107 protein-coding genes, 6 tRNA genes and 1 other RNA gene (2 of these 114 only partly in view) are annotated in these 112,016 nt (G+C 72.9%); 48 read left to right on the top strand and 66 right to left on the bottom strand.

All coding sequences use genetic code 11. The features are described from left to right. Positions 1–620, bottom strand: partial view of a lysophospholipid acyltransferase family protein gene (locus tag BJY28_RS15190; protein ID WP_179463743.1) — the 5' portion only. The gene continues 151 nt to the left of window position 1, outside the view; only the first 620 of its 771 coding nucleotides appear in the window; the start codon lies at positions 618–620; the stop codon falls past the left edge of the window. A gap of 177 nt (positions 621–797) precedes the next feature. Between BJY28_RS15190 and valS the strand changes: the two genes are divergently transcribed. Beyond that, complete coding sequence (gene valS, locus BJY28_RS15195; protein WP_179463744.1) at positions 798–3,446, top strand: valine--tRNA ligase; 2,649 nt, start codon at positions 798–800, stop codon at positions 3,444–3,446. Positions 3,447–3,549: 103 nt separating this feature from the next. On the opposite strand, the gene BJY28_RS15200 is transcribed toward valS, so the two are convergent. The 13 genes from BJY28_RS15200 to tig form a co-directional block, all read right to left on the bottom strand. Continuing rightward, on the bottom strand, positions 3,550–5,043 hold the full coding sequence (locus tag BJY28_RS15200) for an arylsulfotransferase family protein (RefSeq protein ID WP_179463745.1): 1,494 nt from the start codon (positions 5,041–5,043) through the stop codon (positions 3,550–3,552). A gap of 106 nt (positions 5,044–5,149) precedes the next feature. Further along, positions 5,150–5,860 carry a hypothetical protein gene (locus BJY28_RS15205; protein WP_179463746.1) on the bottom strand — a complete coding sequence of 237 codons (711 nt, stop codon included), beginning with the start codon at positions 5,858–5,860 and terminating at the stop codon, positions 5,150–5,152. A 113-nt stretch (positions 5,861–5,973) separates the two neighbouring features. Beyond that, positions 5,974–6,792: a MerR family transcriptional regulator gene (locus tag BJY28_RS15210; protein ID WP_179463747.1), complete on the bottom strand. Its 819-nt coding sequence runs from the start codon at positions 6,790–6,792 to the stop codon at positions 5,974–5,976. Between the two features lie 70 nt (positions 6,793–6,862). Then, entirely contained in the window at positions 6,863–8,143 is a 1,281-nt protein-coding gene (gene clpX / locus BJY28_RS15215; RefSeq protein WP_179463748.1) for an ATP-dependent Clp protease ATP-binding subunit ClpX, read from the bottom strand. 403 nt (positions 8,144–8,546) lie between these two features. Next, on the bottom strand, positions 8,547–9,221 hold the full coding sequence (locus tag BJY28_RS15220) for an ATP-dependent Clp protease proteolytic subunit (RefSeq protein WP_281366938.1): 675 nt from the start codon (positions 9,219–9,221) through the stop codon (positions 8,547–8,549). Between the two features lie 28 nt (positions 9,222–9,249). Further along, entirely contained in the window at positions 9,250–9,894 is a 645-nt protein-coding gene (locus BJY28_RS15225) for an ATP-dependent Clp protease proteolytic subunit (RefSeq protein ID WP_343037145.1), read from the bottom strand. Between the two features lie 133 nt (positions 9,895–10,027). Next, positions 10,028–12,337: a maltose alpha-D-glucosyltransferase gene (treS, locus tag BJY28_RS15230; protein WP_179463749.1), complete on the bottom strand. Its 2,310-nt coding sequence runs from the start codon at positions 12,335–12,337 to the stop codon at positions 10,028–10,030. Between the two features lie 177 nt (positions 12,338–12,514). Further along, positions 12,515–13,123, bottom strand: coding sequence for a response regulator transcription factor (locus tag BJY28_RS15235; RefSeq protein WP_179463750.1), 609 nt, complete (start codon positions 13,121–13,123; stop codon positions 12,515–12,517). Next, on the bottom strand, positions 13,120–14,307 hold the full coding sequence (locus BJY28_RS16975; protein WP_179463751.1) for a histidine kinase: 1,188 nt from the start codon (positions 14,305–14,307) through the stop codon (positions 13,120–13,122). Before BJY28_RS16975 ends, BJY28_RS15235 begins: the two co-directional genes overlap by 4 nt. Beyond that, complete coding sequence (locus BJY28_RS15245; RefSeq protein ID WP_179463752.1) at positions 14,304–15,065, bottom strand: ABC transporter permease; 762 nt, start codon at positions 15,063–15,065, stop codon at positions 14,304–14,306. Before BJY28_RS15245 ends, BJY28_RS16975 begins: the two co-directional genes overlap by 4 nt. Then, complete coding sequence (locus BJY28_RS15250) at positions 15,062–16,108, bottom strand: ABC transporter ATP-binding protein (RefSeq protein WP_179463753.1); 1,047 nt, start codon at positions 16,106–16,108, stop codon at positions 15,062–15,064. Before BJY28_RS15250 ends, BJY28_RS15245 begins: the two co-directional genes overlap by 4 nt. A 69-nt stretch (positions 16,109–16,177) precedes the next feature. Next, a complete protein-coding gene (locus BJY28_RS15255; RefSeq protein WP_179463754.1) occupies positions 16,178–16,885 on the bottom strand; it encodes a PaaI family thioesterase in 708 nt (235 codons plus the stop codon). Positions 16,886–16,995: 110 nt separating this feature from the next. Then, positions 16,996–18,462, bottom strand: a complete 1,467-nt coding sequence (tig, locus tag BJY28_RS15260; RefSeq protein WP_179463755.1) for a trigger factor — start codon at positions 18,460–18,462, stop codon at positions 16,996–16,998. 139 nt (positions 18,463–18,601) lie between these two features. Here tig and BJY28_RS15265 point away from each other — a divergent pair, with 139 nt between their 5' ends. Continuing rightward, positions 18,602–19,189, top strand: coding sequence for a hypothetical protein (locus BJY28_RS15265; RefSeq protein ID WP_179463756.1), 588 nt, complete (start codon positions 18,602–18,604; stop codon positions 19,187–19,189). A 61-nt stretch (positions 19,190–19,250) separates the two neighbouring features. Here the strand turns inward: BJY28_RS15265 and BJY28_RS15270 are convergent. Next, positions 19,251–19,327 (bottom strand) — tRNA-Pro (locus BJY28_RS15270). 110 nt (positions 19,328–19,437) lie between these two features. On the opposite strand from BJY28_RS15270, the gene BJY28_RS15275 reads away from it, so the two are divergent. Beyond that, positions 19,438–19,508 (top strand) — tRNA-Gly (locus BJY28_RS15275). A 77-nt stretch (positions 19,509–19,585) separates the two neighbouring features. Here the strand turns inward: BJY28_RS15275 and trmB are convergent. The 4 genes from trmB to BJY28_RS15295 form a co-directional block, all read right to left on the bottom strand. Next, entirely contained in the window at positions 19,586–20,302 is a 717-nt protein-coding gene (gene trmB, locus BJY28_RS15280) for a tRNA (guanosine(46)-N7)-methyltransferase TrmB (RefSeq protein WP_343037146.1), read from the bottom strand. Positions 20,303–20,393: 91 nt separating this feature from the next. Then, positions 20,394–21,416, bottom strand: coding sequence for a SpoIIE family protein phosphatase (locus BJY28_RS16980; RefSeq protein ID WP_179463757.1), 1,023 nt, complete (start codon positions 21,414–21,416; stop codon positions 20,394–20,396). Positions 21,417–21,603: 187 nt separating this feature from the next. Then, positions 21,604–22,071, bottom strand: coding sequence for a ribose-5-phosphate isomerase (locus tag BJY28_RS15290; protein ID WP_179463758.1), 468 nt, complete (start codon positions 22,069–22,071; stop codon positions 21,604–21,606). 91 nt (positions 22,072–22,162) lie between these two features. After that, positions 22,163–22,771, bottom strand: a complete 609-nt coding sequence (locus BJY28_RS15295) for a mycothiol-dependent nitroreductase Rv2466c family protein (RefSeq protein ID WP_179463759.1) — start codon at positions 22,769–22,771, stop codon at positions 22,163–22,165. Between the two features lie 96 nt (positions 22,772–22,867). Here BJY28_RS15295 and pepN point away from each other — a divergent pair, with 96 nt between their 5' ends. The 5 genes from pepN (at position 22,868) to BJY28_RS15320 (ending at position 29,465) form a co-directional block, all read left to right on the top strand. Then, a complete protein-coding gene (gene pepN / locus BJY28_RS15300; protein WP_179463760.1) occupies positions 22,868–25,441 on the top strand; it encodes an aminopeptidase N in 2,574 nt (857 codons plus the stop codon). Beyond that, positions 25,438–26,391, top strand: a complete 954-nt coding sequence (locus tag BJY28_RS15305; RefSeq protein WP_343037147.1) for a mechanosensitive ion channel family protein — start codon at positions 25,438–25,440, stop codon at positions 26,389–26,391. Before pepN ends, BJY28_RS15305 begins: the two co-directional genes overlap by 4 nt. A 65-nt stretch (positions 26,392–26,456) precedes the next feature. Further along, positions 26,457–26,861 carry a globin gene (locus BJY28_RS15310; protein WP_179463761.1) on the top strand — a complete coding sequence of 135 codons (405 nt, stop codon included), beginning with the start codon at positions 26,457–26,459 and terminating at the stop codon, positions 26,859–26,861. A 53-nt stretch (positions 26,862–26,914) separates the two neighbouring features. Further along, positions 26,915–28,615 carry a glycoside hydrolase family 13 protein gene (locus BJY28_RS15315; protein ID WP_179464233.1) on the top strand — a complete coding sequence of 567 codons (1,701 nt, stop codon included), beginning with the start codon at positions 26,915–26,917 and terminating at the stop codon, positions 28,613–28,615. A gap of 10 nt (positions 28,616–28,625) precedes the next feature. Continuing rightward, the gene (locus tag BJY28_RS15320; RefSeq protein ID WP_179463762.1) at positions 28,626–29,465 is read left to right on the top strand and encodes a glycerophosphodiester phosphodiesterase family protein; all 840 of its coding nucleotides are present in this window, start codon (positions 28,626–28,628) and stop codon (positions 29,463–29,465) included. Between the two features lie 83 nt (positions 29,466–29,548). On the opposite strand, the gene BJY28_RS15325 is transcribed toward BJY28_RS15320, so the two are convergent. From BJY28_RS15325 to BJY28_RS15345, 5 genes are all read right to left on the bottom strand, one after another. Further along, positions 29,549–30,787 (bottom strand): DUF6596 domain-containing protein, encoded by a 1,239-nt coding sequence (locus tag BJY28_RS15325; RefSeq protein WP_179463763.1) that lies wholly within the window; start codon positions 30,785–30,787, stop codon positions 29,549–29,551. Positions 30,788–30,793: 6 nt separating this feature from the next. Further along, entirely contained in the window at positions 30,794–31,147 is a 354-nt protein-coding gene (locus BJY28_RS15330; protein ID WP_218875409.1) for a YciI family protein, read from the bottom strand. 245 nt (positions 31,148–31,392) lie between these two features. After that, positions 31,393–32,193 carry an inositol monophosphatase family protein gene (locus tag BJY28_RS15335; RefSeq protein WP_179463764.1) on the bottom strand — a complete coding sequence of 267 codons (801 nt, stop codon included), beginning with the start codon at positions 32,191–32,193 and terminating at the stop codon, positions 31,393–31,395. A 213-nt stretch (positions 32,194–32,406) separates the two neighbouring features. After that, positions 32,407–33,069 carry a DUF8185 domain-containing protein gene (locus tag BJY28_RS15340; RefSeq protein ID WP_179463765.1) on the bottom strand — a complete coding sequence of 221 codons (663 nt, stop codon included), beginning with the start codon at positions 33,067–33,069 and terminating at the stop codon, positions 32,407–32,409. After that, entirely contained in the window at positions 33,066–33,527 is a 462-nt protein-coding gene (locus BJY28_RS15345) for an acyl-CoA thioesterase (protein WP_343037148.1), read from the bottom strand. Before BJY28_RS15345 ends, BJY28_RS15340 begins: the two co-directional genes overlap by 4 nt. A gap of 116 nt (positions 33,528–33,643) precedes the next feature. Between BJY28_RS15345 and BJY28_RS15350 the strand changes: the two genes are divergently transcribed. Next, the gene (locus BJY28_RS15350; protein WP_179463766.1) at positions 33,644–35,842 is read left to right on the top strand and encodes a RecQ family ATP-dependent DNA helicase; all 2,199 of its coding nucleotides are present in this window, start codon (positions 33,644–33,646) and stop codon (positions 35,840–35,842) included. A 404-nt stretch (positions 35,843–36,246) separates the two neighbouring features. On the opposite strand, the gene yczE is transcribed toward BJY28_RS15350, so the two are convergent. Then, entirely contained in the window at positions 36,247–36,972 is a 726-nt protein-coding gene (gene yczE / locus BJY28_RS15355) for a membrane protein YczE (RefSeq protein WP_179463767.1), read from the bottom strand. A gap of 61 nt (positions 36,973–37,033) precedes the next feature. Here yczE and yczR point away from each other — a divergent pair, with 61 nt between their 5' ends. Next, entirely contained in the window at positions 37,034–38,488 is a 1,455-nt protein-coding gene (yczR, locus tag BJY28_RS15360) for a MocR-like transcription factor YczR (RefSeq protein WP_179463768.1), read from the top strand. Positions 38,489–38,552: 64 nt separating this feature from the next. Then, complete coding sequence (locus tag BJY28_RS15365) at positions 38,553–39,518, top strand: acyl-CoA thioesterase domain-containing protein (RefSeq protein WP_179463769.1); 966 nt, start codon at positions 38,553–38,555, stop codon at positions 39,516–39,518. Between the two features lie 68 nt (positions 39,519–39,586). Here the strand turns inward: BJY28_RS15365 and glgX are convergent, their stop codons facing one another. Then, on the bottom strand, positions 39,587–41,707 hold the full coding sequence (gene glgX / locus BJY28_RS15370; RefSeq protein WP_179463770.1) for a glycogen debranching protein GlgX: 2,121 nt from the start codon (positions 41,705–41,707) through the stop codon (positions 39,587–39,589). A 157-nt stretch (positions 41,708–41,864) separates the two neighbouring features. Beyond that, positions 41,865–43,262, bottom strand: coding sequence for an MFS transporter (locus BJY28_RS15375; protein WP_179463771.1), 1,398 nt, complete (start codon positions 43,260–43,262; stop codon positions 41,865–41,867). Positions 43,263–43,496: 234 nt separating this feature from the next. On the opposite strand from BJY28_RS15375, the gene BJY28_RS15380 reads away from it, so the two are divergent. Genes BJY28_RS15380 through BJY28_RS15425 form a run of 10 tightly spaced genes read left to right on the top strand, consistent with a single transcriptional unit; the run spans position 43,497 to position 55,375 of the window. Continuing rightward, positions 43,497–44,261 carry a helix-turn-helix domain-containing protein gene (locus BJY28_RS15380; protein WP_179463772.1) on the top strand — a complete coding sequence of 255 codons (765 nt, stop codon included), beginning with the start codon at positions 43,497–43,499 and terminating at the stop codon, positions 44,259–44,261. Then, a complete protein-coding gene (locus tag BJY28_RS15385) occupies positions 44,258–47,980 on the top strand; it encodes a nitrate reductase subunit alpha (RefSeq protein ID WP_179463773.1) in 3,723 nt (1,240 codons plus the stop codon). Before BJY28_RS15380 ends, BJY28_RS15385 begins: the two co-directional genes overlap by 4 nt. A gap of 27 nt (positions 47,981–48,007) precedes the next feature. Next, positions 48,008–49,705 (top strand): nitrate reductase subunit beta, encoded by a 1,698-nt coding sequence (gene narH / locus BJY28_RS15390; protein ID WP_179463774.1) that lies wholly within the window; start codon positions 48,008–48,010, stop codon positions 49,703–49,705. Continuing rightward, the gene (gene narJ / locus BJY28_RS15395; protein ID WP_179463775.1) at positions 49,705–50,475 is read left to right on the top strand and encodes a nitrate reductase molybdenum cofactor assembly chaperone; all 771 of its coding nucleotides are present in this window, start codon (positions 49,705–49,707) and stop codon (positions 50,473–50,475) included. The genes narH and narJ overlap by 1 nt, the downstream gene beginning before the upstream one ends. Beyond that, positions 50,472–51,248, top strand: a complete 777-nt coding sequence (gene narI / locus BJY28_RS15400; protein ID WP_179463776.1) for a respiratory nitrate reductase subunit gamma — start codon at positions 50,472–50,474, stop codon at positions 51,246–51,248. The genes narJ and narI overlap by 4 nt, the downstream gene beginning before the upstream one ends. Positions 51,249–51,280: 32 nt before the next feature. Beyond that, a complete protein-coding gene (locus BJY28_RS15405) occupies positions 51,281–52,456 on the top strand; it encodes a ThiF family adenylyltransferase (RefSeq protein WP_179463777.1) in 1,176 nt (391 codons plus the stop codon). A 27-nt stretch (positions 52,457–52,483) separates the two neighbouring features. After that, positions 52,484–53,731, top strand: a complete 1,248-nt coding sequence (locus BJY28_RS15410; RefSeq protein ID WP_343037149.1) for a molybdopterin molybdotransferase MoeA — start codon at positions 52,484–52,486, stop codon at positions 53,729–53,731. Then, entirely contained in the window at positions 53,728–54,219 is a 492-nt protein-coding gene (gene moaC, locus BJY28_RS15415; protein WP_179463778.1) for a cyclic pyranopterin monophosphate synthase MoaC, read from the top strand. The genes BJY28_RS15410 and moaC overlap by 4 nt, the downstream gene beginning before the upstream one ends. Beyond that, the gene (locus BJY28_RS16985; RefSeq protein ID WP_179463779.1) at positions 54,216–55,139 is read left to right on the top strand and encodes an NTP transferase domain-containing protein; all 924 of its coding nucleotides are present in this window, start codon (positions 54,216–54,218) and stop codon (positions 55,137–55,139) included. Before moaC ends, BJY28_RS16985 begins: the two co-directional genes overlap by 4 nt. Further along, positions 55,136–55,375, top strand: coding sequence for a MoaD/ThiS family protein (locus tag BJY28_RS15425; RefSeq protein WP_179463780.1), 240 nt, complete (start codon positions 55,136–55,138; stop codon positions 55,373–55,375). Before BJY28_RS16985 ends, BJY28_RS15425 begins: the two co-directional genes overlap by 4 nt. Before the next feature lie 42 nt (positions 55,376–55,417). Here BJY28_RS15425 and moaA read toward each other — a convergent pair whose 3' ends face one another. The 4 genes from moaA to BJY28_RS15445 all read right to left on the bottom strand — a co-directional run bounded on the left by moaA (position 55,418) and on the right by BJY28_RS15445 (position 58,678). Then, positions 55,418–56,494: a GTP 3',8-cyclase MoaA gene (gene moaA, locus BJY28_RS15430; RefSeq protein ID WP_425485725.1), complete on the bottom strand. Its 1,077-nt coding sequence runs from the start codon at positions 56,492–56,494 to the stop codon at positions 55,418–55,420. Then, on the bottom strand, positions 56,491–56,928 hold the full coding sequence (locus tag BJY28_RS15435) for a molybdenum cofactor biosynthesis protein MoaE (RefSeq protein WP_179463781.1): 438 nt from the start codon (positions 56,926–56,928) through the stop codon (positions 56,491–56,493). Before BJY28_RS15435 ends, moaA begins: the two co-directional genes overlap by 4 nt. Beyond that, positions 56,928–57,449: a molybdenum cofactor synthesis domain-containing protein gene (locus tag BJY28_RS15440; protein WP_179463782.1), complete on the bottom strand. Its 522-nt coding sequence runs from the start codon at positions 57,447–57,449 to the stop codon at positions 56,928–56,930. The genes BJY28_RS15435 and BJY28_RS15440 overlap by 1 nt, the downstream gene beginning before the upstream one ends. Before the next feature lie 74 nt (positions 57,450–57,523). Next, positions 57,524–58,678 carry an acyl-CoA dehydrogenase family protein gene (locus BJY28_RS15445; protein WP_179464243.1) on the bottom strand — a complete coding sequence of 385 codons (1,155 nt, stop codon included), beginning with the start codon at positions 58,676–58,678 and terminating at the stop codon, positions 57,524–57,526. Positions 58,679–58,785: 107 nt separating this feature from the next. Here BJY28_RS15445 and BJY28_RS15450 point away from each other — a divergent pair, with 107 nt between their 5' ends. Both BJY28_RS15450 and BJY28_RS15455 read left to right on the top strand, forming a co-directional pair. Next, complete coding sequence (locus BJY28_RS15450; protein ID WP_343037150.1) at positions 58,786–59,394, top strand: TetR/AcrR family transcriptional regulator; 609 nt, start codon at positions 58,786–58,788, stop codon at positions 59,392–59,394. Positions 59,395–59,547: 153 nt separating this feature from the next. Continuing rightward, positions 59,548–60,993 (top strand): DUF1731 domain-containing protein, encoded by a 1,446-nt coding sequence (locus BJY28_RS15455; RefSeq protein WP_179463784.1) that lies wholly within the window; start codon positions 59,548–59,550, stop codon positions 60,991–60,993. A gap of 1 nt (position 60,994) precedes the next feature. Here BJY28_RS15455 and BJY28_RS15460 read toward each other — a convergent pair whose 3' ends face one another. Further along, a complete protein-coding gene (locus BJY28_RS15460; protein ID WP_179463785.1) occupies positions 60,995–61,528 on the bottom strand; it encodes a pentapeptide repeat-containing protein in 534 nt (177 codons plus the stop codon). Positions 61,529–61,643: 115 nt separating this feature from the next. Here BJY28_RS15460 and BJY28_RS15465 point away from each other — a divergent pair, with 115 nt between their 5' ends. Then, positions 61,644–62,801, top strand: a complete 1,158-nt coding sequence (locus BJY28_RS15465; protein ID WP_246313430.1) for a macrolide family glycosyltransferase — start codon at positions 61,644–61,646, stop codon at positions 62,799–62,801. Between the two features lie 94 nt (positions 62,802–62,895). Here the strand turns inward: BJY28_RS15465 and ettA are convergent, their stop codons facing one another. The 5 genes from ettA to BJY28_RS15490 all read right to left on the bottom strand — a co-directional run bounded on the left by ettA (position 62,896) and on the right by BJY28_RS15490 (position 68,908). Beyond that, complete coding sequence (ettA, locus tag BJY28_RS15470) at positions 62,896–64,578, bottom strand: energy-dependent translational throttle protein EttA (RefSeq protein ID WP_179463786.1); 1,683 nt, start codon at positions 64,576–64,578, stop codon at positions 62,896–62,898. A 78-nt stretch (positions 64,579–64,656) separates the two neighbouring features. Further along, entirely contained in the window at positions 64,657–65,190 is a 534-nt protein-coding gene (locus BJY28_RS15475; RefSeq protein WP_179463787.1) for a single-stranded DNA-binding protein, read from the bottom strand. Between the two features lie 167 nt (positions 65,191–65,357). Further along, positions 65,358–67,004, bottom strand: coding sequence for a YfjP family GTPase (locus tag BJY28_RS15480; protein ID WP_179463788.1), 1,647 nt, complete (start codon positions 67,002–67,004; stop codon positions 65,358–65,360). After that, on the bottom strand, positions 67,001–68,725 hold the full coding sequence (locus tag BJY28_RS15485) for a GTPase domain-containing protein (RefSeq protein WP_179463789.1): 1,725 nt from the start codon (positions 68,723–68,725) through the stop codon (positions 67,001–67,003). Before BJY28_RS15485 ends, BJY28_RS15480 begins: the two co-directional genes overlap by 4 nt. Before the next feature lie 109 nt (positions 68,726–68,834). Next, positions 68,835–68,908: transfer RNA gene (locus BJY28_RS15490), tRNA-Arg, on the bottom strand. 81 nt (positions 68,909–68,989) lie between these two features. Here BJY28_RS15490 and BJY28_RS15495 point away from each other — a divergent pair. Then, positions 68,990–69,664: a 4'-phosphopantetheinyl transferase family protein gene (locus BJY28_RS15495; RefSeq protein WP_179463790.1), complete on the top strand. Its 675-nt coding sequence runs from the start codon at positions 68,990–68,992 to the stop codon at positions 69,662–69,664. Between the two features lie 6 nt (positions 69,665–69,670). Here the strand turns inward: BJY28_RS15495 and BJY28_RS15500 are convergent, their stop codons facing one another. Next, the gene (locus BJY28_RS15500) at positions 69,671–70,810 is read right to left on the bottom strand and encodes a PrsW family intramembrane metalloprotease (RefSeq protein ID WP_179463791.1); all 1,140 of its coding nucleotides are present in this window, start codon (positions 70,808–70,810) and stop codon (positions 69,671–69,673) included. Between the two features lie 290 nt (positions 70,811–71,100). Here BJY28_RS15500 and orn point away from each other — a divergent pair, with 290 nt between their 5' ends. Next, the gene (orn, locus tag BJY28_RS15505; RefSeq protein WP_343037151.1) at positions 71,101–71,718 is read left to right on the top strand and encodes an oligoribonuclease; all 618 of its coding nucleotides are present in this window, start codon (positions 71,101–71,103) and stop codon (positions 71,716–71,718) included. Positions 71,719–71,782: 64 nt separating this feature from the next. Here the strand turns inward: orn and BJY28_RS15510 are convergent. After that, positions 71,783–71,858, bottom strand: a tRNA-His gene (locus BJY28_RS15510). Between the two features lie 130 nt (positions 71,859–71,988). Between BJY28_RS15510 and BJY28_RS15515 the strand changes: the two genes are divergently transcribed. Further along, on the top strand, positions 71,989–72,912 hold the full coding sequence (locus BJY28_RS15515; protein ID WP_179463792.1) for a copper resistance protein CopC: 924 nt from the start codon (positions 71,989–71,991) through the stop codon (positions 72,910–72,912). An 80-nt stretch (positions 72,913–72,992) separates the two neighbouring features. Beyond that, positions 72,993–73,065 (top strand) — tRNA-Lys (locus BJY28_RS15520). Positions 73,066–73,148: 83 nt separating this feature from the next. Here BJY28_RS15520 and BJY28_RS15525 read toward each other — a convergent pair. Then, the gene (locus BJY28_RS15525; RefSeq protein WP_179463793.1) at positions 73,149–73,451 is read right to left on the bottom strand and encodes a DUF3618 domain-containing protein; all 303 of its coding nucleotides are present in this window, start codon (positions 73,449–73,451) and stop codon (positions 73,149–73,151) included. 104 nt (positions 73,452–73,555) lie between these two features. After that, entirely contained in the window at positions 73,556–74,026 is a 471-nt protein-coding gene (bcp, locus tag BJY28_RS15530) for a thioredoxin-dependent thiol peroxidase (protein WP_179463794.1), read from the bottom strand. 171 nt (positions 74,027–74,197) lie between these two features. Here bcp and BJY28_RS15535 point away from each other — a divergent pair, with 171 nt between their 5' ends. The 5 genes from BJY28_RS15535 (at position 74,198) to BJY28_RS15555 (ending at position 76,835) form a co-directional block, all read left to right on the top strand. Beyond that, complete coding sequence (locus BJY28_RS15535; RefSeq protein ID WP_179463795.1) at positions 74,198–74,890, top strand: energy-coupling factor ABC transporter permease; 693 nt, start codon at positions 74,198–74,200, stop codon at positions 74,888–74,890. Then, positions 74,887–75,198, top strand: coding sequence for a PDGLE domain-containing protein (locus tag BJY28_RS15540; protein WP_179463796.1), 312 nt, complete (start codon positions 74,887–74,889; stop codon positions 75,196–75,198). Before BJY28_RS15535 ends, BJY28_RS15540 begins: the two co-directional genes overlap by 4 nt. Positions 75,199–75,253: 55 nt before the next feature. After that, the gene (cbiQ, locus tag BJY28_RS15545; protein WP_179463797.1) at positions 75,254–75,970 is read left to right on the top strand and encodes a cobalt ECF transporter T component CbiQ; all 717 of its coding nucleotides are present in this window, start codon (positions 75,254–75,256) and stop codon (positions 75,968–75,970) included. Then, a complete protein-coding gene (locus BJY28_RS15550; RefSeq protein WP_179463798.1) occupies positions 75,967–76,740 on the top strand; it encodes an ATP-binding cassette domain-containing protein in 774 nt (257 codons plus the stop codon). Before cbiQ ends, BJY28_RS15550 begins: the two co-directional genes overlap by 4 nt. Before the next feature lie 13 nt (positions 76,741–76,753). Further along, a tRNA-Leu gene (locus BJY28_RS15555) sits at positions 76,754–76,835 on the top strand. A 17-nt stretch (positions 76,836–76,852) separates the two neighbouring features. Here BJY28_RS15555 and rdgB read toward each other — a convergent pair. Further along, positions 76,853–77,479, bottom strand: a complete 627-nt coding sequence (rdgB, locus tag BJY28_RS15560) for an RdgB/HAM1 family non-canonical purine NTP pyrophosphatase (protein WP_179463799.1) — start codon at positions 77,477–77,479, stop codon at positions 76,853–76,855. Further along, entirely contained in the window at positions 77,479–78,234 is a 756-nt protein-coding gene (gene rph, locus BJY28_RS15565) for a ribonuclease PH (RefSeq protein ID WP_179463800.1), read from the bottom strand. The genes rdgB and rph overlap by 1 nt, the downstream gene beginning before the upstream one ends. A 77-nt stretch (positions 78,235–78,311) precedes the next feature. Here rph and BJY28_RS15570 point away from each other — a divergent pair, with 77 nt between their 5' ends. Continuing rightward, positions 78,312–79,178, top strand: coding sequence for an alpha/beta fold hydrolase (locus BJY28_RS15570; RefSeq protein WP_179463801.1), 867 nt, complete (start codon positions 78,312–78,314; stop codon positions 79,176–79,178). On the opposite strand, the gene BJY28_RS15575 is transcribed toward BJY28_RS15570, so the two are convergent. The 4 genes from BJY28_RS15575 to clpS form a co-directional block, all read right to left on the bottom strand. Then, positions 79,166–79,933 carry an MBL fold metallo-hydrolase gene (locus tag BJY28_RS15575; RefSeq protein WP_179463802.1) on the bottom strand — a complete coding sequence of 256 codons (768 nt, stop codon included), beginning with the start codon at positions 79,931–79,933 and terminating at the stop codon, positions 79,166–79,168. The genes BJY28_RS15570 and BJY28_RS15575 overlap by 13 nt on opposite strands. Continuing rightward, complete coding sequence (gene murI / locus BJY28_RS15580) at positions 79,930–80,736, bottom strand: glutamate racemase (RefSeq protein WP_179463803.1); 807 nt, start codon at positions 80,734–80,736, stop codon at positions 79,930–79,932. The genes BJY28_RS15575 and murI overlap by 4 nt, the downstream gene beginning before the upstream one ends. Positions 80,737–80,808: 72 nt before the next feature. Further along, on the bottom strand, positions 80,809–81,438 hold the full coding sequence (locus BJY28_RS15585) for a DUF2017 domain-containing protein (protein WP_179463804.1): 630 nt from the start codon (positions 81,436–81,438) through the stop codon (positions 80,809–80,811). Then, positions 81,438–81,728 (bottom strand): ATP-dependent Clp protease adapter ClpS, encoded by a 291-nt coding sequence (clpS, locus tag BJY28_RS16530; RefSeq protein ID WP_425485717.1) that lies wholly within the window; start codon positions 81,726–81,728, stop codon positions 81,438–81,440. Before clpS ends, BJY28_RS15585 begins: the two co-directional genes overlap by 1 nt. Before the next feature lie 24 nt (positions 81,729–81,752). On the opposite strand from clpS, the gene BJY28_RS15590 reads away from it, so the two are divergent. Next, on the top strand, positions 81,753–83,090 hold the full coding sequence (locus tag BJY28_RS15590; protein WP_218913345.1) for a nicotinate phosphoribosyltransferase: 1,338 nt from the start codon (positions 81,753–81,755) through the stop codon (positions 83,088–83,090). A gap of 67 nt (positions 83,091–83,157) precedes the next feature. Next, positions 83,158–83,739, top strand: a complete 582-nt coding sequence (locus BJY28_RS15595; protein WP_179463805.1) for an isochorismatase family protein — start codon at positions 83,158–83,160, stop codon at positions 83,737–83,739. Between the two features lie 43 nt (positions 83,740–83,782). On the opposite strand, the gene BJY28_RS15600 is transcribed toward BJY28_RS15595, so the two are convergent. After that, positions 83,783–84,694 carry an RDD family protein gene (locus BJY28_RS15600; RefSeq protein WP_179464251.1) on the bottom strand — a complete coding sequence of 304 codons (912 nt, stop codon included), beginning with the start codon at positions 84,692–84,694 and terminating at the stop codon, positions 83,783–83,785. Positions 84,695–84,747: 53 nt separating this feature from the next. Then, the gene (locus BJY28_RS15605; RefSeq protein WP_179463806.1) at positions 84,748–84,951 is read right to left on the bottom strand and encodes a DUF4177 domain-containing protein; all 204 of its coding nucleotides are present in this window, start codon (positions 84,949–84,951) and stop codon (positions 84,748–84,750) included. Positions 84,952–85,108: 157 nt separating this feature from the next. Here BJY28_RS15605 and BJY28_RS15610 point away from each other — a divergent pair, with 157 nt between their 5' ends. After that, positions 85,109–86,506: a DASS family sodium-coupled anion symporter gene (locus BJY28_RS15610; RefSeq protein ID WP_179464253.1), complete on the top strand. Its 1,398-nt coding sequence runs from the start codon at positions 85,109–85,111 to the stop codon at positions 86,504–86,506. A 39-nt stretch (positions 86,507–86,545) separates the two neighbouring features. Here the strand turns inward: BJY28_RS15610 and BJY28_RS15615 are convergent, their stop codons facing one another. Beyond that, on the bottom strand, positions 86,546–86,890 hold the full coding sequence (locus tag BJY28_RS15615; RefSeq protein ID WP_343037153.1) for a winged helix-turn-helix transcriptional regulator: 345 nt from the start codon (positions 86,888–86,890) through the stop codon (positions 86,546–86,548). A gap of 71 nt (positions 86,891–86,961) precedes the next feature. On the opposite strand from BJY28_RS15615, the gene BJY28_RS15620 reads away from it, so the two are divergent. Further along, positions 86,962–87,969 carry a zinc-binding alcohol dehydrogenase family protein gene (locus BJY28_RS15620; RefSeq protein WP_179463807.1) on the top strand — a complete coding sequence of 336 codons (1,008 nt, stop codon included), beginning with the start codon at positions 86,962–86,964 and terminating at the stop codon, positions 87,967–87,969. Between the two features lie 61 nt (positions 87,970–88,030). Here BJY28_RS15620 and BJY28_RS15625 read toward each other — a convergent pair whose 3' ends face one another. Both BJY28_RS15625 and BJY28_RS15630 read right to left on the bottom strand, forming a co-directional pair. Beyond that, a complete protein-coding gene (locus BJY28_RS15625; RefSeq protein ID WP_179463808.1) occupies positions 88,031–89,788 on the bottom strand; it encodes a DEAD/DEAH box helicase in 1,758 nt (585 codons plus the stop codon). 137 nt (positions 89,789–89,925) lie between these two features. Next, positions 89,926–90,348 carry a hypothetical protein gene (locus tag BJY28_RS15630; RefSeq protein ID WP_179463809.1) on the bottom strand — a complete coding sequence of 141 codons (423 nt, stop codon included), beginning with the start codon at positions 90,346–90,348 and terminating at the stop codon, positions 89,926–89,928. Between the two features lie 121 nt (positions 90,349–90,469). Here BJY28_RS15630 and BJY28_RS15635 point away from each other — a divergent pair, with 121 nt between their 5' ends. Then, a complete protein-coding gene (locus tag BJY28_RS15635) occupies positions 90,470–91,075 on the top strand; it encodes a MerR family transcriptional regulator (protein ID WP_179463810.1) in 606 nt (201 codons plus the stop codon). A 225-nt stretch (positions 91,076–91,300) separates the two neighbouring features. Here the strand turns inward: BJY28_RS15635 and BJY28_RS15640 are convergent, their stop codons facing one another. Beyond that, positions 91,301–91,606, bottom strand: a complete 306-nt coding sequence (locus BJY28_RS15640; RefSeq protein WP_179463811.1) for a DUF3039 domain-containing protein — start codon at positions 91,604–91,606, stop codon at positions 91,301–91,303. Positions 91,607–91,661: 55 nt separating this feature from the next. Here BJY28_RS15640 and BJY28_RS15645 point away from each other — a divergent pair, with 55 nt between their 5' ends. The 4 genes from BJY28_RS15645 to BJY28_RS15660 all read left to right on the top strand — a co-directional run bounded on the left by BJY28_RS15645 (position 91,662) and on the right by BJY28_RS15660 (position 95,780). Next, positions 91,662–92,222 (top strand): PadR family transcriptional regulator, encoded by a 561-nt coding sequence (locus BJY28_RS15645; protein WP_179463812.1) that lies wholly within the window; start codon positions 91,662–91,664, stop codon positions 92,220–92,222. 273 nt (positions 92,223–92,495) lie between these two features. Continuing rightward, on the top strand, positions 92,496–94,526 hold the full coding sequence (locus BJY28_RS15650) for an FAD-dependent oxidoreductase (protein ID WP_179463813.1): 2,031 nt from the start codon (positions 92,496–92,498) through the stop codon (positions 94,524–94,526). Positions 94,527–94,623: 97 nt separating this feature from the next. Further along, entirely contained in the window at positions 94,624–95,016 is a 393-nt protein-coding gene (locus tag BJY28_RS15655) for a nuclear transport factor 2 family protein (RefSeq protein ID WP_179463814.1), read from the top strand. A 5-nt stretch (positions 95,017–95,021) separates the two neighbouring features. Further along, positions 95,022–95,780: an SGNH/GDSL hydrolase family protein gene (locus tag BJY28_RS15660; protein ID WP_179463815.1), complete on the top strand. Its 759-nt coding sequence runs from the start codon at positions 95,022–95,024 to the stop codon at positions 95,778–95,780. On the opposite strand, the gene BJY28_RS15665 is transcribed toward BJY28_RS15660, so the two are convergent. The 3 genes from BJY28_RS15665 to BJY28_RS15675 all read right to left on the bottom strand — a co-directional run bounded on the left by BJY28_RS15665 (position 95,773) and on the right by BJY28_RS15675 (position 98,870). After that, positions 95,773–96,330, bottom strand: a complete 558-nt coding sequence (locus BJY28_RS15665; RefSeq protein ID WP_179463816.1) for a YqgE/AlgH family protein — start codon at positions 96,328–96,330, stop codon at positions 95,773–95,775. The genes BJY28_RS15660 and BJY28_RS15665 overlap by 8 nt on opposite strands. A 9-nt stretch (positions 96,331–96,339) precedes the next feature. Continuing rightward, positions 96,340–98,304 carry a DEAD/DEAH box helicase gene (locus tag BJY28_RS15670; RefSeq protein ID WP_179463817.1) on the bottom strand — a complete coding sequence of 655 codons (1,965 nt, stop codon included), beginning with the start codon at positions 98,302–98,304 and terminating at the stop codon, positions 96,340–96,342. Positions 98,305–98,405: 101 nt separating this feature from the next. Then, the gene (locus BJY28_RS15675) at positions 98,406–98,870 is read right to left on the bottom strand and encodes a VanZ family protein (protein WP_179463818.1); all 465 of its coding nucleotides are present in this window, start codon (positions 98,868–98,870) and stop codon (positions 98,406–98,408) included. Between the two features lie 35 nt (positions 98,871–98,905). Between BJY28_RS15675 and trxA the strand changes: the two genes are divergently transcribed. Beyond that, the gene (gene trxA / locus BJY28_RS15680) at positions 98,906–99,271 is read left to right on the top strand and encodes a thioredoxin (RefSeq protein WP_179463819.1); all 366 of its coding nucleotides are present in this window, start codon (positions 98,906–98,908) and stop codon (positions 99,269–99,271) included. 80 nt (positions 99,272–99,351) lie between these two features. Here trxA and ssrA read toward each other — a convergent pair. After that, positions 99,352–99,717: a transfer-messenger RNA gene (gene ssrA / locus BJY28_RS15685) on the bottom strand. A gap of 180 nt (positions 99,718–99,897) precedes the next feature. Between ssrA and BJY28_RS15690 the strand changes: the two genes are divergently transcribed. Further along, positions 99,898–100,071: a CsbD family protein gene (locus tag BJY28_RS15690; protein WP_179463820.1), complete on the top strand. Its 174-nt coding sequence runs from the start codon at positions 99,898–99,900 to the stop codon at positions 100,069–100,071. 142 nt (positions 100,072–100,213) lie between these two features. On the opposite strand, the gene smpB is transcribed toward BJY28_RS15690, so the two are convergent. The 6 genes from smpB to BJY28_RS15720 all read right to left on the bottom strand — a co-directional run bounded on the left by smpB (position 100,214) and on the right by BJY28_RS15720 (position 105,767). Further along, positions 100,214–100,690 carry an SsrA-binding protein SmpB gene (gene smpB, locus BJY28_RS15695; RefSeq protein ID WP_179463821.1) on the bottom strand — a complete coding sequence of 159 codons (477 nt, stop codon included), beginning with the start codon at positions 100,688–100,690 and terminating at the stop codon, positions 100,214–100,216. Positions 100,691–100,836: 146 nt separating this feature from the next. Further along, positions 100,837–102,234 (bottom strand): M23 family metallopeptidase, encoded by a 1,398-nt coding sequence (locus BJY28_RS15700; RefSeq protein WP_179463822.1) that lies wholly within the window; start codon positions 102,232–102,234, stop codon positions 100,837–100,839. 65 nt (positions 102,235–102,299) lie between these two features. Further along, a complete protein-coding gene (ftsX, locus tag BJY28_RS15705) occupies positions 102,300–103,211 on the bottom strand; it encodes a permease-like cell division protein FtsX (RefSeq protein WP_179463823.1) in 912 nt (303 codons plus the stop codon). Next, positions 103,208–104,062 (bottom strand): cell division ATP-binding protein FtsE, encoded by an 855-nt coding sequence (gene ftsE, locus BJY28_RS15710; RefSeq protein ID WP_179463824.1) that lies wholly within the window; start codon positions 104,060–104,062, stop codon positions 103,208–103,210. Before ftsE ends, ftsX begins: the two co-directional genes overlap by 4 nt. Before the next feature lie 146 nt (positions 104,063–104,208). Continuing rightward, positions 104,209–104,997: an ABC transporter permease gene (locus BJY28_RS15715; protein WP_179463825.1), complete on the bottom strand. Its 789-nt coding sequence runs from the start codon at positions 104,995–104,997 to the stop codon at positions 104,209–104,211. Beyond that, positions 104,997–105,767, bottom strand: a complete 771-nt coding sequence (locus BJY28_RS15720; RefSeq protein WP_179463826.1) for an ABC transporter ATP-binding protein — start codon at positions 105,765–105,767, stop codon at positions 104,997–104,999. Before BJY28_RS15720 ends, BJY28_RS15715 begins: the two co-directional genes overlap by 1 nt. 111 nt (positions 105,768–105,878) lie before the next feature. Here BJY28_RS15720 and BJY28_RS15725 point away from each other — a divergent pair, with 111 nt between their 5' ends. Next, entirely contained in the window at positions 105,879–106,997 is a 1,119-nt protein-coding gene (locus tag BJY28_RS15725) for a sensor histidine kinase (protein ID WP_179463827.1), read from the top strand. After that, positions 106,994–107,656, top strand: a complete 663-nt coding sequence (locus BJY28_RS15730) for a response regulator (RefSeq protein ID WP_179463828.1) — start codon at positions 106,994–106,996, stop codon at positions 107,654–107,656. Before BJY28_RS15725 ends, BJY28_RS15730 begins: the two co-directional genes overlap by 4 nt. Before the next feature lie 114 nt (positions 107,657–107,770). Here BJY28_RS15730 and prfB read toward each other — a convergent pair whose 3' ends face one another. Next, complete coding sequence (gene prfB, locus BJY28_RS15735; RefSeq protein WP_179463829.1) at positions 107,771–108,883, bottom strand: peptide chain release factor 2; 1,113 nt, start codon at positions 108,881–108,883, stop codon at positions 107,771–107,773. Between the two features lie 201 nt (positions 108,884–109,084). On the opposite strand from prfB, the gene BJY28_RS15740 reads away from it, so the two are divergent. After that, positions 109,085–110,014 (top strand): hypothetical protein, encoded by a 930-nt coding sequence (locus BJY28_RS15740; protein ID WP_179463830.1) that lies wholly within the window; start codon positions 109,085–109,087, stop codon positions 110,012–110,014. Between the two features lie 13 nt (positions 110,015–110,027). On the opposite strand, the gene BJY28_RS15745 is transcribed toward BJY28_RS15740, so the two are convergent. Continuing rightward, positions 110,028–110,384 carry a hypothetical protein gene (locus BJY28_RS15745; RefSeq protein WP_179463831.1) on the bottom strand — a complete coding sequence of 119 codons (357 nt, stop codon included), beginning with the start codon at positions 110,382–110,384 and terminating at the stop codon, positions 110,028–110,030. Between the two features lie 146 nt (positions 110,385–110,530). Further along, positions 110,531–112,016: part of a chromosome segregation protein SMC coding region (gene smc / locus BJY28_RS15750; RefSeq protein WP_179463832.1), annotated on the bottom strand (this coding region is incomplete at its 5' end). Its footprint extends 1,999 nt past the window's final position; the window shows 1,486 of its 3,485 annotated nt.

Here is a 112,016-nt window from a genome sequence, read left to right on the forward strand (position 1 = left end):
ACCTCGTCGAGCATCTCCTTCATCACCTCGCGCAGCCGCTCGGTGACCTCGGCGATGTCGTCCTCGGGCCCGACATGGATCGGCTCGCCGACGCTGACGGCGATCCGGGTGCCGGTGCGCCCCAGCCGCTTCGGCACGTCCTTGGTCCAGATCCGCTGCGCGCCCCAGATGATCGTCGGCAGGATCGGCACCCCGGCGTCCCGCGCCATCCGCGCCGTCCCGGACTTCAGCTCCTTGATCTCGAAGGAGCGCGACATCGTCGCCTCGGGGTAGACCCCGACGATCTCCCCGGCCCGCAGCTGCTCGGTCGCCGCGGCGAGCGCCCCGGCCCCGGCGTGCCGGTCCACCGGGATGTGCTTGAGCCCGCGCATGAAGAAGCCGGCCACCGGGTGCTGCCAGATCGACTTCTTCGCCATGAACCGCACCCACCGGTTGCTCTTGCGCGCGCCCAGCCCGGCGAAGACGAAGTCGATGTAGCCGGTGTGGTTGATCGCCATCACCGCTCCCCCGCGCTTGGGCACGTGCTGCCGCCCGGTCAGGGTGAAGCGGTAGCCGTTGGCGAAGAAGAGCATCCGCGCGAAGACGATGACGGCGCGGTAGAGCGGTTCGGGGCGGCGCATGGCGCCCAGCCTACGGGCGGGTCACCGGCGCCGTCCCCGGACCGGCAGCGAACGCCACGATCGGCCCGGCGACGATCACCATGATGATCACCACGATCTCGACCGGCGACGATCGCCACGACCGACAGCGCCGCACCGGTTGGCAGGCGCGCGCGGGACGATGGGAAGATCGGGGCCATGACCGACGCCAGCACGCCGACCACCGCGATCCCCGATCGCCCGTCCCTGGACGGGCTCGAGGAGAAGTGGGGCGCGGTATGGCAGGAGCAGGGCACCTACGCCTTCGACCGCGACGGTGACCGCGAGCAGGTCTTCTCCATCGACACCCCGCCGCCGACCGCCTCCGGCTCGCTGCACATGGGGCACGTCTTCAGCTACACCCACACCGACTGCATGGCCCGGTACAAGCGGATGACCGGGGCCAACGTCTTCTACCCGATCGGCTGGGACGACAACGGCCTGCCCACCGAGAAGCGGGTGCAGAACTACTACGGCGTCCGCGGCGACGCCTCGCTGCCCTACGACCCCGACTTCGAGCCCCCCTTCCGCGGCACCACCAAGAGCATCAAGGCCGCCGACCAGGTGCCGATCAACCGGCAGAACTTCATCGAGCTGTGCGACGAGCTCACCGTGCAGGACGAGGCCGCCTTCGAGTCCCTCTTCCGCCGCCTCGGCTTCAGCCTGGACTGGGGCATCCAGTACCGCACCATCGACGAGCACTCCCGGGCCACCAGCCAGCAGGCCTTCCTGCGCAACCTGGCCCGCGGCGAGGCCTACACCGCAGAGGCCCCCGGGCTGTGGGACGTCACCTTCCAGACCGCGGTCGCCCAGGCCGAGCTGGAGGCCCGCGACTACCCCGGCGCCTACCACCGGGTCGCCTTCCACCGCAGCGGCACCGGCGAGCCGGTGCACATCGAGACCACCCGCCCCGAGCTGCTCCCGGCCTGCGTGGCGCTGATCGCCCACCCGGACGACGAGCGCTACCAGCCGCTCTTCGGCAGCACCGTGACCAGCCCGGTCTTCGGCGTCGAGCTGCCGGTGCTCGCCCACGCCGCCGCCGAGATGGACAAGGGCGCCGGCATCGCCATGTGCTGCACCTTCGGCGACCTCACCGACGTCTCCTGGTGGCGCGAGCTGCAGCTGCCGACCCGCTCGATCGTCACCCGCGCCGGCCGGATCACCGGCGAGGTCCCCGCCTGGGTCCGCGAGGCCGGGACGACGCAGGCCGGGGCGAAGGGCGTCGAGGTCTTCACCGAGATGTCCGGCAAGACCGTGCACTCCGCCCGCGAGGTGGTCGTCGACGCGCTGCGCGCCTCCGGCGACCTCGACGGCGAGCCGCAGGCCACCCAGCGCAAGGCGAACTTCTACGAGCGCGGCGAGAAGCCGCTGGAGATCGTCACCTCCCGGCAGTGGTACATCCGCAACGGCGGCCGCGAGGCCGAGCTCAACGAGGCGCTGCAGGCCCGCGGCGACGAGATCGCCTTCCACCCCGACTTCATGCGGGCCCGCTACAAGAACTGGGTGGCCGGGCTCAACGGCGACTGGCTGATCAGCCGGCAGCGCTTCTTCGGCGTGGCCATCCCGGTCTGGTACCGCCTCGACGGCGACTGCCAGCCCGACTACGACGCCCCGATCGTGCCCGCCGAGGCCGACCTGCCGGTCGACCCGGCGGCACAGCCGGCCCCGGGCTTCACCGAGGACCAGCGCGACCAGCCGGGCGGCTTCACCGGCGACCCGGACGTCATGGACACCTGGGCGACCAGCTCGGTGACCCCGCAGATCGCCGGTGACTGGCGGGGCCAGGAGGCCGGCACGAGCGACCTCTTCGCCAAGGTCTTCCCGATGAGCCTGCGCCCCCAGGGGCACGACATCATCCGCACCTGGCTCTTCGCCTCGGTGGTGCGCGGGCACTTCGAGTTCGGCCGGGCGCCCTGGGACAACGCCGCGATCTCCGGCTGGATCCTCGACCCGGACCGCAAGAAGATGTCCAAGTCGAAGGGCAACGTCGTCACCCCCGAGGACGTCGTCGTCGAGCACTCCGCGGACGCGGTGCGCTACTGGGCGGCCAGCGGGCGGCTGGGCACCGATGCCGCCTACGACACCGGGCAGATGAAGGTGGGCCGCCGGCTGGCGATCAAGCTGCTCAACGCCAGCAAGTTCGCGCTCGGTTTCGGCGCCCCCGACGGGACCGCCGGCAGCCTCGCCGAGCAGATCACCGAGCCGCTGGACCGCTCGATGATCGCCGCCCTCTCCCGGGTGGTGGCCGAGGCGACGACCGGCTTCGAGCGGTGGGACTACACCCGCAGCCTGGACGTCACCGAGACCTTCTTCTGGACCTTCTGCGACGACTACATCGAGCTGGTCAAGGACCGCGCGCACTCCGGCGACGCCTCGGCGCGGGCCGCGCTGCGGCTGGCGCTGGGCACCTTGCTGCGGCTGCTGGCGCCCTTCCTGCCGTACGCCACCGAGGAGGTCTGGTCGTGGTGGCGCACCGGCTCGGTGCACCGGGCGACGTGGCCGACCACCGAGGAGCTGGCGCTCAGCGGCGACCGCCCCGACCCGCTGGTGCTCGGCGCGGTCGGCGAGGCGCTGACCCAGGTGCGCAAGGCGAAGTCCGACGCCAAGGTCGGCATGCGCAGCGAGATCACCGCGGTCACCCTGGTCGCGCCGTCGGCGACGGCGGAGCGGGTGCGCCTGGCCGAGGCCGACCTGCGCGCGGCGGGCCGGCTCACCGGCAGCCTGGACCACGCCGTCGGCGACGAGGTGGCGCTGCGCGACGTCGAGCTCATCCCCTTCGTCAAGCCGGCCAAGCAGCCGCAGGGCTGATCCGCGCCGCTGGAGCCGGGCCGGACGCGACCCGTCCCACCTGACGACGAGAGCCGCCCCCGACATCTCGGGAGCGGCTCTCGTCGTCAGGTGACAGCCAGGGTCAGCCGGCACTGACCTCGGCGGTCTCGAGGACCTCGCCGTCGGCGTCGAGGGCGCGGATCTCGGTGTACTCACCGAGGTCGGAGTCGGACACCTCGAGCTCGGTCTCGAAGCCGTCGCGCTCGCCCTCGGCGACCACCTCGGCGCTCTCGGCGTCGCTGCCGCTGGCCACCTCCCACGAGGCGACCTCGGTGGCGCCGTTCCAGCTGGCGAAGACCGATCCGTCCTGGCGCACCGCCTTCGGCGGCTGGGTCGGCTGCCCGGTCCACTCCACGGCGTAGGCACGGTAGCTGGTGCCGCCGCCGAAGCTGGCGTCGTAGAGCAGCTCGCCGTCGGCGGTGTACTCCGAGTAGGCCGGGTGCTGGCCCCAGCCGATGACGACGTTGCCGTTCTCCAGCTCCTGCAGGTTGCCCTGGGTGTCGGCCTGGCGCTCGTCGTCGCTGGTGTACTCCGCGGCCATCTCGACGGTCATCGCCTCCTCGTCGACGTCCAGGCGCAGCCCGCGCGAGGTGTGGTCGGTCTCGTTGGCGTTGTCGAAGAGGGTCAGGGTGCCGTCCTCGGCGCGCTGCACGTCGTGCTGGAAGGCGAAGGTCGCCTCCTCCGGCACCTCGAAGTCGCTGCTCTCGCCGCCGAGGGTCCAGATGATCTCCTGCTTCTCGTGGTCGAGCTTGTAGAGCGCGCTGGTGTTGCGGGCCGAGATGAGCAGCTCACCGTCGTCGTCGAAGTTGATCGAGTTGATGTGGAAGTAGTCGTACGGCTTCTCCTCGGTGCCGCCGCCGTCCGGCATCTCGTACTGCGAGTCGGTCACCGGGACCTCGTCGAGGGAGCTCCACTCGAAGAGCACCTCCTCGGTCTCGAGGTCGATCTCCTGGATGACGGCCTCGTAGACCCAGCCCTGCTCCGGCCCGTCGACCTCGCTGAGGTCGGCCTCGGCCGGCACGTAGGCGGCCACCAGCAGGGTGCCGTCCTCGGTGATCCGGGTCTCGTGCATGTCGGTCTGGTTGGTGTCGAGGTCGCCGGTCATGCCGAGGCGGGCGATCTCCTCGTAGCTCTCGTCGAGGATGACCATCTCGCCCTCGCCGACGCCGACGACCGCCTGTCCCTCCCAGTAGGTGAGCACCGGCTCGCCCTCGTACTCCTGGACCTGCAGGTCGGCCTGGGTGCCCTCCGTGGCGTCCAGCACCCACACGGGCTCCCCGGCGGAGTCGACGAGCATCGAGCCGACCATCGAGGAGCCCTTGTCCTCGTCCTTGGGGCCGATCGCGGCGTAGGTGTCCTCCTCGCCGAGGACGGCCCCCTCCTCGTCCGTGCGGACGTCGATCACCGGCGGGGAGAGCTCCGGCTCGGTGACGTACTCCCAGGACTCGGTCGGCGGGGTGGTCGAGCTCGAGGACGAACCGTCGGCCGGCTCTCCGCCGGAGTCGCTACCGGCGCACGCCGTGAGGCCGAGGGTGAGGGCAGCAGCGGCCGCGAGGGCCTTGGGGGGACGAGACATGCGCTCCGGGTTTCCGTCGGGCCGCCGCCGGGTGCGCCGGTGACGACAGGGTAACAGTCCGGCCACGGTAGCGCCTCCGGCTGGGCATCCTGGCCATTTCGGCCCGTCAGCGGCGGTGCAGCGCCTCTGGCGAGGGGTCCCGGGCGAGTCGCGGCAGCCGTACCCGCGCTCCGGCGCCCGCCCTGACGGCGCGGTGCCCGGTCGGTCGGACGAGGAACCAGGGCTGGTCCCAGCCGCCGAGGCGCAGCCGTGCCCCGGTGAGGTCGGGGCGACGCACCGGGCGCACCAGACCGGTCGCGGGCTCGTAGACCTCGACCCGCGAGCGCCCGTCGCCGGGCAGGACCAACGTGACGTGCCGCGGCAGCCAGCGGTCCCCGACGTAGAGCAGCGCCGGCTGGCCGTCGGCGACGAGCGTGACGAGACCGGCGAAGGCGGCGGCCAGCCCGGCCCGGTCGCGGTGGCGCAGCAGGTCGGTGGTGTACCGCGTACCGACCGCCGAGGCCCCGGACTCGAGCTCGGCCCTGGCTCCCCACGGCGGGGTGCCCAGCGCCCGGGGCCACGGCAGCCGGGCCCCCGTCGCCCCGAGGTGCCCGGCGGTGGTGCGGGCGTGCACGACCCCTTCGTAGGCGGCGAAGCGCTCGTCCCGGGTGGCTCCTTCGGCCCCCGGTACCGGGTGCCCCTCGCCGCGCTCGATCCAGGCGGCGAAGGGGACGTCAACGAGCATCCGGGCGACCGTGAGGCAGGCCGCCCCGCAGGTGACCTCCGACTGCTGGGTCGGCCCGTGGTCTCCTGCCCGCAGCCGGAAGCTCGCGCTCACCCGGTCATCCTCGCCGCATCGGCGGCCCGGCGCCAGCGCGGGCGGACGCATCCGGTGCGTCCGCCCGCGGGCACCGCCTCGGTGCCGGTGGCGGCGTCGTCGCCCGCGCGCGATCAGGCGACCGGGATCTGCACCTCGATCAGCCAGCCCGCGCCCTCGGCGTCCGGGTCGAACGGGGTGGCCAGGTAGACCTCCCGGTTGGTCCCGGCCGGGGTCAGCGAGCGCCGGGCCGCCTCCTCGGTGATCGCCTGCCAGATCTCGGGCAGGCCGGCGAGGTCGTCACCGGCGTAGCGCGCGGTGAGCGCACGGGGCGCGGACGGCAGCTCGCCTTCCTCGACCCCTTCGGGCACCGGGCCCGCGACCGGCGCGGCCGCGGTGACGACGAGGCTCTCGTCGTCCTCGCCCCCGGTGTAGGTGGCCAGACCCGGACCCGCCTGCGCCGCACCGGCGTCGGCGAGCGCCGCGGTGAGCTGCTGGAAGAGCGGGCCGACGGACGGTCCCGCCTCGCTCATCTCGGTGACCGTCGTCGACAGCTGGGCGACGCTGACCGCCGGCAGCTCGGTCTCGGTGATGGTGATCGTGGACATCGTGGACTTCCTCTCGATCAGTCGGAGGCTCGCCTCGACCTGCGCCAGCCGCTGCTCGTCGACCGCGATCTGCTCCCGCAGGTCCCGCCGACGCTGCCGCAGCAGCTCGGCGATCTCCACGGACCCGTCCGGGGCGTCCAGCAGCCGCCCGACCTCCTCGAGCGAGAAGCCGAGGTCCTTCAGCGCGACCAGGCGGTTGGCCCGGTCGAGCTGGTCGGCGGCGTAGGAGCGGTACCCGGAGCTGGGATCGACGTGCGCCGGCACGAGCAGGCCGAGCCGGTCGTAGTGGCGGAGCATCCGCACCGACACCCCGACCAGCCTGGCGAACTCTCCGATGCTCAACATGACGAGATCACTCCACCGGCTGACACGGTGTCAGGGTCAAGCGCCGTCGCGGCCGATGTCCGGCACCGGGTCAGGCGGAGCGCTTCTGCTTGCGCTTCGGGGACTCCTCGTGCCGCACGATCGTCGGCAGCACGTTGTCCATGACGACCTCGCGGTTGATGACGACCTGCTTGATGCCCTCGTCGCTGGGGACGTCGAACATCACCGGCAGCAGCACCTCCTCGAGGATCGCCCGCAGGCCACGGGCACCGGTGCCGCGGGCCAGCGCCTGGTCGGCGATGGCCTCGACCGCGTCCTCGGTGAACTCGAGCTCGACGCCGTCGATCTCGAACATCTTGCGGTACTGCTTGACCAGCGCGTTGCGCGGCTCGGTGAGGATCTGCACCAGCGCGGCCTGGTCCAGCGGGGCGACGGTGGTGATGACCGGCAGGCGCCCGATGAACTCGGGGATGATCCCGAACTTCATGAGGTCCTCGGGCATGACGTCGGTGATCATCTCGGAGACGTCGCCGGGCGAGTGCAGCTCGGAGCCGAAGCCGAGCCCCTTCTTGCCACGGCGGCCCTCGATGATCTTCTCCAGCCCGGCGAAGGCGCCGCCGAGGATGAAGAGGACGTTGGTGGTGTCGATCTGGATGAACTCCTGGTGCGGGTGCTTGCGCCCGCCCTGCGGTGGCACCGAGGCGGCGGTGCCCTCGAGGATCTTCAGCAGGGCCTGCTGCACCCCTTCGCCGGAGACGTCCCGGGTGATCGACGGGTTCTCCGACTTCCGGGCGATCTTGTCGACCTCGTCGATGTAGATGATCCCCTGCTCGGCCTTCTTGACGTCGTAGTCGGCGGCCTGGATGAGCTTGAGCAGGATGTTCTCGACGTCCTCCCCGACGTAGCCGGCCTCGGTCAGGGCGGTGGCGTCGGCGATGGCGAAGGGGACGTTGAGCATCCGGGCGAGGGTCTGGGCGAGATAGGTCTTGCCGCAGCCGGTGGGCCCGATGAGCATGATGTTGGACTTGGCGATGTCGACGTGGTCGTCGTCGCGCTTGGCGGCGGCACCGGTGGCCCCGGCCTGGATCCGCTTGTAGTGGTTGTAGACGGCGACGGCCAGCGCCTTCTTCGCCTTCTCCTGGCCGATGATGTAGGTCTCGAGGAAGTCGAAGATCTCGCGCGGCTTGGGCAGCTCGTCGAGGCCGAGCTCGGAGGAGTCGGCGAGCTCCTCCTCGATGATCTCGTTGCAGAGGTCGATGCACTCGTCGCAGATGTACACCCCCGGGCCTGCGATGAGCTTCTTGACCTGCTTCTGCGACTTGCCGCAGAAGGAGCACTTGAGCAGGTCGCCGCTCTCGCCGACTCGTGCCACTGCCAGTCCTCTCGCCGTCGTCCGTGGGGGCCCGGATGACCTCCGGGAGCGTCGCCGACGTTACCCGCCGGGCTCCGCCGCCGCTCTCATTGGACACCCCGCCGGGCGGGCGCGTCGCGCCTGTCCGCTGTCAGCGCAACCCCCTTCCCCCTCCCCTGACCCCACCCTCCCGACTCCACCCCTTCGACCCAACTGCCTAGGCAACCGTGTTCGCTCAGCCTGCAAGCTGAGCGGATGGGACTTGCCTAGGCAGTTGGGGATAGAGGGGACAGACAGGAGTGGAGTCGACGGGGTGGGACGACGGGGCGGACCGCCGGGGGCGGACCGCCGGGGCGCAGCACGACGGCCACCACCCGGATCGGGTGGTGGCCGTCGTGGAGCCGGTCGGTGCCGGCGCGCCCGGTCAGTCCTCGGCGGACGCCTTGCGCGGGGTCAGCACCTCGTCGATGAGGCCGTACTCCTTGGCCTCCTCGGCGCCGAGGATCTTGTCGCGCTCGATGTCGGAGCGGACCTCCTCGGCGGTCTTGCCGGAGTGCTTCGCCCAGGCCTCCTCGAGCCAGGTGCGCATCCGCAGCACCTCGTTGGCCTGGATCTCGATGTCGCTGGCCTGGCCGTAGTCGCCGCCGGCCAGCGCCGGCTGGTGGATGAGGATGCGGCTGTTCGGCAGCGCGAAGCGCTTGCCCGGGGTGCCCGCTGCCAGCAGCACGGCCGCGGCGGAGGCGGCCTGGCCGATGACGAAGGTCTGGATGTCCGGGCGGATGTACTGCATCGTGTCGTAGATCGCCGTCATCGCGGTGAAGGAGCCGCCGGGGCTGTTGATGTACATGAGGATGTCGCGCTCCGGCTCCTGCGACTCCAGCACCAGCAGCTGGGCGATGATGTCGTCGGCGGAGGCGTCGTCCACCTGCACCCCGAGGAAGATGATCCGGTCCTCGAAGAGCTTGGTGTAGGGGTCCATCCGCTTCATGCCGTACGAGGTGCGCTCCTCGAAGTTCGGCAGGATGTAGCGGCTGGAGGGCCCGGGACGCATCGGGGCGTCGCCCGGCATGTGGGTGCGCGCCTGGGGGTCGAGGTTCATGTGTCTCTCCTGACGTTCTGCGGGCCGCTCAGGCCTGGTCGTCCGTGACCGGGTTGCCGTCGGAGGCACCCGATCCCCCGGTCTGGCTGGCGCTCTCGAAGACGTGGTCGACGAAGCCGTACTCCTTGGCCTCCTGGGCGCTGAACCAGCGGTCCCGGTCGGAGTCCTTGGTGATCTGCTCGACGCTCTGGCCGGTGTGCTCGGCGATGAGCTCGGCCATCTGGGTCTTGACGTAGAGCATCTGCTCGGCCTGGATCTTGATGTCCGAGGCGGTGCCGCCGATGCCGCCGGAGGGCTGGTGCATCATCACCCGCGCGTGCGGGGTGGCGTAGCGCTTGCCCTGGGTGCCGGCCGACAGCAGGAACTGGCCCATCGACGCGGCCAGGCCCATGGCCACCGTGGCGACGTCGTTGGGGATCCACTTCATGGTGTCGAAGATCGCCATGCCCGCGGAGATCGAGCCGCCGGGGCTGTTGATGTAGAGCCAGATGTCCTTCTCGGGGTCCTCGGCGGCGAGCAGAAGCATCTGGGCGGCGATGGCGTTGGCGTTGTCGTCACGCACGTCCGAGCCGAGGAAGATGATCCGCTCCTTGAGGAGCCGCTGGTAGATGTGGTCGTCGAGCCCCGGCCCGCCCTGGGGTCCGGCGGCGACGATGTCGCTGCTGTTGCTCACGCTCACTCGCTCTCGTGGTCGTCACGCGTCGAAGTCCTCGCGCGTCGTGGTCCGTCGACAAACCTAACGCCCGGGTCGGACGCCGCACTCCCGGCCCCGGGTGATGTTCGCCGTGGGCGGAAGGGCGCCGGGCTCACCCCTTCGGCGCGGTGACCAGCAGCGCCAGCCCGGCGTGCGGGCCGAGCTCGACGTGGAAGCCGTGCAGCTGGTCCACCTCGCCGACGATGCTGCCGTCGCCCATGTCCATCAGCCGCGACCCCGGCGCGAGGTGCTCGCTGATCACGGTGCCGGCGATCAGCTCGGTGGAGAAGTTGAGCACGGTCACCTGCCCCTGACCCTCGATCTGGTCGTAGTCGTGGACCATGACGAGCATCGCCGAGTGTGAGACGTCCGGGATGTCCACCTGCGAGGTCGTCGCCAGCGCGAAGTAGCCACGCAGGTGGAGGATCTCGCGCAGCCGGTTGGCGAAGGAGCGCGGGTCCTCCAGCTGCTCCGGCAGCGGCCCGTAGAGCACCTGGCCGCGCGGCATGCCCGAGGACGAGCCGCGCCCCTCCTCACCGGTGCCCATGAGGTCGTAGGCGGCGCGGTGGATCCACCGGGTGTCGCCACCGTCGAGCAGCGGGGCGATCGCCGGGTGGTCCCCGGGCAGCGGCATGGCGCCGACGAGGTCCCACCCGGAGAGCGCGAAGACTCCCGGCTGGAGCGCGTTGAACATCGCCAGCAGCAGGTGCGCCCGACGCACCTGCTCGACCTGCTCCTCGTCCATCACCGCCGGGTCGCTGATCCCGAGGGAGGCGGCGATCACCGATGCCGTGGTCGAGGCGATGCCGTTGGTGGTGAAGACCCGGTTGTAGGGGGCGTGCTCGCCGGTGAGCGCGGCGGTGAGGTCGGCGCGGACGATCTCGGCCAGCTGCTCGCCGGTGACCTCCTCGCCGCGGAAGGTGTAGATCTCGTCGCGGTGCTCGCTGGCGAAGTGCACCAGCTCGTAGGTCATCTCGTCGTGGTTCTGCAGGGCGTGCACCAGCTGCACCGCGTCCACCCCCTGCGCGTGCGCCTCGCGCAGCGTCAGCCGCAGGAACTCGGTGTCCCCGGTGGCGATCGCGTGGTGGTAGGCGGGGCGGTTGACGAAGTCGTAGGACAGGTCGGCACCCGCCTCGGAGGTGGCCCGGATGTCGTCGATGGAGAGGTTGAGCTCCTGGAAGGTGAAGCCGCCGACCTTGCGCACCATCGAGCCGATGAGCTGGTTCGCCGCCTCGCTGAGCGGGTGCCCCTCGGACCAGGCCGGGTCGTCCTCGTGGCTGCGCTCCACCCCGAGGAAGCCGTTGGCGTCCAGCCGCAGCCCCCCGGAGCCGAGGTCGCCGAGGCTGTGCAGCGCGTCACCGATGACCAGCCGCATCCCCGCGAAGGTGGGGTCGAGCCAGTTGATCGACGGCTGGCCCTCCTTGAAGTAGTGCAGGTAGACCCAGCGGCGGGTCACCCCGTCGGGCCCGGTGACCGGGGCGGTGACCGACCAGTTGGTGTCCTTGACCCCGGGCACGTAGAAGATGACCCGCTGCATCCGCCCGACGATGTGCCCGGCCTCGGCCAGCGCCCGCTCGGACTCCTCGTCGAGGTTGACCGAGTCGCGGCCCTCGGGGACCTCCGGCAGCAGGTGCCAGTCCTCGGGCGGGATCGCCACCATGCTGTAGATGCCCGGGTAGTCGCCCACGCCCATCTCGGCGAGGCGGAAGTCCGCCCCCTTCCCGGTGTGACCGGGGACGATGTCGTCGATGACGGTGCCGTCGTGCTCGCCGGCCACGTGGCACATCGCGCGGTAGTCCTCCTCGGTGCCGAAGAGGTCGTCGATGTGGGTGCTGATCCGGTCGAAGTGGCCGTCGATGCTCGGCGTCGGGTTCCACCCGGTCAGGCCGCCGGCGCGCTTGACCGGTCCGGTGTGCACCCCCTGGATGCCGATGCGCTGGAAGATCTCCCACAGCTCGGGGTCGCCCAGCGAGGCGAGGAAGGACTCCCCCGGCCGGGTGATCATCGAGATCGGGTAGGCGGTGAACCACACCGAGGCGGTGGCCACCGCGTTGCGCGGGTCAGGGGTGGCGTAGGGGTTCTGCCACATCGAGCCACGGCCGGTGAACTGGGCGGCGATGTCCTTGGCGTCCTGCAGCATCGACTGCCCCTGCAGCCAGGCGACGTAGACCGGGTTGGAGCCGACCGGCTCGCCGGAGCGCATCTGCGCCATCGACGGGGCGCCCTGCGGGCGCAGCCGGGCCCTGGGGCGCAGCGCGCGGGGCCTGGCGGGGAAGAAGACCTGGGCGAAGCTGGGCTCGGCGTGGTCGCTCTCGGGCACGTCGACGCCGGTCGCCGGCGCCTGCGACCCCTCAGTGTCCACGGATGTGTCGGTGGCGTCGGGGGCGTCGGCCGCCGCGGCGGTCTCGGGTCCGTCGGTCATGCGCACCAGCCTAAGAGCCGTGATGTGACTCACCGCACGGTGCCCGGCCCGGCGGTATCCGCGCCATCCGCTCACCTTCGCCCCATCCGCTCGGGTTGCAGGCTGAGGGGATGCAAGAGCCTAGGGAGTTGGGGTACTGGGGGGCGCGGGGGTGGGGGGCGCGGGGTGGGGGGTGGGTCAGAGCCAGCCGTTGTCCTGGGCGACGCGGGCCGCCTCGGCGCGGGTGGAGGTGCCGGTCTTGCCGATCGCCGAGGAGAGGTGGTTGCGCACCGTGCCCGGCGACAGGTGCACCTGCGCAGCGATGGCGGCCACCGGTGCCCCGCTGAGCGCCGCCCGGAGCACCTCCTGCTCGCGGGCCGACAGCGGGTTCGCCCCGCCGTAGAGCGACTCGGTCGCCAGCGTCGAGTCGACCACCCGCAGCCCGGCGTGCACCTTGCGGACCGCCTCGGCGAGCTCGCCGGCCGGGGTGTCCTTGACGACGAACCCGCTGGCGCCGGCGTCCAGCGCCCGCCGCACGTACCCGGCACGGCCGAAGGTGGTCACCACCAGCGACCGGCAGGTCGGCGCCTGCGCCCGCAGCTGGGCCGCGACCTCGATGCCGTCCATCCCGGGCATCTCGATGTCCAGCAGGGCCACCTCGACGTCCTTCGTGCGCACCGCCTCCAGCACCTCGTCGCCGCGCCCCACCTCGGCGACGACCTCGATGTCCCGCTCCAGCGACAGCAGCGCGGCCAGCGCCCCGCGCACCAGCGCCTGGTCGTCGGCCAGCAGCACCCGGATGCTCATGTCGCCACCTTCGCTGTCGTCTCTCCCGTGTCGTCCGCGCCGCCCAGGCGCACCTCGAGCAGCGTCCCGCTGCCGCGCGCACCGTCGCCGGCCCCCGGGGCGCCCGGCCCCAGGCTGACCGACCCGCCCTGCTGCTCGACCCGCTCGCGCAGGCCGCCGATGCCGTTGCCCTCCCGGCGCCCGGACACCCCGCGCCCGTCGTCGCGCACGCTCAGCCGGTCCTGTCCCAGGGTGATCTGGCAGAGACGGGCTCCGCTGTGCCGCACCACGTTCGTCACCGCCTCCCGCACCGCCCAGGCGAGCACGATCCGGTGCCTCGGGTCGACCTCCTCGGGGCTGCCGCGGACCTCCAGCCGCATCCCCGCCCCGGTCAGCGCCTGCTCGGCCGCCGCCAGCTCGTCGGTCAGCCGGGCCACCCGCAGCCCGGCCACGGTGGCCCGGATCTCGGCGAGCGCCTGCCGGGAGATCGAGCGCACCTCGGCCATCTCCGCCTTCGCCCGCTCGGGGTCGACGTCCACCAGCCGCTCGGCGAGCTCGGACTTCACGGTCACCACGGTCAGCGAGTGCCCGAGCACGTCGTGCACGTCGCGGGCCACCCGCTCCCGCTCCTCGCTGATCGTCAGCCGCTGCTGCGACTCGCGCTGGCGCCCGGCCCGCTGGTCCAGGGCGCTGATGAGGATGAGCGTCAGCCCGACCATCGGGTAGATGAGCAGGAAGAACCACAGGTCGTCCAGCTGCCCGGCCAGCAGCGGCGCGACCACGGCCAGCACCATCGCCGCGCCGAGCAGCAGCAGGGCCTGCCGGGTCGGCAGCGCCATGCCGGAGAAGGAGAGCATGAAGGGCACCAGGCCGAGCGCCGAGAGTCCGATGACCGGCACGGTGGCCAGCGCCAGCAGCCCCATGACGAGCAGGTAGAGGTGCAGCCGACGGGTGGTCCCGGGCGGCTGATCATCGGCCCAGAACCCGCGCAGGTACACCAGCGCGAAGGTGATGATGAGCGCGATGGTCAGCGCCCGCCAGACGACGGCGACGTCAGCCAGGACGGCCGAGCCGAGCGGGAAGACGAGGAAGACGAGCCAGATGGCGGCGAGCAGCCACCCGAAGCGGACCCAGGGGTCGACCACGTCCGCGGAGGGCGAGGCCCCCTGCGCCTCGCCCTCCGAGCAGCTCGGCGGCTGGGTCACTGACGACCTCGGCCACGACGGACCAGCCAGGTGGTGGCGACGCCGAGGATGGCGGCCCACACGCAGACGTTGAGCAGCGGGACCCACAGCGGCTCGTGGCTGAGCGATCCGTCGGTGGTGTTGATGAGATACCCCTCGGTGAGCGGGTAGCGGGCGAGGCTGACGTAACCGTACAGCGGGGTGAACTTGGCGATCGCCAGCAGCGTGCCGGACAGCGGGAAGAAGATGTTGCCGAGGAAGCCGAAGATCACCAGCGACCCGGACGCCGCGCCGACAGCCGCCTCGCTGCGGAAGAGCAGCCCGCAGGCCAGGCCGTACATCGCGAAGACCGCGGCACCGAGGATGACGACCAGCGCGCTGAGCAGCCAGGCGGCGGTGGTGCCCTCGGCGCCGGTGATCATGCCGAGCACGTAGATGAGGGTGATCGGCACCAGCGCCACGGCGAGCGCCACCAGCGACTTGGACAGCACGTAGGAGCCGTCCTTCATCGGGGTGAGCCCGAGCTGACGCCCCCAGCCCTGCATCCGCTCGACCGCGGCCATCCCGCCGACGCCGACGGTGGCGGTCACCGCGCCGTAGGCGGCCATCGAGATCATCGTGTGCATCGCCACGTTGCCGTTGCCGGCGTCGGCGTCGGCCCAGTCCTGGGAGGCGCCGAAGATGATGTAGAGGAAGGCGGGCAGCAGGGCCGTGAAGAACATCGACACCGGGTCGCGGACCACCCGGAGCAGCTCCAGACGGGTGTAGACGGCGTTCATCGCGGGCTCCCCTCGCCGGCGGTCTGCCGGTCGCGGTCGGTGGTGGTCTCGTGGGTGTCGGTGGTGAGGGACGGACGGTCGGCGCCGGACGGGTCGGCGGGCTCCCCCGCCCCCTCGCCGGTGAGCGCGAGGAAGGCGTCGTCCAGGGACCCGGAGCTGATCTCCAGGTGCTGCCCGCCGAGGTCGGTGAGCAGCCGGCGGGCGACCTCGTCGGAGTCGCCGGCGGTGATCCGCACCCGCTCCCCCTGCCGGTGCACCTCGACGACTCCCGGCAGGTCGCGCAGCTGCTCGTCCACGCTCTCGTCGGCGATGTCGGCGCTGACCACGCGCCCGGAGGCGCGCTGCCGGATCTGCTCGGTGGTCCCGTCGGCGACGATCCGGCCCCGGGCCATCATGACGATCCGCTCGGCGAAGGTGTCGGCCTCCTCGAGGTAGTGCGTGGCGAAGACGATGGTCCGACCCTGGGCCGCCTCGGCGTGCATCGTCGCCCAGAAGTCGCGGCGGGCGCCGACGTCCATGCCCGCGGTCGGCTCGTCGAGGACGAGCAGGTCGGGGTCGGGCAGCAGCGCCAGGGCGAAGCGCAGCCGCTGCTGCTCACCGCCGGAGCACTTGCTCACCTTGCGTCGGGCGAGCTCAGTGAGGCCGGCCCGGGCGAGCACCTCGTCGACCGGCTGCGGGTCGGCGAAGGTGGAGGCGATCATCGTCACGGTCTCGGCGACGGTGAGGTCGCGCAGCAGGCCCCCGGTCTGCAGCACCGCGGACACCCGTCCGGCGTCCACGGCCCGCCGCGGGGACATCCCGAAGACCGAGACGGTGCCGCTGGTCGGGCTGGTCAGCCCCAGCACCATGTCGAGGGTGGTGGTCTTCCCGGCGCCGTTGGCGCCGAGCACGGCCACCACCTCGCCGAGGCCGATGCTCAGGTCGACGCCGTCGACCGCTCGCACCGGCTCGCCGTGCACGGTGAAGGTCTTGTGCACGCCGTCGAGACGGATCGCGGGTGCGCCCGCTCCGTCGCCCGTGGTGGCTGCTGCTCTCGTCTGCATGGCCACGATCCTGGCCCCGCGAGGAGCAGTGGCGCTGCCCCCTTCGTCATCACCTCGCCGTGACAGACGTCATGCGTCCGGGCCGGCCTCCGCGGGGGCCTCGAAGTCACCGGCGTCGCCGGTCGGGGTGCCCAGGTACTGCCGCGCCCAGCGGGGCACGACGAAGAGGCCCTCGGCCTCGACGGTGACCTGGCCGTCGGCGTCGAGCAGCTCGCCGGTGACCGTGGTCTTCCAGCCGTCGGTGCCGGCCACCCGGGCGCGCCCGGAGACCTGCCCCAGCGGGGTGGGTCGGCGGTAGGTGAGGTTGAGGTAGGCGGTCATCCCCGGCCGACCGACGATCGCCGGCACGGTGCCGAGCACCTGGTCCAGGACGGAGGCGATGATCCCGCCGTGGACGTGCCCGGGCGGCCCTTCGTAGGCGGCGCCGAGGACGAAGGGGTCGGCCGCGGCCTCCCCCTCACCGGTCTGCCGCACGGTCAGCGGCGGCGCGACCGGGTTGCGCATCCCGACCATCGGGTTGCCGTGGTCGCGCAGCCGGCCGTCGCTGGTGGTCTCCAGCCCGAGCGGTCCGTCCTGCGCCCGCGCCGACAGCCGCGCGCTGAGCGCCCGGACCTCGGTCGCGACGGCGGCCCGCTCCGGCTGGTCGACCCGGGTGCGCACGGTCAGGTCGAGCAGCTCGCGCACCGCGTCGGCGAGGTCGCGGTAGGCCGCCTCGTCGGCGCGCAGCGCCTCCGGGTCCTCGACGGGCTCGGGCGAGGGGTAGGTACCGGCGGTCATCTCACGTCCTGGGTGCGGTGCTGATGGGCGTGCCCATTGTGCGCTGGCCACGGACGACGACGCGCGCCGCCCCCACGGGTGGGGACGGCGCGCGTCGGTGGTCGCGGCGCTCAGGCCTGCGTCGAGGTCTCCTCGTCGGCGGCGGCCTCGGTGGCGGTCTCGCCGGTCGTCACCTCGTCGCCGGCATCGTCGGCCGGCTCGTCGGCGGCGGCGGCATCGGTGGCGGTCTCGCCGGTCGTCACCTCGTCGCCGGCAGCGTCGGCCGGCTCGTCGGCGGCGGCCTCGTCGGCACCGTCCTCGGGCTGCTCCTCGTCCGGGGTCAGCTCGTCGAGGTCGACGGCGTTGCCCTCGGTGTCGGTGACGGTCGCCTTGTCCAGGACCGCGGCCAGGGCCTTGCGGCGGGCGACGTCGCCGACCATGGCCTGGACCTGACCCTGCTGGTCGATGAGCTGGGCGAACTGGTTGGGGTCCATGCCGTACTGCTGGGCCTGGGCCATGAGGTACTCGATGAGCTCGGGCTGGCCGACCTCGACCTCCTCGACCTCGGCCAGCTTGTCGAGCAGGAACTGGGTCTTGACGGCCTGACGGGTCTGCTCGTCGACCTCGGCGCGGTGCTCGTCGTCCTCCAGGCGCCCCTCCTGCTCGAGGTGCTGGTTGACCTCGGCCTCGACGACGCTGTCCGGGACGGGGATGTCGGTGCGCTCGAGCAGCAGCTCGAGGACCTTGTCGCGGGCCTGGACGCCCTGCTCGAACTTCTTCTCCCGCTCGGCCTGCTGCTGCAGGTCGGCGCGCAGCTCCTCGACGGTGTCGAACTCGCTGGCCATCTGGGCGAAGTCGTCGTCCACCTCGGGCAGCTCGCGCACCTTCACCGACTGGACGGTGACCGAGCACTGCGCCTCCTGGCCGGCCCGGTCGCCGCCGGCGAGCGGGGAGGTGAAGTCGGCGCTCTCGCCCTGGGAGAGGCCGGTCAGCGCCTCGTCCATGCCCTCGAGCATGTTGCCGGAGCCGACCTCGTAGGAGACGCCCTCGACGGCGTCGATCTCCTCGCCGTCGATCTCGGCGCGCAGGTCGATGGAGACGAAGTCGCCGCTCTCGACGGCGCGGTCGACACCGGTGAGGGTGCCGAAGCGCTCACGCAGCTCGGTGAGCTTGGCCTCGACGTCCTCGTCGGCGACGGCGACCGGGTCGACCTGGACCTCGAGGGCGTCGTAGTCGGGCAGGGTGATCTCGGGGCGGATGTCCACCTCGACGGTGAAGGCGAGCTGGGTGCTGTCCTCGAGCGGCACCTCGGTGACGTCCACCTCGGGCTGGCCGATCGGGGAGATGCCGGTCTCGTCGACGGCCTTGCCGAAGAACTCCGGCAGCGCCTCGTTGACGGCCTCCTGGACGATCGCGCCCTTGCCGACCCGCTGCTCGATGATCTTGGTCGGCACCTTGCCGGCGCGGAAGCCGGGGACCTGGATCTGGCTGCCGATGCTCTTCACGGCGGCGTCGACGTGCGGCTGGAGCTCCTCGCTCGGGACCTCGACGGTCAGCTTGACCCGGGTCGGGCTGAGGTTCTCGACGGCACTCTTCACTGCGGGTACTCCAAAGTCTCGTGGTCCACGAAGGGGGTGGGCGCCGGCGCCGCGTCGTGCGGACGCGCCCACGCTGGTCTGCCCCGTCGTCGACGAGGCACGGCCCACCACCCTATCGGACGCCCTAGGGTGCGTCCTCATGACGACCCCTGCCACCCGCGGCGCCGGGATCATGTGGACGGTGCGGCTGCTCGTGCTGGCCTTCATGGGCGCCGCACCGCTCTTCGCCCTGATCATGCTCTTCATCGCCGACCCCGGCCAGCCACCGTCGACGGCGGTGGTGATCGGGCTGCTCGTCCTCAACGTGGCCACCTTCGTCGTGGCCGAGCTGGTCGGCTACCGGACCCCGGCGATCCAGCCCGGGACGCCGCCGGAGCGGGCCGTCGGCACCGCCTCGGCGGCGCTCGTCGGGACGACGATGGTGCGTGCGGCGATCACCGAGTCGCCGGTGATCTTCGCGCTCATCCTCACCTTCGTCGCCACACCGAGCACGATCTGGACCTACCTGGCCGGGGCGGTGCCGGCGCTGCTCGTCATGGCGGTGCACGCCTGGCCGAACCGGCGGGTGATCCGCAGGCTGGAGGCCTCGCTCGACCGGGACGGGGGCCGCTCCCACCTCTCCGACCTCGCCGCCGGCCGGGCACCGGGCCACGGGCATGGCGGGCACGGTGGGCACGGCCACGGTGGTCAGGGTGGCTACCAGCCGCCCGGCTTCCAGCAGTACTGAGCGAGCTCCACGTCCCGGGCTGAGGACGCCGCGTGCTCGGCCAACCGAGCCGTCGGCGGGCTGGTCGGGGTAGCCGGATTCGAACCGACGGCCTTCCGCTCCCAAAGCGGACGCGCTACCAAGCTGCGCCATACCCCGTGCGCGCCCTGGTTCGGACCACGGGCGAGCGGCCACTAGGCTAGCCCCGGCTCCAGGCGCACGAACGCCCGCTCACCGTGACTGGCTCACTGTGGCGGTCTGCCTGGTGCGCGGGCGTAGCTCAATGGTAGAGCCCCAGTCTTCCAAACTGGCTACGCGGGTTCGATTCCCGTCGCCCGCTCTCTCTCGTCACCGGTCGAGGTGATCCGCGCCGCGCAGGTGGGCGCCGATCACCTCGACCCGCGCCCTCCCTGCGACTCAGCCGCGCGGCGTCGCCCGGATCTCGACGATCGAGCGCCCCGCCGCGACGCCCTTGTCCTCGAAGCCGTCGCTCGGACGCCACGACGGCCGCTCCCCCTCGACGACCGCGAAGCCGCCGTGCTCGGCGAGCTGCTCGCGCACGTGCTCGGCGTAGATCGCGTGGTCGGTGGCCACGAGCAGCGCTCCCCCGGGCCGCAGCCGGTCGGCGATCAGGTCGAGGGTGTCCTGCTGCACCAGCCTGCGCTTGGCGTGCCGGGCCTTCGGCCAGGGGTCCGGGAAGAAGAGGTGCACCGCGGCCAGCGACCCGCTGGGCACCGAGCCCTGCAGGTACTCCAGCGCGTCGCCGCGGTGGACAGCCAGGTTGCTCAGGCCGAGCTCCTCGACCCGGGCCATCATCCGGGCCACCCCGGGGACGTGCACCTCGGCGGCGAGCAGGTCGTGCTCGGGGTGGGCCTGGGCGTAGGCGATCGCCGCCGCGCCGTGCCCCGAGCCGATCTCCAGCACCACCGGCACCTCACGGCCGAAGACCGCGGCCGCGTCCAGCGGCCCGGCGTCGACGCCGTAGACCGGCAGCAGCCGGCTCAGCTGCTCCTCGATGAGCGGGGACATCCGCCACCGCGGGGTGAAGGTGCGCACCGTCGCCCGGTGCCGACCGTCGGCCGTGGTCGGGGTGTCGGTGGCGGGGCGGTGGTAGGCGTCGTCAGGCGAGGGCACGGGCGGCAAGGGTAGTCGGCTCGCCCACGTCGGCGGGCCCTCGCGACCGCCGAGCGGGCTGATCGCACCTGAGGCCGGACGTCCGGACCGGCTACTCGCGCCAGAGGACGACGGCCGCGCGGTCGTCGTCCACCCCGGCCCGGCCGTGCCGCACCAGCTGGTCGGCCAGCCCGGGCAGGCCGTGCACCAGCGACGCCTCGGCGGTGCCGAGCATCCAGTCCACCCCGTCGTCCAGGGTGCAGCGGCGCGACTCGATGACCCCGTCGGTGCAGACCACCAGCGCGTCGCCCGGGTCGAGCCGGATCCTGGTCTCCGGGAAGCTCGCCCGGGCGACGACCCCCAGCGCCGGGCCGCGCCCGCCGTCGACCGAGGTCCAGCGCCCGGAGCCGGCGTCGTAGTGCGCCGCCGCCGGGTGGCCGGCCGAGGCGATGACCGCCTCACCGGTGTCCAGGTCGATGCGCACGTGCACCGCGGTGGCGAAGCCCTCGTCCCAGCGCTCCCGGTCGAGGAAGGAGTTCGACATCGACAGCACCTGCTCCGAGGGCGCCGAGCCGAGCAGCCCGGACATCACCCCGCCGAGCACGAGCGCCCGGGTCCCGGCGTGCTGTCCCTTGCCGGAGACGTCGGCCAGCACCATCTCCAGCCGCCCGGCCTCCTGGTCCAGCACGGTGACGTTGAAGTCGCCGGCGAAGGACTCACCGTGCGCCGAGGCGAAGGCGCGCTCGGCCCGCCAGCCCACCGGCAGCGCCGGGATGTCGCCCATCCGGAAGAGCCGGTCACGCAGGTCACTGAGCATCCGGTCCCCGGCGAAGGCGTGCACCCCGTGGTGGGCGCGCGAGCTGGCGACGCCGTACATCAGCGCCATCGAGCCGAGCAGCACCAGCGCGGGCAGCGCCATGTCCTCGTGGCCGGCCAGCGCCAGGCCGGCGACCCACAGCACGACGTAGCCGAAGAGCAGCTGCACCTGGACCTTGGGCAGCACCAGCGCGGCCAGCAGGCAGAGCGGGACGAAGACCATCAGCGGCAGCACGCCGGGCCAGCGCAGGTGGGCGAGCCCGACCGCGGTGGCGGCGAGCAGCATGACCGCGAAGGGGGAGGTGGCGACGCCGGGCACGGACGGGCGCCGCGGGCCGTCGAGCAGCAGACGGCCCCGGGTAGGCAACGTCGCCGACATCTCGCTCCCCAGGTCGGGTGAGGCCTCGCGCCGAGGTCCCGGGTCGCACGATATGCGCGGGACGGGCGCTCAGGGAATGGTCTTTACCAAACCCTGACGAAGCGTCGGTGCAGGTCAGCCGCCCCGATCAGGGCAGGTCGGGCAGGGTCCCGTCCGCCTCGTAGGCGCTGACCATGGCGATCCGGCGCTCGTGCCGGGTCTCACCGGTGAACTCCGTCGCCAGGAAGGTGCGCACCATCTCCCGGGCCTGCTCGACGGGCTGCATGCGGCCGCCGAGGGAGATGATCTGGGCGTCGTTGTGCTCCCGCGCCAGCCGGGCGATCTCGACGTCGTAGCAGAGCGCCGCGCGGATGCCCTCGACCTTGTTCGCGGCCATCTGCTCACCGTTGCCGGAGCCGCCGAGGACGATCCCGAGGCTGCCCGGGTCGGCGGCGACAGCGCGGGCGGCGCGCAGCACGAAGACCGGGTAGTCGTCCTGCGGGTCGAGGGTGAAGGGACCGTGGTCGGTCACCTCGTGCCCCTCCTCCGCGAGGAAGGTCAGCAGGTCCTGGTGCAGGTCGTAGGCGGCGTGGTCGCCACCGATGTGCACGCGCACGTCGGTCTCCTTCGTCGGGTTCGGATGTCGCCGGTTCGGCTGTCGTCTGATCCGCGGGTCGCGGGTCGTGGTCGCTGCTCGTCGTCGCTGGTCAGTCGATGATCGGGTCGCGGTCGCGGGAGCGCTTGAGCTCGAAGAAGCCGTCCACACCGGCGACCAGCACGCAGCCGTCCCAGAGCCGCCCGGCCTCCTCGCCGGTCGGCGCCGGGGTGACCACCGGGCCGAAGAAGGCGACCCCGTCGACGGCGATGGTCGGGGTGCCGACGTCGTCCCCGACGAGCTCGACGACGGCGTCCTTGCGGGCGCGCAGGGCGGCGTCCAGGCTCTCGTCCTGCCCGGCCTGCAGCAGGCCCTCCGGCAGCCCGACCTCGGCCAGCGCCTCGGCGGTCACCGCGTCGTAGTCCTTGCGGCCCTGCCGGTGGATCCGCTCGCCCAGGGCGTCGTAGAGCGGCTTGGCGACCTCGTCGCCGTGCTCGTCGATGGCGCGGCGCAGCACCCGGGACATCGGCTGGATCGCGTGCATCATCTCGCGGTACTCCGCCGGGATGTCGCGCTCCTCGTTCAGCGCCCAGAGGCTCATCTGGTGCCAGCGCACGTCCACCTCGCGCACCTGCTGCACCTGCATCATCCAGCGGGAGGTCATCCAGGCCCACGGGCACGCGGGGTCGAAGTAGAAGTCGGCGGTGCTGCGGCTGCTCATGCGCTCATCCTGACAGAGCCCGGCCAGCCCTCGCCCAGGGTGCTGTCGGCATCGCGTGCAAGGATGGCCAGGCCCCCGAGAGCCAAGGAGCCCTGCGTGCCCGGCACGAACCTCACCCGTGAGGAGGCGGCCGACCGCGCCGCCCTCGTCACCCTCGACAGCTACCGCGTGACGCTCGACCTCACCGTCTCCGAGACCACCTTCACCACCACCAGCGAGATCACCTTCTCCTGCGCCTCGCCCGGCGCCGAGACCTTCCTCGACTTCGTCGGGGAGTCCGTCGATGAGGTCGTCCTCAACGGCCGCTCGCTCGACCCGGCCGAGGTGTACGCCGACAGCCGGGTGCGGCTGCCGGACCTGGCCGCGGAGAACGAGCTGACCGTACGGGCCACCGGCCGCTACATGCACACCGGCGAGGGGCTGCACCGCTTCGTCGACCCGGCCGACGACGAGGTCTACCTCTACACCCAGTTCGAGGTGCCGGACAGCCGGCGGATGTACCCGGTCTTCGAGCAGCCCGACCTCAAGGCGAGCTTCGCCTTCACGGTGACCGCGCCCGCGCACTGGCAGGTCATCTCCAACGCGCCCACCCCGGAGCCGACCCCGCTGGACGGCCGTACCGGCGTCGGCGCCAACGACACCGACGGCATCGCCACCTGGACCTTCCCGCCGACCGAGCGGATGAGCAGCTACATCACGGCGCTGGTCGCCGGCCCCTACGAGGTGCACCGGGACAGCCTGACCAGCGGCGACAAGGAGGTGCCGCTGGGCCTCTTCTGCCGGCGCTCGCTGGCCCCCCACCTCGACGCCGAGGAGCTCTTCGCGCTGACGAAGGCGGGCTTCGCCTTCTTCGAGGAGGAGTTCGACCAGCCCTACCCCTTCACCAAGTACGACCAGGTCTTCGCGCCGGAGTACAACATGGGCGCGATGGAGAACGCGGGCTGCGTCACCCTGCACGAGATGTACGTCTTCCGCTCCAAGGTGCCCGACGCGCTCGTCGAGCGGCGCGCGCTGACCGTGCTGCACGAGCTCGCGCACATGTGGTTCGGCGACCTGGTGACCATGCGCTGGTGGAACGACCTGTGGCTCAACGAGTCCTTCGCCGAGTGGGCCTCGACGACCTGCCAGGCCGAGGCCACCCGGTGGAGCAGCGCCTGGACCACCTTCGGCACCCACGAGAAGGCCTGGGCCTACCGGCAGGACCAGCTCAGCTCCACCCACCCGATCGTCGCCCCGATCCGTGACCTGGCCGACGTCGAGGTGAACTTCGACGGGATCACCTACGCGAAGGGGGCCTCGGTCCTCAAGCAGCTCGTCGCCTACGTCGGCCGCGAGCCCTTCCGGGACGGGATCCGCGCCTACTTCGCCAAGCACGCCTGGGGCAATACCACCCTCGACGACCTGCTCGTCGAGCTCGAGGCCACCTCCGGGCGGGACCTGCGCACCTGGTCGCAGGTGTGGCTGGAGACCGCCGGGGTGAACACGCTGCGCCCGGTGCTGACCGTGGACGAGCACGGCGGCATCGCCGACGCGGTCATCGAGCAGACCGCCCCGGAGAGCCACCCCACGCTGCGCCCGCACCGGCTGGCGATCGGCCTCTACGAGGAGCACGACGCTGGGCTGGTGCGCACCGACCGGATCGAGCTCGACGTCGACGGCCCGAGCACCCCGGTGCCGCAGCTCGTCGGTCGGCAGCAGCCTGACCTGCTGCTGGTCAACGACGACGACCTGGCCTACGCCAAGATCCGGCTCGACCCGCGCTCGCTGGCCACCCTGCGCGCGCAGCCGGGCTCCTTCACCGACTCGCTGCCGCAGGCGCTGTGCCTGGCCAGCGCCTGGGACATGACCCGGGACGCGGAGATGGCCGCGCACGACTACGTCGACCTGGCGCTGGCCTCGCTGCACGGCCTGGACGACTCCACCCTGCTGCGCACGCTGCTGGGGCAGATCGCCACCGCGACGCTGACCTACTCCGCGCCGACCCGGCGCCGGGCGCTGCGCGAGCGGGTGGTCACCACCCTCGCCGACCTGGCCGAGGCCGCGGCACCCGGCAGCGACGCCCAGCTGCAGCTGGTCACCGCGCACGCCGGGATGCTCGCCCCCGGCGACGACACCCGCCTGGTGGCCGGGCTGCTCGACGGCTCGGGCGCCCTCGACGGCCTGGCCGTCGACACCGACATGCGCTGGACGCTGGTCACCGGTCTGGCCGCGGCCGGCGAGATCGACGCCGAGCGGATCGCCCAGGAGGCCCGCAGCGACCAGACCGCGACCGGTCGGGAGCGGGCCGCGAGGGCGGCGGCGAGCATCCCCACCGAGGCGGCGAAGGAGGCTGCCTGGCGGGCCGGCGTCGAGGACGACAGCACCCCGAACTCGGTGGTCGACGCGCACGCGCTCGGCTTCGCCCGGGCCATCGACCCGGCGCTGCTGGCCCCCTTCGTCCGGCGCTACCTGGAGACCGTCGAGCAGGTGTGGTCGCAGCGCACCCACGCCATCGCCGAGGCGATCGTGCTCGGCTTCTACCCGATGGCCCTGGCCGGGCCGGAGCTGCTCGGGGCGACCCAGACCTGGCTGGACGAGCACCCGGAGGCCTCCCCCGCGCTGCGTCGGCTGATCGCCGAGCACCGCGACACCGTGGCCCGGGCGGTGACCACCCAGGAGCGTGACGCGTGATCCGCGGCATCACCGACCTGACCGACATCGACCTCGGCGAGGCGATCGAGTGGACCCGGGGCGACGCCCTCGAGTGGCTGCTCGGGGCGCCGCTGCAGATCCTCATCACGCTCGTCGTGGCGGTCGTCGCCCGCAAGCTGCTGCACCGCTCCATCAACGGCTTCGTCCGCTCCTCGGTGGCCCGCGGCGACGCGGCCCGCGCCGAGCGGGGCGCCGATCTCGGGGCGAAGGCGGAGCGGGCGCTGGCCCGGGCCACCGGCGCCGCGCACGAGCGGCACCGGCAGCGCACCACGACGATGGGCTCGCTGCTGCGCAGCATCTCGACGATCGTCGTCGCGGTGATCGCCGTGCTGACGGTCATGTCGATCGTCGGCATCCCGCTGGCCCCGCTGCTCGCCTCGGCCGGGGTCGGTGGCGTCGCCCTCGGCTTCGGTGCCCAGTCGCTGGTCAAGGACTACCTCTCCGGGATCTTCATGATCCTCGAGGACCAGTACGGCGTGGGCGACCTCGTCGACACCGGCGAGTGCGTCGGCACGGTCGAGGAGGTCTCGCTGCGGGTCACCCGGCTGCGGGACTTCGAAGGGGTGGTCTGGTACGTCCGCAACGGAGAGATCATCCGGATCGCCAACCGCAGCCAGGGCTGGGCGACGGCCATCGCGGACATCCCCTTCTCCTACCGGGAGGACGTCGACGAGGTCACCGAGATCGTCCGCGAGGCGGTCGCCGGCATGGAGACCGAGGACGGCTGGCGGGACGTGCTGCTCGAGGCGCCCAAGGTCCTCGGGGTGGAGTCGATCAGCTCCGGCACGGTGACCATCCGGGTGCTGGTCACCTGCGCCCCGGACGAGCACTGGGGCGTGCAGCGCGAGCTGAAACGCCGGGTCAAGGACGCCTGCGACGACCGCGGCATCGCCGGCCCGCCGATCCTCACCGGCGGCGGCCAGCCCTGAGCCGGCGAGGGCCGCTCGCCGACGCCCGCACGGACCGGCCGGTCACGGCCTGAGAGGATGGCGGCATGTTCGCTCAGCCCGGTGCGACCTTCTACGAGCAGGTCGGCGGCGCGCCCACCTTCGAGCGCCTCGTCCACGAGTTCTACGAAGGGGTCAAGGCCGACCCCGAGCTGCGGGCGCTCTACCCCGAGGAGGACCTCGGGCCGGCCGAGCGTCGGCTGCGGATGTTCCTCGAGCAGTACTTCGGCGGCCCGGGCACCTACAGCCAGGAGCGGGGGCACCCGCGGCTGCGGATGCGCCACGTCCCCTTCGCGGTGACCCTGGACATGCGCGACCGCTGGCTGCGGCACATGTACGCGGCGATGGACACCCTCGAGCTGCCCGCCGAGCACGACGAGCTGATGCGGGACTACTTCTTCCGCGCCGCGCACATGCTCGTCAACACCGACGACGACGGCACCCGGCTGTGAGCACGGTCACCACCGGCTGACAGCATGGAGCGGTGAGCGTCCCCCACCGCCAGATGACGTCCCTGCACGAGGCCTCCCCCGCCACCTCCCCGTGGTGGCGCGATGCCGTCGGCTACCAGGTCTACCCCCGCTCCTGGGCCGACGGTGACGGCGACGGCACCGGCGATCTCGCCGGCATCGCCGCCCGGCTGCCGCACCTGCGCGACCTCGGCGTCGACGCGGTGTGGTTCTCCCCCTTCTACCGCTCGCCGCAGCACGACGCGGGCTACGACGTCGCCGACTACCGGGACATCGACCCGCTCTTCGGCTCGCTCGCCGACGCCGACGCGCTCATCGCCGAGGCGCACGAGCTCGGGCTGCGGATCGTCGTCGACCTCGTGCCCAACCACACCTCCGAGGAGCACGCCTGGTTCCAGGCGGCGCTGGCCGCGGCCCCGGGCAGCCCGGAGCGGGCCCGGTACATCTTCCGCGACGGGCGTGGCGACGACGGCGGGGAGCCGCCGAACAACTGGCAGTCGGTCTTCGGCGGGCGCGCCTGGACCCGGGTCACCGAGGCCGACGGCCGACCCGGCCAGTGGTACCTGCACCTCTTCGACTCCAGCCAGCCGGACCTGGACTGGCAGAACCAGCAGGTCCGGGAGGAGTTCCACGCGATCATCCGCTTCTGGCTGGACCGCGGCGTCGACGGCTTCCGGGTGGACGTCGCGCACGGGCTGGTCAAGGCCGAGGGCCTGCCCGACTACGACCACCGCGAGCGGATGCTCGCCGAGAACGACTCCTCGGCCTCCCCGTACTGGGACCAGGACGGGGTGCACGAGATCTACCGCGGCTGGCGCGAGGTGCTCGACAGCTACGCCGGGGACGACCGGATCATGGTCGCCGAGGCGTGGGTGACCCCCAGCGAGCGCGCGGTGCTCTACGTGCGCGGCGACGAGTTCCACCAGGCGTTCAACTTCGACTTCCTCGAGACCCCGTGGGACGCGGCCCGGCTGCGGGAGGCGATCGCCGACTCGCTGCGGGCCAACGACTCGGTCGGCGCGCCGGCGACCTGGGTGCTGAGCAACCACGACGTCGTGCGGCACGCCAGCCGCCTCGGCCTGGACCAGAGCCGGCCGCGCCCGAACGGGATCACCGCGGACGACCCGCAGCCGGACGCCGAGCTCGGGCTGCGCCGGGCCCGAGCGGCGACGATGCTCATGCTCGGCCTGCCCGGCGCCGCCTACCTCTACCAGGGCGAGGAGCTCGGGCTGCCGGAGCACACCAGCCTGCCGGCGCAGGTGCGTCAGGACCCCACCTTCCACCGCACCGACGGGGCCGAGACCGGCCGGGACGGCTGCCGGGTGCCGATGCCGTGGGAGAAGGGGGCACCCGCCCACGGCTTCAACGACACCGGCGAGACCTGGCTGCCGCAGCCGGAGGTCTACGGCGAGCTCGCCGTGGACCAGCAGGTCGGCGTGCCCGGCTCGACGCTGGAGCTCTACCGCGAGCTGCTGGCGCTGCGCCGCGAGCGCCGGCTCGGCCTCGGCGGGCTGGAGCAGGTCGACGGCCTCGGCGACGACGTCATCGCCTACCGCTCGCTGGGCCCGGACGCTCCGGCCACCCTCGTGCTGGTCAACCTCGGCGAGCAGCCGGTGGCGCTGCCCGAGGGGGCGCGGGTGCTGGTCTCCTCGGAGCCGCTGGGCGAGCCGGCCGGGGGCGACCCGGTGCTCGTGCCCACCGACGTCGCGGTGTGGGCCGAGCAGCCCGCGGACTAGCCTGCGTCTCGTGGCTGCGTCACGACCGGCGAGGGACTTCGCCTACTTCGCCGAGCAGACCCCGGTCGGCCTGGCCCACCGGGGCGGGGCGACGTACGCCCCCAACGTCGGCCGGGAAAACACCATGGCCGCCTTCGCCGCCGCGGTGGAGATGGGCTACCGGTACCTCGAGACCGACGTGCACGCCACCGCCGACGGGCGGCTGGTCGCCTTCCACGACGACGTGCTGGACCGGGTGACCGACGCCACCGGCGCGCTCGCCGAGCTGCCGTGGCAGGAGGTGTCCCGGGCGCGGATCAACGGCACCGAGCCGGTGCCGTTGCTCGAGGAGCTGCTGGAGACCTTCCCCGAGGCGCGGCTGAACATCGACGTCAAGGCCCCGGCCGCGGTGCGGCCGCTGGTGGAGACGATCCGGGCGCACGACGCCGTCGAGCGGGTGTGCGTGGGCTCCTTCAGCGACCGCCGGCTGCGGGCGGTGCGCCGGGCGCTGGGGCCCGGGCTGGCGACCTCGGCCGGCCCGGCCGGGGTGGCCGGGATGAAGCTGCTGCCCGGCGCGCTGACCCGGCTGCTGCACTCCCCCGCCCAGGCGCTGCAGATCCCGGTGACCCACCCGGTCGCCGGACGCCCGGTGACGCTGGTGCTGCCGCGGATCGTCGAGGCCGCGCACCGGCTGGGCAAGCACGTGCACGTGTGGACGATCGACTCGGCCGAGGAGATGCACCGGCTGCTCGACCTCGGCGTGGACGGGATCGTCAGCGACCGGATCGACACCCTGCGCGACGTGCTCGCCGCACGCGGCACCCCCCTGACACCCCCAAACCCCCAACCCCCTGACACCCCAACCCCCTAGGCAGCTGCCTCCGCTCACCCTGCAGGCTGAGCACCTGGAACGAACCTGAGCGCCTGTCGAGGCTCGGCGCGCCGCGCGGCTCCTCAGCCACCGATCGCCTCCCGGCGACGCACCAGATGGCTGCGCTCGGCCTCGTTGCGGCAGAGGGCGATCGCGTCGTCGAAGGCCGTCGCGGCGGCAGCGGCGTCCCCGGCACGGGCCAGCAGCTCGGCGCGCACCGCAAGCACCCGGTGGCTGCCGGGCAGGTCCACCCCGGCGAGCTCGGCGAGGCCAGCCCGCGGACCGTGCGCCTCGCCCACCGCGACCGCGCGGGCCAGGGCGGCCGAGGGTGACGGGTCGATGACGAGCAACCGGTCGTACAGCCCGACGATCCGCGACCACCGGGTGCTCGCCGGGTCCGGGGCGGTGGCGTGCTCGGCGGCGACGAGCGCCTGCAGCAGGTAGGCCGCGGCCGGCTCCGGCACGACCCCGGTCAGCTCCGGCGATCGCAGCAGGGACACCCCTTCGTCGATCTCGTCGTGATGCCAGCGGTCACGGTCCTGGTCCGCCAGCAGCACGAGCCGGCCCTCGCCGTCGCTCCGGGCGTCGCGGCGCGAGTGCTGCAGCAGCACGAGCGCGAGCAGGGCGGTGACCGTCGGGTCCTGCGGTCGCAGCTCGTGCACGGTCCGCACGAGGCGGACCGCCTCGCCGGCGAGCCGCACCCGGACGGGGTCGGGCCCGTCTCCGGGCGCGTACCCGGCGGTGAAGGCGAGGTAGGCGGTGCGGGCCACCGCCTCCATCCGCCCGGGCAGGACGTCCCTCCGGGGCACGGCGAAGGGGATCCCGGCAGCGACGATCTTCTTCTTCGCCCGGGTGATCCGGGCCGCCATCGTCGGCTCCGTGACGAGGAAGAGGCGCGCGACGTCGCGGGTCGGCAGCCCCAGCACCAGGCGAAGGGCGAGCGCGCTCGCCGACTCGTCCGCGAGCGCGGGGTGGGTGCACATGAGCACCAGCCGCAGCAGGTCGTCCTCGACGAGGTCACCGGGGTCGGCCATCGCCCTGACCGTCTGCTCCCCGCGGTCGAGGTCGGTGGCCACCAGGGCGTGTGAGCGCTGGGCGACGGCCTCGGCGCGCAGCCGGTCGATGATGCGTCGGCGCGCGACGGTCAGCAGCCAGGCAGCGGGGCGCTCGGGCACGCCGTCGCCGGGCCACTGCCGGGCGGCCGCCTCGACGGCGTCGCCGAGAGCGTCCTCGACGAGGTCGAGACGGCGGAAGCGCGCGAGGAGCAGGGCCACCAGCCGGCCCCACTCCTCGCGCACCACCGCGTCGAGATCGTGCGGCACGGCGCCTCAGCCCGGGGTGACCACCGGGCTGACCTGGATGTCGTAGGCCGGCAGCGCGGTGATCAGCTCGAGCACGACGTCGAGGTCGGGCGCCTCGAGCAGGTAGAAGCCGCCCAGCTGCTCGACGGCCTCCGCGTAGGGGCCGTCGGTCACGGTGCGCGTGCCGCCGCGGGTGCGCACGACCGTCGCGGTGTCGCCCTCGCCGAGCGCCTCGCCGGCGAGGAGGGTCACCCCTTCCCGCTGCTCGCACGCCTCGTCGAAGGCCCCGAACCGCGCCATCATCTCCCCCTCCTGCTCGGGGGTGAGGTCGCTCCAGGCCGGCAGCTCGCCATCGCCCATCAGCAGCACCAGGTACTTCATGTCCGTCTCCTTCGCTCGCTCCGGCCGTGGCCGGAGGTGGTGGGCCGCGGGCGCGACCTCATCATGGTGTCGGACGGACCACCGCCGGATCGACAGCGCGCGACGAACTCTTGGGGAACGGCGGCGACCGGTGCTGCTGGGACTAGCACCCGCCGCCCGGTCCCAGCGTCGTCCGGCGGCTCGTCGCCAGGCGCGGCATCGTCGCGCCCCCGTCGTCAGGCGACGCCTGGTCGGGCGCTCCGTCGTCAGGCGCCGAGTCGGGCGACGATCTCGGCCACCGCGCTCGGCCGTCCGGCGACGCTCCACGTCGTGCCAGCGGCCTCGACCTGGAGCGCCTCGCCGCCCGCGGCGCGCACCAGCGCGGCCCCGGGGCGCCAGTCCCACTCGGCGACCGACTCCTGGGCCCATGCCCCGAGACGCCCGGCCGCCACCGCGGCCAGCTCGCACGACCCCGAGCCGAGCATGCGCACCGTGGCCGCCCCCTCGACGACGCGCAACCAGCGCTCGCGCACCCCGGTGCGGTCCATGCTCGCCGGGTGCAGGTAGGTGGCCAGCGCGACCTCGCTCAGCGGCAGATCGGCCAACGGCTCCAGCGCCCGACCGTCGAAGGTGGTGGGGTGCCCGACCCCACCGACCCAGGTCTCGTCGATGCTCGGCTGGTGCACCGCCCCCAGCGCCGTCTCGCCGTCGACGGCGAGCGCCAGCGCGCTGCACCACGTCGGCAGCCCGGAGAGGAAGTTGTACGTCCCGTCCACCGGGTCGATCACCCAGGTCCGCCCGCTGCGGGACGTGTGCCTGGCCCCCTCCTCGCCGAGGATCCCGTCGTCCGGGCGGGCGGCGAGCAGCGCGCCCGTGACGAGCTCCTCCGCCGCGTGGTCGGCGGCGGTCACCACGTCGGTGATCGACGTCTTGGTGTCGGCGGTCAGCCCCTCGGCGCGCATCCGGGCGGCGAGGGCGCCGGCGCGACGGACCAGGCGCGTGGCCAGCTCGGCATCGTTCAGGGCGGGGTCGGTGAGGTCGGGGGTGAGGGTGGGGGCGTCGCTCACGCCCTCACTCTACGAAGGGCGGCACGGGACGACGGCCGGGGCCGCCCCCTTCGCTCTCGGGACCGCCACCGCTTCGTCCACGCCCCCTTCGCCCACCCCCTCGTCAGTGAGCGCAGATCGTCGCCTCGACCACGCCCGAGGCGACGTTCTGCGCTCACTCACGGCAACCGGGTCCGTCCACCCTCCCCCTGGCGCGTGGACAGGAGCCAAGGGTCACCGGGTGAGGACGAAGCCTGCCCGGGTACTCAGCCGCGTCCACGGACCGGCCGCATGCACGGTGACCGGATCGCGCTCCTGGTCCGGCCGCCCGAGGAAGCCGAGCGCGTGCAGCCCGAAGGCGCCCCCGGACGGGACCGGGGGCACCGTGCCGGTCGCCCGCCCCCACACCCGGCGGCGCAGGTCGGCCACCGCGGCTGCGCCCGACCCGCTCGGCGCGCCCTGAGCGATCTCGGCGATCCCGGCGCGGGCAGCCTCCTCCAGGTCCGCAGCGCCGACCTGACCGACCGGCTCCCAGCCGCCGCGGGGCGGGCTCAGCGCCGCCCAGCTGGGGCTGGTCGTCATCGGCGGCACCGGCAGCTCGGTGGGCACGCTACCCGGCTCACCGGCCGCGCCGTCCCGAGCCAGCCGGTCGGTGATCGCTGCCAGCGGCACGGTGACGTCGAGGTGCGCCGGCTCGGCCAGGGCGTAGGTCCGCAGCCCGAGCACGAGCCCGTTCCCCAGCAGACCGCCGCCGGGGACGACGCACGTCCAGGCAGCGAGCACCGACCCGAGCGCCTGCAGCCGGACGTCACCGGACTCGTCCACCCCCTTCGCCCGCCGGACGTAGGTCGCCAGGTCCGCGGCGCTCTGACCGTCCTCGAGACGAAGGGCGCTCATCGCCGCCTCCGGAAGCCCACCTCGGGTCCGGTGAGGCTGCGCAGCACGTCCCGCTGCTCGCGGGGCAGCGAGCGCGGCGTGCCGCTGGCGAGGTCGACGGTGGCCAGCACGCTCTCGGCGAGGGCGTAGAGGGTGCCACCCATCGCCTCCGGGTCGCGCATCTCGTAGCCGATCGCGAAGCTCGCCCCGCCGATCCGGGTGACCCACATGTGCACCGCCAGCGGCTCGCGCCGGTAGACCAGCGGCCGGCGGTACTCGATCTCCTGGTGGGCGAGGAAGACACCGCGGCCGATGATGTCCTCGGCCCCGGCCGTCTCCCCGAACCAGTCCGCGAAGGCGACGATCCGCGCCTCCTCGAGCAGGCGCAGGTACATGACGTTGTTGATGTGGCCGTAGGAGTCCATGTCCCCCCAGCGCAGGGGCAGGTCGGCCACGTAGCTCTCCGGTGGTGCGATCACCGCCCCATCCTCGCAGCGCCGGTGCCGGCCGGGTGCCACGGCGTCGGCGAAGGGGGCGGCCGCCGCCTGTGGACGGCCGTCGGCGGCTGTCGTCGCCCTGACCTACCGTGGCGGGCATGACGAGCACGCCAGGGTCCGCCGCGCCGGTCGACGAGCACGCCCCGGGCGGTGGCGCGCCGGTGGGTGCCGGCGAGGCGCGCGCCGAGGGGGCGGACGGGCTCGCCGCGCAGGCGACGCAGGTGCTGCGCCGCCTCGTCGGACGCAAGGACGCCGACTTCCGGGACGGGCAGCTCGAGGCCATCGAGGCGCTGGTCTCCGGGGGTCGCCGGGTGCTGGTCGTCCAGCGCACCGGCTGGGGCAAGTCGGCGGTCTACTTCGTCGCCTCCCGGCTGCAGCGCGAGCGCGGCGCCGGGCCGGCTCTGATCGTCTCGCCGCTGCTGGCGCTGATGCGCGACCAGGTGGCCGCGGCGCAGCGCGCGGGGGTGCGGGCGGTGTCGATGAACTCCGCGAACGCCCAGGAGTGGGACCAGGTCCGCGCCGCCCTCGACGCCGACGAGGTGGACGTGCTGCTGGTCAGCCCCGAGCGCCTGAACAACCCGCGGTTCCGGGCCGAGCAGCTGCCCGAGCTGTCCCGGCGCTGCGGCCTGCTCGTCGTCGACGAGGCGCACTGCATCAGCGACTGGGGGCACGACTTCCGGCCCGACTACCGCCGGATCAAGGATCTGCTGGCCGAGCTGCCCGAGGGCACCCCGGTGCTGGCGACGACCGCGACCGCCAACGAGCGGGTGGTCCACGACGTCGAGGACCAGCTCGCCGCCGGGCGGGAGGGCGCCGACGTGCTCACCGTGCGGGGGCCGCTGGCCCGGGACAGCCTGCGCCTGGCCGTGCTCCCGCGCGCCGGGGTGGACCAGCACCTGGCCTGGCTGGCCAGCCACCTCGACGAGCTCACCGGCTCCGGGATCGTCTACACCCTCACCGTCGGTGCCGCCGAGGACGTCGCCGCTGCGCTCTCGAAGGCCGGGCACACGGTGGCGGCCTACACCGGGCGCTCCGACGCCGAGGAGCGCGAGCGGATGGAGGCCGCCCTACGGGACAACGAGGTCAAGGCGCTCATCGCCACCAGCGCGCTCGGGATGGGCTTCGACAAGCCCGACCTGGGATTCGTCGTCCACCTCGGGGCGCCGAGCTCGCCGGTGGCCTACTACCAGCAGGTCGGCCGCGCGGGGCGCGCCACCGAGCGGGCCGACGTGGTGCTGCTGCCCGGGCACGACGACCAGTCGATCTGGCGCCACTTCGCCTCCGCCTCGATGCCGCGCGAGGACCAGGCCGCGGCCGTGCTGCACGCGCTGGGCGAGTCGGCCCGCCCGCTGTCCACCGCCGCGCTGGAGACCATCGTCGACATCCGGCGCACCCGGCTCGAGCTGCTGCTGAAGGTGCTCGACGTCGACGGCGCGGTCAGCCGGGTGCAGGGCGGGTGGGCCGCCACCGGCCAGGAGTGGGTCTACGACGCCGAGCGCTACCAGCGGGTGGCCGAGGCTCGGGAGCGCGAGCAGCAGAGCATGCTCGACTACATCAGCACCGACGGTTGCCGGATGGCCTACCTGCAGCGGGCGCTGGACGACCCGAGCGCCGGCGACTGCGGACGCTGCGACCGGTGCGCCGGTCCGTGGATCGGCAGCGACGTCGACGAGGCGTCGCTCGAGGGTGCCCGCAGCACGCTGCAGCGGGCCGGGGTGGACCTCGACCCGCGGGCGCAGTGGCCGACCGGGATGGATCGTCTCGGGGTGCCGGTGAAGGGGAAGATCCCGGCCGAGGCGGCGATGTCGCCGGGGCGGGCGCTGGCCCGGGTGACCGACCTCGGCTGGGGGCAGCGGGTCCGTCAGCTGCTCGCCGAGGACGGCGAGGTGCCCGCACCGGTCGTCCAGGCCGTCGTCGGGGTGCTGGCCGGATGGGGCTGGCAGCAGCGTCCGGTCGGCGTCGTGAGCGTCCCGAGCCGGTCGCGCCCCGCCCTGGTCGGCTCGCTCGCCGCGCAGATCTCCCAGATCGGGCGGCTGCCGCTGCTCGGCAGCCTGGACCTCGTCGACGGCGGGCCGACCGGGAAGCCGGGCGGCAACTCGGCCTACCGGCTCGCCGGGGTGTGGGAGCGGCTGGTCGTCGGCGAGGAGCTGCGGTCCGCGCTGGCCGGGGCGAGGGGTCCGGTGCTGCTCGTCGACGACGTCGCGCACTCCCGGTGGACGCTCACCGTCGCCGCCAGGGCGCTGCGCCAGGCCGGGGCGGACGAGGTCCTGCCCTTCGCGCTCGGCCTGGACGCCTGAGCAGCCCTCCACCCCTTCTCCGCAGCTGCCGGGGCAGCTGCGCCCCCTTCTCGGCAACTGCCCGGGCAGTTGCGCCCCCTCCTTCGCAACTGCCCGGGCAGTTGCGCCCCCTTCTTGACAATTGCCCGGGCAGTTGCGCCCCTCCCTGACAATTGCCCGGGCAGTTGCGCCCCCTTCTCCGCAATTGCCCGGGCAGTTGCGCCCCCTTCTCCGCAATTGCCCGGGCAGTTGCGCCCCCTTCTTGACAATTGCCCGGGCAGTTGCGCCCCCTCCTTGACAATTACCCGGGCAGTTGCGCCCCTTCTGCAATTTGCCCGGGCAGTTGCGAGCCACCGCGCGAAGATTGCCCGGGTGAACGCGGGTCGGGTGGGTGGGGGTGGGTGGGTGGGTGGGGGTGGATCGGCTCAGGGGGCCGGGTCGGTGGCGCAGGCCGCCAGGCCCGGCGCTGGCTCGGGCCCAGCGCCGCCCTCGCGCGGACGCCCGGAGAGGTCCACCGTGACCATCGGCAGGAAGGCCTGGATCACCGGCCCGATGAGCAGCGCGTAGAGCACCGTGCCGACTCCGACCACCCCGCCGAGCAGCCAGCCCAGGGCCAGCACGGTGATCTCCAGCAGGGTGCGCACCAGCCGGATCGAGCGCCCGGTGCGCTGGGCCAGGCCGGTCATCAGTCCGTCCCGCGGCCCCGCGCCGTACTGGCTGCCGATGTAGAGCGCCCCGCCGAAGCCGTTGACGACGATGCCGCCGATCAGCAGCGCCCACCGGGCGGCCAGCCCTTCGGCGTCGTCGAGCACCGCGAGGGTGGCGTCGGTGGCCAGCCCGACGATCACCGCGTTGGCGATCGTGCCCAGCCCGGGCCACTGCCGCAGCGGGATCCACAGCAGCAGCACCGCCACGCTGGTGAGGATGATGATCGTGCCGAAGCTCAGCCCGGTGAGCCGGCGCAGCCCGTCGTGGAAGACCCCCCAGGGCTCCAGCCCGAGGTGGGCCCGCACCAGCATCCCCATCGCCACCCCGAAGAGGACCAGCCCGACGACGAGCTGGGCCAGCCGTCGCCCGGTGCGGCCGGCCCGCAGCTGCTCGAGCGGGGTCATCGGCTCGAGCGGGACGTTGCGGCGAAGGAGCGTGCGCATGGCTCCATGCTCGCCGACCGCCCCTTCCCGGCGAAGAGCCAATCGTGACAAAGTGGTTCGCATGCCCCGCAGCATCTCCCCCGGCCGGCTGGCCACCCTGCTCGACGACGCGCCCCGCCGCTCCCCCGCCTACCGCGAGGTGGCCACCGCGCTGCAGATGCTCGTCGACGACGGCCGGGTCCCAGCCGGCACCCGGCTGCCCAGCGAGCGGGTCCTGGCCGAGCAGCTCGGCGTCAGCCGGACGACGATCACGCGCGCCTACGCCCGGCTCGTCGACGCCGGCTTCGCCACCGCCCGCCACGGGTCCGGCACGGTCGCCGCCCTGCCGGACGCCGCTTCCCGGGACGGGCGGGGCGCGCTCATGCCGGCCGAGTCCACCGGCTCGGCCGACGGCGCCATCGACCTCACCTGCGCCGTGCTGCCGCCACCGGTCCAGCTGCACGCGGCCTACGAGCAGGCGCTGAGCCGCTGGTCCCCCGAGATGGGCGGCTCCGGCTACTACCCGCTCGGGGTGCCCGCGCTGCGCGAGGCGATCGCCGAGGACTACACCCGCCGGGGCCTGCCCACCCACGCCGACCAGGTGATGATCACCAGCGGGGCCATCGGCGCGCACGCCGTCGCCGCCCGGGCCCACCTCGTGCCGGGCGAGCGGCTGCTGCTGGACAGCCCGGTCTACCCCAACTCCCTCGCCTCGCTGCGTGCCCACGGGCTGCGGCCGGTGGCCGTGCCGCTGGACGACGACGGCTGGGACCTCGACACCTGGGCCTCGGCGGCGCGCGCCGGCGCCCGCGCGGCGCTGCTGCTGCCCGACTTCCACAACCCCACCGGCCTGCTGATGAGCGACGACGAGCGCGCCCGGCTGAGCCACATCCTGCGCCGGCAGCGGGCCCTCGCCCTGGTCGACGAGACCCTCGCCGGCACCGCCCTCACCGGCCCGGCCGCCGACGGCGGCATGCCCGCCCCCTTCGGCGCCCACCACCACCGCACGGTGATGATCGGCGGCGCCAGCAAGAGCCACTGGAGCGGGCTGCGGATCGGCTGGCTCCGCGCCCCCGCCGAGCTCATGGGCCCCCTGGTCGCCGCCCGCACCACCCTCGATCTGGGCTCGGCCGTGCTCGAGCAGCTCGCCCTGCTGGAGCTCATGGCGCACGAGGACGAGATCGCCACCACGCACCGCGAGGCCGCCACCGCGCGCCGCGACGTGCTAGCCGCCGAGCTGCGCTCCCACCTCCCGAGCTGGCGCTTCCGCATCCCCGACGGTGGGCTGAGCCTGTGGGTGGAGCTGCCCGAGCCGGTCTCCACCGCCTTCGTCGTGGCCGCGGAGGCCCGCCGGGTGCTGCTCGCGCCGGGACCACGCTTCGCCGCCGAGTCCGGTCTGGAGCGCCGGCTGCGCATCCCCTTCACCGCCCCGGAGGCCACCCTGCGCGAGGCGGTCCGCCGGATGGCGGCCGCCTGGGAGGCCCTGGACCGCCGGGCGATGCCGCGGCGTGACCCGGCCCGGCCGCTGATCGCCTAGTCTCCCCGTGGGAGGCACCACCGAGACGGGCGCACCAGACGGCACGACGGGAGAAGGTAGTCACGTGAGCGAGCAGAGCGGTCTCACCGCGCAGCAGGAGGCCTCCCTGGCGGACCTGCTGGCCATCCTGCGGCTGGAGCCGCTGGGCAGCGCGCAGATCCGGATCGACGGTGTCGACGGCGAGGAGGCGGTCGCAGTCAGCAGCGGCGCCGCGGACGTCTTCATCGGGCAGAGCATCAAGCAGCCGCACAACCGGGTCTTCGGCGGTCAGGTGCTGGCGCAGGCGCTGATGGCCACCAGCCTCACCGTCCGGGACGAGCACGAGGGGCGGCTGCCGCACTCGCTGCACGCCTACTTCATGCGCCCCGGCGACGACACCCTGCCGATCCGCTTCGCCGTGGAGCGGATGCGGGACGGCCGGTCCTTCTCCACCCGCCGGGTGCACGCGATCCAGCACGGCAAGCCGATCCTCTCGCTCACCGCCTCCTTCCAGGACCCGGCCGGCGGGCTGGACCACCATGCCGAGATGCCCGAGGTCACCGCACCGGCAGAGCTGCCGTCGCTCTCCGACCTCTTCGCGACCATCGACCACCCGCGGGCGCAGCACCTGGCTGCGCGGCCGGCGGACCACCGCTACGTCGAGGGGCACATCGCCTTCGAGCCGTCTACCGAGCCGACCGCGGTGCAGCACGTGTGGATGCGGGCGATCGGCGAGATCGACGACGACCCCTACGTGCGGGCCGCGGTGCTGGCGTACATGTCCGACTACTCGCTGCTGGAGCCGGTGCTGCGTCGGCACGGGCGCACCTGGACCGACCGGGCGATGAGCGTGGCCAGCCTGGACCACACGATGTGGTTCCACCGCCCCTTCGACCCCTCGGCCTGGCTGCTCTACGCCCAGGAGTCGCCCTCGGCGCAGGGCGGGCGTGGGCTGGGCATCGGCAAGGTCTTCAGCGAGGACGGCACCCTCGTCGCCACCATCGCTCAGGAGGGCATGGTCCGGGTCCCGGCGGGGTCGGACGGCGCCTGAGCGGAGCGGCGCCCGCCCTTCCGGACGCGCTGCCGGCCCTCAGGACCAGCGCCTGGTGGGACCAGCGCTCAGCCGTCGTCGCGGGCGTGCCGCAGCACCATGACCGCGCGGGAGTGGATCTCCACCTCGGCGCCGGCCGCGACGCGCGTGGACCCGTCGGCGACCGTTTCGCTGACCGTGTCCACCTCCACGCTCCACTCCTGCCCGTAGTTCGCCGGGGGCAGGGTGAAGGTGGCCGCCTCGCTGCCACCGTTGAAGAGCATGAGGAAGTCGTCGTCGACGACCCGGCGACCCCGCTCGTCCGGCTCCGGGATCGCCTGCCCGTTGAGGTAGACCATGAGCGAGTCCGCGGACCCCTCGCCCCACATGCCGTCCTGCATGTGGGTGGCGTCCGGCCGGAACCACTCGATGTCGCCCATCTCGGACTCGCCGCCGTGGTCGGCGCGGCCGGCGAAGAAGCGCCGCCGCCGGAAGACCGGGTGGTCGTTGCGCAGCGCCACCACCGAGCGGGTGAAGGCGAGCAGCCCGCGCTCCTGCTCGTCGAGCTCCCAGTCCACCCAGGCGATCTCGTTGTCCTGGCAGTAGACGTTGTTGTTGCCCTCCTGGGTGCGCGAGATCTCGTCGCCGTGGGCGAGCATCGGCACGCCCTGGGAGAGCATGAGGGTGGCCAGGATGTTGCGCTGCTGCCGGGCGCGCAGCGCGTTGATCTCCGGGTCGTCGGTGGGCCCCTCGACGCCGCAGTTCCACGAGCGGTTGTGGCTCTCGCCGTCCTGGTTGTTCTCGCCGTTGGCCTCGTTGTGCTTCTCGTTGTAGGAGACGAGGTCGCGCAGGGTGAAGCCGTCGTGGGCGATGACGAAGTTGATCGAGGCGAAGGGGCGCCGCCCGGAGTGCTCGTAGAGGTCCGAGCTGCCGGTGAGCCGTGAGGCGAACTCGCCGAGGTCGGCGCCCTGCCCGCGCCAGTAGTCCCGCACCGTGTCGCGGTACTTGCCGTTCCACTCCGTCCACAGCGGCGGGAAGTTGCCGACCTGGTAGCCGCCGTCGCCGACGTCCCAGGGCTCGGCGATGAGCTTGACCTGGCTGATCACCGGGTCCTGCTGGATGAGGTCGAAGAAGGCGGAGAGCTTGTCCACCTCGTGGAACTGCCGGGCCAGGGTGGCGGCGAGGTCGAAGCGGAAGCCGTCGACGTGCATCTCGGTGACCCAGTAGCGCAGGCTGTCCATGATCAGCTGCAGCACGTGGGGGCTGCGCATGAGCAGGCTGTTGCCGGTGCCGGTGGTGTCGTAGTAGTAGCGCTTGTCCTCGTCGACCAGCCGGTAGTACGAGGCGTTGTCGATGCCGCGGAAGGCGAGCGTCGGGCCGAGGTAGTTGCCCTCGGCGGTGTGGTTGTAGACGACGTCGAGGATGACCTCGATGTCCGCGGCGTGCAGCGCCTTGACCATCGTCTTGAACTCGGCGACCTGCTCGCCGCGCTGCCCCGCGGCGTAGCCGTTGTGCGGGGCGAGGAAGCCGATCGTGTTGTAGCCCCAGTAGTTGCGCAGGCCCTGGTCCTGCAGCGAGGGGTCCTGGACGAACTGGTGCACCGGCAGCAGCTCGATCGCGGTGATCCCCAGCTCGGTGAGGTAGTCGATGATCGCCGGGTGGGCGATCGCCGCGTAGGTCCCGCGGATCTCCTCGGGCACCTCCGGGTGGGTCATCGTCAGACCCTTGACGTGCGCTTCGTAGATGACGCTGTCGTGGTACTCGTGCCGCGGCGGCCGGTCGTGGCCCCAGTCGAAGAAGGGGTTGATGACCACCGAGTACATCGTCTTGGCCAGGCTGTCCTCCTGGCTGCGCCTGCTCTTGTCGGCGAAGTCGTAGGAGTAGAGCGACTGGTCGTTGGTGATCTGCCCCTCGATCGCCTTGGCGTAGGGGTCCAGCAGCAGCTTGCTGGCGTCGAAGCGGTGCCCCTCGCTGGGCTTCCACGGGCCGTGCACGCGGTAGCCGTAGCGCTGACCGGGCTGGATCCCGGCGATGTAGCCGTGCCAGACGAAGGCGTCCACCTCGGTGAGGTCGTGGCGGGTCTCGCCGCCGTCATCGTCGATGAGGCAGAGCTCGACCCGGTCGGCGACCTCGGAGAAGAGGGCGAAGTTGACGCCGCTGCCGTCGTAGGTGGCCCCCAGGGGGTAGGGCTGGCCGGGCCAGATCTCCACGGAACTCCTCGTTCGCTCTCGCATCAGGGCGACCGAGACAGGGGTGAGCGCTCCCGCTCGGCGGAGGCCAACTCTACGTGCTGCGGCTTCGGACCCGAGAATCGTCAACGGGCGCAGCGGCGCCCGGCGACGGGGCGGCAGGTCCGCCTCGGCCGGCTCAGCCGGGGCGCGGCGCCCCCGGGCGGGCGTAGCGCCACCAGGTGATGGCGACGCACATCACGGCCCAGGCGACACCGATCCCGTAGAAGGCGACCGCCCCCACCGCGGTCACCCCGACACCGAAGAAGAAGGGACCGAAGGCGGCGATGGCCGCCGTCCAGCCGATCACCCCGCCGGCCTGGCGCCGCTCGAAGATCATCGGCATCTGCTTGAAGGTGGAGGCGTTGCCGATCCCGGAGAAGAGGAAGATCGCCAGCATCCCCCAGAGGAACTGCGTGAACCCGCTCTCCAGCGCGGCGGCGGAGGAGGTGTCCGGGGTGAGCGTGGTCATCGTGAAGGCGATGGACCCGATGAGCCCGATCCCGGAGATCAGCGTCCACACCGCGCCGCCCATCCGGTCGGTCAGCGGCGAGAAGACCACCCGTGCGCCGGCGCCGACCAGCGGCCCGAGGAAGACGTAGGCGACCACGTCGGGGACGTCGTAGCCGGTCACCAGCACCTGTGCCTGCGCCCCGGTGCCGGAGACGATCTCCGGGTTGGACTCGCCGTAGAGGTTGGACATGAGCAGCCCGAACTGTGCCGACAGGCCGGAGAAGGTGCCGAAGGTCATGATGTAGAGCAGCGTCATCCACCAGGTGTCCTGGTTGCCGAAGATGTCGAACTGCTTGCGGATGTTGGCCTCGACCGGCACCGAGCGCAGCATCGTCCAGGCCAGCACGGCGCCGACGAGCATCAGCGGGATCCAGACGAAGGCGGCGTTCTGGTACCAGACCTCCTCGTTGGGCGCGCCGGCGACGGCCAGCGTCTGGCTGCCGCCGAAGACCGCCAGCGCACTGATCCCGATGAGGTAGGGGGTGAGCAGCTGCACCAGGGAGACCCCGAAGTTGCCCAGGCCGGCCTGCAGCCCGAGCGCCGTGCCCTGCATGCGCCGCGGGAAGAAGTAGCTCGTGCTCGGCATGAAGCCGGAGAAGGCGCCGCCGCCGATGCCGGCGAGGAAGGCCAGCACCATGAGCTCCCAGTAGGGCGCGGTGGGCTCCTGCACCCGCACGCCCCAGCCCAGCGTGGAGAAGACCAGCAGCAGCGTGGTCAGGCTGACCATCTTGCGGGTGCCCATGATCGGCGGCAGCACCATCCAGACCAGCCGCAGCAGCCCGGCGGCCAGGCCGGGCATCGCAGCCATCCAGTACAGCTGGCTCTCGCTGAAGGTGTAGCCCAGCGCGTTGAGCTTGGGGATCACCGCGCTGGGCAGGAACCAGGCGACGAAGGCGAGGGTCAGGCAGAAGGTGGTGACCCACAGCGTGCGCCAGGCCAGGCCGGAGTCCCACGAGGCAGCGTCCTCCGGGTCCCACGACTCCAACCACTCGCGGCCGCGGGCGGCCTCCGGGGAGCTGCTCATCAGACGGTCTCCATCTCGCGCAGGTGTTCCTTTTTATTCCTCTTAAGAGACTACGAGCGGCAGGCTACACGCCCGCGTCGAGGTCGGCGACCTCTGGCATCGACATCCTGTCGGGCGATTCAGATCGCTGATAGTTCGCCGATTTTCACCACATCGGTGTTGCCGAAGTCGGGTGATCAGATGTCCGACGCGCAGTCGTAGTGAAATTCATCGTTATCTGGCACACTCCGGTGCGTGAGCACCTCTCCCCCACCCCCGCCCGACGAGGGCGTGGGTCTGCTGCGGTCCGCGGTCCGACGGGACATCGTGGACACCCTCGCCAACCTCCCCGAGGACGAGCGCGAGGAGGGGCTCAGCGCCCAGGAGCTGGCCGGGCTCGTCGGGCTGCACGTGACCACGGTCCGCTTCCACCTCGACCAGCTCGTCGACGGCCGCCTGCTCACCAGCCACCTGGCCCGCTCCCAGGGCGCCGGCCGCCCCGGCAAGAGGTACGCGGTGGCCCCCGGGAGCATCCGGGCCGCGGCCACCGAGGAGCACTACCAGGCGCTGGCCACGGTGCTCGCCGAGATGGTCGCCGGCCAGGACGAGGACGGCCAGCAGGTCACGCCCGAGTCCGCGGGGGCCGCGTGGGCCCGGCGGAACGCCCCGCGCCTGCTGCAGCAGCCGTCGCTGGAGGAGCCCGCCCGCTCCCCCGGCGCGTGGCTGAGCAAGGTCGGGCTGATGATCGACGTGCTGCGCGAGTGGGGCTACTCACCGACCCTGCGCACCGAGCAGGAGGGACGCAGCGTCGAGGTCGAGATCACCGGCTGCCCCTTCATCGAGCTGGCGCACAGCCAGCCCGAGGTGGTGTGCGGGATCCACCGCGGCCTCATGCGCGGCACCCTCGAGGTCTTCGGGGAGGACGACACCGAGCTGTCGTTGCAGCCCTTCGTCGGCCCGGACCGCTGCCTGGCGCACGTGACGACCCGGACCGGCTTCACCCGAGGAGGCACCCCATGACCCCCGCCCCGCACCGCCCCGACGCGTCCTCCGAGCAGCCCACGGCCGCGGGTCTGGACGGCCCGCTGTCCGAGGCGCTGGTCGGCACCCGCCGCTTCTTCACCCGCGCCGAGGTGTCGCCGGATCAGCGGAGCATGTACCTCCAGGGCGGCCGGTCCGGGGACTCCTTCTACCGGGACCGCTGGAGCCACGACAAGGTGGTGCGCAGCACCCACGGGGTGAACTGCACCGGCTCGTGCTCCTGGAAGGTCTACGTCAAGGACGGGATCATCACCTGGGAGGCGCAGCAGACCGACTACCCCAGCACCGGCGCCGACCGGCCGGAGTACGAGCCCCGCGGCTGCCCGCGCGGCGCCGCCTTCTCCTGGTACACCTACTCGCCGACCCGGGTGCGCTACCCGTACGTGCGCGGGGTGCTGCTGGAGATGTACCGCGAGGCCAGGGCCCGCTACGGCGACCCCGTGGTCGCCTGGGGGTCGATCGTCCAGGACCCCGAGCAGGCGCGCCGCTACAAGAGCGCCCGGGGCAAGGGCGGGCTGGTCCGCGCCAGCTGGGACGAGGCCAGCGAGATGATCGCCGCGGCGCACGTCTACACGATCAAGCGGTGGGGACCGGACCGGATCGCCGGCTTCTCCCCCATCCCGGCGATGTCCCCGGTCTCCTACTCCTCCGGGGCCCGCTTCCACGAGCTCATCGGCGCCCCGATGCTCTCCTTCTACGACTGGTACGCCGACCTGCCGAACGCCTCGCCGCAGATGTTCGGCGACCAGACCGACGTGCCCGAGTCCGGGGACTGGTGGGACGCCGGCTACCTCATCATGTGGGGCTCGAACGTGCCGCTGACCCGCACCCCGGACGCCCACTGGATGACCGAGGCGCGCTACCGCGGGCAGAAGGTGGTGGCGGTCGCCCCGGACTACGCGGAGAACGTGAAGTTCGCCGACGAGTGGGTGGCCAGCGCGCCGGGGACCGACGGCGCCCTGGCGATGGCCATGGGCCACGTCGTGCTCCGCGAGTTCTTCGCCGACCGGCAGGTCGACTTCTTCACCGGCTACAACCAGCAGTACACCGACCTGCCGCACCTGGTCTGCCTGGAGCAGGCCGACGACGGCACCTGGCGTCCCGGCAAGTTCCTCACTGCCGCCGAGCTCGACGGGCCGCAGCAGGAGACCGAGCACGCAGCCTGGAAGCCGGTGGTCGTCGACGAGGTGACCGACGAGGTGGCAGTCCCGAACGGCTCGATCGGGCACCGGTTCGGCGAGCAGGACGCGGGACGCTGGAACCTCGAGCTCGGTGACCTGCGTCCCCGGCTCAGCCTCTACGGCAGCCCGGAGAGCGTCGCCGTGGCCCTCCCCCGGTTCGACAACCTCGACGGCGCCGCCCAGGACGAGGCCCGCGGGGTCCCGGTGCGTCGGGTGGGCGAGCACGTGGTCACCACCGTGCTGGACCTCGTGCTGGCTCACTACGGGGTCGGCCGCGAGGGGCTGCCCGGCGACTGGCCGAGCGGCTACGACGACCCGTCCGGTCCGGCCACCCCGGCCTGGGGGGCCGAGATCACCGGGGTGCCGGCCGAGCAGATCACCCGGCTGGCGCGGGAGTGGGCGCAGAACGCCATCGATACCGGCGGTCGCGGGATGATCCTCATGGGCGCCGGCACCAACCACTGGTACCACTCGGACCAGATCTACCGGGCCATGCTCGTGCTGACGACGATCACCGGGTGCCAGGGCCGCAACGGCGGCGGCTGGGCGCACTACGTGGGCCAGGAGAAGGTGCGCCCGATCATGGGCTTCCAGCACCTCGCCTTCGCCCTGGACTGGGTCCGCCCGCCGCGGCACATGAACCAGACCGCGTACTGGTACGTCAACACCAGCCAGTACCGCTACGACACCTTCTCCGCCGAGGAGGTCAACGGTCGTACCGGCGCCTTCGCCGGCCGCACCACGATGGACCTGCTGGCCCAGTCCGTGCGGCTGGGCTGGACCCCCTCCTACCCGCAGTTCGACCGCAGCTCCCTGGCGGTCGCCGACGAGGCCCGTGCGGCCGGTGTGCCGGTCGGCGAGCACGTGGCCCGGTCCCTGCAGGACGGCAGCCTGCGCTTCGCCATCGAGGACCCCGAGGCCCCGGAGAACCACCCGCGGATCCTGTCGCTGTGGCGGGCCAACCTCTTCGGCTCCTCGGCCAAGGGCAACGAGTACTTCCTCAAGCACCTGCTCGGCACCGACAACGCGGTCCGGGCGCAGCAGGCCGACCCCGGGCTGCGCCCGGTCGACGTGACCTGGCCGGAGCAGGCCGCCGAGGGCAAGCTCGACCTGCTGCTCACCCTGGACTTCCGGATGACCAGCTCCACGCTGCTCTCCGACATCGTGCTGCCGGCGGCCACCTGGTACGAGAAGCACGACATCAACACCACCGACATGCACCCCTTCGTGCACTCCTTCAACCCGGCGATCGCGCCGCCGTGGCAGGCCCGCAGCGACTGGGAGACGTGGAAGACGATCGCCGAGCGCTTCTCGCAGATGGCCACCGACCACCTCGGCACCCGCTCCGACGTCGTCGCCAAGCCGCTGTGGCACGACACCCCCGAGGCGATGGCCACGGTGCACGGCCGGGTGCGGGACTGGAAGCACGGCGAGTGCGAGCCGGTGCCCGGCAAGACCCTGCCGGTGATCGTCGAGGTCGAGCGCGACTACACCGCGGTGCACGCGCGGATGACCTCGATCGGACCGCTGCTGGAGAAGGTGGGGATGGTCACCAAGGGCGTCGCCTACGACGTCGCCCGCGAGGTGGAGATCCTCGGTCGGCGCAACGGCCTGGTCCGGGGCGGCCCGACCGCCGGGCGACCGCGGCTGGAGACCGACGTGCAGTTCGCCGACTCGATCATGCACCTGTCGGCGACCTGCAACGGGCACCTGGCGACCCAGGGCTTCCGCACCCTGGAGCAACGCACCGGCACCCGGCTGCACGACCTCGCGGCCGAGCACGAGGGCAAGCAGATCACCTTCGCCGACACCCAGGCCGCGCCGGTGCCGGTGATCACCTCACCAGAGTGGTCCGGCAGCGAGTCCGGGGGGCGGCGCTACTCCCCCTTCACGATCAACATCGAGCGGCACAAGCCCTTCCACACCCTCACCGGTCGGCAGCAGCTCTACGTCGACCACGACTGGATGCTCGGGATGGGCGAGGCGCTGCCGACCTACCGGCCGCCGCTGAACATGACCCGCCTCTTCGGCGAGGCCCCGGTCGGCGAGCGCTCCGAGCTGGGTGTCTCGGTGCGCTACCTCACCCCGCACAACAAGTGGTCGATCCACAGCGAGTACCAGGACAACCTCTTCATGCTCAGCCTCAGCCGAGGCGGGCAGACGGTGTGGATGTCGGACGTGGACGCGGCGAAGATCGGGGTCCGCGACAACGACTGGATCGAGGCGGTCAACCGCAACGGCGTCGTCGCGGCGCGGGCCGTGGTCAGCCACCGGATGCCCGAGGGCACCGTCTACATGCACCACGCCCAGGACCGGCTCATCGACGTGCCGCTCACCGAGACCGACCAGCGGCGCGGCGGCATCCACAACAGCCTCACCCGGATCCTCGTCAAGCCCAGCCACATCATCGGCGGCTACGCCCAGCTGTCCTACTTCTTCAACTACATCGGTCCCACCGGCAACAACCGGGACGAGGTCACGATGATCCGCAGGCGCACCGCGCCGGTCACCTACTGACCCTCGAGCCCAGGGAAGGACGCAGACATGCGCGTCATGGCACAGATGGCCATGGTCATGAACCTCGACAAGTGCATCGGGTGCCACACCTGCTCGGTCACCTGCAAGCAGGCGTGGACCAACCGGTCCGGCACCGAGTACGTGTGGTTCAACAACGTCGAGACCCGGCCGGGCCTGGGCTACCCGCGGGGATACGAGGACCAGGAGGAGTGGCAGGGCGGCTGGACGCGGCGCCGCGACGGGCGGCTCACGCTGCGGGCCGGGGGCCGGCTGAAGAAGCTGCTCAACATCTTCTCCAACCCCAAGATGCCCAGCATCCACGACTACTACGAGCCGTGGACCTACGACTACGAGACGCTGCTCAACGCCCCCGCCCAGGACACCTTCCCGGTCGCCCGGCCCTACTCCATGCTCTCCGGGAAGCCGATCAACGTGCAGTGGTCGGCGAACTGGGACGACGACCTCGGCGGAAGCGCCGAGCACGCCGTGGCCGACCCGATGCTCAAGGGCATCGAGGACAAGGTGAAGATGGAGTTCGACCAGACCTTCATGTTCTACCTGCCGCGCATCTGCGAGCACTGCCTCAACCCCAGCTGCGCCGCCTCCTGCCCCTCCGGCGCGATCTACAAGCGCACCGAGGACGGCATCGTCCTCGTCGACCAGGACCGCTGCCGCGGCTGGCGGATGTGCGTCACCGGCTGCCCGTACAAGAAGGTCTACTTCAACCACAAGACAGGCAAGGCGGAGAAGTGCACCTTCTGCTACCCCCGGGTGGAGGTGGGCATCCCCACCGTGTGCGCCGAGACCTGCGTGGGCCGGCTGCGCTACATCGGGATCATGCTCTACGACGCGGACCGGGTGCTGGAGGCGGCGTCGGTCGAGGACGAGAGCGGCCTCTACGAGGCGCAGCGCTCGGTCTTCCTCGACCCCTCCGACCCGGAGGTGGTGCGCGAGGCCGAGCGCGCCGGCATCCCCGAGGACTGGATGGAGGCGGCCCGCCGCTCCCCGGTGCGGCGCCTGATCAGCGACTACAAGGTCGCGCTGCCGCTGCACCCGGAGTACCGCACGATGCCGATGGTCTGGTACATCCCGCCGCTCTCCCCGGTGGTCGACGCCGTCTCCGGCAGCGGGCACGACGGCGAGGACAGCGACAACCTCTTCGCCGCCATCGAGACCCTGCGCATCCCGGTGGAGTACCTGGCCAACCTCTTCACCGCGGGCGACACCGCGCCGGTCGACGCGGTGCTGCGGCGGCTGGCGGCGATGCGCAGCTACATGCGCGACATCAACCTCGGGCGCGACCCGCAGGCGCGCATCCCGGAGGCGGTCGGGATGCGCGAGGAGGAGATGTACGAGATGTTCCGCCTGCTGGCCCTGGCGAAGTACGACGAGCGGTACGTCATCCCGACGGCGCACGGCGAGCAGGCCCACTCGCTCGAGGAGCTGGCCACCGACTGTCCGGTCAGCGGCTTCGACGACGAGCTGCCCGAGACCAGCGGGCCCTTCGGCGAGGGCTCGGGACCCGGTGCCGGCCCCCCGGTAGCGGTGGAGAACTTCCGTATGCTGCAGGAGCGGCAGACCTCCGACGAGCTCGTCGGCGGGGGCCGCAAGACCGGCCGGGTCAACCTGCTCAACTGGGACGGGAAGGGGACCCCCGACGGCCTCTTCCCGCGGGGGGACGAGGACGCTCCGGCCCGCCCCGGGCGCGGCGGTGAGCACCGATGATGCCCTGGCGACGGCACCGGCGGACCGCACCCGCCGCGGACCCGGCCGAGCTCACCGGGCTCGCCGACACCTGGCAGCTGGTCTCGCTGCTGCTGGACTACCCGGACCAACGGCTGATCGAGCTGCTGCCGGTGCTGCGCGGTGCCGCCGAGGGCCTGCCTGAGCCGGTGCGCGAGCCGCTGCTCGGCTTCATCGAGCACGCCGAGGGGCGGCCCCTGGCCGACCTTCAGGCCGACTACGTCGACACCTTCGACGTCACCCGTCGCTGCGCGCTGCACCTGACGTACTTCCTGCACGGCGACACCCGCAACCGGGGGGCGGCGCTGATCCGGTTCAAGCAGGCCTACCGGCGCGCCGGGGTGGTGCTCTCCGACGAGGACGCCGAGCTGCCCGACCACCTCTGCGTGATCCTCGAGCTGGGCGCCACCACCGACCCGGGAACCGCCTGGCGGCTGCTGAACGACCACCGGGTGGGGATCGAGCTGCTGCACACCGCGCTGGTCGGCCGGGACTCCCCGTGGCTACCGGTGGTCCAGGCGCTGCGGGCCACCCTGCCGCGCCTCGAGGGTGAGGACCACGAGGCGCTGGCGAGGCTGATCGCGCAAGGGCCTCCTCAGGAGGAGGTCGGCATCGACGACGCCCCTTACGCGCTCGACCCGGCGCTGGAGGAGCACCTGTCTCCCCCGGGGCCCGGCTGCGGCCCGCAGCCGGGCCGGAGGCCCGAGCCCATCACCCTCGGCCCGACCCGACGCGCAGGAGCCCACCGATGAGCACGTTCCTCTGGGTGATCGTCCCCTACCTGACCCTGGCCACCTTCGTCGTCGGGCACGTCTGGCGCTACCGCTACGACAAGTTCGGCTGGACCACCCGCTCCTCCCAGCTCTACGAGGACCGGCTGCTGCGCATCGGCAGCCCGCTCTTCCACTTCGGCATGCTCGGCGTCGTCCTCGGGCACGTCATGGGTCTGGTCGTGCCGCAGTCCTGGACGGACGCGGTCGGGCTGGATCGGCACACCTACCACCTCATCGCGCTCATCGGCGGCATCCCGGCCGGCGTCGCCACCGTCGTCGGCCTGGTCATCCTCGTCTACCGCCGGCGCACCACCGGGCCGGTCTTCTCGGCGACGACGACGAACGACAAGGTGATGTACGCCGTCCTCGGCGGGGTGATCGTCCTGGGGATCTGGAACACCATCGCCGGGTCGCTGCTGCAGATCGGCGGCGAGTACAACTACCGCGAGGGGGTCTCCCCGTGGTGGCGCAGCATCTTCGCCCTGCAGCCCGAGCCCGAGCTCATGGCGCAGGCGCCGCTGGGCTTCCAGCTGCACGCGATGCTCGCCATGATCCTCTTCGCCATGTGGCCCTTCACCCGGCTGGTGCACGTCTTCAGCGCCCCGCTGGGCTACCTGACCCGCCCCTACCTCGTCTACCGCTCCCGCGACGCCCGCCCCGGAGCCGGGACCGGCAGCCGCGCCCCGGGGCGTGGCTGGGACCGGCCCGAGCTGCACGGCGTCGGCGAGCGCCGCGGGCGCGGGCGGCGCTAGGCCCGGCGCGAGCCGGCGCGTACCGTCGAGACATGCCCGTCCCCGCTCTGGTCTCCCCCGGCCCCCCGCTGAGCCGGGGGCAGACCACGCGCTACGCCCGGCACCTGCTGCTGCCCGACGTCGGCGAGACCGGACAGCGACGGCTGCTGGCAGCCCGGGTCGCCGTGGTCGGGGCCGGCGGGCTGGGCTCCCCGGTGCTGCTCTACCTCGCCGCCGCCGGGGTCGGCACGATCACCGTCATCGACGACGACGTCGTGGAGGTCACCAACCTGCAGCGCCAGGTCGTGCACTCCGCCGACGACGTGGGCCGCCCGAAGGTGGACAGCGCCGTGGAGGCGGTCCGGGCGCTGAACCCGGACTGCCAGGTCGTCGGGCTCGCCGAGCGGGTGACCGCCGCCAGCGCCGAGCGGCTGCTGGCGGGCCACGACCTCGTCCTCGACGGCAGCGACACCTTCGACACCCGCTACGTCGTCGACGCCGCCTGCACCGCTCTGGGGGTGCCGCTGGTGTGGGCGGCCGTCTACCGCAGCGCCGCCCACCTGACCACCTTCTGGCCCGGCGCGCCCGAGGGGGTGCCCGCGGTCGGGCTGCGCGACCTCTTCCCGCACCCGCCTCCCCCGGGCAGCGTCCCGGCGTGCGGCGACGCCGGGGTCCTCGGCGCGCTGGTCGGTCAGGTCGGCGCGATGATGGCCGGCGAGGCGATCCGGCTGATCACCGGCAGCGGCCGCCCGCTGTGCGGCCGGCTGCTCTACATCGACGCGGCCACCAGCACCCAGCGGGAGATCCCGCTCGCCCCGTCCGGCGCCTACGTCGACGGTCTCCCCCAGGGCCTCATGGCGCCGCCGGCCGGCCCTCCGGGCTCCGGCGCGGACGAGGGCACGCCGCTGATCACCCCGACCGACCTGGCGGACCGGCTGGCGGCACCCTCGCCCCCGACGGTGCTCGACGTCCGCGAGGCCGCCGAGGTCGCGATAGGCGTGGTTCCGGGCGCCCGGCACCTGCCCGTCGGTGAGCTGACCGACGACCCGGACCTGCGGAGCCTCGGGCTGGAGCCGGACCAGGAGCTGGTGCTCGTGTGCAAGGCCGGGCCCCGGGCCCACCTGGCGGCCGACGTGCTGCGCCGCGAGGGCTACCAGAGGCTCAGCGTGCTCGAGGGTGGGATGCTCGCCTGGATCGACCAGGTCGCCCCCGAGCTGCCCCGCTACTAGACCGTCCCCGACCCCGAAGGACCCGGAGTGCCCGAGATCCCCGCCGGCCAGAGCCGCACGGTGCTCTCCCTCGAGGAGTACCGCGACGAGGTGCTCGCCCTCGTCTCCGGACCGACCCCCGCCGAGACGGTCTCCACGGCGGACCCGCGCGCGCTGCTGGGACGGGTGCTCGCGGACGACGTCACCTCGCGCGCGCCCGTTCCCGCCTTCGCCAACTCGGCGATGGACGGCTATGCGGTGCGCTGGGCCGACCTCGCGGTGGGCGCGAGCCTGCACGTCGTCGCGGAGATCGCCGCCGGCGACCGGCAGGACCCGACGCTCGGCCGCGGCGAGTGCGCACAGATCATGACCGGGGCGCCGCTGCCGCGTGACGCCGACACGGTGGTCCCCGTCGAGGCGACCCGTCCTGCGGGAGCCACGGTCACGATCACCCAGCTACCGGCGCACGGCCGTGGGGCGCACGTCCGCGGCGCCGGCGAGGATCTCGCGGCCGGCGACACGGTGTGCCCCGCCGGCACCACCCTGGACCCGGCCTGGCTCGCCGCGGTGGCGGCCGCCGGATGCCCCGAGGTGAGCGTGCGCCGTCGACCGGTGCTCGGCATCGCCGCCACCGGCGACGAGCTGGTCCCTGCCGGGTCGGAGCTCGCCCGCGGTCAGATCTACGAGTCCAACGGCACGCACCTGGCCGCCACCGCGGTCCGGCTGGGCGCCGAGGTCGCCGCCACCACCGTGATCCCCGACGACGAGGACCGCTTCGTCGCCGCCCTCGACGAGCTGAGTGCCGGCTGCGACCTCGTCGTGCTCAGCGGCGGGGTCAGCGTCGGCGTGCACGACGTCGCGAGGATCGTCCTGGGCGAGCAGGCCGACGGCACCTTCCGGCACGTGCGCGTCCAGCCGGGCAAGCCGCAAGGGTGGGCCCGGTGGCGCGGGCGCGTCCCGGTGCTGGCGCTGCCCGGCAACCCGGTGAGCACCGCGGTCTCCTTCGAGCTCTTCGGCCGACCGGTGCTGGACCGGATGCTCGGTCGGCCGGCGGCGCCGCTCGGCCGGGCGGTCGCGGCGCACGGGTGGTCCTCACCGCCGGGTCGACGCCAGCTCGTACCGGTCCGGCTCAGCAGCGACGCCGACGGGCGGCTGCTGGCCCAGCCCGCCCACCGGCGCGGCTCGGCCTCGCACATGGTCACCTCGCTGGCCGGTGCGGACGCGCTGGCGGAGGTCCCCGAGGACACCATCGACGTCGTCGAGGGCGACGTGCTGACGACGAGGAGCCTGCGATGACCCATCCGCTGACCCACCTGGACGAGGCCGGCGAGGCCCGGATGGTCGACGTCACCGAGAAGCGGCCGAGCGTGCGGACCGCCACCGCGTCGGCCACCGTGCGCTGCGCGCCGCACGTCGTCGAGCTGCTGCGCGACGGCTCCGTGCCGAAGGGGGACGTGCTCGCCGTGGCCCGGATCGCCGGGATCCAGGCGGCCAAGAAGACCCCGGACCTGCTCCCGCTCGCGCACGTCATCGGCGTGCACGGGGTCGACGTGGACGTGCGCGTCGCCGACCACGGGGTCGAGGTGCTGGCCACCGTCCGCACCGCCGACCGCACCGGGGTGGAGATGGAGGCTCTGACCAGCGCCTCGGTCGCCGGTCTCGCGGTCATCGACATGGTCAAGGGACTCGACCGGTCGGCCTGCCTCGCGGAGGTGGTGCTGCAGCGGAAGGAAGGGGGCCGCTCCGGCACGTGGACCCGAGAGAGCCTCGGAGGGCCCGCGTGACCGCCGTCGCCGGCGACGTCTCGCACGACGTCGTGGTCGTCGCCGGGGGCAGCGGCTCCCGGCTCGGCGGGGCGGTCAAGGCCGACCTCGTCCTCGGCGGGCAGCGGCTCATCGACCGGATCCTGGCCGCCACCGGCCAGGCCCGCGCCCGGGTGCTCGTCGGCCGCGGGATCGCGGTGCCCGACGACGTCGTGGTCACCCTCGAGGACCCGCCCTCGGGGGGACCGGCGGCTGGCACCGCGGCCGGGCTCCGCGCGGTGGCCCGGCCCTCGCCGTGGACCCTGCTGCTGGCCGGCGACCTGGCCGACCCGGCCTCAGGGATCGCCGCCCTGCTCACCGCGGCCGCCGAGGTCGACGCGGCCGCCGACGCCTCGGACGTGGACGGCCTCTGCCTGGCCGGCGACGCCGAGCACCCGCAGTGGCTCTTCGGGCTGCACCGCACCCGGGCGCTGCGCGCCGCGGTGGACTCCCTGGATCAGGTGCACGACCGGTCGATGAAGGCGCTGCTCTCCCCGCTGAGGCTGCGCACCGTCCCGGTGGCCGCCGACACGGTGGCCGATATCGACACCACCGCCGACCTGGACCGCTGGTCGGCGCGGCTGGGCACCACCGCGCCGCGAGTGCCACGGATGCGCGGCGACACCGCGCAGCAGGCCCGGTGGCGGGCCTGGGTCGAGCTCGCCGCCGACGCGGTGGGGGTCGACCCGGACCTCGTCGACATCACCGGGATCCACGCGCTGACCAAGCAGGTCGCGCACGGTTACGACCGGCCCCTGGCCCCGGTGGGTGCCTACCTGCTCGGTCTCGCCGTGGGGGCCGCGCAGGAGCGGGGCGAACCGGTCGACCAGGCGGCGCTGCGCCGGGCGATCCAGGCCACCCTGGCGGACGCCCCGCCCATCGACCCGGAGGAGGAGTCATGATCACCGTGCGCTGGTTCGGCGGGGCTGCCGAGGCGGCCGGCACCGAGGAGGAGACGTACCCGTCCGGGCCGCTGGGTGAGGTGCTGGCGGCCGCTCGCGACCGGCACGGACCGGCGTTGTCCCGGGTGCTCCCACGGTGCGCGCTGCTCGTCGACGGGGTGCACGCGGGGGACGGCGACCCCGTGGTGCCGCCGGGCGCGACCCTGGACGTGCTGCCGCCCTTCGCCGGCGGCTGAGGACGGCACGGCGGCTCGCCGCACGTCCGGCTGAGGCGCCGGTCAGCCGCCGATGGCGCTCATCGGCCGCGGCGGCTGCAGGAAGCCCGGGTCGTCGATGCCGTGACCGGGCTGCTTCCCAGCCAGGCAGGCGTGGATGAGCGCGGTGAGGTCTCGCTCGTCCCGGCCCTCGCGCAGCGGCGTGCGCAGGTCGGTCTCGCCGCGGGCGAAGAGGCAGGAGCGCAGCTGGCCGTCGGCGGTCAGCCGCAGCCGGTCGCACGACCCGCAGAAGGGCTGGGTGACCGAGGCGATGACCCCGACGGTGGCCGGGCCGCCGTCGACGAGGAAACGCTCGGCCGGGGCAGCCCCACGACCCGGGACCTCGCTGAGCTCGACCCCGTCGCGCAGCATCGCCAGGATCTCGGCGCCGGTGATCATCTCCGAGCGCTGCCAGGAGCGGCCGCCGTCCAGCGGCATCTGCTCGATGAAGCGCAGCTCGTAGCCGCGCTCGACCGCCCAGCGCAGCAGCTCGAGCGGCTCATCGTCGTTGACCTCGCGCTGGAGCACGGCGTTGATCTTGATCGGGTGCAGCCCGGCCTCGTCGGCCGCCGCGATCCCGGCCATGGTGTCGGCGAATCGGTCGCGCCGGGTCATCGCCGCGAAGCGCTCCGGGCGCAGGGTGTCCAGGCTGATGTTGACCCGGGCCAGCCCGGCGTCGGCCAGCGGCCGGGCCAGCTGGGGCATCCGCAGCGCGTTCGTCGTCAGCGACACCTCGACCGGGCCGTCCTCGCCGGTCATCGCGGCGATCCCGGCGACGACGTCGACCGCGTCGGGGCGCAGCAGCGGCTCGCCACCGGTCAGCCGCACCTCGGTGATCCCGGCGTCGACGGCCACCTGCACGACCCGGAGCAGCTCGTCGGTGGAGAGCATCTCCTCGCGGGGCAGCCAGGGCACCCCTTCGGCGGGCATGCAGTAGGTGCAGCGCAGGTTGCAGCGGTCGGTCAGCGAGACCCGCAGGTCGCGGTGCTGCCGACCGTGCGGGTCGACCAGGGGGGTGCCCGGTGCGACCCGGTCCGCGGAGACACCGGCGGCGCCGACCCCTTCGGCGGGGCGCACCCGCGGCGACGGCAGCGAGGTCAGCACGTCAGACCCGACCAGACGTGCGCGCCGTCGGCCTGGTGCTGCTTCTTCCACACCGGCAGCTCGCGCTTGATCTCCTCGACGACCTCGCGGCACACGTCGAAAGCCAGCGCCCGGTGCGCGCTGCCTACGCAGACGACGAGCGCGAGGTCGCCGACGGCGAGGTGACCGGTGCGGTGCGCGGCGGCGACGGTCGCGGCGTCGTCGTGGTCGTAGCGGGCGAGCACGTCGCGCACCACCCGCTCGAGGATCTGCGGGGCCTCGGGGTGCGCCGAGTAGTCCAGGGCGACGACCTCGCCGTCGGCCTCTGGGTCGTGGTCCCGGACGACCCCGACGAAGGTGGCCACGGCGCCGTGCTGCGTCGACCCCACGACAGCCGAGAGCCGACCGAGGTCGAGGGGGGCGTCAGTGACGGCGGCGTGCGCGAGCGGCATCAGTGTTCGCCTCCCGCGGGGTGGCCTCCGGGGTGGTCGCCGCCGGCGAGCTGGTCCAGCACGTGCGCCACCAGGGGCAGCAGCACCTCGAGGCCCTCGCGGACACCGGCGGTGCTGCCGGGGAGGTTGGCCACCAGCGCCCCGGGATGCCCGTCGGTGGCGTCGACGACCCCCACCAGGCCGCGGGTGAGCACTGCGTGCGGGGTCGACCTCGCACCGGTGGCGCGGATGATCTCGGCGATGCCGGGGACCTCGCGGTCGATGACGGTGCGGGTGCCCTCGGGGGTGCGGTCGCGGGGGCCGACGCCGGTGCCGCCGGTGGTGACGACCAGGCGGGCTCCCTGGCTCAGGGCCGCACGCACCGCCGCGGCGACCGAGGCCTCCCCGTCGGGGACGACGGTGATCTCCGCGGGATATCCCCCTTCGCCCAGCGCGGCGACCGCCGCCGGGCCCGAGCGGTCCTCCCGCTCCCCAGCGGCGCTGCGGTCGGAGACCGTGATGACCTGCGCCAGCGGCTGCACCACTCCACGGTACGGGACGCGCGTCGGCCCCGGACGTGGTGTCCGGGGCCGATGCGGTGCTGCGAGCAGGTCGCTCAGAGGCCGAGGTCGCGGCCGATGAGCTCCTTCATGATCTCGTTGGTGCCGGCCCAGATCTTGTGCACGCGAGCGTCCTTCCACGCGCGGGCGACCCGGTACTCGTTCATGAAGCCGTAGCCGCCGTGCAGCTGGACGCACTCGTCGAGCACGGAGCACTGCACCTCGGCGGCCCACCACTTCGCCTTCGCGGCATCGACGGCAGTCAGCTTGCCGTCGGCGTGCGCGGTGACGCAGTCGTCGACGTAGGCCTGGGTGACCTCGACCTTCGTCACCAGCTCGGCGAGCTTGAACTTGTTGTGCTGGAAGGTGCCGATCGGGGCGCCGAAGGCCTTGCGCTCCTTGACGTACTCCAGGGTCTCCTTGAGCATCTGGTCGGCGTTGGCGATGTTCGAGACGGCGTTGCCGAGGCGCTCCTGCGGCAGCTTCTGCATCATCGCGACGAAGCCCATGCCCTCCTCGCCGAGCAGCCGGTCGGAGGAGACCCGGACGTTGTCGAAGAAGAGCTCGGAGGTGTCCGACTCGGGCTGGCCGATCTTGTCCAGCGGCTTGCCCTTGGAGAAGCCCTCGTCCTCGGCCTCGAGGACGAAGAGGGAGATGCCCTTGGCGCCCTTGCTCGGGTCGGTGCGCACCGCGACGACGGCGAGGTCGCACTGGTAGCCGTTGGTGATGAAGGTCTTGGAGCCGTTGATGATCCAGTCGCCGGAGCCGTCGTCGGCGCGCACCGCGGTGGTCTTCAGCGCGGCCAGGTCAGAGCCGCCGGAGGGCTCGGTCATCCCGATCGAGAGGATCTTCTCGCCGGTGGCGACCTGCGGCAGCCAGCGCTCCTTCTGCTCCTGGGTGCCCATCGCGACGATGTACGGCGCGGTGATGTCGGAGTGGATGCCGAAGCAGGAGGAGGTGGCCGCGTTGAAGGCGGCGAGCTCCTCGGCCAGCACCGCGTTGAAGCGGTAGTCGTCGATGCCGGCGCCGCCGAACTCCTCGGGGATGGTCAAGCCGAAGAAGCCCTGCTTGCCGGCCTCGAGCCAGACCTCGCGCGGGATGGTGTGGTCGGCGATCATCTGCTCGGCGCGGGGCACGAGCATGCGCTCGACGAACTCCTTGACGGAGGCGCGGAAGGACTCGTGGTCCTCGTCGTAGATGTTGCGGGGCACGGGGACGGCCTCTCTTCTCGGCTGCGGCAGGTGGTGCGCCCACCACGCGACGACCGCCACGCGCTAAGCGCTTGCTTAGCGTACGGCGGGAGGGCATGCTGGGGCAAGTGAGCACGTATCCCCTCGCGACACCGTCGTCCGAGTCACCCACCGTGCTGCGGCTCTTCGAGGCCGCGGCCGACGCCTTCGGCGCCAAGGGCTTCCACGCCACGACCACCCGGGACATCGCCTCCCGGGCCGGCCTCTCCCCCGCGGGGGTCTACGTCCACTTCGCCAGCAAGGAGGACCTGCTCTTCCAGCTGTGCCGCGAGGGGCACGAGGTGGCCCGCGACTCGCTCGCCGCCGCGGCGGCGAAGGCGACGACGCCCTCGGACGCGCTGGCCGCGATCATCGGCGAGTTCGCCCGCTGGCACGCCGAGCAGCACCAGGTGGCCCGGATCGTGCAGTACGAGTTCCGCCACCTCAGCCCGGAGCACCAGCACGAGGTGCTCGGGCTGCGCCGCGAGATCGACGCGGTCGTGCGCGGGGTCGTCGAGGACGGGGTCGCGACCGGCAAGTTCGACGTCGACGACGCCCGCACCACCGCCCTGGCCCTGCTCTCTCTCGTCGTCGACGTCGCCCGCTGGTACCACCCGGACGTGCGCCGCACCCCCGAGGAGATCCAGACCACCTACGCCGACCTCGCCCTCCGCCTCGTCGGCGCCCACCCCCGCTGACCCGGCAAACCTCACCCGTCCCCCCTTTATCGGGTTACCCGATAATGCGTCGGTTGCCGGGGAAGGCTTCCCCCGCGACCGAGAGGTTCTCCTCAGCCGGGTGAGTAGCACGAAGGTCGGTGGGTGGTGGCGCCGTCGTGCCAGACTCCGGACATGCCTTGGACCCGCACCACCAGCACCGTCATCGCGCTCCCTCCGAAGGACATCTGGGCGGTCGTCGCCGACATCACCCGCTGGTCGCAGTGGCAGCCTGCCGTCGCCCACGCCCGGCTCGACGGGCCGCTGCGCCTGGGGGTGACCGGAGCGTACGGCCTGACGCACCGCGCCTTCGGTCCGTTGCACGCACGCACCGCACCACCGCTGGAGGTCACCGCGCTCGAAACCGGACGGATGCTCGAGATCACCCAGCCGAACCCGGCCGGGGCGATGACCGTGCGCTGGGTGGTCGAGGCCGACGTCGTCGGCACCCGGCTGACGCAGACGGTGACCGCGAAGGGGGCCACCATGCCAGCGGTCGTCGCTGGGGTCGCCGCTGCGCTCGCCCGAGACTTCGGGCTCAGCGCGCTGCGTCTGGCCCGGCTGGCCGGTCTCACCGACGACCCCGCGCTGCTGCGGGTCGTCGTCGCCGGCGGCTCCGGCGCCCTGGGGCGCCTGCTCGCGAGCGACCTCGCCTGCCGCGGCCACCGGGTGAGCCTGCTCACCCGCCGCCGCGACGACCGGCTCCCCCTCGAGCAGATCGTCTGGGACGGGCGCACCGTGGGTTCGTGGGCGGACGCCCTGGAGCGAGGCGACGACGACCGGGCCGGGGTCGGCCTGGTCAACCTCGCGGGGCGGCTCGTCGACGTCCGCCCGACGAGCGCCAACATCGCGTCGCTGCGGACCAGCCGGGTCGACTCCACCCACGCGCTGGTCGAGGCCAGCCAGCGGACCGACCACCCGCTCGAGGTCTGGGTGCAGGCCTCCACGACCGCCATCTGGTCGGACGCCGGCGAGGCCCGGCTCGACGAGACCAGCCCCCTGCCCGACCCTGGACTGCCGCAGATGACCGGCGTCGCCCGTCCCTGGGAGAAGGCGACCGACGGGGCGCGAGCCGACCGGCTCACCCTGCTGCGGACCTCGATCGTCCTCGACCGGGATGCGCCCGCGCTCACGATGCTCGCCCGCCCCACCACCGCCGGCCTCGGCGGTCGGGTCGGGAGCGGTCGCCAGTGGTTCAGCTGGATCCATCGTGACGACTGGGTCCGGGTGTGCCGCGCCGCGCTCGGTCTCGATCCCGCCGTGGCGCTGCCCGACGGGCCGGTCGTCGCCGCGGCACCGCACCCGGTGCGCAACGCCGAGCTCATGGCCGCGCTGCGCAGGACGTTGCGGCGTCCGGCCGCTCCCCCGACCCCGGGCGCGCTGCTGCGCATCGGAGCGGTCGCGCTGCGCAGCGACCCGGCCCTGGCGCTCACCGGCCGGCACTGCACCTCGACGGTGCTGGCCGAAGCGGGCTTCACCTTCGAGCATCCGACGATCGACGAGGCGCTGGCCGACCTGTACGACGCCACCTCGGCGAGCGGTGCGCCGAGCACGAGGGCGACGCCCGACCCGCAGGACTGAGTCAGTCGACGACGACGCCGAAGGGGGCGAGCAGGTCGAGAGCCGCGGCCGGGTCGATCCGCAGACCACGGGCGTCGTTCTCCCGCAGGTCGATCGACATGCCGTTACTCCCGCGCAGATCGGTCCCGGACAGCCGCGTGCGCACGAACCGTGCCCCGGACAGGTCGCACCCGGCCAGCACCGCCCGGGTGAGGTCGGCCTCTGCGAGGTCGACCCCGGTGAGCCGGCAGTCGGTGAACCGCGCCTCGGTGAGGTCGACGCCCCCGAACGACGAGTCGTCGAGCCTGCTGTCGGTGACGACCCACGGATCGGCGACGAGCCCGGCCGGCCGGACCATCCCCCAGGCCACGCCGAGCGCCTTGCAGCCGACGAGTCGCAGACCCGAGATCCGCACGTCAGCGAGGTTTGCCCGGCTGAGGTTGCACCGGGTGAAGGTGCAGTCGACGAGCTCGACGCCGCGCAGGTCTGCAGCCTCGAGGTCGAGGTCGGCGATCTCGACACCGTCGAGGACCGCCCCGGGGCGCAAGAGATCCACGCCCTCACGCTAGCGGCCTCCACCGACGCCGACGCTGACCCGCCGACCATCGATACCCACGGTGCGCCCTCAGAATCCGGTGGCGTCTCGACCGGTCGTCGGAGAGCATCTGCCCATGGCCCACATCGTCATGGTCGGCGTCGACGCGATCAGCCACACCCTGCCCAGCCTGGAGATCCTGCGAGAGCTCGTGGGCCGCGGTCACCGCGTCCGGGTCGTCAACGACCCCGAGCTCCGCGACCTCATCGAGGGGACGGGCGCCGAGCTGATCCCGGCCACCTCCACCCTGCCGAAGGGGGCGTGGCCCGAGGACCCGATCGGGGCCATGCGGATCTTCTTCGAGGACGCGGCCCAGGTGCTCGACCAGGTGCGCGCAGAGCTGGACCGTGACCCGGCGGACCTGTACCTGGCCGACATCGGCGGCTACGCGGCCCGGGTGATGGCCGAGCTGCAGCGGCGCCCCTTCGTCCAGCTCTCCCCTACCTTCGTCGCCTGGGAGGGGTACGCCGAGGAGGTCGGTGCCCCGATGATGGCCCTGCCCGGGGCCGACGCCTACCGGGCGGACTTCCGGGCCTGGCTGGAGCGGGAGGGCGCCACGACGACGGACCCGGACGACTTCGCCGGGGTGCCTCCCCGGGCGCTCGCGCTCGTGCCCGAGGCGATGCAGCCGAACGCCGACCGGGTGGACCACGACCGGGTCACCTTCGTCGGACCGTGCACCGGGGACCGGACGGACCAGGGCAGCTGGGAGCGGCCGGAGGGCGCCGATCGGGTGGTGCTCGTCTCGCTCGGCTCGAGCTACACCGATCAACCGGAGCTCTACCGGCAGTGCCTGTCGGCCTTCGGCGGGCGTGACGGCTGGCACCTCGTGCTCCAGATCGGTCGCCACGTCGACGAGGACGCGCTCGGCGAGATCCCGGACGGCGTCGAGGTGCACCGCTGGGTGCCACAGCTGGCGATCCTGCGTCAGGCGGATCTCTTCGTCACCCACGCCGGGATGGGCGGCAGCAGCGAGGGGCTGCTCACCGCCACCCCGATGATCGCGGTGCCTCAGGACGTCGATCAGCTCGTCAACGCCGACACCCTCGTCGGCCTCGGGGTGGCGCGGCGGATCGAGACGGCCGACGCGACCGCGGAGCGGCTCGTCGCGGCAGCCTCCGCTCTGCTCGACGACCCGGAGGTGGCCGCGCGCCTGGCCGAGCTGGCCCACCAGGCCCGCGCCGAAGGCGGGACCGTGCGTGCGGCCGACCTCCTCGAGGCCGAGCTGGGCTGAGGATCGACCCCAGCCGCTCACCTTGTCCGCATCTCCCTAGGTTGCAGGCTGAGGGGATCCAGCTGCCTAGGGAGTTGGGGGTTCGGGAGGTGGGTCAGTCGCGGGTGAGGCGGCGGTGGGTAACCCGGTGGGGGCGGGCCGCCTCGGCGCCGAGGCGCTCGATCTTGTTCGCCTCGTAGGCCTCGAAGTTGCCCTCGAACCAGTACCACGCGGCCGGGTTCTCGTCGGTGCCCTCGTAGGCGAGGATGTGCGTCGCCACCCGGTCGAGGAACCACCGGTCGTGGGAGATGACCACGGCGCAGCCGGGGAAGTCGAGCAGCGCGTTCTCCAGCGAGCCGAGCGTCTCGACGTCGAGGTCGTTCGTCGGCTCGTCGAGCAGCAGCAGGTTGCCGCCCTGCTTGAGGGTCAGCGCGAGGTTCAGCCGGTTGCGCTCACCACCGGAGAGCACGCCCGCCTTCTTCTGCTGGTCCGGCCCCTTGAAGCCGAACTGGCTGACGTAGGCGCGGCTGGGGATCTCGACGTTGCCGACCTGGATGTGGTCGAGCCCGTCGGAGACGACCTCCCACAGCGACTTCTCCGGGTCGATGCCGCCGCGCCCCTGGTCGACGTAGCTGATCGAGACCGTGTCGCCGACGTCGACCGTGCCGCCGTCGGCCTCCTCGAGACCGACGATGGTCTTGAAGAGGGTCGTCTTGCCGACACCGTTGGGGCCGATGACACCGACGATGCCGTTGCGCGGCAGGGTGAAGGACAGGTCCTCGATGAGCACCCGGTCGCCGAAGCCCTTCTTGAGGTCGGTGACCTCGATGACCTTGCTGCCCAGGCGCGGGCCCGGCGGGATCTGGATCTCCTCGAAGTCGAGCTTGCGGGTGCGCTCCGCCTCCGCAGCCATCTCCTCGTAGCGCTCCAGCCGGGCCTTGTTCTTCGTCTGGCGGGCCTTGGGGTTGGAGCGGACCCACTCCAGCTCGTTCTTCAGGCGCTTGGCGAGCTTGGCGTCCTTCTTGCCCTGGACCTGCAGGCGCTCCTGCTTCTTCTCCAGGTAGGTCGAGTAGTTGCCCTCGTAGGGGTAGAGCCGGCCGCGGTCGACCTCGGCGATCCACTGCGCGACGTTGTCCATGAAGTACCGGTCGTGCGTCACGGCGACGACGGCGCCCGGGTAGCTGGCCAGGTGCTGCTCCAGCCACAGCACCGACTCGGCGTCGAGGTGGTTGGTGGGCTCGTCGAGCAGCAGCAGGTCGGGCTTGCTCAGCAGCAGCTTGCACAGCGCCACCCGGCGACGCTCACCACCGGAGAGGACGGTGACGTCGGCGTCCGGCGGCGGGCAGCGCAGCGCGTCCATGGCCTGCTCGAGCTGGGAGTCCAGGTCCCACGCGTCGGCGTGGTCGATGTCCTCCTGGAGCTTGCCCATCTCCTCCATGAGCGCGTCGAAGTCCGCGTCCGGCTCGGTCATCAGCTCGGAGATCTCGTTGTACCGGTCGAGCTTGGCCTTGATCTCCCCGGCGCCCTCCTCGACGTTGCCGAGGACGGTCTTCTCCTCGTTCAGCGGCGGCTCCTGCTGCAGGATGCCGACGCTGGCGCCGGGAGCGAGCTGCGCCTCGCCGTTGCTGGGCTGGTCGAGGCCGGCCATGATCTTGAGGATCGTCGACTTGCCGGCGCCGTTGGGACCGACCATGCCGATCTTCGCGCCCGGGTAGAACGACATGGTGACGTCGTCGAGGATGACCTTCTCGTTGTGCGCCTTGCGCGCCCTGACCATGGTGTAGATGAACTCGGGCATGGGGGCAGGCTATCCACTCCGCACCCCCGCGCCGAATCCGCCGGACGCCGCGTGGTCACCGACCCGCCAGCCCCCTCGTCAGGCCGGGACCTGCTGCCACCCCCGACCGTCCTCGTCCTCGTCCAGGGGCGGCGGGGCGTCCTGCGCACCGGGCTCGTCCCGCTCCCCCGGGCGGTCCGACCCGGAGTCCACCGCAGAGTCCCCCGCGGTGTCCTCCGCGTCGCCGCCCGGACCTCCGTCGGCGCTGCCGAAGCGCACCGCCTTCTCGTACCGGGTGGTGCCGAAGGTGAGGTCGTGACCCACCGAGAACGCCTCGATGTCCACCGAGCTGCCCCAGGACCCGTCGGAGCGCTGCCAGGAGCTCACCTGCTGGCGGCCATGGACGATCACCGGGTCGCCCTTGCGCACCGAGGCGTGGGCGTTCATCCCCAGGCTGCGGTAGGTCGCGACGTTGTAGAAGCTCGTCCCGGCGTCGACGAAGACCCCCTCCTTCGTGCGGCGCCGCACCGTGCTGGCCACCCGGAAGGTGGTGAACTGCAGCCCGGCCCGGGTCTGCCGGTGCTCGGGGTCGGCCACCACCCGGCCGACGACGGTCACGCTCGTCTCGTTCATCTGCTGCCTGCCTCTCGCTGGCCGCCCGCCCGTGCGGCGGGCCGCGTACGCACGAGACTGCCGCGCAGCCGCCCCGCGGCGCTGCCCCCGGCGTTCAGCTGTGGACGGCCCGACGGGCCGAGCCGGGCCTGTGCAGAGGTGTCCGGAGCAGGGCCTGTGCAGGGGTGTCAGGAGCGGGCGCGGGCGATGCCCTCGCGCGTCACCTGGTGCCGCTGCAGGACAGCCTCGACCGGCTCGATGACCGAGCCCTGGGCCACCTCGGCCACCGCGGCCCGCAGCCGCTTCTCGACCGCCCGCGCCCGGCGCCGGGCGCCGACCGCGGCGAACCAGCGGGACAGCGCGGCCAGCAGCAGCCCGCCGATCAGGCCGCCGAGGAGCAGCAGCGTGGGCAGCGCCACCGGCCCCACGTCGGGGGTGGGCAGCTCGGGCAGCTGCAGCCAGGCCACGACGCCGACGACGAGCAGCCAGAGCAGGCCGACGACCGCGGCCAGGGCGAGCGCCACCTGCAGCGCGCCGACGAGCGACCACCACCGCGGGTTCTTCTCGCGCAGCGGGGTGCGCAGCACCGCCTGGTCCAGCTCGTCGGCGAGGTCGTCGTCGTGCGGCCGGGCGGCGTCGCTGACGGCGTCGGCCCATCGCGGCGGCAGGCCGGCAGCGGCCGACTCGCCGAGGCGTCGGGCAGCCAGGTCGACCGCGGCGCGCGCCGACGGTGCCGGCGGCGGGATCGAGGACCGACCGACGACGGCACGGACGTCGGCGACGCTGACGTCGCCCCCGGTCCCCTGGTCCAGCCGCAGCCGCTTCAGCGGCGCCGGGCGCAGTCCCTGCACCCACCGGGTGAAGGGCCAGCCGGTGCGGGCGTGGGCCTCGCGGCGCACGTCCCGGGCGACGGCGTCGACGACCGTGGGCACCCCGGCGGTCCGGGCGAGGGCGTCCACCAGCGCATCCTCGGGCAGGTCGCGGCGGCTCGGCTCGTGCTCGGCGACCGAGCCGTCGAGCCCCTCGGCGGCGGTGCACAGGTCGGCGGCCAGCCGGTGGCGGGTGGCGTCCTCACGGGCGACCGCGGAGGCCAGCCGCTCGCGCAGGGCACCCAGCCCGTCGCCGGTGGGCACGGCGGTGGTGAGCACCTCGGCGTCGGTGAGACCGTCCCGCTCCAGCAGCCGCCGCAGGTCGACGACCACCGGCTCGACCCCGTCGGCGGGGAGCCGGTCGGCCTGGTTGAGGACCACCACCGTGACCGCGCCGTAGGCCCGCAGCACCGCGACGTACTCGTCGTGCAGCACGGCGTCGGCGTACTTCTGCGGGTCGGTGACCCAGACGAAGACGTCGACGAGCTCGAGCACCCGGCGGGCCTCCTCCCGGTGCGCGCTCTCCCGGGAGTCGAAGTCGGGCAGGTCGACGAGCACCAGCCCGTCGAGGTCCCCGGTCTGCTCGGCCGGCACCTGGTGCCGTCGTCCGACGGAGAGCCAGTCCAGCAGCTCGCCGGCCGGCTCCTCGCCCCAGACGGCCGCGGTCGGGGTCGAGGTCGTCGGCCGGCGCATCCCGACCTGGGCGACGTCGTCGCCGACGAGCGCGTTGAAGAGGGAGGACTTGCCGGAGCCGGTGGCCCCGGCGAGGGCGATCACGGTGCGCCCGCCGACGAGGGCGGTGCGCTCGCCCACCTTCGTCACGACCTCGCCGGCCGCGGCCGCCGGGGCCGGTTCGAGGAGATCGCCACCGGCGGCCAGCGCCTCGCCCAGGGCGGCGGCGCGGACCCCCAGGTCGTCGACCGAGGGAGCGGACGACTCGCGGCGGCGCAGGCTCGGCGGGGTCATCGGACCTCCTGGACGGCTGCCGCGGCCTGCTGCAGCCGGCGCACCTGGGCCTCGCTGACGGTGGCCTCCTTGGCGGTGGTGGCGTAGCGGTCGCGCTCGGCGGCGAAGAGCTCCTGCACCCGCTCCTGCAGCAGGGTGCGCGCGCGGGCGGCCATCTCGCGGACGGCCTGGTCGCCGAAGATCGCCTCGAGCACCTTCTGCGCCAGCGCGGTGGTGCCGCCGGCGATGGCCACCTCGGGGGCGACGAGCACGCCGCCGGTGTGGGCGAAGGAGACGAGCATGAGGAAGAGGCCGATCCCGTTGACGCCGTAGGCGGCCACCCGGGCGTTGGTGCGGCGGTCGCCGCCCTCGGCGCGCACCAGATCGAGCACGTCGCCCTGCCAGTCCCGGACCAGCCGCTCCACCTGCTCGGCGAGATCGGGCGAGGAGCCGCGCAGGTCGGGCCGGGCCTGCAGCAGCGCGGCACCGGCCTCGCTGCCGCTCCAGGTGCGGACCACCGCCGCCGAGGCGGTCTCGGCCTCGGCCTGCAGCAGCGCCGCGACCCCGGTCTGCAGCGCCTCGTCCAGCTCCTCGGCGGGCCGCTGCGAGCCGGTGACCGCCGAGGTGATCCGGTCCCGCAGGCGGGAGACGCCGTGCTCGACCTTCTTGAAGAGCTCTCCGGTGCCGACGAGCTCCTGCCAGCGGGCGAGCACCTCGCCGCGCAGCAGGGTGCCGTCCTTCATCCCGGCGGTGACACCCTCCTCGGCCTCGTCGTAGGCGTCGAAGGCGGCCTGCTCCAGGCCGGTGGTCTGCTCCCGCTGGGCGGCGACGGCGGCGACGACGTCGTCGGTGCGCTCGTCGAGGGAGCGCAGCGCGCCGTCGAGGGTCTGGTGGACGATGATCGTGCGGGCCCGCTGGTCGCCGGCGAGCGCGGTCAGCCAGGACCGCAGCCGCTCGATGTCCTTCTCGGGGATGAGGCCGTCGGCGCTCACCTCGGTCTCCGGGATGGTGAAGACCGGTGCGGTCTCCAGGCCCTGCTCGCGCAGCATGTCGGTGAGGTGGCCGCGCACGTCGGCCATGGCCGGCCGGTCCACCCGGTCGAGCACGATCGCCACCGCGGTCCCCCGCTCGGCCGCCTGGCGCAGCAGCGCCCACGGCACCGCGTCGGCGTAGCGCGCGGCGGTGGTGACGAAGAGCCAGAGGTCGGCGGCGGCGAGCAGCTGGCCGGCGAGCTCGCGGTTGGCCTCGACGACGGAGTCGATGTCCGGGGTGTCGAGCATGGCCATGCCGGCCGGGAGGGTGTCGGAGGGGACGAGCCGGACCGTGCCCGGCTGCGGCTCGGTGGCCGCGTCGCCGCTGACCCGGGCCAGGGTCGGCAGCACCCGGGAGTCGGTGAACCAGCGGGCGTCCTCGGGGTGGTGGATGAGCACCGGCGAGGTGGTCGTCGGCCGGATCACGCCGGGGGTGCTCACCTGGCGGCGGAGCACGGAGTTGACCAGGGTGGACTTGCCGGCACCGGTCGAGCCGCCGACGACCGCGAGCAGCGGGGCGTCCACCGAGGCGAGCCGGGGCAGCACGTAGTCGTCGAGCTGGTGGAGCAGCGCGGTGCGCTCGGCCCGGGCCTGCTGCGTCGAGGGCAGCTCCAGCGGCAGGTCGGCGCGCTGCAGCTCGTCCCGCAGCGCCGTGACCCGAGCCAGCAGCGCCGCCGGGTCGGTCGCGTCTACGGTGCTCGCCCTGGCCATGGCGGCAGCGTAAACGAGCGCCCGGGGGCATCCGGACCCGACGCACCGGCGCGGGCGGCGACCGTCCGGACACGGTCGACCGGGTGACGACCGCCCGGGCGGTCACGAGCGCCCCCGGCAGGACTCGAACCTGCGACCTCGGGATTAGAAGGCCCTTGCTCTGTCCAGCTGAGCTACGGGGGCAGCGCCGCGCGGCCCCCGTACCGCGGGCCGCCTCGACCCGATGCAGTGTAGTGAGCATCACGGACCTGACATGATGCGGCCATGCCGGTGGAGGTGGTCGTGCGCGAGGCGGCGGTCGTGGAGGACCCCGCCCTGCTCGACGTGCTCGACGAGGCCGAGCGCGCCCGGGCGGCGCGCAAGCGGCGGCCGACCCCCTTCGTCACCGCCCACGCGGTCTCCCGGCGGCTGCTCGGCGACCTCGTCGGCGCCGACCCGCGCTCGCTGACCTTCGTGCGGCGGTGCACCACCTGCGGCTCGGAGAGCCACGGCAAGCCCAGCCTGGTGGACAGCCCGTGGGGCTTCTCGCTGAGCTACACCGGCGGCCTGGTGGTCGTCGCCGCGGCCCTGAACCACGGCGTCGGGGTCGATGTCGAGGAGCTCGACGAGGCCGACTTCGCCGACTTCGACCGGGTGACCCTGGCCGCGCCGGAGTCGGCGCACCTGGCCGGCCTGACCGGCGAGGCGCTGCTCGAGGCCCGGGCCCGGACCTGGGCGCGCAAGGAGTCGATCCTCAAGGCCACCGGGCACGGGCTGGTCGTCGACCCGACCGAGGTCGTCGTCTCGGCGCCGGGCGAGGCGCCGGCGCTGCGCGACTGGCTCTCCGAGAGCACGCCCCCGGCGCAGCTGGCCCTGGCCGACGTGCCCCTGGACTCCCCCTCGCACCGGGCGGCGGTCAGCGTCGTCGGGGCGGCCGAGGTGACGGTCCGCCGCGGCTGAGCCGGCTCAGCCGATCGAGCGGCCGGAGAACTGCTGCCGGCGCAGGGTGAGCCACTCCAGCAGGGCCCGCTCGTGCTCCAGGGTCTGCTGGTCCGGCGTCCGGCGCTGCATCCGGGCGCGCAGCAGCGCCAGCTCGCTGGCCATGTCCTGGAAGGCGCGCATCGAGCGCACCGCGCCGCTGCCGCCGGAGCGGCGGGCCCAGCCCCGGGCCCGCCGCCGCTCCCCCGTCGAGGCGAGCATCGCCACCTCGCCCGGGGTGAGCCAGCCGGCGTCGACGTAGGCCGTGAGCTGCTGGCCGATGATCTTCCCCTCGCGCTGCCGTGCCCAGATGATGAAGGCGATGTAGGCGACGAAGACGACGAAGCCGGTGCCGTAGCCGACGACGAGGCCGGCGAACGTGCCGGTGGAGGCGCTGAGGTTCCACAGCCCGTGCAGCAGCACCGCCAGGCACCAGCCGAGGAAGGGGGCGATGATCCGCACCCCCCAGGAGCGGCTGGTCGCCGCCATGCCGACCCCGATCCCGGTCATCGAGGTGAAGATCGGGTGCAGGAAGAGGCTGGTCCCGCGGAAACCGAAGACGATGAGCGTGTCGACGATGGCGCCCGTCTCGGTGTAGACGCGCGCGAAGTAGAGGATGTTCTCGGTGAAGGCGAAGCCGCCGGCGACGATGCCGGCGTAGACGACGCCGTCGACGATCCCGTTGAAGTGGCGTCGGCGCACCAGCAGCACGAGCAGCAGGAAGGCGCCCTTGAAGGTCTCCTCGGACAGCGGCGCGATGAGCACCGCGCTGAGGGTCTCCGCCGACTCCGGGGTGGTGTAGCCGACGAGCACCGAGCCGCCGACGGTGTTGACGACGAGGGCGAGCAGGGTCGAGCCCAGCGCACCGTAGAGGAAGGCGCTGACCAGGTAGCGCCACGGCTCGGCCTCGTAGCGGTCCAGCCAGATGAAGACCGGCAGCACGAAGGCGAGCGGGATGAGCGCGAGCACGGCGGCCATCAGGGTGGTGCGGATGCCGTAGCCGAAGCCGAAGAGCACCGCGAAGACGAGCGCCGCCAGCAACGACCCGACGACGACGAGCGCCCCGAGCACGTAGGTGCGCAGCACCGGGCGCGAGGTCGGGTTGCCCAGGGGCTGGGGCGTGTACATCGCGCCGTAACCCGTCGGGGCGCCGACGGGCTGCCCGTGGCGCGGACCCGCGGGGTGGGGCTGGTGCGGGCCGACCGGGTATCCCGGTGGTGGACCCTGCGGATAGCCCGGAGGCGGGGTGGGCGCGGATCCGCGGTGGTAGCCGGGCGGGGGCGCCTGGGGCGGTGGGCCGGGCTGCTGAGGCCATCCCCCCGGGGGTGGCTGCTGGGGCCAGCTCATGCGGGCAGGCTAGTCGAGCAGCGCCCCGGCGAGGTCGGGGACGTCGGTGACGGTGACTACAGTGGGTGCGCGTGACGACGACGGAGCGCGCCCAGACCGACCGCATCGTGTGGATCGACTGCGAGATGACCGGCCTGTCCCTCGAGGACGACGCCCTCATCGAGGTGGCCGCGCTGGTCACCGACTACGAGCTGAACCAGCTCGGCGAGGGGGTGGACGTCGTCGTCCGTCCGAGCGAGGCCGCGCTGGAGCAGATGAACGACTTCGTCCGCCAGATGCACACCAGCTCGGGCCTGCTGGAGCAGCTGGCCGGCGGGACGACGCTGGCCGACGCCGAGGCGCAGGTCCTCGCCTACGTCCGCGAGCACGTCCCCGAGCCTGGCAAGGCTCCGCTGGGCGGCAACACCGTGGCCACCGACCGCGGCTTCCTCGCCCGGGACATGCCGGCGCTGGAGTCGCACCTGCACTACCGGATCATCGACGTCTCCTCGATCAAGGAGCTGGCCCGGCGCTGGTACCCGCGGGCCTACTTCCAGTCCCCGGAGAAGGCGGGCGGGCACCGCGCGCTGGCCGACATCACCGAGTCGATCGCCGAGCTGCGCTACTACCGCGAGGCGGTCTTCGTGCCGCCGCCCGGACCGGAGAGCGAGCAGCTCAAGGAGATCGCGGCGAAGTACCGGGTGGGCTGAGCCAGATCCCCGCCCCGACGCAGCGCGAAGGCCCCGGAGAACCATCTCCGGGGCCTTCGTCGTCTGGGGTGAGCGACGGGACTTGAACCCGCGACCCTCGCGACCACAACGCGATGCTCTACCAGCTGAGCTACGCCCACCATGAAGCCGCGCTCGTGGCGCGGCGGCGACCACTGTACCTGCTGCGAGACGGTGCTCCGAACCACGCGTGACGGGGCGCGCCGGACCCCTTCCAGAGCAGACCGACGATGCTCAGGCACGATGGGCTGCGTGACCCGCGCGCACCGCCCCGACCACCGTCCGTCCCTGCACGCCAGGGGCGCCGCCCTGCTCGCGACCCTGCTCGTGGCCGCGCTGACCGGGCTGCTCTCGGCCGCACCGGCCACACCGGCCTCGGCGCACGCCGCGCTGCAGGCATCCAGCCCGGCGGACGGAGCTACGATCACCGCGGTCCCGCCGGAGATCATGCTGCGCTTCAACGAGCCGATCGGCACCGACTTCGCCCGGGTCACCGTGACGAAGGGCGGCGCCTCGGCCCATCAGGGATCGGTCGAGGTCGACGGCAACACCGTCTACCGGCCGATCAACCCCAGCATGAGCCAGGGCGACTGGACGGTCTCCTACAGCGTGGTCAGCGAGGACGGGCACCGGGTCAGCGGCTCGGTGAGCTTCACCTACGACACCACCTCCGGGCGCGGCTCGACGCCGGACAGCACCGGGGGCGGCGGCTCTGGCGCCGGGTCCACCGGCAACGGCTCGGGCAACAGCGCCAGCAGCTCCGGCGGCGGCTCGACCGGGGGCGGCTCGAGCTCGTCCGCCCCGACCTCGAGCGCCTCCAGCTCGGCCGAGGCGCCGGCGGCGCCCAGCTCCAGCGCCAGCAGCTCGGCGGAGCCGACCAGCCAGGCCCCGAGCTCGACGAGCGAGCCGAGCAGCACCTCGTCCAGCCCGTCCTCCAGCAGCAGCTCGTCCTCGGGCTCGGCCACCGACGGGGAGAGCCCGCGACCGCTAGCCGAGGGCAACGACGAGACCGCGGCCGACGAGGCGAGCGACGACTCCGGGGTGCCGTGGTGGGTGTGGGTGCTCGGCGCCGCGGTGCTGGTCCTGGCGCTGATCGTCGCCCTGGTGGCCCGGGCGCGGCGTCGCGGCGACCACGACCAGGACGAGCGGATCGACCTGGAGAGCTACCGCGGCTGAGGCTCGGGGGCGGGACCGACGATGGTGGCCGGGAACCGATTTCGGTCCCAGGCCCGGCCGGTGCTAATGTCTCCCTTCGCGCGCCAATAGCTCAATTGGCAGAGCAGCTGACTCTTAATCAGCGGGTTCGGGGTTCGAGTCCCTGTTGGCGCACCGCACGAGAACGACTGCACGAGGAAGGGCCCCGAGAACATCTCGGGGCCCTTCCTCGTGCGCCGCGGGCACCGCGGGTCGGCTCACCAGGAGCGGCGTGCCCGCTGCCGGGCCCACTTGCGCTCGCGGCGGCGGGAGTTGAGCACGACGAGCAGCACGACCCCGGCGACCGCAGCGCCGGCGGCGACGAAGATGTCGGTGCGCAGCTCGCCCTTGTCGTCGTGGGTGGCGTCGTAGAAGCCCTTCTTGGCGGCCTCGGTCTGGCGGGCGACGACGTTCTTCGGCGCGGCGCGCACCGTCAGCTCGTCGATCGTCGTGGCCAGCCGGTCACGGGCCTCCGTGATGTCGTTCTCGAGCTTCAGCTCGCTGGGGGCCTTCTCACTCATGCGGGATTCCGTCCTTCGGTCGGTGCCAGGTCTGATGGTGCCAGGTCTGATGCGGTGGCGTCAGGCGTTGCCGGATCGGTCGCTACCGGGTCGCCGAGTGCTGCTCATCCGATGCCCAGGTCGCGGCGGACCCGGGCCACGTGGCCGGTCGCCTTGACGTTGTAGAGGGCGTGGGTGACGACGCCGTCCTCTCCGACAACGATCGTCGAGCGGATGACGCCCTCGACGACCTTGCCGTACAGCTTCTTCTCACCATAGGCGCCCCACGCGGTCATCACCGCCTTGTCCGGGTCGGACAGCAGCATGATGCTCAGCCCGTCGCGCTCGCGGAAGCGGGCCAGCTTCTCCGGGTCGTCCGGGGAGATCCCGACGACCTCGGTGCCGGCCTCCTTCAGGTCCTCCAGGGACTCGCTGAAGTCGCACGCCTGGGTGGTGCACCCCGGGGTCATCGCCGCCGGGTAGAAGTAGACGATCACCCGGCGTCCGCGCAGGTCGCTCAGGCTGATCTGCTGGCCGGTGTCGTCGGTCAGGGTGAAGTCGGGGGCGGTGTCCCCCGGCTGCAGTCGCTCGGTCACGCATCCTCCCGAGAGCCGTCGTGGCTGGTCATGGTCCCGGACAACCTATCCCAGCGGGCACCCACGTGCCGGGCCGACGCGCGTCACGCCGATCACGCTGCGGCACCGGTCCGGTACCTGTTGCGACACTGTTGCATCTGTCATGCTGCCGGAGGACGACAGGAGAAGCCCATGCACGTACCCGACGGATTCCTCGACGGCCCGACATCGGTCGCCACCGGCGTGATCGCCGTGGCCGGGGTGGGCGCCGCGCTGTGGCGCACCCGCGGACGCCTCGACGAGCCCACCGCCCCGCTGGCGGGACTCGTGGCCGCCTTCGTCTTCGCCGCGCAGATGATCAACTTCCCGGTCGCCGGCGGCACCTCGGGCCACCTTCTCGGCGGCGCGCTGGCGGCCGTGCTCGTCGGACCGTGGATGGCCACGCTCTGCCTCGCCGCCGTGCTCGTCGTGCAGACCCTGCTCTTCGCGGACGGTGGGGTGTCGGCCATGGGTACCAACGTGACCCTCTTCGCGGTGGTCGGCGTCTGGGTGGGCTGGGGCGTCTTCGTCGCCTGCCGGTCGGTGCTGCCCCGTCGTGCCTCGTCGGTATCCGTCTCGGCGGCCGTCGCGGCCTTCGTCTCGGTCCCGGCCACGGCCGCGGTCTTCGCGCTGCTCTTCCAGGTCGGCGGTGCCGCCCCGGTGCCGTTGGACACGTTGATGGCGGCGATGCTGTCCTGGCACGCCCTCATCGGGATCGGTGAGGCCGTGATCACCTTCCTCGTGGTCTCGGCGGTGATGGCCACCCGACCCGACCTCGTGCACGGCGCCGAAGGTCGTCGTCCCGAGGCAGCACCCCGACGGGCCGCGACGGAGGCCACCCGATGAGCCGGCCCACGATGTCGCTGCGGACCTTCCTCGTCGGCGCCCTGGTGGTCACCCTCGCCGTCGCCGGGGTGGTGAGCTTCTACGCCTCCGGCCACCCGGACGGCCTCGAGCACGTCGCCGAGTCGCTGGGCTTCGCCGACAGTGCCCAGGACGGCGCCAACAGCGAGTCACCGCTGGCCGACTACGGTACCAGCGGCGTGGAGAACGAGCGGCTCTCCGGCGGTATCGCCGGGGTGGTCGGCGTGCTCGTCGTCGGTCTGCTCGTGCTCGGCGTCGCCCGGGTGCTGGGCCGGCGCGGCCGCGACTGACGTGGGCCGAGCGCACCCCGCCGGCCACGGGCTCACCTGGCGGGGGTCCTCCCCGGTGCACCGGGCGCCCGCGCACGTCAAGGTCCTGGCGATGCTGCTCTTCGTCGTCGCCGTCGTCGCCACCCCCCGGGAGGAGGTGTGGGCCTTCGGAGGCCACCTGGTCGTGCTGCTGCTCGCGGTGGGCTGGTCCGGGGTCCCGCTGCGCCACCTCCTGCCGCGGATGGCGGTCGAGATCCCGTTCGTGTGCTTCGCGCTGCTCATGCCTCTGGTGGCCACCGGCCCGCGCGTCGACGTCGGACCGCTGAGCCTCTCCGAGCCCGGCCTGTGGGGGGCATGGGCGATCCTGGCCAAGGCCACCCTGGGCACCCTCGCCTCGGTGCTGCTGGCCTCCACCACCGAGCCGGCGGACATCGTCGAGGGCCTGGCCCGGCTCCGGGTGCCCGGTCAGCTCGTGCAGATCATCTCCTTCATGATCCGGTACGCCGCCGTGGTCGGTGGCCAGCTGCGGCAGATGCGGATCGCCCGCCAGTCGCGCGGCTTCGTCGGGCGCTCCTGGCGCTCCTGGTCAGCCCTGTCCGGCACCCTCGGCGCGCTCTTCGTGCGCTCCTACGAGAGGGGCGAACGGGTGCATCTGTCCATGCTGTCGCGCGGGTACACCGGGCGCGGCACGACCCGGGCGGTCGACGCGGTCCCCGGGGGCGTGTGGGCGGGCGCACTGGTGCTCCCGGCCGCGGCCCTCATCGTGCTGCTCGCGGCGAGGGCTCCGCTGTGAGCGAGCCGGTCGTGGAGGTCTCCGCCCTCGAGCACCGCTACCCGGACGGCCACCTCGCGCTCGGCGGAGTCGACCTGCGGGTCGCCCGGGGTGAGCGCGTCGCGCTGCTCGGACCCAACGGGGCCGGCAAGACCACGCTGGTGCTGCACCTCAACGGCATCCTCACCGCCGCCTCCGGGACGGTGCACATCTCCGGCCTGCCGGTCGCTCGCCCCCATCTGCAGCAGATCCGCCGACGGGTCGGCATCGTCTTCCAGGACCCCGACGACCAGCTCTTCATGCCGACGGTCGCCGACGACGTCGCCTTCGGCCCGCGCAACCTCGGTCTCTCCGAGCCCGAGGTGCAGCACCGGGTGACCGAGGCGCTGGCGGCGGTCGGGATGACCGAGGTCCGCGCCCAGGCGCCGCACCATCTCAGCTTCGGTCAGAAGCGCCGGGTGGCCGTGGCAACGGTGCTGGCGATGGAACCGGAGATCCTCGTCCTCGACGAACCCAGCAGCAACCTCGACCCGGCCTCCAGGCGCGAGCTGGCCGAGGTCGTCGAGCGGCTCGGCATCACGGTGCTCATGGTCACCCACGACCTGCCCTACGCGCTGGAGCTCTGCGAGCGGGCGGTGGTGCTCTCCGAGGGTGCGGTCGTGGCTGACGGCGCCACCAGGGACGTCCTCGGCGACGCCGACCTGATGCGCGCGCACCGGCTCGAGCTGCCCTACGGCTTCGACCCCCGCTCGGTACCGGGCCGGCGCGGAGCAGCGCCCCCGCCCGCCTAGACTCGGCCCCCGAGCCGGAGTGGTGGAACTGGCAGACACGTCAGGTTTAGGTCCTGGTGCCCTCGGGTGTGCGGGTTCGAGTCCCGCCTCCGGCACCCATGACCAGCGCGGCTCAGACCAGCGTCTGCAGGTGCGGCACCATCGCCCGGAAGGCACGGCCCCGGTGGCTGATCGCGTTCTTCTCCTCGTCGCTGTGCTCCGCCAGGGTGCGCTGCCGCCCCTCAGGCACGAAGACCGGGTCGTAGCCGAAACCGTTCTCCCCCGCGGGGGCACCGCCGATGACCCCGTCCAGGCGCCCTTCGACCACCACCGGCTCCTCCCCCGGGGCGACCAGTGCGGCGGCGCAGCGGAAGGCCCCGCCGCGGTGCGCGTCCGGGACGTCGGCCAGCTGATCGAGCAGCAGCTGCAGGTTGCGGGCGTCCTTCTCCGCGCGGGAGAGCTCCGCCCCGCCGTGCCGCCCGGACCAGCGCGCCGAGAAGATGCCGGGGCTGCCGCCGAGCACGTCGACGGACAGCCCGCTGTCGTCGGCGAGCGCGGGCAGTCCGGTGGCCGCGGCCACGGCAGCCGCCTTGAGGGTGGCGTTGCCGGCGAAGCTGACCTCGGTCTCGGCGACGTCGGCCACCTCGGGGAAGGCGGACATCGTCAGCACCTCGAGGTCGAGCCCGGCCCCGCCGAGGATCTGCTGCAGCTCGTGCACCTTGTGCTCGTTGTGCGTGGCCAGCACGACCTGCCGCGGCATCAGCGCACCCGCTCCCGCGCGGTCTGGGCCAGCGCCTCGTGCTGGCGGCGGGTGAGCTCGGCGCACCCGGTCTCGGCGAGGCCGAGCAGGGTGTCCAGCTCGCCGCGGCCGAAGGGGGTCCCCTCGGCGGTGCCCTGCACCTCGACGTACTGACCGTCGCCGGTCATGACGACGTTCATGTCGGTGCCGGCGGTCGAGTCCTCGGGGTAGTCCAGGTCGCAGACCGCGCGCCCGTCGACGATGCCGACCGAGACCGCGGCCACCGAGCCGGTGAGCGGCTGCGCGTCGGCCGTGATGAGGCCGCGCGCCCGGGCGTCCTCGACGGCGTCGACGAGGGCGACGTAGGCGCCGGTGATCGAGGCGGTGCGGGTGCCGCCGTCGGCCTGCAGCACGTCGCAGTCGACGACGATGGTGTTCTCGCCGAGGGCCTTGGTGTCGATGACCGCGCGCAGCGCCCGACCGATGAGCCGGCTGATCTCGTGGGTGCGGCCACCGACCTTGCCCTTGCGGGCCTCCCGGTCGGAGCGGGTGTTCGTGCTGCGCGGCAGCATCTCGTACTCCGAGGTGACCCAGCCGGTGCCCCTGCCCTTGAGCCAGCGCGGCACCCCTTCGGTGAAGGAGGCGGCGCACAGCACCCGGGTGCGGCCGAACTCGACGAGCACGCTGCCCTCGGCGTGGTCGAGCCAGTTGCGGGTGATCCGCACCTCCCGCAGGTCCTCGGGGGTGCGGCCGTCGTGTCGCGGGGTGTCTGTCATGCGCTCCAGGGTAGTGGCGCCACACATGAAGTGACCCTCTGGTAACTATCGCTCGGGCGACCTCTAGGCTGCCGCCCGTGCAGATCCTCTCCGACCTCCAGCTGCCCGGCGGTACCCGCACGAGCATCCAGGGCGCCGCGGCCGACGACGACGGCTCCCCGGTCCTGCTGCTGCTGCCGGCGATGGGGGTCGCCGCCGGCTACTACGGCCCCTTCATCGACGCGCTGGCCGCCGAGGGCGTGACCGCCGCGGTCGTCGACTACCCGGGTCAGGGCGAGAGCCGGCCGGTCGTCGGGAGACGGCACGACTACGGCTACGGGGCGCTGGCGACCGCCTGGCTGGACGCCGCCGCGCAGGCCCTGGCCGAGACCTTCCCCGGCCGACCCGTCGTGCTGGCCGGGCACAGCCTCGGCGGGCAGGTGCTGCTCACCCGACTGGCCCGACGCAGCACCGAGGTCGTCGGCGCGGTCCTCATCGGCTCCGGGTCGCCCTACTGGCGGGCGCAGCCGTCGCCGCTGACGATCCTCGTGCAGACCCAGACGATGGCCGCGGTCACCGCGCTGCTGCGCTACTGGCCCGGGCACCGGATCGGCTTCGGAGGACGCCAGCCGCGCACCCTCGTCGCCGAGTGGGCCCGCTTCGCCCGCTCCGGGGTGCTCGCGCCCGACGGCGCTGCCGTCGAGCCCCGGCTCGTCGACGTCCAGGTGCCGCTGCTGGCCATCGACCTGGACAACGACGAGCTCGCCCCGCCGGGCAGCGTGGACCACCTGGTGAGCAAGCTGCCGCGGGCGAGCGTGGATCGCTGGCGCTTCCGCAAGGACGACGGGGCCCCGGGCCGCCCGGTGGACCACTACTCCTTCGCCCGCAGCCCGCAGGGGCTGGTGGAGAAGGTGGCCGGCTGGGTGCGCGCGCTCGACCAGCCGGGCGCTGCTCAGACCTCGTAGACCGCGTCGGGCTGGGCGAGCTCGACCTCGCCGGGCCAGACCTGGTCGGCCTCGGCGTGGCACTCCCCCGGCGCGTTCCACGCCGGGATGTGGGTGAGCATGAGCCGCTGCACCCCGCCGGCGGCCACCGCCGCCTCGGCAGCGCGACGCCCGGTGAGGTGGATCCCGCGGATGGTGTCGCGGCCCTCGACGAAGGCGGAGTCGGTCAGCGCCAGGTGCGCCCCGGTCAGCAGCGGCGCCAGCGCGTCGCAGGAGTCGGTGTCGCCGGTGTAGGCCAGCACCCGACCCTGCGCCTCGACCCGGAAGCCGTAGGCCTCCACCGGGTGGTGCACGAGGTAGGGGGTGATGACGAAGGGGCCGACCCGCACCGGCTCCCGGTCGGTGATCTCGTGGTAGTCGAAGACCGCGTCGGTGCCCGGCTCCTCGATCGACTCGTAGGCCGCGTCGATCCGCTGCCGCGCCCCGGCCGGGGCGTGCACCGGCAGCCGGTGCCGGGGCCGCCCGGTCGGCCGGTACTGCCGGGTGACGTAGAGCCCGAGCAGGTCGATGCAGTGGTCCGGGTGCAGGTGCGTGAGCAGCACCGCGTCCAGCTCGACCGGGTCGATGTGCCGCTGCAGCGCGCCCAGCGCGCCGCTGCCGAGGTCCAGCAGCACCCGCCAGGTGCGGCCCTCGTGCTCGGTGGTGACGAGGTAGCTCGAGGCCGGCGAGGACGGGCCGGCGAAGGAGCCGGAGCAGCCGACGACGGTGAGTCTCACGCGGCCCCTCCCATGTTGCCGAAGACGTCCGCCACCTCGGGCCCGAGGAAGCGCCTGGCCAGCACGCGGAACTGCTCCGGGTCGCCGGTGGTGGTGAAGCCGTGGCTCGGCACCGGCAACGACTCCGGGCGCAGCAGCCCACGGTCGGCAAGCACACGGTAGACGTCCTTGGCCGTCTCCTCGGCGGACGAGACGAGCGTCACCCCGTCACCCATGACGTAGGAGATGGCCCCGGTCAGCAACGGGTAGTGGGTGCAGCCGAGGACGAGGGTGTCGACGTCGTCCTCGCGCAGCGGGTCGAGGTACTCGTGCGCGACCCGCAGCACCTCGGGGCCGGAGGTGTGCCCGGCCTCGACGAGCTCGACGAAGCGGGGGCACGGCCGGCTGGCGACGTGCAGGTGCGGGGCGGCGGCGAAGGCGTCGAGGTAGGCCCGGGACTGGTGGGTGCCGCGGGTGGAGATGACCCCGATCCGGTGGTTGCGGGTGGCCAGCACGGCACGGCGGACTGCCGGGCGGATGACCTCGATCACCGGCACGTCGTAGCGCTCCCGGGCGTCGTGCAGCACGGCCGCGCTGGCGGTGTTGCAGGCGATGACCAGCAGCTTCACGCCGTGCTCGACGAGCCGGTCGAGGCACTCCAGCGCGAACCGGCGGGTCTCGGCGATCGGGCGCGGGCCGTAGGGGGCGCGGGCGGTGTCGCCGAGGTAGGCGATCGACTCGTGCGGCAGCTGGTCGATGACGGACCGGGCGACGGTCAGACCTCCGAAGCCGGAGTCGAAGATGCCGATGGGTGAGTCGACCACGCCGGACACCCTAGATCGGCCGGGCCCCGGCAGCCGCACCGGAGGCCGCGTGGCGAGCGCCACGCCTCGCGCTCAGCCGGCCATCAGCGCCTGGGTGAGCGACTCCTGCAGCCAGGTGACGAAGTCGTAGACGGCCAGCACGAAGAGCGCCGGGTCGTCCTCGTCGAGCTCGTCGACCGCCTGCTCCAGCCGCTCGGCGTCCTCGTCGGTGCGCAGCCCGAGGCGCTCGCCCATGACCAGGCGCAGGTCGGTGAGCGCGACGAGCACCGCCGGCGCCTGGGCCCGGGTCAGCCGCAGCTCGTCGCCCTCGACCGCGTCCAGCGCGGCGACGGCGGCGGTGAGGTTGTCGTGCTTGCGGCGCCGCAGCCCCTGCTCGGTGAACCGGCGGAACTCGGCGGCCTCCTGCTCGTCCTCCCGGTTGCCGGCCGGGAAGAGCCGGTCCAGGGCGGGGTCGCGGTCGGCGTCCAGGCCGAAGCCGCGACCGGGCAGGGCGTCCTCGGCGGTCTCCGGGGCGGCGGTGGAGAGCTCGCCGAGGCCGGCGACGATGGCCTCGAAGGGGTCGTCCGAGCCGGCACCCTCCGGGCGCTCGGCGGGCTGGACGAGGCCGCGTACCTGCTCGAGCAGGCCGCGCAGCACGGCCCGCTCCTGCTCGTCGAGCAGGGCGACGAGCAGGTCGCCGTCGGGCTGGAAGGCGCGGGCCATCAGCTGTCCTTCTGGTAGGTCGCCCACAGGCCGTAGCCCTGCAGCGCCTCGGTGTCGGACTCCATCTGCTCCTTGGGCCCGGTGGAGACGACCGCCCGCCCCTTGTGGTGGACGTCCATCATGAGCCGCTCGGCGTGCTCCGTGGGGTAGCCGAAGTGGGTCTGGAAGACCCAGGTCACGTAGGACATGAGGTTCACCGGGTCGTTCCAGACGAGGGTGATCCACGGGACGTCGAGATCCTCCGTGGCCGAGATCTCCTCGGTGGTCTGCTCGGCGGGCGCGATGGACACGGCCCCCACCCTAGAGTGGCCCGGGTGAGCGACGGACCCGGAGCACCCCACGGCCGGTCGAGCAGCAGCGCGCTGCACACCGACCACTACGAGCTGACCATGCTGCAGGCGGCGCTGCGCTCCGGCACGGCCTCGCGGCGGTGCGTCTTCGAGACCTTCGCCCGGCGGCTGCCGGCCGGGCGGCGCTACGGCGTGGTCGCCGGCACCGGGCGGCTGCTGGAGGCCATCGAGCGGTTCCGCTTCGGCGACGCCGAGATCGCCGACCTGCGCGAGCGCGGTGTCGTCGACGAGGACACCCTGGACTTCCTCGCCGGCTACCGCTTCGACGGGGACATCTGGGGCTACGCCGAGGGCGAGACGTACTTCCCCTACTCCCCTGTGCTCGTCGTGGAGTCCGACTTCGCCCACGGGGTGATCCTCGAGACGCTGATCCTCTCGATCCTCAACCACGACTCCGCGGTCGCCTCAGCGGCCTCCCGGATGACCGGGGCCGCCGGCACCCGGCCGTGCATCGAGATGGGCTCGCGGCGCACCCACGACGAGGCCGCGGTGGCCGCGGCCCGGGCGGCCTACGTGGCCGGCTTCGCCACCACCTCCAACCTCGAGGCCGGGCGCCGGCACGGGGTGCCCACCAGCGGCACCTCGGCGCACGCCTTCACCCTGCTGCACGACTCGGAGCGGGAGGCCTTCGCCGCCCAGGTGGCCGCCTTCGGACCGGGGACCACGCTGCTGGTGGACACCTACGACGTCACCCAGGGGGTGCAGACCGCGGTCGAGGTGGCCGGCACCGGGCTGGGCGGGGTCCGCCTGGACTCCGGGGACCTCGTCGTGCAGGCCCGGGAGGTGCGCGAGCAGCTGGACGGTCTCGGCGCCACGGACACCCGGATCGTCGTCACCTCCGACCTGGACGAGCACGCCATCGCCGCGCTGGCCGCGGCGCCGGTCGACGGCTACGGGGTCGGCACCCGGGTGGTCACCGGCTCGGGGCACCCGACGGCCTCGATGGTCTACAAGCTCGTCGCCCGCGAGGACGCGCAGGGTCGGATGATGGGCGTCGCCAAGAAGAGCCAGGACAAGCAGTCCGTCGGCGGGCGCAAGTACGCGCTGAGGCGGCGCAACCTCAACGGGATCGCCGAGGCCGAGGTGCTCGGCATCGGTGAGCCGCCGCAGGGGGACGACGACGACCGGGACATGCTCGTGCCGCTGGTGCGCGAGGGGGTCGTCCTCACCGGCGAGCACGCCACCCTGGACGGGGCACGGGCCCGGCACGAGGCCTCTGTGGCCGAGCTGCCGCGCAGCGCCCACCAGCTGAGCCAGGGCGAGCCGGCGATCGAGACGACCTTCCTCACCGACACCCCCTGACCTCATCGTCGCCCTTGAGCGCTGAGGACGGGTGTCGCCGGGCGGGGCACGGCGCTACGGTCGGGGCATGAGCCGCGCGCTGGTCCTCGTCGACATCCAGAACGACTTCTGCGAAGGGGGCTCGATGGGCGTCGACGGCGGCGCCGAGGTCGCCCGCCGCGCGGCCGAGCTCGTGCAGGGCGACGCGGCCGGCGAGCGCCGCTACGCCGCGGTGGTCGCCACCGCGGACTGGCACATCGACCCCGGGAGCCACTGGGCGGCGCCCAGCGACGAGCCCGACTTCGCCACCTCCTGGCCGGTGCACTGCAAGGTGGGCACCCTCGGCAGCGACTTCCACGGCAACCTCTCCCCGGCGATGCCGCTGATCGACGCGATCTTCCGCAAGGGCGAGTACGAGGCGGCCTACAGCGGCTTCGAGGGCCGCACCGAGGACGGTGAGGGGCTGGCGACCTGGCTGCGAGCGAAGGGGGTCGACAGCCTCGACGTGTGCGGGATCGCCACCGACTACTGCGTGCGGGCCACGGTGCTCGACGGGGTGCGCGAGGGCTTCGCGGTGACCGTCCTCGACGAGCTCGTCGCCGGGGTGGCCCCTGGCAGCACCGAGACGGCGTGGGCGGAGATGGCCGAGGCGGGCGCGCAGCGGGCCTGAGGCCGGCAGCGGTCTGTCTGGCTCAACCAGCGGTCCCACGGACTCAACGGCGGGTCTGCACGACCACCGTGCCGGCGATCTTGTCGTGCCAGGCCTGCCGCTTGGCGTCGCGCAGCGGCCAGATGAGGTCGAGCACGTAGACCGGCAGGGCGATCCAGCTGATGAGCGGCAGCGCCACCGCCAGCGGCAGCAGGGTGCGCATGAAGCCGGCCCCGACCCCGGGTGGTCCCGGGGTGTCGACCTTGCGGACACGCAGGCCGACGGCCAGCTTGCCGACGCCGCCGCCCTTCAGCCCGACCATGAGCGAGTGGTAGAGGGCGAAGATCACCAGCGAGATGCCGAGGTAGGCGACGTACCAGCCCCAGTCGTAGAAGCCCATGACCTCCTCGACGGTCAGCCCCTCGAGCGCCTGCGGGTCGTTGTTCGTCGCCGCCTCGAGGACGAAGTCGATGTAGTCACGCATCGCCAGGAAGAGCGCCCACCCGCCGAGCAGCAGGTTGAGCAGCCCGACGACCAACCCGTCGAGCAGGTAGGCCGCGATCCGCAGGCCATAGCTGGCCAGCGGCTGCCCGTCCGCGGTGGTCGCCTCGGTGCCGCCTGCCTGAGCGGGCGCGTGCGGCTGCTGGCCGGGCACGTAGTACTGCAGCGGGCCACCCTGCCCCGGATGTCCCGGCTGACCGGGCGCGCTGCCCGGAAGACCCGGCGAGCCGGCCTGCCCCGACGTCGACCCCGCCTGCGGCGGCTGGCCGTGGCCCGGCTGCCCCTGGGCGCCGGTCGGTCGCCCGTAGACGTCCGTGCCGCCCGCGGGTGCGCTCGGCGCGGCCGGCTGCTCCGGGGCGCGGCGCTCCACCCGCTTCGGCACCCGGCGCTCGCTCCAGACGATGCCGTCGAAGTAGCGCAGCTGCTCGGGGTCGTCGGGGTCGTCGTACCAGCCGGGGGCGGTGGGGCTCTGCATGCGCTCAGGATGTCAAAGCCCGGGCCCGGTCGCCCGAGGGGCCGCCCGGTGGGTCAGCCGACGGGACGTTCGAAGGTGACCAGCACCCCTTCGGTGCCGCCCGGACCGATCCGACCCTTGACCTCGACGGACGTCACGGCCTTGAGCTGCCACCCCGCCTTCGCGTGCTCGTTGAGCACGTCCTCGAGCTTGCCGGCGGACATCTTGCCGCCGATGAGCCCCTCGCGGATCTGGACGACCTTGTACTCGTATCGCATGCCTGCACCGTAGGCCGCGCACGCGACCCTGGCTATCTACTACGGTGTGTAGCAGTCAGGTCCCGGGGACGGACCCGGCCGCCCCCACCGAGAGGACACCGGCGTGAGCACGCAGGAGACCGGCGCGAGACGTTCGCTGCTGTGGAAGCTGGGCCTCATGGTCCTCGTGGCCGTGGTGATCGCCGTGGTCCCGGCCCCCGACGGGGTCGAGCCGCGCGGCATGCCGATGCTCGGCATCTTCGTGGCGACCATCCTCGGGCTCATCCTGCAGCCGCTGCCGACCCCGTCGATCTCGCTGATCGGCCTGGCGGCCGCGATGATCACCGGGACGATGAGCGTCGAGGACGGCGAGGCGCTCAGCGGCTTCTCCTCCGCGACGGTGCTGCTCATCGTCGCCGCCTTCTTCATCGCCGACGGCTTCCTGCTCACCGGCCTGGGCCGTCGGGTGGCGCTGCACTTCGTCTCGCGGGTGGGCCGCTCGCCGCTGGGCATCGCCTACGGGATGGCCGCCACCGACCTCGTGCTCGCCCCGGCGACGCCGTCGAACACCGCCCGCGCCGGCGGGGTGATCTACCCGATCATCCGCTCGATCGCCGAGGTGCAGGGCTCGACCCCGGAGACCGACGAGTCCCGCCGGCGGCTGGGCTCCTACCTGACCTTCACCGCGGCCCACGTCAACGTCATCACCAGCGCGATGTTTGTCACCGCGATGGCCGGCAACCCGGTGGCCCAGGACGCGGCCGCGGAGATGGGCATCGACATCTCCTGGGGCGACTGGGCGCTCGCGGCGATCGTGCCGGGGCTGCTCAGCCTGCTCGCGGTGCCGTGGGTGATGAGCCGGCTCTACGGCCCGAGCGTCACCGAGACCCGGGAGGCGCCGCAGATGGCCCGCGACGAGCTCGCCTCGATGGGCCGGATGTCCCGCGGCGAGATCGTCATGGCCGCGACCTTCGTGCTGCTGCTGCTCATGTGGGTGCTCGGCGAGACCCTCGGGATCAACGCCACCGCGGCCGCCTTCGTCGGTATCGCGGTGCTGCTGCTGACCGGGGTGCTCACCTGGCAGGACATGGCCCGCAACGCCTCGGCGTGGAACACCCTGATCTTCTTCGCGGTGCTCGTCGGGATGGCCGGCCACCTCAACGACCTCGGGGTCATCGGCTGGATCGGCGACGGGGTGTCCTCGCTGGTCGGCGGCATGCCGTGGCTGCTCGCCTTCGCGATCCTCACGCTCGTCTACTTCTACGTGCACTACCTCTTCGCCTCGAACACCGCGCAGATCGTCGCGATGTACGCCGTCTTCCTCGCCGCCGCGGTCGCCGCCGGCGCGCCACCGATGTTCGCCGCGCTGGTGCTCGGCTTCATCGGCAACCTCTTCGGGGCGCTGTCGCACTACGCCTCCGGCCCGTCGGCGGTCATCTACGGCTCGGGCTACGTCAAGGTCGACGAGTGGTTCAAGGTGGCGTTGGTGATGTCGGTGGTCATCATCGCGATCTGGACGACCACCGGCGGCGCCTGGATGGCGCTGCTGGGGATGTGGGAGGGCGCCGGCGGCTGAGCCTGCGGCCGGCCGGGGCGTCCGGCTGGGCTGTCCGGCTCAGCCGGGCAGGGCGTTGGCCTCCACCCACAGACGAAGGTCGGCCAGCGGCACCGCGGCACCACGCCCGAGGTCGGTCAGCTCGTACTCCACCCGCGGCGGCACCTCCGGGTAGGGGGTGCGGGTCAGCAGGCCCTGCTCCTCGAGGCGACGCAGGGTCTGCGAGAGCACCTTGGGACTGACCCCCTCGAGCCGGGCGCGCAGCTGCCCGAACCGGCGCGGACCGTCCTCGAGGGCGCCGATCGCCAGCGCGCTCCACTTGTTGGCGAGCAGGTCCAGCAGGTCCCGGCAGGGGCACATGGCGGCATAGACGTCCCGGGTGGCGCAGGTATCGGCGGAGCTCACCCTGCAACAGTACCCGTGGGGTACCAGGTGGCCTTGACGGTAACCACGACCCGGCAGGAACCATCAGGGGCATGACCACCACGCCAGCCATCGGCTACCGCGAGAACCTCCCGATCAGCGACCCGGCCGCCCTCGTCGACACCGACGTCAAGGTCCCCGACCCCGACGATCACGACCTGCTGGTCGAGGTGCAGGCCGTCTCCGTCAACCCCGTCGACGTCAAGCTGCGAGCCGGCGCCCCCACGTCCGAGCTGCGCACCCTGGGCTTCGATGCCGCCGGCACCGTGGTCGCCACCGGGCCGGCGGTGACCCTCTTCCGGCCCGGGGACGAGGTGTACTACGCCGGCAGCATCGCCCGCCCGGGCAGCAACCAGCGCCTGCACCTCGTCGACGAGCGGATCACCGGCCGCAAGCCGGCCACGCTCTCCTTCGCCGATGCCGCCTCGCTGCCCCTGGTGTCCCTCACGGCGTGGGAGTGCCTCCTCGACCGGCTGGCGCTGACGCCCGGCTCCTCCGGCTCCGTGCTCGTCGTCGGCGCCACCGGCGGCGTCGGCGCGCTCGTGCTGCAGCTCGCCGAGGCGCTGCTCCCCGGCGTCACGGTGGTCGCCACGGCCTCCTCGCCCGAGCGGGCCGCCTGGGCCCGCGAGCTGGGCGCGGAGCACACGGTCGACCACCGGGGCGACCTCGCCACCCAGGTCCTCGACCTCGTCCCGGACGGCGTCGACCGGGTGGTGACCGCCCACTCCGAGGGCCAGATCCCGGTCTACGCCGAGATCGTGCGGCCCTTCGGCCAGATCGTCGCGATCGACGACGGCGAGCGGGACGTCTCACCCCTGAAGGCGAAGAGCATCGCCTGGCACTGGGAGCTGATGTTCACCCGGGCGCTGCACCAGACCGATGACCTGCGTGCCCAGCACGACATCCTCGACGAGGTCGCCAGCCTGGTCGAGGCCGGGCGCGTGCGACCGACCGTCTCCCGGCGGCTGGGGCCGATCTCCGCCGCGACCCTGCGCGAGGCGCACGAGCTCGTCGAGACGGGTCGCACCCTCGGCAAGGTGGTGGTGCACGGCTGGCCGTGACGAGACCCGCGACTCAGGGGCGCGGGCCATGGCGACGCCGTCGTCTCCCGCCCCGGTCGGCTCAGCGGCGACCGACGAACCAGCGCCGGATCCGCTCGATCCGCTCGGTGACCTGCTCGCTGCTCGCCTGGGCGAGCTCGGGGCCGCCGCAGGCGCGGCGCAGGTCCATGTGCACGTTGGCGTGCGGGGCACCGGTCTTGCTGGCGTAGGCCGAGACGAGCTTGTTGAGCTCCTTGCGCTGCGCCGCCAGGGCCCGGTGCGCCGAGACCGGCTGCTCGGCCGGGCGCTGCCGCGAGGTGCGCCGGGACTGCTTGCTCTGGTGCTCGGTGAGCAGCGCGCTGACCTGGTCCGGCTCGAGCAGCCCGGGCAGCCCGAGGTAGTCGCCCTCGTCGTCGCTGCCGGTCTCGGCGTGCAGCCCGAACTGCTGCTTGTCGTAGAGGACGTGGTCGAAGTGGGCGTCGGACTCCAGCGCCTCGAAGCTGCCCTCGAGGTCATCGCTGGCGCTCTCGCTGCGGTTCGCCGCGGCGAGCATCCCCTCCTCCTCGGACCACAGCGGCGCCTCGTCCTCGGCCGCCTCGGGACGGTCCAGGGCGTGGTCGCGCTGCTCCTCCATGTTGCCAGCGTGCGCCAGCACCACCGGCACGCTGGGCAGGAAGACCGAGGCGGTCTCGCCGCGGCGCCGGGCCCGCACGAAGCGGCCGACCGCCTGGGCGAAGAAGAGCGGGGTCGAGGTGGAGGTGGCGTAGACCCCGACGCACAGCCGCGGCACGTCGACCCCTTCGGAGACCATCCGGACCGCGACGAGCCAGCGCGAGGTGCCGGCGGCGAACTGCTCGATCCGCTCCGAGGCGCCGCCGTCGTCGGAGAGCACGACGGTCGGCTTCTCCCCGGTGATCTCGGTGAGCACGCGGGCGTAGGCGCGGGCATGGGTCTGGTTGCTGGCGATGACCATCGCACCGGCGTCCTCGACGTGCCGCCGCACCTCGGTCAGCCGCTTGTCCGCGGCGGCGAGGACCGACGGGACCCACTCCCCCTTCGGGTCCAGCGCGGTGCGCCACGCCTGGGCGGTGATGTCCTTGGTCATCGGCTCGCCGAGCCGGGCGGCGACCTCGTCCCCGGCCCGGGTGCGCCAGCGCATCGCGCCGCCGTAGGCCATGAAGAGCACCGGCCGGACGACCCCGTCGCGCAGCGCCTCGGCGTACCCGTAGGTGTAGTCGCTGGCGCTGCGCAGGATCCCGTCGTCGCCGTACTCGTAGCCGACGAAGGGGATCGGGTTGGTGTCCGAGCGGAAGGGGGTCCCGGTGAGCGCGAGGCGGCGGACCGCCGGCTCGAAGGCCTGGCGGATGGCGTCGCCCCAGGACTTGTTGTCGCCGCCGTGGTGGATCTCGTCGAGGATGACCAGGGTGCGCTCGGCCCGGGTGCGGCTCTCGTGCACCGCCGGCCGCGAGGCGACCTGGGCGTAGGTGACCGCCACCCCGTCGTAGTCGCGGGAGGTGACCGCGGTGGTGTTGGAGAAGCGCGGGTCGAGGTGGATGCCGACCCGACCGGCCGCGTCGGCCCACTGGGTCTTGAGGTGCTCGGTCGGGGCGACCACGGTCACGCCGGTGATCTCCCCCTTCGACAGCAGCTCGGCGGCGACCCGCAGGGCGAAGGTGGTCTTGCCGGCGCCCGGGGTGGCGACCGCGAGGAAGTCGCGCCGGTCCTCGCCGAGGTAGCGCTCCAGGGCCTCGGCCTGCCAGGCGCGCAGCGCCCCGGCGGTACCCCAGGCGGCCCGCCGGGGGAAGGCGGGCGAGAGGTGCGAGGCGGCGGACTGGCTCATGTCGGCGTCCACGATAAGCGCTGGCACCGACCACCTTCGAGTCCGACCCCGCCCGGTGGCCGACAGTCCTAGGACTGTCGCCGCCGACCGCGCGCGCGGCCGGTCCGTGAGGACAGTCCTAGGACGGTCCGGACCGGCTACGCGGCCCGACCTGCGTCGCGGGCGAGGATCCCGGGGCGCCGCAGGAAGAGCAGCAGCACGGCGATGCTCACCGCGTCGAAGGTGAGCGCCACCGGGCTGACGTCCTCGCGCACCTGTGGCCTGGCGAGGGTCAGCCCGAGGAAGACCCCCTTGGCGAGGACGGCCGCCAGGACGACCGGGCGTCGGACGTCCGGCCGCACCGCCGCCCAGACCAGCGCCCCGCCGAGGACGAGCTGCAGCGCACCGCGGTGCTGCAGCAGCGTCGTCGTCACGGCGTCCGGGTCCACGACGCCGTAGGAGGCCAGCTGGTCCGGGGCGACCAGGGCGAGAGCCGGGGTCGCGGTGAGCAGGCCGATGAGGGCCAGCGCCCCGGTGGTCAGCGGGCTGTCGGCCGGACGGGACGTGGCGAAGGGGGCCATGCGTCGATTATGAGTAGTACGCTACGCATAGTTAACAACGTGTTGTGTGCTGTCTATCCTGGGTCCGTCAACCGCCACGTCCCCGCCCGTCCGCATCACCAGGAGGTACCGACCTGTGCGCATGGCCGAGCTGAGCGACCGTTCCGGGGTGGCCGCCCCGACGATCCGCTACTACATCCGCGAGGGGCTGGTGCCGGCCGGCGAGGCAACCGCCCGGAACCAGGCCGTCTACGACGAGGGGCACGTCGGCGCCCTTCGCCTGGCCCGGGCGCTGGTGGAGCTCGGCGGGCTGTCCATCGTCCAGGCGCGCACGGTGATCGACCACCTCGCCGCCCCGGACGCCGACCGGGTCACCGGCCTGGGGAAGGTGCAGTACGCGCTCACCCCCTCCCCCGGCACTGCCCCCGAGGCCGCTCGCGAGCGGGTCGGCGAGCTGCTCGCGCGGCTCGGCTGGCAGGTACGCCCGGACAACCCGGCGGCGACGTCGCTGGCCCAGGCCATCGGCGACCTCGGGGAGATCGGCGTCGTCGTGGATGACGAGCTGCTGGAGGCCTACGCCGCAGCGGCCAGGACGGCGGCCGAGGCGGACGTGGCCCGGCTCGCGGGGCGGGAGGCCGGGAGCGCCGCGGTGTCGGTGGTGGCCCTGGACGTGCTCGGCGACCGCGCCATCTCCGCGCTGCGGCGCCTGGCCCAGGAGGACCGGCTCACCCACGCTTCTGACGACTGAGACCCCGCGGCAGGAACGTCGACAGTCCTAGGACTGTCGTCCTGGACCGCGCGCGCGGGCGGTCCACGGGGACAGTCCTAGGACTGTCCGGCGGAGCTCAGGGGCCGGCCGGTTGTCAGTGAGCTGATGTGGTCGCCTCGATCCGACGCGAGCCGACCAGATGCGCTCACTTGCGCCCGGCAGCTCAGATGGCCCAGCCGTCAGACCACCCCGAGGACGACGGGGTCAGTCCTCGCCGTCCTGCGGGTCGCGCAGGCCGTCGTAGATCTCCTTGCAGATCGGGCAGACCGGGAACTTCTCCGGGTCACGGCCCGGTACCCAGGTCTTGCCGCAGAGCGCCTTGACCGGCTCGCCGGAGAGCGCCGACTCGAGGATCTTCTCCTTGCGCACGTAGTGCGAGAAGCGCTCCCGGTCGCCGGGCTCGACCTCCTGGGTCTCCGGCTCGGTCCGCTCCAGAAGGGCGGTGGAGGTGCCCGGCTCGCCCGGCTCCGGGTCGAGGCCAGGGGTGCTCGGCGACAGCGGCTCGGTCATGGCGCCACGGTACGCCCGAGCGTCGACGAAGGGCGACCTCACCTACCCTTCGCTCATGGCCCTGCGTCACGCGATCCTCGCCTCCCTGCTCGACGGGGACGCCTCCGGCTACGACCTGGCCAAGCGTTTCGACGTCTCCGTCGCCAACTACTGGACGGCCACCCCGCAGCAGCTCTACCGGGAGCTGGACGCGATGGCCGGCGACGGTCTGGTCGCCGCCGAGGTGGTGCCGCAGCAGGGCAAGCCGGACAAGCGGGTCTTCTCGCTCACCGGCGCGGGGCGCGAGGCGCTGGCCGCCTTCGTCGCCTCGACGCCGCGGGCGAGCGCGATCCGGGACGAGCTCCTCGTGCAGGTGGAGGCGGTCGACGCCGGCGACCCGACGGGGCTCGTGCAGACCCTGGAGCAGCGGATGGAGCAGTCGCAGACCAAGCTGGACCGCTACCTGCGCCGCCGCGAGCGGATGCTGGCCGGGCGCACCGAGGAGCAGCTGCTCACCGGTGAGGGTCGGGTCGGTCCGTACCTTACGCTGGAGCGCGGCATCGCCTTCGAGCGGGACAACCTGGCGTGGATGGACCGAGCCCTGACCGCCCTGCGCCCCCGCGCCGGGCGCTCGTGACCTAGCCCGACCGCCGTCATTTGCCCGGGCAGCTGCGCAGGGGGCGCAATCTGCCTGGGCAGTTGCGCAGGAGGGCGCAATGTGCCCGGGCAGCTGCGCAGAGGGGCGCAATTTACCCGGGCAGTTGCGCAGAGGGGCGCAATTTACCCGGGCAGCTGCGGAAGCGGTGGACAGGGGCGGGCGGTGCGGGCTAGTTTATAGTCAACAAAGTTACTAGTAACCGTGTTGACCATGCCCGGCTCCCCCGCGGCACCCGACGACGTGAGGCCACCGATGTCCGCACCTGCCTACCCGCACCTGCTCTCCCCGCTGGAGCTGCCCGGCGGGGTGACCCTGCCCAACCGCGTCCTCATGGGGTCGATGCACGTCGGGCTTGAGGAGGCCCCGCAGGGCTTCGAGCGGATGGCCGCCTTCTACGCCGAGCGCGCCCGCGGCGGCGTCGGGCTCATCGTCACCGGCGGCATCGCCCCCAACCCCGAGGGTCGACCGGCCCCGGGCGGGGCGATGCTCGTCGACGAGGACGGGGTGGCCGAGCACCGCCTCATCACCGACGCGGTCCACGCCGAGGGCGGACGGATCGCCATGCAGATCCTGCACTTCGGCCGCTACGGCCACCACGAGGACCTCGTCGCCCCCTCCCCGCTGCAGGCCCCGATCTCTGCGCACGTGCCGCACGAGCTCACCAGCGAGCAGGTCGAGGCGACCATCGCCGACTTCGTCCGCTGCGCCCGCCTGGCCCAGCAGGCCGGCTACGACGGCGTCGAGATCATGGGCTCCGAGGGCTACCTCATCAACGAGTTCGTCGCCCCGGCCACCAACCACCGCACCGACGCCTGGGGCGGCTCCTTCGAGGCGCGCAGCCGCTTCCCCGTCGAGATCGTCCGGCAGGTCCGCGAGGCCGTCGGCGAGGACTTCATCGTCGTCTACCGGCTCTCCATGCTCGACCTCGTGCCGGACGGCTCCACCGAGGACGAGGTCGTCGCGCTGGCCCACCTCGTCGAGCAGGCCGGGGCGAGCATCATCAACACCGGCATCGGCTGGCACGAGGCCCGCATCCCGACGATCGCCACCTCGGTCCCCCGCGGCGCCTACACCTGGGTGACCCAGCGCCTCATGGGACAGGTCTCGGTACCCCTGGTCGCGGTCAACCGGATCAACACCCCCGAGCTCGCCGAGGAGGTGCTCGCCACCGGGGCCGCGGACATGGTCTCGCTGGCCCGCCCCTTCCTCGCCGACCCGGCGTTCGTGCGCAAGGCCGCCGACGGCCGGCCCGACCTCATCAACACGTGCATCGGCTGCAACCAGGCCTGCCTGGACCACACCTTCTCGCTGAAGATCACCTCCTGCCTGGTCAACCCGCGCGCCTGCCACGAGACCGAGATCCCGCTCGAGCCGACCACCCGCACCAAGCGGATCGCCGTCGTCGGCGCCGGACCGGCCGGCCTGGCCACCGCGGTCACCGCTGCCGAGCGCGGCCACGAGGTCACCCTCTTCGACGCCGCCGACGACATCGGTGGCCAGCTCAACGTCGCCGTCCAGGTGCCTGGCAAGTCCGAGTTCCACGAGACCATGCGCTACTTCCGCACCCGCCTGGCCGAGGAAGGGGTGAGCGTCAAGCTCGGCGCCCCGGTCACCGCGGACGACCTGACCGACGCCGGCTACGACGAGGTGGTCGTGGCCACCGGGGTCCAGCCGCGGGTGCCGGAGATCGACGGCGTGGACGAGGCGAAGGTCGTCGGCTACCTCGACGTGCTCCGCGACAAGGTCGAGGTCGGCCGGCGGGTGGCCGTGCTCGGCGCCGGCGGCATCGGCTTCGACGTCGCCGAGTACCTCACCGCGCCGGCCACCGACGCCTCCCGGGACGTCGCCGCCTTCGCCGACGCCTGGGGCATCGACCGTGACTACCGCGACCGCGGCGGGCTCACCACGGCCGACCCGCAGAGCTCCGGGCGCGAGGTCACGCTGCTGCAGCGCAAGGAGACGAAGGTGGGCGCCGGGCTCGGCAAGACCACCGGCTGGATCCACCGCACCGAGCTGCGCCACCGCGGGGTCCGGATGGTGCCCGGGGTGAGCTACCGACGGATCGACGAGGACGGGCTGCACATCACCCTCGACGGCGACGACCAGCTGCTCGAGGTGGACACCGTCGTGCTGTGCACCGGCCAGGAGAGCGAGCGCAGCCTGCACGACGAGCTGCAGGCGCGCGGGGTCAGCAGCCATCTCATCGGCGGCGCCGACGTGGCCGCCGAGCTGGACGCAAAGCGCGCCATCGACCAGGGCACCCGCCTGGCCGCCGGTCTCTGAGACCGGCGACCGCCGGAGACCCGTCCGAGCACCGTCACCCCCCCTTCACCACGACACGAGCACCACGACTGAGCACCACGACACCAGGAGCACGAGCATGCTGGCTTTCCGCGAGGTCATCGAGGCCCACGACCCCACCCGCATCGCCGACACCCTGGCCGAGGGCGTCGTCTTCACCAGCCCGGTGGGCTTCCGCCCGTACCCGGGCAAGGCGCTGACCACGGCCATCCTGCAGAACGTCATGGAGGTCTTCGACGACTTCCGCTACATCCGCGAGATCGGCGCCGACGGCGACGCCGACCGCAGCCTGGTCTTCGAGGCGAGCATCCACGGCAAGCAGCTCACCGGGTGCGACTTCCTGCACCTCGACGAGGACGGTAAGATCGACGACTTCATGGTCATGGTCCGGCCGCTGAGCGCCGCGAAGGCCCTGGCCGAGGAGATGTCCGCCCGCTTCCCGCGGATCCAGGAGCAGGCGAGCGCCCGGTGATCGGGATGAGCGGGAGCGCCGCCACCCGCTACGTCGCCCTGGGCGACAGCATCACCGAAGGGGTCGGCGACGACCCGCACGCCGACGGGACGCCGCGGGGCTGGGCCGACCGGCTGGCCGAGCTCATGGCCGCCCACGGACCGGTCGGCTACGCCAACCTCGCCGTCCGCGGTCGGCGGACCCGCGAGGTGGTCGAGACCCAGCTGGAGACGGCGGCCGCGGCTGCCCCGACGATCGCGACGGTCAGTGCCGGGGTCAACGACCTGCTGTGCCCGCGCCTCGACCTCGACGCGCTGGCTGCCGATCTCGCGCTCATCGCGGCCCGGCTCACCGGAGTCGGCGCCCAGGTGCTCTTCGTGCCCCTGCCCGCGGTCGAGCGGGTCACCCCGCTGGGTCACCTGCTGCGCCCCCGACGGGAGGCTCTCAACACGATCCTGGCCGACCTGGCGCAGCGCGACGGCGTCGTCGCGCTGCCGCCCACGGAGGGAACGATCTTCGAGCAGAAGGTGGCCTGGTCGCCGGACAAGCTGCACCTGTCCGCGGTCGGTCACGAGGCGCTGGCCCGCGAGGCCGCCGAGGCGCTGGGACTCGTCGTGGATCCGTGGATCGAGCTGACCCCCGCGCCGTCCGGGCCCGCCGGTCTGCGCGCCGAGGCCCGCTGGGTCGTCCGGGAGGCCGGACCCTGGGTCGGTCGCCGGCTCACCGGTCGCTCCTCCGGCGACGGGCGCTCGGCCAAGCGCCCGGAGCTGACGCCGGTCAGTTGAGCGCCGGGTCCTCCGGGTAGGTCGAGACCCACGCCAGCGACCCGGTCTGCCGGCGCAGCACCCGCCGCCACAGCGTCTCCGGGTGCTCGTCGAAGACGTCCCCGACCTCGGCCTCGACGACGAACCAGCCGTTGCGGGCGCGCTCGTCGTCCAGCTGCTCGGATGACCAGCCGGAGTAGCCGGCGAAGATCCGCAGCGCGCTGATCTCGGGCCAGACGAGGTCCTGGGGGGCGTCCAGGTCGACGAGGCCGATCGCCCCGAAGAGCCGCTTGATCCCCAGCGGCGGGTCGCCGTCCCCGGGGCAGCCGACGAGCCCGACCGCGGAGTCGAGCTGCACCGGGCCACCCTGGAAGACCCGCTGCGGCGCGGTGGCGCCGGACTGCCACCCGGGCAGCACGTCGTCCACCTCGGCGTCGACCGGCTTGTTGAGGATGACCCCTTCGGCGGTGCGCTCGTCGTGCTGCAGCACGAGGACGACGCTCCGCTCGAAGAGACCGTCGGACAGGTCCGGGGTGGCGACGAGGAGCTGACCCGCGAGCGAGTTCTCCATAGGAGGACTCTAGGCCGAGCGGTCCCGGTCTCGCGGCCCCCCGTCGCGCGAACCACCGTCGCGGCGGCCGCCGCCGTCACGACGACCACCACCGCGACGCTCGTCGTCGCGACGCCCGCCGCCGCGGCGCTCACCGCCCCGGTGGCCGCCACGGCGCTCGTCCGGGCCGCGACGCCCGCGCTGGGGTGCGCCCTTCGGCCCGCGGGTGCCGCCGTGGCGCCGGCCCCGGGCCGGCTCGACCATCGCCCGGAAGTCGGACTCGGAGATCGCCTCGCCGGAGGGCTCGGTGGCGCCGGTGGCCGCGATGACGTCGTCGCCGGGGGCCGCCTTTGTCGGACGCTCCTCCAGCCCTGCCGCCTCGGCCATCCGGGTGGCCTCCCGCTTCTGGTGCGGCAGCACCAGGGTGACCACCGCGCCCTGCTCCCCCGCGCGAGCGGTGCGACCGGCCCGGTGCAGGTAGTCCTTGTGGTCGGCCGGCGGGTCGGCCTGGAGGACGAGCGAGACGTCGTCGACGTGGATGCCGCGGGCGGCGACGTCGGTCGCCACGAGCACCGGGATGGTGCCGCTGCGGAAGGCGCCGATGACCTTGTTGCGCACGGACTGGGTGAGGCCGCCGTGCAGCGCCGCCGCGGCCACCCCGGCCTCGCGCAGCTCCCGGGCGACCCGGTCGGCGCCGAGCTTGGTGCGCACGAAGACGACCGTGCGGCCGGGTCGTGACGCGATCTGGGCGGTGAGCTTCTTCTTGTGCTGCGGGTCGATGACCAGCAGGTGGTGGCTCATCGTGTCGACGCTGGCCGCGGCCTCGTCGGTGGAGTGGGTGACCGGGTCGGTGAGGTAGGTCTCGACGAGGTCGCCGACGCCCTGGTCCAGGGTCGCCGAGAAGAGCAGCCGCTGGCCCTCGCCGCAGGCGTCCAGCGCGCGGGTGACGTCGGGCAGGAAGCCCATGTCGGCCATGTGGTCGGCCTCGTCGAGGACGGCCACCTCGACGTCCTCGAGGGTCAGCGCCTCGCGGTCGAGCAGGTCGATGAGGCGCCCCGGGGTGGCGATGAGCAGGTCGACGCCCTTGTCCAGGGCGGCGGTCTGCCCGGTGTAGCTCAGGCCCCCGGCGACGAGCTTGTGCCGCAGGCCGAGGACATGCACCAGCGGCTCGAGGGAGTCGCTGACCTGCATCGCGAGCTCGCGGGTGGGCACGAGCACCAGGGCGCGCGGGCGCCGGCTGCGGGCCCGTCCGCCAGCGAGGCGGGAGAGGACCGGCAGGCCGAAGGCGAGGGTCTTGCCGGAGCCGGTCCGGCCCCGGCCGAGAACGTCGCGGCCGGCCAGGGCGTCCGGGATCGCCGCGCCCTGGATGGCGAAGGGGGTGGTGATCCCGTCGCGGGCGAGGCGCTCGACGAGGATGTCCGGCAGGCCGAGCGCGGCGAAGCCGTTGTCCTCGGCGATCTCGACCGGTCCGGTCAGGGAGCTGCGGGAGGCGCTGACCCAGGTGTCCGCCTCGCGGCGCGCGGCCTCGGCGTCCTGGATCGTCGGGCGCTCGGGGGCGGTGCGGCGCGGACGGTCGTCACGGCGGGGACGGTCGTCACGGCGCCACTCGTCCCGACGGGGCCGGTCATCCCGACGGGGACGGTCGTCGCGGTAGGGCTGGTCGTCACGGCGCGGCCGGTCGTCACGACGGGGTCGGTCGCCCTTCGGGCCCTCGCTGCGGGCGGGACGGTCGTCGCGGCGCGGCCGGTCCTCCCGACGCCACTCCTTCCGACGGGGTCGGTCGTCGCGGCGCGGCCGCTCGTCCCGTCGCGAGTCCTGACGGTGCGGCCGGTCGTCACGCCGGGGCTTCTCGGCGCGCGAACCACGCTCTCCCCCGGAGGACTCCGGCCGACGGCCGCGGTGGCCGGAGCCGCCCGGACCCTTCTTCGCCTGGGCCTTCTTGGCGGCGCTCCAGCGCGCCTTCTTGCCGTCCTTCTTCTTCGGCTGCTTGGGCACGGTGGCCCCTCTCGTGGTGCTCGGTAGACACGTCTCCGGGGCGCCACGGAGGCAAGGATTGCGGGACGAGTCTCAGGTGCGCGGGGCACCCGGTGGGCCGGTCAGTGATCTCCGCCGGCATCGCCCCGGTCGAGCGGTCGGTCGGCGTCGTCGCCGAGGGCAGGCGCCGGTGGCGCAGGCTCGTCCGGGGAGAAGCACCATGCTACCAGCGCGGCGGCGACGGCCAGTCCGGCGAGATCGGCGAGCACGTCCCACGGGTCACCGCTGCGCCCGGGCAACCAGGTGAGCTGGACCACCTCGCTGACCGGCGCGTGCACCGCCAGCACGAGCAGCAGCAGCCCCCAGCGCAGCCGTGCAGCGCCGGCGAGCACGACCGGCAGGGCGAAGATCGCCGCGTGCACGAGCTTGTCGGCGTGCGGCAGGATCTCGGGCCCGGGCGGACCCGGCTCGTAGAGGTAGAGCGCCCACAGCTGCGCCAGCACCGCAAGGACGGTCGCGGCCACGAGGAGGCGACGAGGCCGGGCGCGCGCACCGGTCCCGGTGGGCGAGGTGGAGGCGGTGGGCATCGCGCCAGCGAAGCACACCGAACTAGGCTGGTGCCATGAGCTCCCCGATCGACCTGGACCTGGACGCCTTCAAGAGCACGGTGACCGAGGGCACCGTGCTCGTCGACTTCTGGGCGACCTGGTGCGGCCCGTGCCGTCAGTTCGCCCCGGTCTTCGAGTCGGCGGCGGAGGCCCACGAGGACGTCACCTTCGCCAAGGTGGACATCGACGAGAACCCGGAGCTCGCCGGCTCGCTGGGGATCACCTCGGTGCCGACGCTGATGGCCTTCCGCGACGGGATCCTCGTCCACCAGAGCGCCGGCGCGGTGCCGAAGGCGGCCCTGCAGCAGCTCATCGACGCGGTCGGCGACCTCGACATGGACCAGGTCCGTGCGGAGATCGCCGAGCGCCAGCAGGGCTGAGAGCGGCCACCCGCGACGCACGACGAGCCGGCCCCCTTCGTCATGGGGACCGGCTCGTCTCGTGCTGACGTGACCACTGTTGGTGGAGGTGGCGGGAATCGAACCCGCGTCCACTGACGGACGACCAGGACTTCTCCGGGCGCAGTGCGCTGTGGATTTTCTCGGCCCCAGGGCTCGCGCGCACACGTTCCCTGACAGGCCCAGTCGGGTGCGAGTCCCGCGCCGCCCCCCGACGAGGCGACGCAGCAAGTCCCCTAGCTGATGCCAGGCACTGAGTCGGGAACTAGCTCAGGCTGACAGACTTCGGGCTCGCTCAGGCGGCGAGGGCGAAGTCGGTGCGCTTGGAATCGGCACCTATTGATGTGCACGGGGCGTTGACGAGATGACCGTGCATCCTCGACCCGCTTCCCCTGATGGACCGGCCAGTGTCGAAACCGATCACCCCCATGAGGGTGGACACGTCACGCTGTGGAGTTGTGCTCGCAGTATCCCGTGGAACGCGCCCGTGACCAAACACATTCCCCTCCCCCAGCGTCCGTCCAGGTCGTGGGCCTATTCTGGTTCCAGGAGCCGGGTCCCGGTCCGCCGGTCGTCGGCGGCACCCGGCTCGTGATCAGGAGGTAGGCATGGGTCTGTCCGACAAGATCGAGAACACCAAGGACCAGGCGCTCGGCAAGGCCAAGGAGGCCGTCGGCGACGCTCGCGGCGACGACGAGATGAAGGCCGAGGGCCAGGCCCAGGAGACCAAGGGCGACGCCAAGCAGGCCGTCGAGAAGGGCAAGGACGCCCTCGGCGGCTGAGTCCCGTCGCACCCGATGCGTTAATCGGGTTACCCGATAACAGCTCGTTCCCCGGAGAAGCCTTCTCCGGGGAACGGCGCATTATCGGGTAACCCGATAAAGGGGAGGCGACCGGACGAGGGTCGGGGGCGGGCGAAGGGGGTCAGTCGCGGTGGCGGCCGAAGACGGCCCGCTCCGCCTCGCGCCGGTCCTGCCGCTCCCGCAGCGCGTGCCGCTTGTCGTAGCTCTTCTTGCCGGTGGCGGTGGCGATCTCGACCTTGACCCGGCCGTCGGTGAAGTACAGCGACAGCGGCACGACGGTCCGCCCGCTCCCCTGCAGCTGCGCGGCGATCTTGTCCAGCTGGTGCCGGTGCAGCAGCAGCTTGCGCCGCCGCCGCGGGGTGTGGTTGGTCCAGGTCCCCTGCACGTACTCCGGGATGTGCACCCCTTCGAGCCACAGCTCGTCGCGGTAGAAGGTGGCGTACCCGTCGACGAGGCTGGCCCGACCCATCCGCAGCGCCTTCACCTCGGTGCCCATGAGGGCGATCCCGGCCTCCCAGGTGTCCTCGATGATGTAGTCGTGGCGCGCCTTGCGGTTGCTGGCGACGACCTGCCGCCCGTCCTGCTTCTTCGTGGCCATCGCCGCTCATCCCCTTCGTCCTGGTCGTGGTGGGCCGACCGACCAGGATACCCCGCGGGCGCACCGACCGGCCACGCAGTTCCCGAGCCAGCCGCCCGGGCGCCCGGTGAGGTCGGACCGTCAGCGGCAGCGGCGGCGGGGTCCGCTCACAGCCAGCCGCGCGGGTCGACGGCGGTGCCGTTCTCCCGGACCTCGAAGTGCAGGTGGCAGCCCGTCGAGGAGCCGGTGGTGCCCTCGTAGCCGATGATGTCGCCCTTCTTGACCGACCCGGACCGGACCGCGAAGCGCTCCATGTGGTTGTAGGTGGTGGCCAGGCTGACGCCGTCCTTCACGCCGTGGTCGATGACGATCTGGTTGCCGTAGCCGCCGGTCGAGCCCGGGGGCAGCGCCGAGATGACCTCCCCGTCGGCGGCGGCGTAGACCGGGGCGCCGCAGCCGGCGGCGTAGTCGCGGCCGGCGTGCATCCGCCAGGTCTTCCAGATGGGGTGGAAGCGGTAGCCGTACTCGGAGGTGACCGAGCCGTTGGTCGGCGCGGCCAGCACCCCGGTGCCCGAGGGCGGCGCCGGGTTCGGGTCGTTGCTCCCGCTCTCCGCGGAGCTGGACTCGTCGGCCTGCTCGGCCTCCTCGGCCTGGCGGCGGGCCTCCTCCAGCCGGGCCTCCTCCCGCTCCCGAGCCTCGCGGATCCCGGCCTCACGGATCCGGGCGCGGCGGGCCCGCTCGGCGAGGATGTCGGCGAGCTCGTCGGACTCCGCCTCCAGGCTCTCCACCTGGTCGGACTCCTTCTCCCGCTCGTCGCTCAGCGTGCGGGCCTGCGAGCTCTGCCGGGACTCCAGGTCCTCCAGGTCCGACTCGGCGCTGTCGGCGGCGCTGCTGGCCTCACGGGCGTCGGCCAGCGCCGACTCCTTGGTGTCCTTGGCGTCCTTGGTCTTCTGCCGCAGCGCCTCGAGCTTGTCGCCCTTCGCGACGAGGTCGGCGCGCGAGGCACCGAGCTCGTCGAGCACGTCACCCTGGGCGCCGGAGACCGACTCAGCCATGACGATCCGGTCGACGGCCTCGTCCGGGGACTCCGCGCCGACCGCCACGGACAGCGACCCGAGACCCTGCTGCTGGTAGACCTGACCGGCGAAGTCGGCCACCGACTCCCGGGTCCGGGTGATCTCCGAGGAGGTCTTCTTCAGGTCGCGCTCGGCCTTGCGCTCGTCGGCCTGCGCGGCCTCCAGCGCTGCCGAGGCGTCCTCGTAGTCGCTCTGCGCGCTCTCCTCCGCCGCCTGCGCGTCCTTGGCGGCCTGCCGCGCCCCGGGCAGCTTGCCGCGGGTGGTCTTCAGGTCCTCCCACGCCTCGACCAGCGCGGTCGAGGTCTCGGAGAGGTTGCTGCGGGAGTCGGCCAGCTGGTCGTCGACCTTGCGCTTCTGGTCGGCCGGGTCGTCCGCGGCGTAGGCGGAGGTGCCGATGCCGGCGGCCAGGCACAGCGCCAGGACCGCGCTCGTGCGTCGACGGCGACGAGCGCGGGCTGAGGCGGGGGCGAGCGGCGTAGCAGGCTCCATCGCGGGCCACGCTAGCCGCTCCGACCGTCCTGGCGGGGCATCTTCGCGCAGGTCGGCGCGGCGGGTCACACCCGCAGGTAGCGCCACAGCGTGATCGTCGAGGTGACCACGGCGAGCAGCACCACCCCGCCGACGAGGAAGGGGGCGATCAGCCACACCTCGGTGGAGTCGATGAAGGCGGTCTGCGCCGAGGTCTCCAGCAGGTACTGGTCGAAGAGCGCCCATGCCGAGAGCCACAGCAGCCCCACCGCCAGCAGCGCCCCGACGAGCCCGGCCACCAGCGTCTCGAGGATGAAGGGGGTCCGGATCGTCCGGTTGGAGGCGCCGACGAGCTTCATGATGGCGATCTCCCGGCGCCGGGTGAAGGCGGCCTGCCGGATCGTCGTGGCCATGAGCAGCACGGCGGAGACGAGGGTGAGCGCGGCCAGGCCGACCATGACGGCGGTGACGATGTTGATCGCCCGGAAGAGCGGGGAGAAGACCTCCTGGAGGTTGGGCACGCTGGCCACCCCGGGCGCCCCCTCGAAGGCCTCGCTGACCGTCTCGTGCTGCTCGGGGTCGGAGAGCTGCACCCGGTAGCTCGGCGGGATGTCGCCGACCTCGATCTCCTCCTCGGCGACCTCGCTGTTGGCGTAGTCCTCCATGAAGCGGTCGTACGCCTCCTGCTCGGACTCGTAGTAGACCTCGCTGACCAGCGGGCGCATCTCCTGGAGCTGGGAGTCGATCGTCTCGCGCTGCTCCTCGGTGGCCGCGCCGGTGCTGCAGTTGGGCTGGCTGGAGCTGTCGGTGCACAGGTAGATCGAGACCTGCACCCGGTCGTACCAGTACCCCTTCATCTGCGAGACCTGCTGCTGGGCGAGCAGCCCGACCCCGAGGAGGTAGAGGGAGATCATCGTCACCAGGACCACGGAGACGGCGACGGACTTGTTGCGCCGCAGCCCGTACCAGGCGTCGGCGAGCACGGTGGACGGTCTCATCGGTGCGCCTCCGGGTCGTCGGGGTCGTCCCACATGTCCCAGTCGTCGGCGGTGACCTCGCCGAGCGGGGCCTCCTCCATCGGGTCGCGGTCCTCGGGATCGACCTGCTCGTCGTCGGTCTCGGCCCGCTCGGTCTCGCGCTCGTCCCGGTCCCGGGAGTCGACCACCTTCGGCACGTAGGAGCCGGCCTCCTCGTCACGGACGACGACGCCGTCCTCGAGCTCGACGACGCGCTGGCGCATCTCGTCGACGATCGAGTTGTCGTGGGTGGCCATGACGACGGTGGTGCCGGAGGCATGGATGCGGCCGATGAGCCGCACGATCTCCAGGCTGGTGGCCGGGTCGAGGTTGCCGGTGGGCTCGTCGGCCAGCAGCACCGGCGGGTTGTTGACCACCGCGCGGGCGATGGCCACCCGCTGCTGCTCGCCGCCGGAGAGCTCGTGCGGGAAGCGCTTGCCCATGTCGGCCAGGCCGACGAGCTCGAGGGTCTCCGGGACGAGCGCGCGGATGGCGCGGCGGGGCCGGCCGATGACCTGCAGGGCGAAGGCGACGTTCTGCGAGACGGTCTTGTTCGGCAGCAGCCGGAAGTCCTGGAAGACGGTGCCGACCTGGCGGCGCAGCTGGGGCACCTTGCGGTGCGGCATCCGGCGCAGGTCGTGGCCGCCGACGAGGATCCGCCCGCTGCTGACCTGCTCCTCGCGGATCGCCAGGCGCATCAGGGTGGACTTGCCGGAGCCGGAGGCCCCGACGACGAAGACGAACTCGCCGCGGTCGATGTTGATGTCCACGTCGTCCAGCGCCGGGTGCTTCTGGCGCGGATAACGCTTGGTGACGTTCTCGAATCGGATCATCAGCGGTACGGGGCCTCAGGGGAGGAAGGGGGCGGACGGCCGCCTGCAGGATATGTCGCCTCCCCGCTCCCCCGTGACACCGCCCGTGACCTCGGCGCGTTCGGCCCGGTGACCGGAGGACCTGAGCCCCTCGGGCCGGGACCGGCTCACTGCCAGCGGAAGAGCCGCACCCCCACGAGGAGGCCGACGACCCCGGTGACCGCCAGCGCGAGCAGCTGATCGCCGTCGGGGACCGTCCCCACCCAGGCCGCCCCGATGACGTCGATCCCGGCGCCGAAGGGCAGGTACCCCCCGATCTCGGCGAGCCGGTCCGGCAGGGCATCGCGGCTGCCGAAACCACCCCCGAGCGCCATGATCGCGAAGAAGGTCACGAGACCGATCGCGACCGAGGAGCTCGGGGTGGGCGAGACGGCGGCGACGATCATCCCGATCGCGTACATCGCGGCCGCGGTCAGCGCGACCGTGCCCAGGGTCGCCAGCGGGTTCTCCGGGAGCTCGACGTCGAAGGCCAGCACCGCCGTTCCCACCGCGAGCCCGATCCCGATCGCCGACTGGGCGATGCTCACGAGCACCTGGGCGACGAGCACCATCATCGGGTGCGCCGGCGACGCGGACAGGCGACGCAGGACCCCGGTGCGGCGATGGGTCGCGAGGAAGGAGGGCATGTTCACCACCCCGACGAGCGCCATGACCATCGTCAGGGTCAGCGGGACGACATAGCCCTCGAGCGCCGACATCCCGCCGAAGGCCGCGGCGGAGTCGGCACGGTCCTCCTCGGTGACACCGAGGGAGGTCATGACCATGATGAGCACGGGCATGCCGAGGGGGATGACGAGGCCGGGCGTGTCCCGGGCGACGATCTTGCCCTCGCTCACGGCCAGTCTCCACCAGGCCCCGATCCCCGGGCGGACGGCGGGCAGGTCGGTGGTCGTCATCAGCGGGCCTCCTCGAGGTCCTCGAGATCCGGGGGTTCGGGTGCCTGGCCGGTGAGGGCCAGATAGGCGTCCTCGAGGGTGGCGCCCTTGGCACGGGAGCCGGGAGCGAGGGCACGGTCGACGAGCCCGGTCGGTGTGTCGTCGGCGACGACCCGACCCCCGTCCACGAGGACGACGCGGTCGCAGAGCCGCTCGACCTCCTCCATGAGGTGCGACACGAGCACGACCGTCGTCCCGTCCTCGCGCAGCCGCTCGACGACCTGCCAGATGTCGCGTCGTCCCCGGGGGTCGAGGCCGCTCGTCAGCTCGTCGAGCAGGGCGATGCGCGGGCGACCGACGAGGGCCAGGGCGAGCGAGAGCCGTTGTGCCTGACCGCCGGAGAGCTCCTTGAAGCGCTTCCGCCGCTTCTTCTCCAGGCCGACGTCGGCGATCAGGCGGTCGACGTCGGCGCCCTCGCGGTAGAAGGAGCGGTAGAGCGACAGCGCCTCCCCCACCTCGAGGTCGTCCGGGAGCATCGCCTCCTGCAGCTGCATCCCCACGACCGGCCTCAGTCGGCTCCGGTCCCGCCGGGGGTCCAGGCCGAGGACGTGGACCTCCCCTTCGTCCGGGGCCCGCAGGCCGCCGATGCACTCGACGGCCGTGGTCTTGCCAGCACCGTTGGGGCCCAGGATCCCGAGGATCTCGCCCTTCTCGACACGCAGGTCGATCCCGGCCAGCGCCGTCGTGTCGCCGTACCTCTTGACCATGCCGTCCACCTCGATGACTGTCATGCCTCGACGCTACGAAGGGGAGGCCGGGCCCCGCGCGTGCCGGAGGTCATGACCCAGACCCATGACTTCCGGCAGGTGGGGTGGCGGGGCGACCGCCCTAGGGTGGCGCCCATGGAGAACCGGTCGGATGTCGTCGCCAGCGTCGTCCTGGCCGGCGTGGTCATGCTCGTCGGCGCCCCGGTCGCGATCCTCCAGGCGTCTGGTGGCGACCCGACCGCGGGTCCGTGGTGGCTGTGGTGGGTCTGCTACGCGGCCTACATCGCGTGCACCGTCGCGACGGTGTGGGTCACCGAGTCCGGTCACCGGGGCCGGGGTACCTGGCTCGGCATCGCGGCGATGACGGCCACGGGGATCGCCGTCTACCTCCTCGGCTCGCCGGGGTGGACAGCCATCCTCCTCGTCCTCACCGCCGCCATCGCGGCCCACTACCTGCCGTGGGGACCTGTCCTCGCGGTCGTCGCCGTGCAGACCCTCGTCATCCCTCTGCCGTCGCTCCCGGGAGCGCCTCCCTGGGAGCTCATCCTCGGTGCGGCGATCTACGGCGGGCTCCAGATGCTCAGCGTGGCGGCCGTATGGATCCAGCTGCGGGAGACCGCGATGCGCCGCGAGCTGGCGGTCGCCAACACCGAGCTCCGGGCGACGACCGCCCTCCTCGCGGAGACGAGCCGAACGGCCGAACGACTGCGGATCTCCCGGGAGCTGCACGATGTCGTCGGGCACCAGCTCACCGCCCTCGTCCTCGAGCTCGAGGTGGCCGGGCACCACGCCGCGCCGCCCGCCCGCGAGCACGTCGCCCGCGCCCGCAGCCTCGCGAAGGACCTCCTCGGGGACGTCCGTTCGACCGTCGGCGGGCTACGGGAGCAGCAGCCTCCCCTTCGCGCTGCGCTCGAGCTCCTGGTCGCGGACCTGCCCCGCCCGCACGTGCACCTGGCCATCGACGAGGAGCTGCTGCTCGAGGAGGAGCAGGCTGCGACCTTCATCCGCTGCGTCCAGGAGATCGTCACCAACGCGATCCGCCACTCGGGGGCGGAGCACCTGTGGATCGAGATCGCGCGTGACGACGCGGGCGGTGCGACCCTCCACGCCTTCGACGACGGACGTGGTGCTGCCCGCTTCGTCCCGGGCCACGGTCTCTCCGGGATGACCGAGCGCTTCGAGCAGGTGGGCGGCGGGGTGGCCTTCGACCCGGCTGGCGGGTTCACCGTGGATGCCCGGGTGCCCGCTCGATGATCCGCGTGTGCGTCGTCGACGACCAGACCCTGGTCCGGGTCGGGTTGCGCAGCCTGCTCGACCTGTCCGAGCAGGTGACGGTCAGCGCCGAGGCGGCCGACGGTGACGAGGCCCTGGAGATCGTCCGGGCCGACCCTCCGGACGTGCTGCTCCTCGACCTGCGGATGCCGGGTCTCGACGGCATCGGCACCCTCGAGGCCCTGGCGGCCGAGGGGATCGAGGTACCGGTCCTCGTGCTCACGACCTTCGACGACGACGAGCTCGTACTGCGGGCGCTGCGAGCCGGTGCCCGCGGATACCTCCTCAAGGACGTCACCCTCGACCACCTCGTGGGGGCGATCGAGGCGATCGCCGCCGGCGACCGGGTCGTCCAGCCAGGGCTGACCGACCGGGTCGTGCGCTCCCTCGGGCAGCTCCCGGGCAACGGCGACGCGGACCTGCTGGTGCAGGAGCCACTGACCTCGCGCGAGACAGAGGTGCTCCGGCTCCTCGCGAGCGGCTGGTCCAACCGGGAGATCGCCGAGGGGCTCCACCTCGCTGAGGGGACGGTGAAGAACCACGTCTCCGGGGTGCTGCTCAAGCTCGGCGTCCGTGACCGTACGCGCGCGGTGCTCCGGGCCCTGCAGCTCGGGCTCCTGGGCGAGGACGGGCCCCGATGAAGCCGCCACAGCCCACCTCCGCGGCGTATCCTCGCGCCGCCGGTGTCAGCGTCTGCTCGCCTGTACCACGACACGACGTCGTCCGGACGGGGACGTGGTCACACAGGTCGGCGATCAGTCCTCGGACCTGGCCTGCTCGATCCGCCAGCGCACGCCCGCCTCGATGAAGGCGTCGATGTCGCCGTCGAAGACCGCGCTCGGGTTGCCGGTCTCGTGCTCGGTGCGCAGGTCCTTGACCATCTGGTACGGGTTGAGCACGTAGGAGCGCATCTGGTCGCCCCAGCTGGCCTTGATGTCGCCGGCGAGCTCCTTGCGCTCGGCGGCCTCCTCGGCCTTCTTGAGGAGCAGCAGCCGGGACTGCATGACCCGCAGGGCCGCGGCCCGGTTCTGGATCTGGGACTTCTCGTTCTGCATGGAGACGACGGTGCCGGTGGGGATGTGCGTCATCCGCACGGCGGAGTCGGTGGTGTTGACGCTCTGCCCGCCGGGCCCGGAGGAGCGGAAGACGTCGATCTTGAGGTCGTTCTCCGGGATGTCGATGGAGTCGGTGCTCTCGATGACCGGGATGACCTCGACGGCGGCGAAGGAGGTCTGCCGGCGACCCTGGTTGTCGAAGGGCGAGATGCGCACGAGGCGGTGGGTTCCCCCTTCGACCGAGAGGTTGCCGTAGGCGTAGGGCACGTTGACCTCGAAGGTCACCGACTTCAGCCCGGCCTCCTCGGCGTAGGAGGTGTCCATGACCTTCGTCGGGTAGCCGTGCCGCTCGGCCCAGCGCAGGTACATCCGCATGAGCATCTCGGCGAAGTCGGCGGCGTCCACCCCGCCGGCGCCGGCGCGGATCGTCACGACCGCCTCGCGCTCGTCGTACTCGCCGGAGAGCATGGTGCGCACCTCGAGCTCGCCGATGCTCTTCTTCAGCCGGGCCAGCTCGGTCTCGGCCTCGGCGAGGGTCTCGGCGTCGCCCTCCTCGGTGCCCATCTCGGCGAGCACCTCGACGTCGTCGATCCGCGAGTCCATGCCCTTGATCCGCTCGACCTCGGCGCGGGCGCGCTGCATGGCCGAGGTGATCCGCTGCCCGTTCTCCGGGTCGTCCCAGATCGTCGGGTCGGCCGACTGCTGCTCCAGGTCGGCGATCTGCGCCTCGAGCTTGGGGACGTCGGTGACCTCGCGCACCGAGTCCATGGTCGCGCGCAGGTCCTGGATCTCCTGGGTGAAGTCGACAGCCACGAAGGGTGAGACTACCCGCGGCGCGCGGTGGCACCGCCATCGCACGCGCCCGACCACCGCACCGTGCGCCGCCGTCCCCAGCGGTCCCGTCGTCCAGCGCGACAGGTCGGCTCAGCGTTGTTACGTTGACGACGGACCGGTCACGGCAGGGGACGCCGTCGGACCGGGCGCACGGACACGCAGACGACAGAAGGGGACACGATGGAGACACCGGCCACGCTCGAGGAGGCAGCGCCGCTGCTGCGACCCCGCGCCATGGGTGCGGTGCCGATGGCATCCATGGACCGGCGGATCGCTCAGGCCAGCGCGGAGCACGGGGTCGATCCCGGGTCCGGCCGGTACCTGTCCGCGCCGCTGGTGGCCGACATCAGCCTCGGCGTGTACCTGTCCTACCCGGAGACCAACGTGCCCATCACCAACGGGCAGGTCCAGGAGTGGGGGACGACGCCGCAGCAGGTGCTGGGCACGGCCCTGGAGACGGCCCGCCGCCTGGATCACCGCGCCGAGGGCATCGACGGCTGCATGGTGGTCCAGGCCGAGGGGGTCCCGGGGCTGCTGCTGGCCTCGCCGAGCATCATCGTCAAGGGCCTGACGGACGGTCGACCCGCCGTCGTGCTCGCCCCCACGCCCGAGTCCCTCATCGTCGCCCCCCGGGACGACCGGGCCGCGCTGGAGACCGCTGCGGACCTGGCGCTGCAGCTGCTCCAGCAGGAGCCGCGCGGCGCGCTCTCCCCCACCGCCCTGACCACCGACGGTGCGGACTGGTCGGTCTTCACCTACCCCACGGACTCCTTCACCTACGGCCAGATGGCCCGCTACTGGTGGATGCTGCAGTACAGCCAGGCCAAGCCCCAGCTCGAGGAGCTGGTCGAGGAGACCGAGACCGCCGACACCATGGTCTCGGACTTCAAGGTGGGCGAGCACCAGGAGACCGGCCGCTACCAGACCTTCGCCACGGTGGTCGCGGACCACCCGACGCTGGTGCCGTCATCGTGCGACGAGGTCGTGCTCGTCGCGGCCGACGGCTCGGCCGAGACCCGCGCCTTCGCCGAGCTGGCGAGCAGCACCGATCTGCTGCAGCCGGTCCCGGACTTCGTCCCGCCCTACCACCGGATCCAGATGCCGGCCTGAGCGGCGCGACGGCTCAGCCGAGGAGCAGGGCCGCGGACTCCACGCCGGCGCACGGTCCGCCGACGAGGCCGAGGCCGCGGACCACGAGCAGGATCACCAGCAGCACGGTCACCCCCACGACGCCGGCAGCGAGCCCGGCCGGCGGAGGGGTCCGGGAGCGGGAGGCCGCGATCGCGCCCACCCCGAGCAGCACGACGGTGATCGCGGCGGCGGCGAGCTTGCCGAGGTCGAGGTAGGAGCACTCGACCATCACCCCGTTGACGGTGCGTGAGTTGCTGCTGCTCAGGCTGCACACCTGGAAGAACAGCGCGATCCCCACCGCGAACCGCCACGCGACCGGCGTCCGCTCCCACATCTCCGACACTGCCATCTCGATCCCCTGCTCTCGTCGGTACGTCAGCCCTCCTGCGGGGCCGTCGAGAGCGAACGTATGCACCGCAGCGGCAACGTGCGATGGGGAGGGCTCCCCGGCAGGGCGATTCGCTCAGCCGGGGCCCGGCTCAGGCCGGGCGCGGCTCAGGCGGGGGCGGGCTCGACGTCCCGAAGCCGCTGGCTGACCAGGGTGGTGATGCCGTCGCCGCGCATGGAGACGCCGTAGAGCGCGTCGGCGACCTCCATCGTCTTCTTCTGGTGGGTGATGACGATGAGCTGGCTGGAGCCGCGCAGCTCCTCGAAGAGGGTGATCAGCCGGCCGAGGTTGGTGTCGTCCAGGGCCGCCTCGACCTCGTCCATGATGTAGAAGGGCGACGGCCGCGCCTTGAAGATCGAGACGAGCAGCGCCACCGCCACCAGCGAGCGCTCCCCGCCGGAGAGCAGCGAGAGCCGCTTGACCTTCTTGCCCGGCGGTCGGGCCTCGACCTCGATCCCGGTGGTGAGCATGTCCTCGGGGTCGGTGAGCACGAGCCGCCCCTCACCGCCGGGGAAGAGGCGACCGAAGACCCCTTCGAACTCCCGGGCGGTGTCGGCGAAGGCCTCGGCGAAGACCTGCTCGACCCGCTCGTCGACCTCGGCGACGATCGCCAGCAGGTCCTCCTTGCTGCGGCGCAGGTCCTCCAGCTGGGTGGTGAGGAAGGTGTGCCGCTCCTCCAGCGCCGCGAACTCCTCCAGCGCCAGCGGGTTGACCTTGCCGAGGGCCTTGAGGCCGCGCTCGGCGGTGCGCAGCCGCTTCTCCTGGATCTCGCGGACGTAGGGCGCGGGCTCGGGAAAGTCCTCGGACTCCGGGTCCTCGTCCGGTCCGGCGACGTGCGGCACGGCCTGGTGCGGCCCGTACTCCTCCATGAGGGTGTCCGGGTCGACGCCGAGCTCCTCGATCGCCTTGGTCTGCAGCTGCTCGATGCGGGCGGTCTGCTGGGCGCGGGCCACCTCGTCGCGGTGCACGTCGTCGGTGAGCTGGCGCAGCTGGTCCTGCTGCTCGGTCAGGGCGGTGCGCAGGCCGGCGAGGCCGCGCTCCCGCTCGGCCCGCTCAGCCTCGGCGGCGTCCCGCAGCCGGCCGGCCTCGGCGGCCGCCGCGACGACGCGCTGGTGACCCCAGCGGGCCGCCTCCTGCACCGCAGCAGCGATCTCGGCCTCGCGGCGGCGACGCTCGCGGCGCTCGGCCAGCCGCTGCCGGGCGGCGATCTCGTTGCGGGCGGCGCCCTCCAGCGACTCGGCCCGGCCGTGCAGGGCCCGTGCCCTCTCCTCGGCGGTGCGCAGGCTCAGGCGCACCTCGGTCTCGGCGGTGCGGGCGGCGCCGGCCTCGAGGTCGAGGCGCTCGCGCTGGTCGGGGGTCTCCTCGGTCGACTCCTCCGGCGGCGCGGTCTCGGCGTCGTGCAGGCGTCGCTCCAGCTCGGCGAGCTCGGCGCGGTCGCTGGCCAGGGTCTCCTCGGCGGTGGTGATCGCGGCCCGCGTGCGCTCGGCCTCGGCACGGGCCGAGCGGGCCGAGGTGCCCAGGTCGCCGAGGCGCTCGGCGACCGCGGCCATCCGGGCGTCGGACTCGTGCAGCGACTCCAGCGCGGCGTCGCGG

The organism is Janibacter alkaliphilus (assembly GCF_013408565.1).
Taxonomy (GTDB): domain Bacteria; phylum Actinomycetota; class Actinomycetes; order Actinomycetales; family Dermatophilaceae; genus Janibacter; species Janibacter alkaliphilus.

Excerpts from the sequence above, each read along its gene's own strand:
- valS (WP_179463744.1), top strand. The coding sequence starts at position 798 with ATGACCGACGCCAGCACGCCGACCACCGCGATCCCCGATCGCCCGTCC.
- BJY28_RS15200 (WP_179463745.1), bottom strand. The coding sequence starts at position 5,043 with ATGTCTCGTCCCCCCAAGGCCCTCGCGGCCGCTGCTGCCCTCACCCTC.
- BJY28_RS15210 (WP_179463747.1), bottom strand. The coding sequence starts at position 6,792 with ATGTTGAGCATCGGAGAGTTCGCCAGGCTGGTCGGGGTGTCGGTGCGG.
- BJY28_RS15220 (WP_281366938.1), bottom strand. The coding sequence starts at position 9,221 with ATGAACCTCGACCCCCAGGCGCGCACCCACATGCCGGGCGACGCCCCG.
- treS (WP_179463749.1), bottom strand. The coding sequence starts at position 12,337 with ATGACCGACGGACCCGAGACCGCCGCGGCGGCCGACGCCCCCGACGCC.
- BJY28_RS15235 (WP_179463750.1), bottom strand. The coding sequence starts at position 13,123 with ATGAGCATCCGGGTGCTGCTGGCCGACGACCAGGCGCTGGTGCGCGGG.
- BJY28_RS15245 (WP_179463752.1), bottom strand. The coding sequence starts at position 15,065 with ATGAACGCCGTCTACACCCGTCTGGAGCTGCTCCGGGTGGTCCGCGAC.
- BJY28_RS15250 (WP_179463753.1), bottom strand. The coding sequence starts at position 16,108 with ATGCAGACGAGAGCAGCAGCCACCACGGGCGACGGAGCGGGCGCACCC.
- BJY28_RS15255 (WP_179463754.1), bottom strand. The coding sequence starts at position 16,885 with ATGACCGCCGGTACCTACCCCTCGCCCGAGCCCGTCGAGGACCCGGAG.
- BJY28_RS15265 (WP_179463756.1), top strand. The coding sequence starts at position 18,602 with ATGACGACCCCTGCCACCCGCGGCGCCGGGATCATGTGGACGGTGCGG.
- BJY28_RS15295 (WP_179463759.1), bottom strand. The coding sequence starts at position 22,771 with ATGAGCAGCCGCAGCACCGCCGACTTCTACTTCGACCCCGCGTGCCCG.
- BJY28_RS15310 (WP_179463761.1), top strand. The coding sequence starts at position 26,457 with ATGTTCGCTCAGCCCGGTGCGACCTTCTACGAGCAGGTCGGCGGCGCG.
- BJY28_RS15315 (WP_179464233.1), top strand. The coding sequence starts at position 26,915 with ATGACGTCCCTGCACGAGGCCTCCCCCGCCACCTCCCCGTGGTGGCGC.
- BJY28_RS15330 (WP_218875409.1), bottom strand. The coding sequence starts at position 31,147 with ATGAAGTACCTGGTGCTGCTGATGGGCGATGGCGAGCTGCCGGCCTGG.
- BJY28_RS15340 (WP_179463765.1), bottom strand. The coding sequence starts at position 33,069 with ATGAGCGCCCTTCGTCTCGAGGACGGTCAGAGCGCCGCGGACCTGGCG.
- BJY28_RS15350 (WP_179463766.1), top strand. The coding sequence starts at position 33,644 with ATGACGAGCACGCCAGGGTCCGCCGCGCCGGTCGACGAGCACGCCCCG.
- yczE (WP_179463767.1), bottom strand. The coding sequence starts at position 36,972 with ATGCGCACGCTCCTTCGCCGCAACGTCCCGCTCGAGCCGATGACCCCG.
- yczR (WP_179463768.1), top strand. The coding sequence starts at position 37,034 with ATGCCCCGCAGCATCTCCCCCGGCCGGCTGGCCACCCTGCTCGACGAC.
- BJY28_RS15375 (WP_179463771.1), bottom strand. The coding sequence starts at position 43,262 with ATGAGCAGCTCCCCGGAGGCCGCCCGCGGCCGCGAGTGGTTGGAGTCG.
- BJY28_RS15385 (WP_179463773.1), top strand. The coding sequence starts at position 44,258 with ATGACCCCCGCCCCGCACCGCCCCGACGCGTCCTCCGAGCAGCCCACG.
- narH (WP_179463774.1), top strand. The coding sequence starts at position 48,008 with ATGCGCGTCATGGCACAGATGGCCATGGTCATGAACCTCGACAAGTGC.
- narJ (WP_179463775.1), top strand. The coding sequence starts at position 49,705 with ATGCCCTGGCGACGGCACCGGCGGACCGCACCCGCCGCGGACCCGGCC.
- narI (WP_179463776.1), top strand. The coding sequence starts at position 50,472 with ATGAGCACGTTCCTCTGGGTGATCGTCCCCTACCTGACCCTGGCCACC.
- BJY28_RS15405 (WP_179463777.1), top strand. The coding sequence starts at position 51,281 with ATGCCCGTCCCCGCTCTGGTCTCCCCCGGCCCCCCGCTGAGCCGGGGG.
- moaC (WP_179463778.1), top strand. The coding sequence starts at position 53,728 with ATGACCCATCCGCTGACCCACCTGGACGAGGCCGGCGAGGCCCGGATG.
- BJY28_RS15425 (WP_179463780.1), top strand. The coding sequence starts at position 55,136 with ATGATCACCGTGCGCTGGTTCGGCGGGGCTGCCGAGGCGGCCGGCACC.
- BJY28_RS15435 (WP_179463781.1), bottom strand. The coding sequence starts at position 56,928 with ATGCCGCTCGCGCACGCCGCCGTCACTGACGCCCCCCTCGACCTCGGT.
- BJY28_RS15455 (WP_179463784.1), top strand. The coding sequence starts at position 59,548 with ATGCCTTGGACCCGCACCACCAGCACCGTCATCGCGCTCCCTCCGAAG.
- BJY28_RS15465 (WP_246313430.1), top strand. The coding sequence starts at position 61,644 with ATGGCCCACATCGTCATGGTCGGCGTCGACGCGATCAGCCACACCCTG.
- ettA (WP_179463786.1), bottom strand. The coding sequence starts at position 64,578 with ATGCCCGAGTTCATCTACACCATGGTCAGGGCGCGCAAGGCGCACAAC.
- BJY28_RS15475 (WP_179463787.1), bottom strand. The coding sequence starts at position 65,190 with ATGAACGAGACGAGCGTGACCGTCGTCGGCCGGGTGGTGGCCGACCCC.
- BJY28_RS15480 (WP_179463788.1), bottom strand. The coding sequence starts at position 67,004 with ATGACCCCGCCGAGCCTGCGCCGCCGCGAGTCGTCCGCTCCCTCGGTC.
- BJY28_RS15485 (WP_179463789.1), bottom strand. The coding sequence starts at position 68,725 with ATGGCCAGGGCGAGCACCGTAGACGCGACCGACCCGGCGGCGCTGCTG.
- BJY28_RS15495 (WP_179463790.1), top strand. The coding sequence starts at position 68,990 with ATGCCGGTGGAGGTGGTCGTGCGCGAGGCGGCGGTCGTGGAGGACCCC.
- BJY28_RS15500 (WP_179463791.1), bottom strand. The coding sequence starts at position 70,810 with ATGTACACGCCCCAGCCCCTGGGCAACCCGACCTCGCGCCCGGTGCTG.
- BJY28_RS15525 (WP_179463793.1), bottom strand. The coding sequence starts at position 73,451 with ATGAGTGAGAAGGCCCCCAGCGAGCTGAAGCTCGAGAACGACATCACG.
- BJY28_RS15535 (WP_179463795.1), top strand. The coding sequence starts at position 74,198 with ATGCACGTACCCGACGGATTCCTCGACGGCCCGACATCGGTCGCCACC.
- BJY28_RS15540 (WP_179463796.1), top strand. The coding sequence starts at position 74,887 with ATGAGCCGGCCCACGATGTCGCTGCGGACCTTCCTCGTCGGCGCCCTG.
- rdgB (WP_179463799.1), bottom strand. The coding sequence starts at position 77,479 with ATGCCGCGGCAGGTCGTGCTGGCCACGCACAACGAGCACAAGGTGCAC.
- rph (WP_179463800.1), bottom strand. The coding sequence starts at position 78,234 with ATGACAGACACCCCGCGACACGACGGCCGCACCCCCGAGGACCTGCGG.
- BJY28_RS15585 (WP_179463804.1), bottom strand. The coding sequence starts at position 81,438 with ATGGCCCGCGCCTTCCAGCCCGACGGCGACCTGCTCGTCGCCCTGCTC.
- BJY28_RS15595 (WP_179463805.1), top strand. The coding sequence starts at position 83,158 with ATGAGCCGCGCGCTGGTCCTCGTCGACATCCAGAACGACTTCTGCGAA.
- BJY28_RS15600 (WP_179464251.1), bottom strand. The coding sequence starts at position 84,694 with ATGCAGAGCCCCACCGCCCCCGGCTGGTACGACGACCCCGACGACCCC.
- BJY28_RS15605 (WP_179463806.1), bottom strand. The coding sequence starts at position 84,951 with ATGCGATACGAGTACAAGGTCGTCCAGATCCGCGAGGGGCTCATCGGC.
- BJY28_RS15610 (WP_179464253.1), top strand. The coding sequence starts at position 85,109 with ATGGTCCTCGTGGCCGTGGTGATCGCCGTGGTCCCGGCCCCCGACGGG.
- BJY28_RS15620 (WP_179463807.1), top strand. The coding sequence starts at position 86,962 with ATGACCACCACGCCAGCCATCGGCTACCGCGAGAACCTCCCGATCAGC.
- BJY28_RS15625 (WP_179463808.1), bottom strand. The coding sequence starts at position 89,788 with ATGAGCCAGTCCGCCGCCTCGCACCTCTCGCCCGCCTTCCCCCGGCGG.
- BJY28_RS15630 (WP_179463809.1), bottom strand. The coding sequence starts at position 90,348 with ATGGCCCCCTTCGCCACGTCCCGTCCGGCCGACAGCCCGCTGACCACC.
- BJY28_RS15635 (WP_179463810.1), top strand. The coding sequence starts at position 90,470 with ATGGCCGAGCTGAGCGACCGTTCCGGGGTGGCCGCCCCGACGATCCGC.
- BJY28_RS15640 (WP_179463811.1), bottom strand. The coding sequence starts at position 91,606 with ATGACCGAGCCGCTGTCGCCGAGCACCCCTGGCCTCGACCCGGAGCCG.
- BJY28_RS15645 (WP_179463812.1), top strand. The coding sequence starts at position 91,662 with ATGGCCCTGCGTCACGCGATCCTCGCCTCCCTGCTCGACGGGGACGCC.
- BJY28_RS15650 (WP_179463813.1), top strand. The coding sequence starts at position 92,496 with ATGTCCGCACCTGCCTACCCGCACCTGCTCTCCCCGCTGGAGCTGCCC.
- BJY28_RS15655 (WP_179463814.1), top strand. The coding sequence starts at position 94,624 with ATGCTGGCTTTCCGCGAGGTCATCGAGGCCCACGACCCCACCCGCATC.
- BJY28_RS15660 (WP_179463815.1), top strand. The coding sequence starts at position 95,022 with ATGAGCGGGAGCGCCGCCACCCGCTACGTCGCCCTGGGCGACAGCATC.
- BJY28_RS15665 (WP_179463816.1), bottom strand. The coding sequence starts at position 96,330 with ATGGAGAACTCGCTCGCGGGTCAGCTCCTCGTCGCCACCCCGGACCTG.
- BJY28_RS15675 (WP_179463818.1), bottom strand. The coding sequence starts at position 98,870 with ATGCCCACCGCCTCCACCTCGCCCACCGGGACCGGTGCGCGCGCCCGG.
- trxA (WP_179463819.1), top strand. The coding sequence starts at position 98,906 with ATGAGCTCCCCGATCGACCTGGACCTGGACGCCTTCAAGAGCACGGTG.
- BJY28_RS15690 (WP_179463820.1), top strand. The coding sequence starts at position 99,898 with ATGGGTCTGTCCGACAAGATCGAGAACACCAAGGACCAGGCGCTCGGC.
- smpB (WP_179463821.1), bottom strand. The coding sequence starts at position 100,690 with ATGGCCACGAAGAAGCAGGACGGGCGGCAGGTCGTCGCCAGCAACCGC.
- BJY28_RS15700 (WP_179463822.1), bottom strand. The coding sequence starts at position 102,234 with ATGGAGCCTGCTACGCCGCTCGCCCCCGCCTCAGCCCGCGCTCGTCGC.
- ftsX (WP_179463823.1), bottom strand. The coding sequence starts at position 103,211 with ATGAGACCGTCCACCGTGCTCGCCGACGCCTGGTACGGGCTGCGGCGC.
- ftsE (WP_179463824.1), bottom strand. The coding sequence starts at position 104,062 with ATGATCCGATTCGAGAACGTCACCAAGCGTTATCCGCGCCAGAAGCAC.
- BJY28_RS15715 (WP_179463825.1), bottom strand. The coding sequence starts at position 104,997 with ATGACGACCACCGACCTGCCCGCCGTCCGCCCGGGGATCGGGGCCTGG.
- BJY28_RS15720 (WP_179463826.1), bottom strand. The coding sequence starts at position 105,767 with ATGACAGTCATCGAGGTGGACGGCATGGTCAAGAGGTACGGCGACACG.
- BJY28_RS15725 (WP_179463827.1), top strand. The coding sequence starts at position 105,879 with ATGGAGAACCGGTCGGATGTCGTCGCCAGCGTCGTCCTGGCCGGCGTG.
- BJY28_RS15730 (WP_179463828.1), top strand. The coding sequence starts at position 106,994 with ATGATCCGCGTGTGCGTCGTCGACGACCAGACCCTGGTCCGGGTCGGG.
- BJY28_RS15740 (WP_179463830.1), top strand. The coding sequence starts at position 109,085 with ATGGAGACACCGGCCACGCTCGAGGAGGCAGCGCCGCTGCTGCGACCC.
- BJY28_RS15745 (WP_179463831.1), bottom strand. The coding sequence starts at position 110,384 with ATGGCAGTGTCGGAGATGTGGGAGCGGACGCCGGTCGCGTGGCGGTTC.